The organism is Nocardia sp. NPDC050697 (assembly GCF_040654395.1).
Classification (GTDB): Bacteria; Actinomycetota; Actinomycetes; order Mycobacteriales; family Mycobacteriaceae; genus Nocardia.
Genome location: NZ_JBFAHY010000001.1, coordinates 1,223,588 through 1,331,646, shown reverse-complemented (window position 1 = coordinate 1,331,646; position 108,059 = coordinate 1,223,588). Strand labels below are relative to the sequence as shown.

Sequence of the window (108,059 nt, the reverse complement as noted above, 5' to 3'; positions counted from 1 at the left end):
CGGTCCGCCGCGAGATCGAAGGCGGCGGTGACCGATTCGTGGATGGCGTGCTGGATGGTGTCGAGCGGCAGCTCGTCGCGGGCGCCGTGCACCGCGAGCAGCTCCAGCCGCGCGACGGCGCCCGGCTCGTCGTGGCCGTCGAGCAGCGCGCTGGCGCACTCGGCGCAGGTGCGCGCGAGCGTGCTGTTACCGGCGATTCGAAGTGCGGTCATGTCCGTAGCTGCCCGATCGGTCCTCAGCAGAGCCGGTCCGGCTCCGCTCGACGCGTAATAAGTTACTGAACATTCTTCATTCTGCCTAGGGGGCGTGGCGGCGCGGATGATCTTCGGGGCGGCGGTCGGTTAGGCTCGCCGCACTGCTTTCCCAACCGGGCGGAAGGAGCCGGGCCCGCATGTCGCCGCCGCTCGTCCCGCTGCGCTCGCTGCTGCTGGTCGGCGCGGGCGGGCTCGCGGGTGCCGCGCTGCGCCACCGGCTCGGGGTCTGGTTCCCGCACCGGGCGGGCGGCTGGCCCGGCGCCACCTTCGTGGTCAATGTCACCGGCGCGTTCCTGCTCGGGCTGCTGCTGGAGGCGCTGGTGCGCATGGGGCCGGACACCGGGTGGCGGCAGCGCGTGCGGCTCACCATCGGCACCGGGTTCCTCGGCGCCTTCACCACCTACAGCGCGCTCGCCGTCGACACCGACCTGCTGCTCCGCGCCGGCCATCCGGGGATCGCCGCCGCCTACGCGCTCGGGACCGTGCTGGCCGGCGGGGTCGCCACCACCGCCGGGATCGCGCTCGGCGCGCTGCTGCACCGCCGGACCGCGCCGTGACCGCGCTCTGGGTCGCGCTGGCGGGCAGCGCCGGGGCCATGGCCCGCTACACCGTCGACGCCGCGATCAAACGCCGCTGGACGCCGCAGTTCCCGGTGGCCACGCTCGTCGTCAATGTCACCGGCTCGCTGCTGCTCGGCCTCCTCACCGGCCTGGTGCTGTATCGGCACGCCACCCCGCAGCTCCAGCTGGTGCTCGGCGTCGGCTTCTGCGGCGGCTACACCACCTTCAGCACCGCGAGCTTCGAGACCGTCCGGCTCATCCAGGAGCAGCGCTACCGCGCGGCCTTCGGCTACGCCCTCGGCGGCCTCGCCGTCACCCTGCTCGCCGCCACCGCAGGTCTCGCCGTGACCGCGCACTGGGGTCGCGCGGTATGACCGTGCTGCGCTCGATCCTGCTCTTCGCCGTGGCCGCGCTGGCCGAGATCGGCGGGGCCTGGCTGGTCTGGCAGGGGGTGCGCGAGCACCGCGGCTGGATCTGGATCGGGGCGGGGGTGCTCGCGCTCGGGCTCTACGGCTTCGTCGCCACGCTGCAGCCGGACGCCGAGTTCGGCCGCATCCTGGCCGCCTACGGCGGGGTCTTCGTGGCGGGCTCGCTGGTGTGGGCGATGGCGCTGGACGGCTTCCGCCCGGACCGCTGGGACGTCACCGGCGCGCTGCTCTGCCTCGCCGGGGTGGCGGTGCTCATGTACGCCCCCCGCGATTGATCGGCAACGTTCGGGGTAACGCCGGAATCGAACACACGTTCTGACGAGTGGGAGGAGCCCGCCATGGTGCAGCCGACGCCGGAGAAGGACCCCGAGGAGTGGACCACCGGGGACGAGCCGATGACCGGCCCGCAGGAATCGTATGTGCACACCCTCGCCCAGGAGGCCGGGGAGGAGGTCCCGGACGGGCTGACCAAGGCGCAGGCCTCGCAGCTCATCGACGAACTGCAGCAGCGCACCGGCCGCGGCGCCTGACCCGCCGAGCGCGCGGGTGACCCGGCGCAACGGGAGGCGATGCCGCAGACTGCTCCCATGACGACGCCCGAACCGCGCCCCGGCCCGATGTTCCGGTGGACCCGGGTGGAGACCGGCGGCGTGATCGGCCCCGGCGAGCGGCTCACCTGGCCGCGCACCGTCGGCATCGGGTTGCAGCACGTGGTGGCGATGTTCGGCGCCACCTTCCTGGTGCCGGTGCTCACCGGCTTCCCGCCCTCGACCACGCTGCTGTTCTCCGGGCTCGGCACGCTGCTGTTCCTGCTGATCACCCGGAATCGGCTGCCCAGCTACCTGGGCTCCAGCTTCGCCATCATCGCGCCGGTGCTCGCGGCCACCGCCTCGGACGGGATGGGGGCGGCGCTCGGCGGGATCGTGGTGGTCGGCGCGCTGCTCGTGGTGATCGGGGTGGTGGTGCAGGTCGCCGGGACCGGCTGGCTGGAGGCGCTCATGCCGCCGGTGGTCACCGGCACCATCGTGGCGCTCATCGGGCTGAACCTGGCGCCCACCGCCAAGGCCAACTACGAGCAGGACGCCGTCACCGCGACGGTGGTGCTGGTGCTGCTGATCCTCTGCCTCGTGCTGTTCCGCGGGCTGCTCGGCAGGCTGGCGATCGTGGTCAGCGTGGTGCTCGGCTACCTCTTCGCGCTCGTGCGCGGCGAGGTCGACACCGCCGCCGTCGCGGACGCCGCCTGGGTGGGGCTGCCGGAGTTCCACGCGCCGAGCTTCCAGCTCGCGGTGCTGCCGATGTTCCTGCCGGTGGTGCTGGTGCTGGTCGTGGAGAACATCGGCCACGTCAAGTCGATCACCACCATGACCGGCATCGACTACGACCGGCGGATGGGCCGCGCGCTCGCCGCCGACGGCATCGCCACCGTGCTCGCCGGCAGCGGCGGCGGCTCCGCGACCACCACCTACGCCGAGAACATCGGCGTGATGGCGGCGACCAAGGTCTACTCGACCGCCGCCTACTGGGTCGCGGGCGCCGCCGCGATCGTGCTCAGCCTCTCACCCAAGGTGGGCGCGGTGATCGCCGCGATCCCGGCCGGGGTGCTCGGCGGGGTCACCACCGCGCTCTACGGCCTGGTCGGCGTCCTCGGCGTGCACATCTGGGTGAGCAACCGGGTGGACTTCGCCAAGCCGATCAACCAGTTCACCGCCGCCATTCCGCTGGTGCTCGGGATCGCCGACTTCACCTGGCGGATCGGCGACCTGAACTTCGGCGGCATCGCGCTCGGCGCGCTCGCCGCGCTGGCCGTCTACCACGTCATGCGGGTGCTCGGCGGCCTGCGCGGCACCGTCGTGCCCGACGGTCAGAGCTGAGCCCAGACCGACTTCGTCTTGAGGTAGGCCTCGATGCCCTCGCGGCCGAACTCGTGGCCCCAGCCGGACTGCTTGTACCCGCCGAAGGGCACATTGTGGTCGAAGTTCAGCTGGCTGTTCAGCGTGACCGTGCCCGCCTGCAGCTTCTTGGCGATGCGGTGGCCGCGGCTCAGGTTGGTGGTCCAGGCGGTGGCGGCCAGGCCGTAGCTGGTGTCGTTGGCCAGCGCGGCGGCCTCCTCCTCGGTGTCGAAGGGCAGCACCGTGACCACCGGGCCGAAGATCTCCTCCTGGTAGAGCCGGCTGGTGGCCGGATCGACGCCGGCCAGCACGGTCGGGTGCACGAAGTAGCCGGGGCGGTCCAGCCGGTACCCGCCGGTGACCACCTCCACACCGTCCGACTTGCCCTCGTCGATGTAGCCCATGACCCGCTTCAGCTGCTTGGCGCTGATCAGCGGCCCGCTCATGCAGCCCTCCTCCTTGGGGCTGCCGAGCTTGAAGTTGTTCGCGACGGTCGCGAGCCCCTCCACCACCCGGTCGTAGACCCCGCGCTGCACGAAGATCCGGGAGCCGCAGACGCAGCCCTGGCCGGAGTGCACGAAGATGCCCATGGCGGCCATGAAGATCGCCATGTCCAGATCGGCGTCGTCGAAGATCAGCACCGGCGACTTGCCGCCGAGCTCGAGCATGACCTTCTTGAGGTTGCCCGTGGACGCCTCCACGATCTTCTTGCCCACCTCGGTGGAGCCGGTGAAGGCGATCTTCTCCACGTCCGGGTGCGCGGTGAGCGCGGCGCCGGCGGTGTGGCCGTAGCCGGTGAGCAGGTTCACCACGCCGTCCGGCACGCCCGCCTCGCGGATGATGCGGTCCAGCAGCAGCGCCGAGAGCGGTGTCTCCTCGGCGGGCTTCACCACGCTGCTGCACCCGGCGGCGAGCGCGGGCGCGATCTTGGCACAGGCATTGAAGATGGGCCCGTTCCACGGGAAGATCAGCCCGACCACGCTGTGCGGCTCCTTGAGCGTGTACGCGTGCATGTTGGCGTAGTTGCCGGAGACGCCGCCGGACATCTGCACCTCGTAGGCGCTGCCGTTGGTCTTGGTGCACCAGCCCGCGTAGTAGCGGAAGAACTCGGCGCTGGTCGGCAGGATCATCTGGGCCTGGGCCAGTGGCATGCCGGTGTTCAGCGAGTCCAGCTCGGCGAACTCCTGCGCGTGCGCGTCCATCAGGTCGGCGATCTTCCACAGCACCTTGGCGCGCTCGCGGGCGGGCTGCTCGTGCCACACCCCCGCCTCGAACGCGGCCTTGCCCCGCGCCACCGCCTCGTCCACCGCCTCCGGGCCGCAGTCGGTGAACTCGGTGATCTGCTCCTCGGTCGAGGGATCGATGATCGGAATGACATCGCCCGACCCGGGGCGCTCGCGAATTTCGTCCAGAACCGACTGCAGTGTCATGGCGAGTCCCTTTCGGTGCCGAGCCTCGACGTCCTCGAGTGCTGTGCACTTGCTTAGCACCGCCGGGAAGCCGGGGTCAATACATTGCTCTCAAATATGGAGAGTGCTATTCTCGCACGGTGATTCCAGCCGGACGGAGTCAATGGCGATCCCGGTCACCGGGACAGAATCGGACTGGGCGGCCTGAACTCAGTAGTTTGTGGCGATGTTCACAGTGCGACTCGGTGTCCGAACCAGGGTGTTGGCCATCGCGCTCGTCCCGAGTCTGTCCCTGCTCGCGGTGGGAATCGGGACTACCGCGTACCTGGTCTCCGAGAGCGACAAGACGCACGCCTGGGCGGTGGAGACCGGCGGCGTGATCGACTCCAGCCGCCTGCTCGTCGAGTCCATGCAGGCCGAGCGGCTCGGTACGATGGCGCGGCTCTCCGGCGACACCGAGGCCGCCGCCGGGCTGGCCGAGGCGAGGACCGAGTTCCAGGCCGCGGTGGACGCGCTGAACGCCGCCAAGGGCGAGCTGGGCGCGGTCGACACCTCGCTCACCGACGATGTCGGCGGCATCGACACCATGCTGCAGTACCTCACCGGCGTGCGCGCCGCGACCGACGCCGGGCAGCTGCCCCCGGCCGACGCCTACAACTTCTTCAACCAGGTGCTGGACAGCGTCGTGGTGGGCTCGCAGCTCTCCCAGCAGCTCGCCCCGGACGCCGAGATCGGCGTCGAGCTCACCGAGGCCATGCAGATCCTCAAGTCCTCGGAGTCCATGGCGCGCAGCTTCGCGCTCGCCGTCGCGCTGGAGTCCGGGCAGGGCGCGCTGACCGTGCCGGTGGAGGAGTTCGCCCGCCAGGTCGGCTACTACCGCATCGAGATCGGCAACCTGAGCCGCGATGTCGACCCGCAGCAGAAGGCCGCGGCCACCGCGCTGATGAACAGCGAGTCCTGGCGCAAGCTGGATGTGGTGGAGAACGTCATCGGCTGGCGCGCGGTGACCAGGGCGACCGCCGCCGCGGCGGGCCGCGCCGCCGCGCTGCCGCCGCTGCCGATCCCGGAGGCCGAGTGGCGGGCGGCCGCCGCCGACGTCAGCCGGCAGCTCATCGACATGTGGGTCGCGCAGAGCACGAGGACGCAGAACCTGGCCGCCGACAAGGCCGACGAGGACTCGCGCAACGCCATGCTGGCCGGGGCGGGCGTCGGCCTCATCAGCCTGCTCGCCATCGGCATCTCGGTGGTGCTGGCGAACCGGATCATCCGGCGGCTCAAGCGGCTCCGCTCGCAGACGCTCACCCTCGCCGACGTCACGCTGCCGGAGATGATGCGCAAGCTGGAGAAGAGCGAGCCGGTCGACCCCGCCACCGCGACTCCGGACCTGGACTTCGGCTCCGACGAGATCGGGCAGGTGGCCGAGGCGTTCGGGCACGCCGCCGGGACCGCGGTGAACGCGGCGGTGGCCGAGGCCCGCACCCGCGACGGCGTGAAATCGGTCTTCCTCAATATCGCGCACCGCAGCCAGGTGGTGGTGCACCGGCAGCTGGAGATCCTGGACGAGGCCGAACGGGGACAGGAGGATCCGGCGCTGCTGGAGACGCTCTTCCGCCTCGACCACCTGGCCACCCGCGAGCGCCGCAATGCCGAGAACCTGATCATCCTCGGCGGCGGGCAGGTCGGGCGGCAGTGGCGCAACCCGGTCGCCATGATCGACCTGGTGCGCTCGGCGGTCGGGGAGACGCTGGACTACTCGCGGGTGCGGGTGGCGCGGATGCCGCAGGTGCACGTGCACGGCGGCATGGTGGCCGACCTCGTGCACCTGCTGGCCGAGCTGGTCGACAACGCCACCAGCTTCTCCCCGCCGCAGTCGCGGGTGGAGGTCACCGGGGCGGTGGTGGGACGCGGCGTGGTGGTCGAGATCGAGGACCAGGGCATGGGCATGACCACCGGCGATATCGTGCGCGCCAACCAGATGCTCACCGCGCCACCGGACTTCGGCGTCGCCGCGCTCTCCGGTGACTCCCGGCTCGGGCTCTTCGTGGTCGCGCGGCTGGCGGCGCGGCACGAGATCTCGGTCAAGCTCGCCGAGTCGGACTACGGCGGGATCCGGGCCATCGTGCTCATCCCGGCCACGCTGCTCGCCAGCGTGCTGCCGGGCGAGACGGTGACCGACGGCGCGGCGATGGGCCGCGCGCCGCAGCCCGCCGCGCTGGAATCGCCGGTCGCGCCGCCGTCCCGGCGGGCCGCGGTGCTGGTCTCCGACCCGCTGGCCGAGACCCAGAGCTTCCGCCCGGTCACCGCCCGCCCGTCTCGGCCCTACCCGGATGTGGAGCAGCCGATCTCGCAGCCGCTGCGGCTGCCGCAGGAGGGCCGCCCCGAGCTGCCGAAGCGCAACCGGCAGGCCAACCTCAACCCGCTCCTGCAGGGCGCCGCGGCCACGCCGCCCCGGACCGCCGAGCGGCCGCGGCTCACCGCCGAGCAGGCCAGGGACATGATCTCGACCATCGAGAACGGGACCAGGCAGGGGCGCCGCGCGAGCGCCGCCGAGCAGGCCGACGGCAAGGAGAGCTGAGATGACCGCACCCGATCCCGGTGACCTGAACTGGATCCTGGACGACCTGGTCGAGCGGCTCGCCGGGGTCAGGCACGTGGTGGTGCTCTCCACCGACGGCCTGTTGCTCGGCCGCTCGAACGCGCTCACCCAGGAGGACGCCGAGCACTTCGCCGCCATGTCGTCCACGCTCTACGGCCTGGCCCGCAGCGCGGGCGCGCGCTTCGAGGGCGGCGGCGTGCGGCAGGCCATGATCGAGCTGGACCGCGCGGTGCTCTTCGTGACCGCCGCGGGCCCGAACGCCTGCCTGGCGCTGCAGACCACCGACGCCGCCAACCTGGGCACCGTCGCCTACGAGATGAACCTGACCGTGCAGCGGGTCGGCAGCTACCTCAGCACCACGCCGCGGCACGGGCTCGCCGGGCGGTAGCGCTCAGCGCCGGGCGAACGGCGTGCAGCCGGTGGCGGCGGGCAGCGCGCCGTGCGCGAACGCGCTCGGCGAGACGCCCATGAGCGCGCGGAACTCGGCCGTCAGGTGCGAGTGGTCGTAGTAGCCGGTGTCGGCGGCGAGGTGGGCCCACGGCGCCCGCCCGGCCCGCTCCAGCACCAGCCGCAGCCGGGCGATGCGCGCGTAGTGCTTGGGCGACAACCCGATTCCGGTGGTGAAGAGGCTGCGCAGCTGGCGTTCGCTGACCGCGAGGGAGCGGGCGAGGGCGGTGACGGTCGGGCCGCCCGGGTGCGCGGTGATCGCCCGGACGGCGGTGGCCAGGAGTGCGCGGTGTGCGCGCTGGGTCGCGCTCTCCGTGACGCGGGCGGGTAGCGCGGTGGCGAGCCGGGGGAGCAGCTCCTCCGGTGGGAGCTGGTCGAGTTCGGGGGCGAGCTGTGCGAGCGGGCCGGGGAGTGCCGCCAGCGGGACCATGCGGTCGGTGAGCTCGGCGGCGCCGATGCCGAGCAGCGGTCCGGCGGCGCCCGGTGCGAGCCGGAGCCGCAGGCAGCTCCGCGGCTTGTCCGGTTCGGGGTAGAGCGCTGTGGAGGCCGGGCCGAGCGCGGCGGCGGGCTGTCCGGCGCGGAAGACCACGAGGGTGCTGCCGTGCGGCACCCGGACGAAGGGCTCGGTCGCCGCGCGCAGCGGCGGTACCGCGGTGAGCCCGGCGAGCCAGGGGCGCAGCGGCTCCGGCACCGGGGCCGGGAGCTCCAGCAGGTCGGTGAGGGTGGGCACGGCTCGACTGTAGGCGCGCGCGGGCCGCTCGGGTGTGCCGGAATCTCCTAGGCGCGGCGGCGCCGGGGCGGGCAGCGTTGCGGCCATGATCGTGATCACCGGTGCCACGGGCACCATCGGCAGCGAACTCGTCCGCGTGCTGGCCGGGCGCGGGGCGCCGGTCCGCGCCGTCTCCCGGCGGCCGTCGTCCGTGCGGGCTCCTCGCGGCGTGACGGTCGTCCCGGGCGACTACGCGGATCCGGCGGCCATGGCCGCGGCGATGGCGGGCGCGGAGGCGGTGTTCGTGCTCGGCGTGCTCGGGCCCGACGGCGCCGAGGCCGACCGCGCCCTGGTCGCCACGGCGGTGGCGGCGGGTGCGCGCCGGATCGTGAAGCTCTCCGCCATCGGCACCGGCGATCCCGCGCTCGGCCGGGTCGGCACCTGGCATCTGCCCGGCGAGCGGGCGGTCCGGGAGAGCGGGATCGGCTGGACCGTCCTGCGCCCCAGCTCCTTCGCCTCCAACACCCTGGGCTGGGCCGCCGACCTGCGGGCCGGGCGGCCGGTCGCCGACCTCACCGGCGACGGCGCCCAGGGCGTCGTCGACCCGCGCGACGTCGCCGAGGTCGCGGCGGCGGCCCTGCTCGGCCCGGAGCGCAGCGGGGTCGTGCTCACCCTCACCGGCCCGGCCCTGCTGACCACCGCCGGCCAGGCCGCCGTGCTCGCCGCCGAGCTCGGCCGCCCGGTCGAGGTCGCCGAGATCGCCCCCGCCGACGCCCGCGCCCACCTGCTCGCCGCGGGCGCCACCCCGGAGTTCGCCGACGGCGCCCTGGCCGGGCAGGCCTTCGTCCGCGACGGTGGCAATGCCGTGCTCACCGACGACGTCGAGCAGGTGCTCGGCCGCCCCGCCCGCTCCTACGCGCAGTGGGTCGCCGACCACCGTGCGGCCTTCACCGGCTGAGCCCGGCGTCGCCGCTGTTTCTCGCCTGCCGTATATCCGCTCGCATGGTGGTGGCACGCGGCCTCGCGGAAGTCAGCGCACCGGAACGGCCTCGTCGGCGGCCGTCACCGCGGGCTCGGGCTCGGCGGGCTTGCGCCGCGGGATGAACAGCACGACCGCGGCGCCGATGGCCGCCGCCACCGCGCCCACCACGAAGCACAGCCGGAAGGCGTCCACCGTCGGGATCTCCGGCGCCCCGGGCGCGAGCACGGTGGTGCGGCTGGTCAGCACGACCGCCATGACCGCCCCCGCGACGGTGGTGCCGATCGAGCGCATGAGCGCGTTGAAGGCGACCCCCGCGGCGGCCTCGTTCGCGGGCACGTTCTCCAGCACCAGCGTCGGCATGGCGGCATACCCGATACCGACACCGGCCGAGGCGATGCAGGTGGCGAGCAGGAGCTGCCACGGCGCGTCCATCAGCACCGCCCCGCTCACATACCCGAGCGCGAGCACCGCGGCGCCGAGGCTGAGCGCGGTACGCCCGCCGAACCGGGTGATCAGGAAGCTGGAGACCGGCGCGAAGAGCAGCATCATCAACCCGGACGGCGCCATCCAGAGCCCGGCCGCGAGCAGGCTCTGCCCGAGCCCGTACCCGGTGGCGGCGGGCATCTGCAGCAGCTGCGGCACCACGATGGCCTGCGCCATGAGGCCGAAGCCGATGAGCGCGGCGGCGATATTGGTGAGCAGCACCGGCCGCCGGGCGGTGGTGCGCAGGTCGACCAGGGGCGCGTCGTGGCGCAGTTCGAACAGCCCCCACGCGAGCAGCACCACGATGCCGCCGAGGACGAGGCCGAGCGTGCTGCCCGCGGTCCAGCCCCAGTCGTTGCCCTTGGTGACGCCGACCAGGATGCTCACCAGCCCGACCGCGAGCCCGACCGCGCCGATCACGTCGAGCCGGGCCCCGTGCGCGTCGTGCACGTGCGGCAGCACCAGCACGGTGAGCAGCGCGACCGCGACGGCGAGCGCGGTCGCCACCCAGAACAGCCAGTGCCAGTCGTTGTCCTGTGCGATCCAGGCCGCCAGCGGCAGGCCGAGGGCGCCGCCGACGCCGAGCGTGGCGCTGATCGACGCGGTCGCGGTATTGACCAGGTGCTTCGGCACGACCTCGCGCACGAAGCTGATCGCGACCGGGATGTACCCCATGGCCAGCCCCTGCAGCACCCGCCCGGCCAGCACCGGGAGCAGCGAGCCGGAGAGCGCGCAGATCAGCGATCCGGCCAGCAGGACGAGCGCGCTCACCGCCAGCACCGGCTTCTTCCCGGCCAGGTCGGCGAGGCGCCCGGCCACCGGCATGGCGACGGCGCCGCCGAGCAGCGTGGCGGTGACCACCCAGGAGGCATTGCTCGCGCTGGTGCCGAGCAGCCGCGGCAGCTCGCTCTGGATCGGGATGACCAGCGACTGCATCAACGAGACGCTCAGGCTGGAGAAGCCGAGCGCGACCAGGATCACCACCGGATTCTTCGCCGGGGCACCGGAATCCACGTGCATTCGACCGTCCCTCACCCTATCGCTGTGTACGATACACAATCGCTCTGTGCATCGTACACAGCCGGGCGCGGTAGTTCCATTCGGCAGGTCGCTACCCCGCGAGCGCGGCGTCCAGATCGTCGTAGACGTGGAGCACCCGGTCCAGCCCGGTGACGCCGAGCGGGCGGCGCACCGCCGCCGAGGCGACGACGCGCAGCCGGGCGCGGTGGTGCACGTCGACCAGCACCTCCAGGCCGGAGGAGTCGAAGAACTCGATGCGCGAGAGGTCGAGCACCGTCGGGAGCCCGGCGGCGTGCTGCGCCTCGTCCAGGGCCTGCCGGAGGCGGGCGGCCGTCACCATATCGACCTCGCCGGCGGCGGTGACCACCACGGCGGCCTCGCGTGTATCGGTCGCGATCTCGAACCCGGACCACTGCTGCCCCATACCGTCTCGCCCTTCGCCCTCGCCCCGCTCGGATTTGTCGCAGGCTTACCCAGTGCCCGGCGGCTCTATCGGCGCTGGTGGAGACGTCACACCGGGCCCCGCGGCGGGCAGGTGTGAGCCGGGCGCGGACGGGTACGCCCTGGAACGACGAGGAGGACGCATGATCGGATCCGAAGCTGAACTGCCCGCGCTGCGGGTCGAGTTCCCGGCCGCCGCCGAGGAGTTGCCCGGCGTGCGCGGCAGGCTGCGCACCTGGCTGGCCGGCGCCGTCGCCGACCCGGATCGCGCCTACGACCTGCTGCTCGCCGCCGGGGAGGCGTGCACCAACTCCGTCGAGCACGGCCACCGCGGTGATCGCGGCCCGGTGCGGCTGGTCGCCGAGGTGCGGCGCGGCGAGGTCAGGATTACCGTCACCGACAGCGGCCGCTGGATTCCGCGCGCCAGGATTCGCGAATCGAAGGCCGACCGGCCGCGCGGGCGCGGCCTCGCGCTCATGCGCGAGCTGACCACGCATACCCGCCTCACCATCCTGGACTCCGGCACCACCGTCGAGCTCTGCGCTCCGGCTGCCTGAAATATCCCTTCCGACACCGTAAATCGCTTTCTCGATTGCGCTACATCACACCTCCGTAGTAACTTCTGGACAACTGTCTGGTCTGTAGTTCAGATCACTGTCCCGATACGACGGAGGGTCGATGGCGTCGAATGCGGCGGTGCTGCGGCACAACTTCGCGGGCACCGTGCTGTCGAGCCTCGCGACGTTCGGCCGGGCGCTGCGGATCGGTGGCTCGGCGGTGCGGATCGGCGTCGTCGATGCCGCGCGGCTGCGGTTCCAGGTGCGGGAGAGCCTGGCCCAGGCCTGGTTCCTGATCACCGTCACCGCGGTGCCGAGCGTGCTGATGGCGATTCCGTTCGGGGTGATCCTCTCCGCGCAGGTCGGCAATATCGTCTCCCAGCTGGGCGCGGACACCATGATCGGCGCGGCGGGCGGGCTCGGCGTGATCAAGCAGGGGGCGCCGATGGCGGCGGCCATGCTGCTCGGCGGCGCCGGCGCGGCCGCCATCGCCGCCGACCTCGGCGCGCGCACCATCCGCGAGGAGGTCGACGCGCTGCGCGTGATGGGGGTGGATCCGGTGCAGCGGCTGGTGGTGCCGCGGATCGCGGCCATGCTGGTGGTGGCGCCGCTGCTGAACATCCTGATCATCGTGGTCGGCATCGCCGCCGGGTTCGTGGTCGCGGTCGCCGCGCTCGACGTCACGCCGGGCAGCTACTGGGAGTCCTTCGGCTCCTTCACCACGACCGCCGATATCTGGGTGTCGCTGGTGAAATCCCTGATCTTCGGCTTCCTGGTGGTGGTGATCGCCTGTCAGCGCGGGCTGGAGGCCAAGGGCGGGCCGCGCGGGGTCGCCGACGGGGTGAACGCGGCGGTGGTGATGTCGGTGGCCGCGGTGGCGGTGCTGAACACCGTGATCACCCAGGTGGCCACGATGTTCCTGCCGGTCAGGATGGCGTGATGACGGCCGCGCCCTATGCCCCGCCGGGGCTGCGCAGGCTGAGCCGGTACGCGCGCGGGGCCCGCCCGCTCGCCCCGGTCGACGCGCTCGGCTTCGCGCTCGGCTTCGCCTGGCAGGTGCTCTCCTCGGTGCCGTACACGCTGGTGCACTACCGGCGCCAGACCATCGCGGTGATCACCGATATGACCTGGGGCCGCGGCTCGGTCATCATCGGCGGCGGCGTGGTGCCGCTCATGCTGCTGCTCGGGGCCTCCATGGGGGCCTCGATCGGGATCGAGGCCTACAGCGCGCTGAACCTGCTCTCGCTGGGCCAGCTCTCCGGGCTCATCTCCGCCTTCGGCATCACCCGCGAGCTGGCGCCGATCGCGGCCGGGATCGGCTTCGCCGCGCAGGCCGGCTGCCGGATGACCGCGGAGATCGGCTCCATGCGCATCTCCGAGGAGATCGACGCGCTGGAATCGCTCGGCATCCGCTCGGTGCCGTTCGTCGTCACCACCCGGGTGATCGCCGGGATCGTGGCGGTGGCACCGGCCTTCGTGGTGGCGCTGATCCTCAGCTACCTCTCCTGCGAGCTGGTCGTCACCGCCGTGCACGGCACCCCGTCCGGCACCTACGACCACTACTTCGACCAGTTCGTGCTGAGCTGGGACGTGGTCGCGGCGACGATCAAGGTGATGATCTTCGCGGTCGCCGTCGTGCTGATCCACAGCTACCAGGGCTACTTCGCCACCGGCGGCCCGGAGGGGGTCGGGATCGGCTCCGGCCGGGCGATCCGGGCCAGCCTGGTCTCGATCATCGCCCTCGACATGGTCGCCACCATCGCGCTCTGGGGTTTCCGGTCGCCGATCTCGTTCACCGGATGATGTGATGCCCGCCTATACCCTCTCCGGCACCGAGGTCGGACCCCGCCGCGCCCGCGTCATCGGGCTCTGTACCGTCGCGCTCGCCGCCGTGCTGCTGCTCGCCTGGCGGGTGGTGCCCGAGGGCCGCCCGGCCGGCGAGATCCGGATCGGGCTGGTCACCGGCGCGGTCGGGGCGGGCGTCGAGCCCGGCACCGATGTCCGGCTGGACGGCGTGCGGGTCGGCTCGGTGCTCGCCATCGACACCGCCGGACCCGGCCGCAAGACCGTCGAACTCGCGCTCGCCGGATCGCAGCTCTACGGCCTCACCGACGCGCTGAGCGTGGAGTACGCGCCGGACAACCTCTTCGGCATCACCGCGCTGCAGCTGCGTTCCAACCCCGGCGGCACCGCGCTCGCCGACGGCGCCACCGTCGACCTGACCGGCCCCGAGGCGGGCCGGGTGCGCGACGCCACCCTGGCCGCGCTGCTGAAATCGACCGGGATGCTGACCGATTCGGTGCTCACCCCCGAACTGGCCGAGCTGCTCGGCACGCTCTCCCGCGATGTCGGCGCCTTCACCCCGCTGCTGCAGGCCATCGGCGCCACCACCCGCGCCTACGTGGAGACCCGCGAGCTGCCGCCGTCGGTCCTGCTCGCGCAGTACGGCTCGGCGCTGACCGGGCTGCCGCCCATGCTCACCGGCGGGCTGGACGTACTGAACGCCGCCTACAGCAACGAGTACTTCCGCACCCCGGAGAACCTGGCCCGGTTCAAGGAGATGTTCGGCGGCATCGACCACCAGCTGCTCCCGGTCGTCACCCAGACCTTCACCACCGCCCGCCCGCACTTCGAGGGGTTGCTTCCCATCGCCACCACCGTGCTCGATCAGATCCCCCGCGCGACCGGAGACCCGGCCCGCACCGGCGCGCAGCTCACCGAGCTGCTCGACCGGCTGGACCGCGCCTTCCGCGACACGCCGGACGGCCCGCTGCTGACCGCCGAGGTCGAGCTCGACGTGGTCCCCGGGCTGGCCGGGCCGCTGGCCGCGATCGTGGCGGGCCGCTGATGAGCACGCGGGCGCTGCTCTGGCGCGTGACCACCGCCGTCGTCGTGATGGCGATCGCGCTGGCCGGGGTCTTCCAGCTGGTGCAGCGGCCGGTCGAGGGCGACACCGTCACCTTCAGCGCGCTCTTCACCGACGCCAACGGCCTGCGGCCCGGCGACGACGTGCGGATCTACGGCGTGCAGGTCGGCAAGGTCGAGCGGCTGGAGCTGGACGGCACGCTGGCCAGGGCCAGGTTCACCGTGCAGCGCGCGCACCCGGTCTTCACCGGCTCCACCGTCGCCATCCGCTACCAGAACCTCACCGGCTTCCGCTACCTGGAGATCGTGCAGCCGGAGCGGCCCACCGCGGAGCGCGATCCGGGCACCGAGTTCGGCACCGCGCAGACCGTCCCCGCCTTCGACATCACCACGCTCTTCAACGGCCTGCAGCCGGTGCTGGCCCAGCTCTCGCCCGGTGAGCTCAACGCCTTCACGGAGAGCCTGCTCGCGGTGCTGCAGGGCAACGGCACCGGGCTCGGCCCCGCGCTGGATGCCATCGACCGGCTCAGCCGCTACGCCACCGACCGCCAGGCGGTGCTCTCGATCCTGGTCGGCAACCTCTCCCGGATGGCCGAGACGCTCGGCGGCCGCTCCGGCAATGCCGTCCAGCTGCTCACCAACCTGACCAACCTGTTCACCGCCATCGGCCAGAAGCTGCCGGGGCTGGTGGACTTCTCGCTCGCCATCCCGCCGGTCATCCAGCCCATCCGGAATATGCTCGCGCTGCTCGGCGTCACCGGCGAACCCGGCCGCGACCTCGATGCCGCGCTCCAGCAGGCCTTTCCGGACCCGGCCACCGCCGCCGAGGTCTTCGACCGGCTGCCGGGGCTGATCCAGGCCATGGCCGCCGCGGTCCCCGCCACCGGCCCCGGCGCCTGCTCGAACGGCACCGCCACCGCGCCCGCCCCGCTGCAGGTGCTCATCGCGGGCCAGGGGGTGCTGCTGTGCCGTTCCTGAAACGCCGCGACCCGGCGGCCCAGCCGGACGAGCGCGGCACCGACCTGCGCTGGGGGATCACCGGGCTCTGTCTCTCGGCGCTGCTGGTGGCCGGGGTCGGGGTGGTGTACGTGCGCGGCACCGACGCCACCCGCACCTACAGCGCCGATATCGCGCAGGCCGGGTCGATCCGGGAGGGCGACGACGTGCGGCTGGCCGGGATCCCGGTGGGGGAGGTGCGCACGCTGACCCTGCTGCCGGACCGGGTGCGGATGACCTTCACCGTGGCCGAGGAGGTCTTCGTCGGCGACGGCACCGCGCTCGGGGTCCGGATGCTCACCGTGGTCGGCGGCTACTACCTGGCGCTGGAGCCCGCGGGCAGCGCGCCGCTCGGTACCGCGGTGATCCCGCGTGAGCGGGTCGTGCTGCCCTACAACCTGACCCAGGTCTTCGAGGCCGCCATCGCCCCGGTCCGGGAGATCGACGGCGGGCTGCTGCGGCAGAACCTCGCCACCCTGGCCGGCTCGGTGGACGGCAGCCCGGACGCCGTGCGCGCCGCCGTGCGCGCCGTCGGTGACCTGGTCGGGATCATGGACCGGCAGAACGCCGACATCTCCCGGGCCCTCACCGTCGCTGACGAATACCTGACCGCCCTGAACGGGAGCTCCGATGTGCTGGTGCAGCTGGTGCACAACCTGGGCACGCTGGAATCCATCGTCCGCACCTACACCACCGAGATCGCGCAGGCGCTCAACGACCTCACGGCGGTGCTGCACGGCCTCTCGCCGCTCGGCCGGAAGTGGGACGAGACCTGGGCCGCCCAGGCCGGCGCGCTCGCCGCCGCGGTGCCGCCGCTGGACCAGCTCGGGGGCCGGATGGGCGAGCTGCTCACCGCGTTGCGGGCGCTCGGCGACCGGCTGCGCCCGCTGCTGCCGCCCGGCGGCGGGATCGCGCTGGACCACTCCGGGGTCTGCGTGCCGGTGCGGGGGGCGGGATGCTGACCCGCGTCCTCGGCTCCCGCGGCTTCATGTCGGTCGCGGTGCTGCTCACTCTCGTCCTGGTAGCGGTGGCCGGGTTCGCGCTGCTGCGCCCGGCCCCGGAGACCCGCACCTACTGCGCCGACCTGCCGGACAGCATCGGGCTGTACGCGGGCAGCGCCGTCACCGTCTACGGGCTGCGGGTCGGCGAGGTCACCGCCATCGAGCCGCTCGCCACCGCGGCCCGGGTGCGCTTCACCGTGCGCGCGGACCGCAAGCTGCCGCAGGACGTCGGCGCGGTCACCGTCAACGACACCGTGCTCGCCGACCGCAAGCTCGAGCTCGTCGGCCCCGAGCCCACCGGCCCCGGCCGCGACCCCGCCGCCTGCATCACCAAAGCCCTGACCCCGCAGAGCCTCTCGCGTACCTTCGACGCCCTCGCCGGGCTCGCCGACGAACTCGAGCCGGCGGACCCCGCGCAGCGCGGCGCGGTCGGCGCCGGGCTGGACGCGCTGGATGCCGCCACCGCGGGCACCGGTGCCGAGCTCAATGCCCTGCTCAGCCAGCTGGCCCGCGCCCTGAACTCCCCGCAGGCCGCCATCGATCACATCGGCGCGCTCATCGACGCGCTCTCCGCCCTCGTGCACCGGGCCCGCGGCGGGTGGGCGACGGTGAAGGACGTCGTCACCGAGCTGCCGCCCACCTTCGAGGCCATCGTGACCATCGCCTTCCCGCCCATCATCCAGCTCGTCGACGACCTGGCCTCGGTGCTGCCGCAGCTCAACGATGTCGTCCGGCTCTTCGTCACCCCGGCCGTGCGGAACCTGAACTCGCTGCCGGACCTGCCCGCGCTGCTCGCCACCGGCGTCGGCTCGCTCGCCGCGCTGCTGGAGCAGACCCCGGCCATCGCCGCCGGCTTCGCGAGCGCCGTCGACCCCGCCACCGGCCGCACCGAGATCGGCTACGCGCCACCGGCGCTCGCGCTGCCGGCCGCGGAGTCGGCGCAGCTCTGCGCGGGGCTGGCGGCGCTGGGGCAACCCTGCTCGGCGTCGGCGGCCCTCCCGGCGCTGCTGCTGGGGGCGGTGGGCGCCCGATGAAGCGGCTGCTGCTCGCGGTGGGCTCGGTGCTGGTGCTCGCCGGGTGCTCCTTCCGCCCCGCCGAGCTGCCGGTGCCCGGCGCGGGCGTGGACGGCCCCACCTATCCGCTGCGCATCGAGTTCGGCAATGTGCTCAACCTCCCGCAGGGCGCCAAGGTGATCGCCGACGGTGTCCGCGTCGGCGAGCTCACCGGCGTCACTGTGGTCGATGCCGGAACCGGCAGCGCGCGCCCGGGTTTCGTGATCGCCGAGATCGCGGTCCGCGATGCGGTGCGGCTGCCACCCGGGACAAGAGCCGAGCTGCGTCAGGAGACCCCGCTCGGCGACGTCCATATCGCCCTCACCGAACCCGCCGCGCCCGGCCCTGGACGGCTCGAGCCCGGCGCCACCATCCCGCTGGCCGACACCACCCAGCCCCCGCTCATCGAGGACATCCTGGCCGCGCTCTCGGTCTTCATCGGCAGCGGCGCCGTCACCGATATCCAGGACCTGGTGCGCACCATGAACGGGGTGCTGCCCGCCGACCCGCGCGACACCGCCCGGCTCGCCGAGGTCGTCGGCGCCGACCTCACCGACCTCGCGGCGAACTCCGCCTCCCTCGACGAGGTGCTGCACGGGCTGGAGAACGTCGTGCAGCAGGGCGTGCTGGACAATGCCCCGGTCATCTCCGAGCTGCTCACCCCCTACGGCGTGCAGCAGACCACCGACGCCATGAACGCCCAGATCGGCGTGATCTTCGTGCTCACCTCGCTCGGCCCGGTGGGGCCGAGCACCGCCTGGCTCGGGCCGCTGCTCGCCGCGCTGGAGGACACCGTGCGCGCGGTGGTCCCGGTGCTGTTCGGCGCGGCCCCGCTCGACACCACCGCGCCGTCCAACCTGAAGAAGCTCACGGATCTGCTCCGGACGAAGGTGATTCCGTTCACCGAGCACGGGCCGAAGGTGGAGCTGAGCCGGGTCACGGTGGGTTCCTCGGCGCTGTCGCCGGAGGAGCAGACCGGCCGGATCGTCGACACCCTGCGCATGATCGGAGCGGTCCGGTGAACGTCCGCGGTATCACCTCGCTCACCGCCATCGCCGCGGTGCTGGTCTTCGGCGTCGCCTACATGGGGATCGGGGTGCTGCACCTGGATCCGCGCCGCGACCACATCGGCGTCACCCTGCACCTGGCGAACTCCGGCGGGCTCGGCCCCGGCGCGCCGGTGCTGCTGCACGGCATCCAGGTCGGGCGCACCGAGGAGGTGCGCACGGAGCCCGCCGGGGTGCTGGTCCGGCTCGCCATCGACGACCGCTACCGCATCCCGGTCGCGAGCGACGTGCACATCGAGCAGCTCTCCGCGCTCGGCGAGCCCTACGTCGGCTTCGCCCCCGACAGCGACAGCGGGCCGTATCTGACCGACGGGCAACAGGTCCCGGCGGACCGCGTTCACCTGCCGACCACCATCACCGCGCTCTCCACCCGCATGGTGGCGCTGCTCGACCAGATCCGCCCCGAGACCATGGCGAGCCTGGTCGGCACCTTCGACCAGGCCCTCGACGGCACCGACGCCGCCGTGCAGACCCTGCGGCGCTCCACCACCCTGCTGGCCGCGACCCTGCTCAGCCGCTCCGCGCAGCTGCGGCAGCTCTTCGCCGACATGCAGGCGCTCGGCGGCGACATCGACTGGCTCGGCCCCGCGCTGGCCGCGGCCGGGCCGCTCTTCGGCGAGTTCGGCGTGACGCTCAGCGCCATCGTGGAGAACGGCTCCGAGCTGGTCGAGGCCCGCCCGCCCGCCGAGTACTTCACCGGTGACGGCGTGCTCCCGTTCCTCGTCGAGGTGGAGGCGCTGCTCGGCCGGATCGGCCCCGCCCTGGCCCCGCTCGGCCCGATGCTGCAACCGGTCGTCGCCGACGCCGTGCGCGGCGGCCCCGCGCTCGATCTCGGCGCCCTGCTCGACCAGGCGCTCAACGGCGTCGACCCCGAGGGCACCCTGCACCTCCGCATCGGCCTCCGATAGCCCCGGAAAGGACGGATTCATGAGCACGGAAACCGAGGAGAAGGCCGCGGCGGCCCCGGCGGCGCGCACGGTATCGCTCCGGCTCTCCACCGCGCTCACCGCGCTCGCGGTGGCCGCGCTGCTGGTGGCGACCGTGACCCTGGCCGTCCTCTACGCGGGCGCCCGCGGCACCATCGCCGACACCGAGGCGCGCGCCGCCGACGAGCAGCACGCCGAGCGGGTCGCCGCCGACTACGCGCTCGGCGCCTCCACCATCGATTACCGCGATGTGCGGGCGTGGTTCACCCGGCTGAAGGCCGGCACCGCGCCCGCGCTCGCCGCCAAGTTCGACGCCACCGCCCCGCAGCTCGAGCAGATCCTGCTGCCGCTGCAGTGGAGCTCGACCGCCACCCCGCTCTCGGCGGACGTCGTCTCCGAATCCGGCGGCGTCTACCAGGTCAACGCCTACCTGACCGTGAACTCCACCAGCGTGCAGAACCCGGACGGCGCCGCCACCACCGTCACCTACTCGCTCACCATCGACCGGAACTCCGGCTGGCAGATCACCGAGGTCGGTGGGTTGCAGAACGCCATCCCCGCGGAAGGAACCCGATGAAGATCGTGCTCGATACCGACCAGTGCGAGGCCAATGGCATCTGCGTCGGGGTCGCCCCCGAGGTCTTCGACCTCGACGACGACGATGTCCTGCACATCCGCGAGGCCGAGGTCGGCGCGGCCGACCGGGCCGCGATCGAGGAGGCGGTGGCCCAGTGCCCCAAGGCCGCGCTGCGACTGGAATGAATACTGTAAGGTCGACAATATGAGAACGGGTGGTACCGGGCGCACGGGCGCCCCGCGCTCGCGCCCCCGGCCGGTCGCGCACCCCGTCCTCGTCAGCACCGTCACCCGTGACGTCCTCGACCACTTCGGCAAGTGCCCGCGCTGCGGGTACCCGGCGCAGGAATCGGAGACCGTGCGCACGTTCCAGCGCGGCTTCACCGAGCGGATCCGCTTCCGCACCTGCGGATTGCCGTGCGGCTGGACCGAGACGGAGTCCGACGGTATCCGGAGCCAGTGGAGGTAGTGTTGTCCGACGAATTGCTGACCGAGCGGCGCGGTCGCGCCCTGCTGATCACCATCAACCGCCCCGATGCCCGCAATGCCATCAACCTCGCGGTGGCGCAGGGGCTCGCCGACGCCATGGACGAGCTGGACGACACCCCCGAGCTCTCGGTCGCGGTGCTCACCGGCAGCGGCGGCAACTTCAGCGCCGGGATGGATCTGAAGGCCTTCGCGGCGGGGGAGTTCCCCTACATTCCCGGGCGCGGGCTCGGCTTCACCGAGAAGCCGCCGGTCAAGCCGCTCATCGCCGCGGTCGAGGGGTTCGCGCTCGCCGGTGGCACCGAGCTGGTGCTGGCGACCGACCTGATCGTGGCCGCGCGCACCGCGACCTTCGGGATCCCCGAGGTCAAGCGCGGCCTGGTGGCCGGTGGCGGCGGGCTGCTGCGGTTGCAGCACCGGATTCCGTACCAGAAGGCGCTCGAACTCGCCCTCACCGGTGATTCCTTCACCGCCGAGGAGGGCGCGGGCTTCGGCTTCGTCAATGCGCTCACCGAGCCCGGCGAGGCGCTCGCCGGTGCGCTCGCGCTCGCCGAGCGGATCACCGCCAACGGCCCGATCGCGGTGGCGGTGACCAAGCGGGTCATGGTCGAGTCCGCGGAGTGGAGCGCGGCCGATCGGTGGCAGAAGCAGATGGAGCTCATCGGTCCGGTCTTCGGCACCAACGACGCCGCCGAGGGCGCGAAGGCGTTCGCGGAGAAGCGGGCCCCGGAGTGGACCGGGACGTAGTCGGGGCGATCCGCTCCCGCCCGCCGCGCGGGAATCCGGCCGGCTCCGCGCTGTCCACGGTGTCCGGTGTGCTCGGTGCCGAGGGCGGTCGGCCGGGTACCGCCAATACCTGGCTTCAGGACTGCTTGCGCAGCAGCGTGGTGATCTCGGCGCCGACGCTCCTGGTGAGCCTGGTCTCGCAGGGGACGCCGAGTTCCTGCGCGAGCCGCTTGCCGTACAGATCGACGACCGATTCGGCCAGCTCCGCGAAGGCGGCACCGGCGATCCGTGCGCGCCGCCATGCCGTGGCCGCGGTGACGGCGCCGATGAGCGCGGCCGGCCACCAGACGGTGCCGATGACCAGGTATCCGACGGCCCACGCCAGGAGCCTGGTCGCGGCGGCGAGCCCGGTCCGCGCCGCGGTGAGCTCGCCGCGGGCGTCTTCGGGTTGCAGAAGCCAGAGCCGAGGCCACGCGGTGGCGAGGTCGAGCCGATAGGTCTCCCAGACCCGGGTGTCGACGGCGGCGATGCGGTCACCCAGCCAGAACGGGTGGACCGGGGGAACGAGACCGATCCGGTTGCGGCGGGCATTGAGCGCACGGGCCCGATCGGCGGCCGCTTTCGCGTCCGGAGTGTCCTCGGCCCGCGCCGCCGCCAGCAGCGCCTGGGTGAACCGCGCATCGGCGGCATTCCACCGGCGCCGACGACGCGCGGCGAGCCATCGCGGCCGGGTCGCGAGCCACACCTGTTCGATGGCGGTCCCCAGTGCCGTGGCGGCCAGCCCCAGGCCCGCCGAGACGGCCGCGAGTCCCGCGACGACGAAGATCAGGGTGCCTGCTGTCCGCAGCGTCGGCTCCGCCGCCAGCCGATCGAGCCGGTCGAGCAGCGCGTCGATGTCGTGCCAGCGCCGGTGCCCGAGCGTCACCCCGGCCGCCGCGGCGGTCATCAGCAGCAGGCTCGGCACCAGCAGCAGGGCGAGCCAGCGCTCCGCGAGCTTGCTGCCGAGTCCTTCGAGGAACTTCGTCATGACCGCAGCTGTGCGACGACCATGGGCCGTCGATGAACCAGGCACGGCGTCGGCTCCGAGCCAGGCACCTCAACTCTGGTGCAGGTACCGGCCGGGCACCGGAGAACCTCGAGTACGCGGTGCCCGTCGTTGGTGCCGAGCAGCCGCTCGTACGAACGGACGGGGCTCAACCCCGCCGCGTGCCCCGCGCGCAGCAGCATCTCCTCCAGCCGGTCGAGGCGGTCGGTGAGGTCGTCGAGCCCAGCGCCGTCCCGCAATCGGCTGGTGATCGACTCGACCAGCGCCCTCGCCTCCGGTGCTGTCCGGACCGCGTCGGAGTCGTCGGCCATGCGCTGGCACAGCACAGCCAGTTGATCAGCGCTCATCGCACCGAGAATACTTGTCGGAGTGACCAATCCGACGCCTTTCGACAGCGGGATCGAGCGGAACCGGCAGCGGGCGGCCGAGGGCTCCGTGAACGCGATGAACGATCTGGCGATCGGGCTGCGTGATCGGTTCCGGTACTCGGGCGAGGTGGCGGATCTGCTGGCAGGGATCGCGTGCCTGCGGCGGGCGATCGGGTACGTGCCGGATCACCCGATCAGGCACGAGCTGTCGGTCAATCTGTCCGCGCTGCTGCTCGACCACTTCCACCTCGTCGGCGACCTGGCCGCACTGCGTGAGGTCGTGGCCAGGTGCGATGCGGTGATACCCCGGCTGGGCGAGGAGGGACGGCTCGTGGCGGCGATGATGCGGGCCGACAGCCTGATCCGGCTGGCGGAGCACACCCGTGATCTCGCACACCTCACGGATGCCATCGGCTCGGCATCCCGATTGCCGCGCACCCCGGGGGTGGAGTGGATCCTCGGCACCGCTCTGCGCGTGCGGTACGAATTCACCGGCGACCACGCGGCCCTCGTCGACGCCGCCGCGGCACTGCGGAGGGGCGTCGCGGCCATACCGGTCGATGATCCGGACCACGCCGGCGTGCTCAGCGAGCTGGGTAACGTGCTGCAACTCTCCGCGGAGCACACGGGTGACGAGCCCGTTCGGGAGTCCGGAATCCGGTACCTGCGAGCAGCCGTCGATTCGACGCCGAGCACGTCTCCGCTGCTGCCGTCGCGGACGATGGACCTCTCCGCCGCACTGCTGGACCGGGGCAGGCGGACCGGTGATGTCGCGGCGCTGACGGAGGCCGTCGTCCTGGCGCGTGCGGCGCTGGCGGCGAGCGCGCCGGGAACCCGCTGGGCGGGCAGCTGCCGCGCGAATCTTCTGCTCACGCTGGAGTGTCTCTTCGAGCGGACGGGTGATGCCGGCTTGCTCGACGAGGCCATCGAGATCGGCGGGTCGGCGCCTGCCGGTGACCCCGCCCAGGTCACGCTTGCACTGCTGCTCGGCAACGCGCACCACGCGCGATTCCTGCGCGCCGGAGCGGAGACCGATCTGCGGCGGGCGATCACCGCACTCTCCGACGTGGTCGAGACGGTGCCGTACGGGGAGGTCGACCATGTGGTGGCGCTGGCGAACCTCGGTCGCATCTGGCTGTCCGACTACGGAATCGGCCATGACCCCGAGTCGCTGCGGCGCTCGGTGGCGGCACTCGGCACCGCTGTCCGCGCGAGCGCTCCCGAGACGTCGCTGCGCGCGGGGGTCTTGTTCGACTACGGGAACGCCCTGGTCGCCGAGTTCGGCCACCGTGGCGATCCGGCGACCCTGGCGGCGGCGGGACACGCCTTCCTGGCCGCGGCGGAGATCGAGGCGTGGCCGCCGCTGGCGCGCATCACGGCCGCCCGTGCGTGGGCGAATACCGAGGCAGGGGCCGACCGATGGCCACGGGCGCGGGACGCCTTCGCCTTCGCGGTCGGCCTGCTGCCGCTGGCGGTGTCCCGCGGCCTCGTCCGCGCCGATCAGCAGCGCACGCTGGCGCAACTCGACGGTCTCGCCGCCGACGCGGCCGCGGTCGCCCTGTGGGCGGATGACCCGGAGACCGCCGTGCGATTGCTGGAACTCGGCCGCGGCCAGCTCGGCGGGCAGCTGCTGCAGAGCCGCAGCGACCTGTCCCGGCTGCACGCCGTCGCGCCGGAACTCGCGCGGCGACTGTCCGGGATATTCGACCGGCTTCCGCCTTCGCGGCCGCTCGCCGGCGCGGCAGCGGATGAACGCCATCACCTGGACATCGAATTGCGGCAGGTGCTCGCCGAGGTGCGCGCGCTCCCGGGAATGGCGGATTTCCTCGCCCCACCGGAACTGGGCGCTCTGCTCGCCTGCACCGTGGACGGGCCGGTGGTGCTGATCAATGTCAGTGGGTTCCGCAGTGACGCGCTGATCGTGCGCCCCGCTGGTATCACGACGGTGGAACTCCCGCGGGTGACTCCGGAGGCGGTCGCGGATCGGGTGACCGCGTTCGACGCGGCGCTGGCCGCCTCCGCCCGGCCCGGCCCTGAGGAGACCGGTGCGCAGACCGTCATCACGGAGATTCTCGGATGGCTGTGGGATGCCGTCGCCGAACCGGTGCTCGAACGGCTTGGCCACACGGCGGCGCCACCGGGCGACTGGCCGCGCGTGTGGTGGTCACCGATCGGGCGGCTGGCCCTGCTCCCCATCCACGCGGCCGGTCGCTTCCCGGACGGAGCCGCCGTCCTCGATCGGGTCGTTTCGTCCTACACGCCGACCTTGCGTGCGTTGCAGTACGCGAAGTCACGCGCCACGAACGCGGAGGGCGATCTGGCGATCGTCGCGATCGGTGCGGTGCCCGGCGGCACGACACTGGGGAGCGTGCGCAGGGAGGCGGCCGATATCGCGGCGCTGACACCGGCCACCACACTGCGGGACGCCGCAGCGACCGTCGACGCCGTCCGCGCCGCCCTGGGCACCCACGCATCGGTGCACTTCGCCTGTCACGCGGCGAGCGATCCTGACGATCCCTCGGCAGGCCACCTGGTGGTGCACGACGGGCGGCTCTCGGTTCTCGACATCTCCGCGCTCGACCTGTCCGGCGCGCGACTCGCCGTGCTCTCGGCGTGCGAGACGTCCCGTGGCACACAGCGTATTCCCGATGAGGGGCTGCACCTCGTCTCGGCGTTCCAGCTCGCCGGCTTCCCGCAGGTGATCGGTACGCTGTGGCAGGTCAACGACCTCGTCGCCCGGCAGGTCGCGGTGGAGCTGCACCGGGGTATCGCCGCGGGCGAGGACGCCGCGACGGCACTGCACCACGCGGTGCGCGGCTGCCGCGAGCGATACGCCGCGGCCCCCGCGCTATGGGCCGCGCATCTGCACTCGGGCCGGTGAGCCGAAAGCCGAGCGTCGCCGAGTCGGGTTGCGCAACAATGGGATATGCCTTTCCGGGGGAGAAAGTCGAAGACGACCCATCAGGTCGCGGGAGAATTCGGCAGTGCCGAGATCAACGTCGTCGAGCAGCGGGGCAAGCCGACGTCGATCGATATCACCGTGTCGTTGTCCGCCGTGGTCGCCGGCGGCCTCGACTTCCAGCACAAGCGCACCGAGCTCGGCCTGCAACACCCCGAAACCCTGCACGCACTGCACCGCTACGCGCACGCGCTCGGCGACCTGCCCGAAAAGCGGGGCGATGCCATCGAACTGCTGGAATGGCTGGTCGACGCCGGGGCGGTCGACCTGGAGAACAAGCTCCTGGCCCTGAACGACCTGACCCGGCTCCTGCAGGACAGCGGCAGCCTCAGCCGCGCCGAGCAGCGACTGCGGGAGGCACTGTCCGGCTGGGAGCGGCTCTGCGGTCAGGATGATCCCGAAACTCTGGGGACCGCGACGAATCTGGCGGTCGTCCTGCTCGGCCTCGACCGCGGGGTGGAGGCGGAGGGCTTGATGCGCGACACCGTCGCCCGCTGCACCCGGACGCTCGGCGCCACCCACCCGGACACGCTCCGCAGCAGGCATACCCTGGCTGGAGCGCTGCGTGGGTCACCGGCTCGGCTGGCCGAGGCCGAGCGGATGTACCGGGCGCTCCTGACCGATATCGACGACATCACCGACCCGGTCGCTTTCGTGACCAGAAGCAATCTCGCCGCGGTGCTCATGCACCGGGGTAAGAGCCAGGAAGCGCTGTCGCTGTACCGTGACTCGATCGATGCGCGGTCGCGGCAGCAGGGCGACGACCACCCGGACACCTGGGCCGCCCGGCAGAACCTCGCTGTGGTGCAGGCGGAACTCGGTCACGTCATCGCGGCCGAAACCCAGCTCACCGAGGTGCTGGCGGCCTATCGGCGGATACACGGGCCGCGGCATGCCGACACTCTCGGCGCCCAGGTGAACCTCGCGATCACGAAGGCCAACCGGGGTCGTGGCGCCGAGGCGATACCGCTGCTGCGCGATGCGATCGAAGGGTACCGAAGCACCCACGGCCCCGGCCATCCGCTCGTCCGCGAACTGCTCGGCATTCTCGCCGCACTGGGTGGTTGACCGGGGTTGCGCGCGGCAGCTCGCGCGTAGCCGGGTACCGCCGGCACCCGGCCACGCCCAGCGCAGGCTCTCCGCCATGGACAACGCACAGGGATTGCCGGCTCAGCGACCGCGCCTCCTCCATCGCCGGAGCCGTGCGCCCGGTCGACGACGGGTAGCGCGCGGGGTTGTGACGGCGCGCCGCCGGGTTACTGCGGCGGCCGGAAGCCGCCGATGCGGGGCTAGAGCAGCTCGGCCAGCCGCTCGCCGGAATGCTGGCGACCGACCTCGACACGCCGTGCGGGGAACCGTGCGACACGGTGCCCCGAGCATTGTTCGCCGCTTCCGCCACCACGCCGCCGCACCTCGGCAACCGGACCGCTACGGTGGGCGAACGACCCACCGCACCGAAGGAGACCCGCCCGTGGAACCCCGTCACCCGTTCGACGCCGCCACCGCACTCGAGGCGGCCGGTGCGGGGGAGTTCCGCGGCCACACCGCGCCCGGGTACAGCAATATGGTCGGCCCCTTCGGCGGCATCACCGCCGCGACGCTGCTGCGCGCGGTGCTCGAGGATCCGCGCCGCCTCGGCGAGCCGGTCTCGATCACCGTCAACTTCGCGGGCCCGATCGCCGAGGGCCCCTTCACGGTGCGCACCCGCCCGGCGCGGACCAACCGCAGCACCCAGCACTGGTTTCTCGAACTCGTCCAGGACGACGCCGTGACCACCACGGCGACGGCGGTCACCGCGGTCCGCCGCCCGACCTGGTCCGACTCCGAGATCGCGCCGCCGCCGGCGCCGCCGTTCGAGGAAGCCGCACCGTTCCTGCCGCCCGAGTTCCCGGTCTGGATGAGCAACTACGAGCAGCACTTCGTCGAGGGCGCGGGCCCGCTCGCCTCCGGCACCGGCCCGCAGCCGGACTCCGTCACCACCGTCTGGGTGCGCGACACCCCGCCCCGCCCGCTGGACCGCACCGCCCTGACCGCGCTCTGCGACGTCTTCATCCCGCGCGCCATGGTGCGCACCGGCCGCCTGGTCCCCGCGGGCACCGTCTCGCTCACCGTGTACTTCCACGCCGACACCGAGCTGCTGACCACCGTGGCCGACCGGCCGGTGCTCGGCACCGCCCGCGCCCAGCACTTCGGCGCCGGCTTCTTCGACCAGACCGCCACCGTCTGGAGCCCGGACGGCGCCGTGCTGGCCACCAGCCACCAGCTGGTCTATTTCAAGGACTGAGCGCGCCGTGCCAGACTGGCCGTGTCGAATGGAGAACACGATATGGCGCTTCTGGAAACCAGCCTCTCGGTGGGACGGCTGCTCGCCCGCGCCGCCGGCACGCACGGCGACCACACCTACGTCGCCTCGCCGACCGGCCGCCTGACCTACACCGAGGCGCGCGACCGCTCCGGGCTCGCCGCACGACGGCTGCTGCGCAAAGGCGTCGGCAAGGGCACCAGGGTGGGCCTGCTGTTCCCGAACGACATCGACTGGATCGTCTGGTGGCTGGCGGTCTCCCGCATCGGCGCCGTCGCCGTCCCGCTGAGCACCCTCTACCCGCCGGCCGAGCTCGGCAGGGTGATCCGGCTCGCCGATATCGGCGTGCTCATCGCCCTGCCGGAGATCCTCGGCGCCCCGACCGCCGACCGGCTCGAAGCGGCACTCCCCGGGCTCGCCACCGCGGAAGCGCGAACACTGTCCCTGCCCACCGCCCCCTACCTGCGCGGCATCGTCATGCCCGGCGAAACCCGACACCCCTGGGCAAGCCCGGACGACGAGACCGACGTCCCCGAGGAGCTCCTCACCGCCGTCGAAAACGAGGTCACCGCAGCCGATCTCGCCATCATGATCCACACCTCCGGCTCCACCGCCGACCCCAAGGGCGTCCTGCACACCCACGGCACCCTGGTCCGCCAGACCTCGGGCTGGCCCACCGCCATCCGCGGCCTCTGCGGCGGCTCGGCCGCGCCCCGCGTCTTCTCCTCCATGCCGTTCTTCTGGATCGGCGGCGTCCTCGCCGCCACCGGCGCGCTGCACGAACCGGTCACCCTGCTGATCATGCCGCGTCCGGAGCCCGGCGCCGCGCTCGACCTGATCGAGCGCGAGCGCGGCGAGGGCATCGTCGGGTGGCCCGCCTTCACCCGCCGCCTCCGCGAGCACCCGACCTTCCCCGGCCGCGACCTGAGCGCCGCGCCCCTGCTGCGCGACGGCCCGCTCGATATCGCGCTCTACAACGTGCCCGGCGAGTTCCCGGTGCACCGCAGCCTCTCCGAGACCGCGGGCAGCTTCCTGCACACCGACATCCGCATCGTGGACGAGGCGGGCCACCCCGTCCCCGAGGGCAGCACCGGCGAACTGCACATCCGCGGTATCGGCGTCATGGCCGGCTACAACAGGCGGGAGCGGCACGACGTCTTCGACCCGGACGGCTGGTACCACACCGGCGACCGCGTCTACCGGCTCCCCGGCGACCCGCGGCTGTTCTACGTGGGCCGCACCAGCGAGCTGATCAAGGTGGCCGGGGCCAATGTCTCGCCGCGCGAGGTCGAGGCGGTGGTGGAGGGGTTCGACGGGGTGCAGCAGTGCCTCGTCGTCGGCCTGGACGATGCCGATCGGGGCGAACAGGTCTGCGCCGTCGTCGTGCCCCACACCGTCGATATCGACGCCGTCGCCGCCCACACCCGCCGCGAACTCTCCGCCTACAAGGTCCCGGCCCGCTGGATCCGCACCACCGGCGACCGGGTCCCCACCCTGCCCAGCGGCAAACTCGACCGCCGCGCACTCCGTGCCCGCATCGCGGACGGCACGCTCGGCTGAGCCCGCACCGGCCCGCCGCGAGCGGCCGTAGCCTGGAACCCATTGCCGGAGGGCACTTCTGACCGCCGCTCTGAGCTGGATGTTTGCCTCCTGCACTTGCGGAGTCGGGGCGAATCGGGACATCGTTGTTACGAACGACAACCATTTGCACCTGAACCGCGGTGTGACGGTGGAGCGCGAAGGGGGTGCCGTGGACGCGGATCTGGTCCTCAGACCACGGGTGGACGGTTTGCTGACCGAGGTGCTCGCCGCCCCGGAACGCCTCGCCGAGCTGGTCGAGGCGCTCGGCTCGCCGCTGAACCTGGTCCTCCCGCAGCGGCTGGCCGAGAACGCCGCCACCTTCGCCGCGGTGTACGAGCGGCACCGGCTCAGCGGCACGGTGTATTTCGCGCACAAGGCGAACCGGTCGAGCGCGCTGGTCCGCGAACTCGCGGCGACCGGCTGCGGCATCGATGTCGCCTCGCTGGGCGAGCTGCGGCACGCGCTGGCGGCCGGGTTCTCCGGCGATCGCATCATGGCCACCGGCCCGAAGGACCCCGAGTTCCTGTGGCTCGCGGCCAGGGCCGGTGCGGTGGTGAACGCGGATTCGACGCAGGAGCTGACCGCGCTGGCGGGGCTCGTCGCCCGCTTCGGCCTGGACCCGGTGCGGGTGATGATCCGGCTCGGCGGCTTCGATTCCCCCGGCGTGCCGATCCTGAGCAGGCCGAGCCGCTTCGGCGTGCACGCCCGCGAGCTGCCCGCGGTGCTCGACGTGCTCGCGGCGCACCGGAGCGAGCTGCGGCTGCTCGGCACCGCCTTCCACCTGGACACCACCGGCATCGAGGAGAAGGCGCTCGCGCTGGAGGGCTGCCTGCTGGCGATGAGCGCCGCCCTCGCCCGCGGTTTCGCCCCGACCGCCATCGACATCGGCGGCGGCTTCGGCGTGAACTACCTGGCCGCCCGGCAGGACTGGGAGCGCTACACCACCGAGCTCGGCCGCGCGGTGCTCGGCCACCGTCCACCCCTGACCTGGCAGAACCACGGCTACGGGCTGCGCGCGGAGGGCACCACCCTGCGCGGCGGGCTCGGCCTCTACCCGGCGCACCGCAGGCTCGCCGGCGCCGGCTACCTCGCCGAGCTGCTCGCATACGAATCCGCCGCGCTGGGCAGGCCGCTGGCCACGCTGCTGCTGGAGAACCTCTACGACCTGCACATCGAGCCCGGCCGCGCGCTCACCGACCAGTGCGGGCTCACCCTGGCCGCGGTCGCCGAGGTCCGCACCCTGCACACCGGCGACACCCTGGTCCGGCTCGCCGCCAACTCCCGCGACATCAGCACCGAAGACCATGCCGTGCTGATGGATCCGCTGCTGCTGCCGCGGCGCCGCGAACCGGGCGCACCGGCGACGGTCTACCTCGGCGGCAACCTGTGCCTGGAGGACGACTTCCTCACCCGCCGCGCGGTCGTGCTGCCCCAGCTGCCCGCGCCGGGCGACCTGCTCGCCTTCGTGAACACGGCGGGCTACTTCATGGATTTCGCCGCCGGCCCCGCGCTGATGCAGCCGCAGGCCCGCACGGTGGCGGTGTACGCCGCGGCGGGCGGCTGGGGCTGGTGCCTGGATGAGCAGTATTGGCCGGGGAAAGGTGACCGATCGTGAAGTTCGAGAGCATTCTCGATGTCGTCGGCGATACGCCGCTGGTGCGGATCGCGCCGGAGGTGCACGGGCTGACCGCCGTCGACCTCTACGCCAAGCTGGAGATGCTCAATCCCTTCGGCTCGGTGAAGGACCGGCCCGCCTGGAACATGGTGCGCGACGAGCTGCCCGCCGCCGTCGAGCGCGGGGCCGCGGTGGTGGAGCTCTCCAGCGGCAATACCGCCAAGGCGCTGGCGGTGATCGCGGCCATGCACGGGCTGCCGTTCAAGAGCGTCACCAATCGGATGCGGGTGCCGGAGATCAAGGATCTGTTGCTGTTGCTCGGCGCGCAGATCGAGGAGCTGCCCGGCCGCACCGAGTGCCTCGACCCCACCGACACCGAGGATCCGCTGACCCGCATGTACCGCTCGCTCTCCGCGGACGGCGCCGGCTACCTGCACACCGACCAGTACTTCAACCCGCGCAACCGGGACGCGCACCGGGTCGGCACCGCGCCGGAGATCATCAAGGACCTGGACGGCCACGGCCCCGACATCTTCATCGCCTGCGTCGGCACCGCGGGCTCCTCGAGCGGGGTGGCCGGGATGCTGCGCGAGGCGAACCCGGCGGTCTCGGTGCTCGGGCTGGTCGCGGCGAAGAGCGATTTCATCCCGGGCATTCGCAATATCGACGAGGTCAACGAGGTCGGGCTCTTCGACCCCGCGCACTACGACCGCATCGACGCGGTCACCGCCGAGGAGGCGATCGAGGGCATGCTGGTACTGAACCGGCGCTGCGGCATCCTCGGCGGCCCCACCTCCGGCGCCGCCTACGCCGGCGCGCTGCGCCACCTGGCCGCGCTGGACGGCACGCTCACCGAACGCCGCACCGCCGTTTTCATCGTGTGCGATCGGGTCGAGAGCTATATGAGCTACCTCCGCAAACGCCGCCCCGACCTGTTCAACCAGCCGGAGCGCGCCGACTCGGTGGGCACCGTCACCGATGCCGAGCTCGCCGCCGTCCCGCAGCTCGACGTCGCCGCCGCCAGGAGCTGGATCGAGGCGGAGCGCCCGCTCGTGGTCGACCTGCGCGGCTCCTTCGCCTACACCGCGCGCCACATCCCGGACTCGATCAATATCGTCGACGAGCTCTTCGGCGAGCTCACCCGCGGCGGGCTGCCCTTCGGCGCCACCCGCCCGGTGCTCCTGGTCTGTCCCATCGGCGAGCAATCGGCCCGCTACGCCGCCCTGCTCGCCAGGATGGGCCACCGCGACGCCCGCAGCCTGCGCGGCGGCGTCGTGGCCTGGCGGGACGCGGGCGCACCGCTGGTCAGGGACTGATCGGCGTGTCCGAGACCCTGACCCGGCTCGCGGACTGGCAGCGCGACCTGCGCGCCCAGTTCCCCATCATCGCGGGCAACCCCGGCCTCGCCTACCTGGACAGCGCCGCGACCACCCAGAAGCCCGCCGCGGTGCTCGACGCCGTCACCGCCTACCTGACCACCGGCAATGCCAATGCCGCGCGCGGCGCCTACCCGTGGGGGACGGCGACCACCGCTCGCATCGAGGCGGCCAGGGACCGGGTCCGAAAAGCGCTCGGTGACAGCGGGACCGAGTCCAGCGTCGAGTTCGTCGACGGCACCAGCGGCGGGCTGCGCGCGGTGGCGGGGGACTGGCTGGCCGGGCAGCTGCGCGACGGCGACGAGATCATCGTCCCCTTCGGCGACCACGAGGCCAACCTGCGGCCCTGGCTCGATCTGCGGGAGCGGCTGGAGCGCGGCGGTATTCGCATCCGGGTGCTCGCGCTGCCGGTCGACCCGGCCTCCGGCGACTACGACCACCGCGCGCTGCCCGGGATCGTCGGCCCGCGCACCCGGTTCGTCGCGGCCACCTACGTGCACCATGTGTTCGGCGCCGATATGAACCTGCACCGGGTGCGCGCGGCGGTCGGCCCGGAGGTGCCGATCTGCGTGGATGCCGCGCAGGCCGTCGGGCACCGGCCGGTCTCGGTCGCCGAGATCGGCGCCGACTTCGTGGTGTTCTCCGGGCACAAGATGCTCGCGCTGCCCGGGATCGGCGCGGTGTGGGCGCGCAATCGGCTCGGGCCGCGGTTCGAGCTCGGCGGCTGGCACGGCACCCCGAACACGGCGGGAATCGTGAGTCTCGCGGCCGCGTTCGACTGGCTCGATGCCGCCGGGCTGCCCGAGATCCTGGCCTGGACAACGGCGCTCGGCGCCCGGCTCACCGACGGGCTGCGTCGTTTCCCCGATATCGAGGTGCTCGGCTGCCAGGACAGCCTGGCCGCCGGCTCGCCGGTGCAGCGCCGGGAGGGCATCGTGACCTTCCGGCACGCCCGCGTCCGCTCCGACGACCTCGGCTTCGTGCTCGCCGACGAGGGGATCATGGTGCGCGCCGACAGCCACTGCCAGGCCGGGCGGGACTCCCGCGACCACGCGGTGCGGGTGAGCGTGCACGTCTACAACACGCCGGAGGAGATCGACCGGGTGCTCGAGGTGGTCCGGCGCTGCGGAGAGATGCCGAGCTGATCAGCGCTCCGGCTTGCGGCCGCGGTACCCGGTGCGCGCGGTGAGCAGGGTGAGGTCGGCGCGGTGGCCGAGCCAGGCCGGTGCCCCCGGGTCGAGCAGTTCGGCCCAGGCGGCGGCGTCGTCGGCGGTGAGGAAGGGCCCGGCCCGGCGCACCCGGGCGGCCAGCTCGGCCAGCACCACCGCGCGCACCCCTTGGCTCAGCGGCGCCGGGATGTCGACCAGCGCGGTGCAGGCGGTGACCTCGGAAAGACCCGCGGCGGTGAGGATCTCGGCCCAGCCGCGCGCGGGCCGCCGCGCGCCCGGCCTGCCGAAGAACCACTGGGTGAAGTGCCGGTCGTGCGCCTCGTCGAGCCGCACCTCCAGCCCGGGGCGGCCGATGCCGATGTCCCAGGGCAGGCAGCGGGCCGGCAGCCCGCCCTCGGCCAGGCACAGCACGCCGCCGGGGCGCAGCGGGCCGAGCAGCGCGCGGGCGGCGGCGTCCCAGTCGCGGGCGTGGTGCACGCACCACGACGACCACACCGCGTCGGCGCGCTCGGGGAGCGGCGGGATCCCGTCCTCGATGTCGTGGCGGATCGGGCGGATCCGGCCGGCCACCCCGGCCTCCTCGGCGGCCGCCAGCGTCGCCTCGAGCATGGCGTGATCGAGGTCGACGGCGTAGACGCGCCCGTGCTCGCCGACGGCCTGCGCCAGCGCGACCGTCGCGGACCCGGCGCCCGGGCCGATATCGACCACCACATCGCCGGCGCGCACCCCGAGCGGCTCCAGCAGCTGCCGGGTCGCATCGAGGTAGACCGCCTCGGCCGCCGCCGGATCGTCGGTCGAGGTGCCGGTGCCCGGCTTGCCGGTCCGCTGCTGCTGGCTGGTCGTCACGGCGGTGATATTACTGAATATGATTTTCAGTGTGTTGGCGGCTCGCCCGCCGGGACCTTCGGCCGGTCGCCGGGGCTCAACCGAGGAGCTGATCGATCATCTCGGCCCAGCGCCGCGTGATCTGGCCGCGCCGCGCGGTGTCGTCGGCGATGAACCCCGCCAGCCCGAGCCCGCGGGCACTGTCCAGGAAGGCCTGCAGGGTGGTGCGCACGGTCGGGTCGGTGCCGTCGAGGTCGAGCAGCGCGGCGGTGGCCCAGAAGAGCTGGATGCCCATCTCCAGCTCCATCGCCGCCACCCGCGGCCGGAGCTCCGGGTCGGTGGCGGCGGCGACGCAGAGCTGCAGGGTGGCGGCGAAGGTGTGGCCCACGTGCAGGTCGACAATGGTCCGGACCACCGCGAGGGTGCGCTCCGGGCCGGTCGGGAAGTCGCGGGCCGCCGCCTGGAACTCGCTGCGCCGGAGCTCGAGCAGGTGCCCGATGGCCGCGGTGAACAGCCCCTCCCGGTCCGCGAAGTGGTGCTGCACCGCGCCGCGGGTGACCCCGGCCCGCTTGGCGACCTCGAGCACCGAGGCGGCCCGCCAGCCGGACTCGGCCAGCAGCGCGGCGGCGGCGTCCAGGATGGCGGCGCGGGTGGCGATCCCTCGGTCCTGCCGGGGCTGTCGCGGGGTCGTCATCGCACCGACTCTAGAGATCGAGGACGATCTCACCGCCGTCGAGGCGGTCCACGCACGGCAGGAACTCCGTGCCGGCCGCGGTGGTTGTTCGGCAGCTGCGGCAGAATCCCTGCCCGCAGGAGTAGGGCAGGTCGGGATTCCATTCGAGCAGCACGTCCAGTGCGCTGCGGTCCGCGGGCACGGTCAGGGTTCTGCCCGATCCGGCCGCGCGGATCCGGAACGGGGTGCCGCCGGGTGCCGCGCGCGGCGCGAATCGTTCGCTGAACACGTCCACGCCCGCGATCCGCGCCGCCGCGGCGGTGACGGCGTCGATCATCGGCTCGGGGCCGCAGCAGTAGACGATCGCGCCCTCCGGCACCCCGGCCAGCAGCGCACCGGGATCGGCGGGGCCGTGCTCGGCATCCAGCCGCAGCCGGGTTCGCGGCCCGTGCTCGGTCAGGTCGCCGAGCAGCGGCAGCGAGGTGCGGTCGCGGCCGCAATACACCAGTGACCAGTCGAGCCCGGCCGCCGCGGCGGCCCGCGCCATCGGCAGGATCGGGGTGATGCCGATCCCGCCGGCGACGAACCGGAGCGGCCGTGCGAGCGCACCGGCGCCGACGGCGAACGGGAACGCATTGCGCGGAGCGCCGATCTCGGCGAGTGCTCCGGCATGCAGCGTTTCGTGGATCTCGCGCGACCCGCCGCGCCCGTCGTCGAGGCGCCGGACCGCGATGCGATAGCGCTGCCGCGCACCGGGATCCCCGCACAGCGAGTACTGCCGGACGGCGCCGGAGCCGAGCACGAGATCGATGTGCGCCCCCGGATGCCAGCGCGGCAGCGCCGCCCCGTCGGCGGACTCCAGGTCGAAGGCGACGACCGTGCCGTCCACCGAGGCGGCCACGCGGCGCGCGACCCGCACCCGCAGCCGGTCCGCACGAGCCTTCGGTGGTGCCGGGGGCTGACGCAGCAGCGGCAGCACCCGCACCAGAGCACCGGCCGCGGTGTGCAGCACCCGCAGCGCCGGGTCGTGCCGGTACCGCCCGCGCAGGTCGGGCGGGATGGCGGCGCGCAACCCGCTCACGCGGCGTGCCTGCTCTCGACCTGGGCCAGGAAGGCCAGCGCCTGGGCCATGGAGCCGGTCATATCCGGGGTGTAGGACGGGCGCAGGTAGTCGACGACCGAGCGGGTCATCTGCCCGATCGAGGGCAGCAGCCCCCGGCGCGCGGCGGCGAAGAAGCCGCGGGCGATGGCGAAGCGGTGCCGGGGGATCGCGGGGTCGTGCGCGGCCAGGAAGCGCGCGCAGCGCCCGAACAGCAGCACCAGCACCGCGAGCGTGATGACCAGTGCCCGGACCCGGCGCAGGTAGGAGGCGTCGAAGTAGGTCGCGACATCGTGCGCGACGGTGCGGTGCTCCATCTCCTCGGCGCCGTGCCAGCGCCACAGCTCGGCCATCCCGTAGTGCGCCCCCGCCCGGTCCCAGGCATTGTTCAGCGCGAAGTCGCCGAGGAAGGCGGTGAAGTTCTCGGCCGCGCCGATCACCGCGAGCCGCTCCACCAGGTACTGGCGGCGGCGCCGCTCGTCGGCGAACTCGCGCGGCCCGAACACCTTCCGCACCGCCCACGCCACCTGCGCCTCCAGCGGCGCGGTGTCGATGCCGTGCCTGGCGAAGTACTCGGTCATGGTCAGCTGATGGGTGTCGGCGTGCACGGTCTCCTGGCCGATGAAGCCGAGCACGTCCGCGCGCAGCCGGGCGTCGTCGATGGCGGGCAGCGCCTCGGTGAAGGCGTCCACGAAGAACCGCTCCGCCTCGGGGAAGACGAAGTTGAACGAGCTCACGATGTGCGAGGCCACCGGCTCGCCCGGGATCCAGTGCAGCGGCGCGTCGGAGAGGTCGAAACGGACCCGGCGCGGGCGCAGGGTGAGCGGCCCCGGATCGATCTGATCGCGGCGGCCGCGGTCTCGCTTCAGCACGGTGACTCCTCGCGGGTGACGGCATCCGGCCGGTCCAGCCAGGTGCGGATGAGTTCGTTGACGGCGTCGGGCCGCTCGAGGTGCAGGAAGTGCCCGGCGCCGGGCACGACGACGCGGCGGCTGCCCGCGGGGAGGTGCCGCTCGGCCTCGAGGCCGAGTTCGACGCGCCCGCAGGTGTCCGCGGCGCCGTGCAGGTAGAGCGTCGGCAGCCGGGGCGGGCCGAAGGCCGCACGGCGGAGTCCGGCGTGGCAGCTGCTGCGGTAGGCCGGGTTCACGACCGCGCGGTAGTAGGAGATCGCGGCCGCGCGCCTGGCCGTCGTCGGCAGCGAGGCGTGCAGCAGCGCGCGGTCGGAGGTGCTGTCGTAGCCCGGCGCCCACAGCCGCCACAGCAGGCCGAAGAGCCGGTGCCCGACCCGCTCGGCCAGCCCCGGCACCTGGAACAGCGCCATGTACCAGGAGCGCGGCGCCTGGCGCAGGAACCGGGCGAGCGCGGCCGGGCGCGGCCTGCGGAGGTGGTCGAGGATCGTGGGCAGCGGCGGGATCGCCAGGATCGCCGCGCCGCCGAACCCCGCCGGCGCGCTCGCCGCGACGGCGCTCACGATCGCGCCGCCCCAGTCGTGGCCCACCAGCATGACCGGCCGGTCCGGCGAGAGCGCCGCCCGGATCGCCACGATATCGGCGACCAGTGTCCCGAGGTCGTAGCCGCCGCCGGGGGCGAGCGCCGACGGCGCGTAGCCGCGGGTGAACGGCGCGACCACCCGCCAGCCGCGGCCGGCCAACTCCGGCCCGAGATGCCGCCAGGTCCAGGCGGTGTCCGGGAATCCGTGCACCGCGATCACCAGCGGCGCCTCCGGATCTCCCCAGGCGAGCGCGCCGATCTCCGGCGCCACCCGCTCCAGCAGCTGTGGCTGCACCGAGCCCCCTACATTCCGTGTTGCATGGTTTGGATTGGTGTTACCGTACGGTACACACACGGTGCAGCGCCACTGTTAAGCCGTTCTCCGGCGCTCTCCTCCACAAATACCGTGCATCTCTGCATGTAAGGAGTCCTGGTGGACAACTACGATCTGATCGTCACCGGCGGCCTGTGGTTCGACGGCTGCGGCGGCCCGCCCGCCGTGCGGGATCTCGGCGTGCGGGACGGCCGCGTGGTCACCGTCAGCGCGGCCCGGCTGGACCCCGCCGGTGCGGGCGAGGTCATCGATGCCGCCGGGAAGTGGGTGCTGCCCGGCTTCGTCGACGTGCACACCCACTACGACGTGGAGATGCTGGTGCGCCCCTCGCTCACCGAATCGGTGCGGCACGGCGTGACCACCGCCATCATCGGGAACTGTTCCCTGACCACGATTCTGGCGAGCAACGAGGAGTGCGCCGACATCTTCAGCCGGGTCGAGGCGGTGCCCCGCGATATCGTCGTCGGCGCGCTCGAGCGCCACCGCACCTGGTCGACGCCGGCCGAGTACGCCAAGGCGATCGACACCCTGCCGCTCGGCCTGAACATCGCCACCTTCCTCGGCCAATCCGACCTGCGCATCCAGGTGATGGGCATGGACCGCGCCTGCGACCCCGCCGCCCGCCCCACCGACGACGAGCTCGCCCGCATGCGGGCCGTCCTCACCGAGGCGCTCGACGCCGGCTTCCTCGGCATGTCCGCCACCACCAACCTCATCGACAAGGTCGACGGCGACCGCTACAAGTCCAGGTCGCTGCCCTCGACCTTCGTCCGCCGCCGCGAGTTCCGCGCGCTGAACGCCGTGCTGCGCGAGCGCGGCCGGATCCTGCAGAGCACGCCGCGGATCTCGTTCCACCCCAACCTGGCGCAGTTCTTCCTGGCCTCCGCGGGCCGGTTCGGGCGGCGGCGGCTGAAGGTCTCGCTGCTGGCCGCGGCCGACTCCAAGGCGTATCCGCCGATCGTGTACTTCATGCTCTACGGCGCCCCGATCCTGAACCGCCTGCTGCGGGCGGCCTTCCGGTGGCAGCACGTGCCGGTGCCGTTCACCGTCTACGCCGACGGCTTCGACCTGGTGGTCTTCGAGGAGTTCGGCTCCGGCTCGGCCGCGCTCGACATCAAGGACCAGCTCGAGCGCAATGCCCTGTTCCAGGACGAGGGGTACCGCCGCTGGTTCCGCCGCGACTACGAGAACCGCTTCTCGCCGAAGATCTGGCACCGCAACCTCTTCGACGCCACCATCGTGGGCTGCCCCGACCCGGCGCTGATCGCCCGCAGCTTCGGCGAGATCGGGCGCGAGCGCGGCATCCACCCCGTCGACGCCTTCCTCGATCTCGTCGTGCGGTACGGCCGCGACCTGCGCTGGCGCACCACCGTGGCGAACCACCGCCCGCGCTACCTGGACCGGCTCGCCGCCAACGAGCACATCCACCTGGGCTTCGGCGACGCGGGCGCGCACCTGCGCAACATGGCCTTCTACAACTACCACCTGCGGCTGCTGCACCGCGTCGTCGCCGCGCGGGACAGCCGCCGCCCGTTCCTCACCCTGAACCGCGCGGTGCACCGGCTGACCGGCGAGCTCGCCGACTGGTACGGCCTGGACGCGGGCCACCTGCGCCCCGGCGACCGCGCCGATATCGTCGTGATCGACCCGGAGGGCCTCGACGCCTCGGTGCACGGCCTCGCCGAGGAGCCGGTCGCCGAGTACGGCGGGCTGCGGCGCATGGTCAACCGCAATGACGGCGCCGTCACCGCGACGGTCGTCAACGGCGCCGTGGTCTACCGCGAGGGCCGCTTCGCCGACGGGCTCGGCCGCGACCGGGGGCCGGGCCGGTTCCTGCCCGGGGTCACGGTGTGACGATCGGGAAGGCCGGGTCGAAGGTGTCCAGCAGCTCGCCGAGCCGGGTCAGCGCGTCCTCGTCGCCGGTCAGCCGGAGCGCGCCCTCGGGCAGCCCGGCCACCGCGTCCGGCTGGAGCAGCACCGCGACCAGCGCCTGCTTCGGCCCGGCCAGCGAGAGCTGGGCCTTCGGCGAGTGCCCGCGCCTGGCATTGAGCACCCCGCGCCGGATCCAGGCGTTCCACTGCTCGCCCGCGTCGGTGAAGTCCAGGTTCAGGTGGATATCGGCGTCGGCGGCGCGCTCGCCCACGATGTGCACCGCGACGAAGTCGAAGAGCAGGTCGATCGGCATGGCGAGGACGCTGTCCGCGCTGGCCGTCACGTACGGCGGCGGCTGGGTGCCCTCGCGCAGCTCCTTCGCCGCGGAGAGGAAGATGCCGCGCCACTGCGGCCCCTCGGACTGGTAGCCCAGCTGCTCGTAGGCATCGGCCTGCAGCTGCTTGGCCGCGGTGTGCTCCGGCTCGGCGAAGACCAGCGCGTGCAGGATCTGCGCGGCCCAGCGGTAGTCGCCCTCGTCGAAGGCCCTGCGGCCCTCGGCCAGGATGCGGTCCGCGCCCGCGAACGCCACCAGCCGCTTCGCCGACGCCACCGGCGGGTGCGGGTGCAGCGAGACGGGGTCGCCGTCCCACATGCCGAGCTCCTTGGTGAAGACCGCGCGCACGTCGTGGTGCAGGGTGCCGTGGTAGCCGCGGTTGGCCCAGTCGCGGCCCAGCTCCTCGGGGAGCTCCAGGATCTCGGCGGCCTCCAGCGGGGTGTAGCCCCGGTTGGCCAGCCGCAGCGCCTGGTCGTGGATGAACTTGTAGGTGTCGCGCTGGGATTCGAGGAAGGCGGCGATGTTCTCGGTGCCCCACACCGGCCAGGTGTGCGGGCCGTAGTGCACCTCGGCCCGGTCGCCCCAGCGCTCCAGCGTCTCGTCCAGGTAGCGGGCGAAGTTGCGGGCGTCGCGGGTGCGGGCGCCGCGCAGGGTCTGGATGTTGTGCAGCGTGTGGTTGGCGTTCTCCGCGCAGGTGAGCGCGCGCAGCTCGGGGATCCAGATGTGCATCTCCTCCGGCGCCTCGGTGTCGGGGGCGTAGAGGAACTCGAACTCGATCCCGGCCAGCTCCCGCTGCTGCCCGGTCGCGGTGATCGCGTCGGTGGGGGAGAGGTAGGAGACGGTGACGCCCTTCGCGGTGTCGGTGCCGATCCCGCAGGTGATGTGGCCGTGCGGGTCCTTGTCCAGCAGCGCGCCGAAGGCGTAGAAGCTGCGCCGGGCCATGGCGTTCCCGGCGACCACGTTCTCGCCGATGGCGTACTTGTCGAAGGCGAGCCCCGGCGCCACGATCGGCACCCGGCCCGCGGCCACGTCATCGGCGTCCACCACGCCCTTCACCCCGCCGTAGTGGTCGATGTGGGTGTGCGTGTAGATCACCGCCGCCACCGGCTTGTCGCTCACGTGCTCGCGGATCATCGCCATGGCCTGCCGCGCCGCCTCCACCCCGGCCATGCAGTCGATGACGACCAGCCCGCTCTCGCCCTCGACCACGGTCAGGTTGGCGATGTCGTTGTTGCGCACCTGGTAGAGCCGGTCGGTCACCCGGAACAGCCCGCCGCGCGCCATCAGCCTGCTCTGCCGCCACAGGCTCGGCTCCACCGAGTCCGGCGCCTCCTCCCCGGCCTCGGCGAGGTAGGCGAAGGCGGCGGGGTCGAAGGCGACCTCGCCGTCGGCGCCGGTGTAGGCGCCGGGCAGCTCGGCGATCAGGCCGCGGCGGGCGTCCTCGAAGTCGCGGTGGTCGTCCATGGCGTAGCGCTGGACCGCCGCCCGGTTCGCCGCGGCGGTGTACGAGGTCGGTTCCTTCGGGCACATGGCTTCCTCCACGGACGGCGCGGCTGGGGTGTGTCCCAGTCTCGGGAGCGCGGCCGGTCACCGGCCTCACCCGTTCCGGGTGAATCCCGGGTCTCACCCGATTCGGGCGAGGCGCGCGGCCGCCGCGATTCCTAACGTCGGGAACGGGCGGGCCGCCGGGCGCGCCCCCTCGACGAAAGGACCTGTCCCGTGGCCACCACCCTGACCGTCTGGAAGTTCGCCTCCGCCACCGGCGCCGATGAGGCGCTGCGGACCCTGGAGGAGTTGCAGCGCGAGAAGCTCATCGAGGTGCACGACGGGGCGATCGTGGCATGGCCGGAGGGCGCCAAGAAGCCCAAGACCCACCAGTTGCACTCGCTGACCGGCGCGGGTGCGCTCGGCGGCGCGTTCTGGGGGCTGCTGTTCGGGCTGCTGTTCTTCGTGCCGCTGCTCGGGGCGGCGGTCGGAGCCGGGATCGGCGCGCTGACCGGGTCGCTGGCCGACGTCGGGATCGACGACGGCTTCATCGCCAGGGCCAAGGAGAAGATCACCCCCGGCACCTCGGCGCTGTTCCTGCTCACCTCCGACGCCACCCTGGACCGGGTGCACGAGCGCTTCGCCGGCCAGCGGGCCGAGCTGCTCTCGACGAACCTGTCGAACGAGCAGGAAGCCAAGCTCCGCGACGTCTTCGCCGCCTGACCGGCGACGGGTTCCGGTCGTGCTGAACGCGGTCGGGCAGCTGCTGCCGCTTGCGGTCGGGGTCGCGATCTCGCCGATCCCGATCGTCGCGGTCGTGCTGCTGCTCATGTCGCGCAATGCCGCGGCGACCAGCACCGGCTTCGCGGTGGGGTGGGTCGCCGGTATCGCCGCGGTGCTCGCGGTGGTGGCGCTGGCCGCGGGCGCCATCCACACCGGCGGGGACTCCGCGCCGTCGCCGGGCGTGGCGTGGGCCAAGATCGGGCTCGGGGTGCTGCTGGTGGCGCTGGCCGTCCGGCAGTTCCAGGTCCGCGGCGACCACGCGACACCGGCCTGGATGACCGCGATCGACCGCTTCACCCTCGCCCGCGCCGCCGGGCTCGGGGTGCTGCTCGCCGCGGTGAACCCGAAGAACCTGCTGCTCTGCGTCTCGGCCGGGCTGCTGCTCGGCACCGCCGAGCTGGCGGTGGGGCCGGCGATCGGCGCGGGCGCGATCTTCGTGCTGCTCGCCGCGACCACCGTCGTGATCCCGGTCATCGGCTACCGGCTCGCCGCCGACCGGCTGCGGGCCCCGCTGGAGTCCATGCAGCGCTGGCTGTCGGCGAACAACCACCTGGTCATGGCGATCGTGCTGGCGCTGATGGCGGCGTCGCTGATCGGCAAGGGGCTGGAGGCGCTGTGAGCTCCGGCCGGTGGTGGCCGGTGTTCGGCTCGCTGGCGGGGTACCGGCGGAGCTGGCTGCGGCCGGATCTCATGGCCGGGATCACCGTCTGGGCGGTGCTCGTTCCCGAGGCACTGGCCTACGCCGGGATCGCCGGTGTCGACCCGGTCGTCGGGCTCTACGCGGCGGTGCCCGCGCTGCTGCTGTACGCGGCTGTCGGCTCCTCCCGGCACCTGGTGGTCGGGCCGATGTCGGCGACCGCCGCGCTCTCCGCCGCCATCGTCGCGCCGATCGCGGGCGGCGACCCGGCCCGCTACCTGGCGCTGACCACCGCGGTCGCGCTCGCCACCGGTGCGGTCGCGGTGCTGGCCGGGCTGGCGCGGCTCGGCTTCGTGGCCGCGTTCATCTCCGAACCGGTGCTGAAGGGGTTCATCGTCGGGCTCGCGCTGACCATCCTGATCGGCCAGGTGCCCGCGCTGCTCGGCATCGACGGCGGGCACGGCAACTTCTTCGAGAAGGCGGCGGCGGTGCTCGGCGACCTCGGCGAGCTGCACGCCGCCACCGCCGTGCTCGGCGGGCTGAGCCTGGCCGCGGTGCTCGCGCTGCGCCGGTGGCTGCCGCGGGTGCCGGGGTCGCTGCTGGTGGTGCTGGCCGGGATCGTCGCCGCGACCTGGCTGGAGCTGCCCGGGCGCGGGGTCGAGGTGGTCGGGCACATCGACCCCGGGCTGCCCGCGCCCGGGCTACCGCAGGGGCTGGCGGTGCACGACTACCTGGAGCTGCTCGGCCCCGCGCTCGGCGTGGTGCTGATCGGGTTCGCCGAGGGGCTCGGAGCCGCCAAGACCTACGCCGCCCGCGCCGGATACCGCGTCGACCCGAACCGGGAGCTCACCGGGCTGGGCGCGGCCAACCTCGGCGCCGGGCTCTGCGCGGGCATGGTCGTCAACGGCAGCCTCTCCAAGACCGCGGTCAACGGCTCGGCGGGCGCCCGCAGCCAGGCCTCCGGGCTGGTGGTGGCGGTGCTGACGGTGCTCACCCTGCTCTTCCTGACGGGGCTCTTCCAGAACCTGCCCGAGACGGTGCTTGCCGCCGTCGTCATCGCCGCCGTGCTGGAGCTGATCGACTTCCCCGCCCTCGCCGGCTTCTACCGGATCTGGACCCGCCGCCTCGGCGCGCTCTACGGCCCCGCCGCCCGCGTCGACTTCCTCGCCGCCGCCGCCGCGCTGGCCGGGGTGCTCATCTTCGACACCCTGCCCGGGCTGCTGATCGGCGTCGGCGTCTCGGTCCTGCTGCTGCTCTACCGCGCCTCCCGCCCGCACGTCGCCACGCTCGCCAGGCACGACGCGCTGTGGCTGGACCGCGCCCGCCACCCCGAACTCCCGGCCCCCGCCGACGCCGTGGTCGTGCGCGTCGAGGCCGGGCTCTTCTTCGCCAATGCCGACTGGGTCGCCGACCACATCCGCGCGCTCGTCACCGACCGCACCCGCGTGGTCGTGCTCGACGCCGAGACCTCGCCGTTCATCGACGTCACCGCCGCCCGCATGCTCACCGAGCTCTCCGCCGGGCTGCGCAGGCAGGGCGTCGCGCTGCGGGTCGCCCGCAACGTCGGGCAGACCCGCGACGTGCTGCGCCGGCTCGCCGAGCAGGGGATCGAGATCCCCGTCCACGCGACCGTGGACGAGGCGCTCGGCGCCGAGGATTGAGCGAACCGGGCTGGTCAGCTCGGCGCGGGTCGAACAGCCGGACCCCGGCGGGGATGATGCCCCCGCGAGCCCGGCGCGACGCGGTGCTCGCCATTTTCGGCGTTGGTGCCGTAGGGAAGTCGGCCCACTCCTTGCGTGTGATTCGCACCTATATTGGTGTGTATCGCATGTATTGGACCCGTCGGGGTTCACGACTCAGGAGGCAGCGATGTCCATAGTTCTCGATCACACGATCGTTTCAGCAACCGACAAGGCAGTTGCGGCAACGTTCTTCGCCGAACTGATGGGGCTGGCGGTATCCGCGCCGAGCGGGCCGTTCCTGCCGGTGCGGGTCAACGACGATCTGACGTTCGACTTCGACGACCGCGGACGGGTGGCGCCCGGCCACTACGCCTTCCTCGTCGACGACGGCACCTTCGATGCCGTGCTGGGGCGGCTGGCCACATGGCCCGCCGTGGAGTACGGCTCCGGCCCGGAACACGGGTGGGACCGGCGGATCAACCACCTGGCAGGCGGGCGCGGGGTCTACGTGCACGCCCCCGACGGCCACAGCTACGAGCTGTTCACCGCCGTCCCCGTCACTGCCTAGCGCGGGAACTGCCACTGCGCCGTGATGTCGGCGAGTTCGAGAATCTCCCGTCGATCCGCGCCGACGAGGAACCCCGCCGAGATCGTGTGATCGAGCGCGGCGGTGAACTCGGTCAGGTACTGCGCATGCCCGCCGGGGTAGCGGCGAGCCAGGTGGGCGGCGTCGAAGGGCTCGCCGGAGCCGAATAGCATTGCCATGCGGTCGGTCTGGGGGTTGCGGCCCGACGTGGCGGCGAGCGGGACCTCCACCCAGGGCGTGCGCACGCCACCGCGCGCGATGCCGTCGCGGTCGACGGCGATGGCATCGGGCTCGGTCAGCTCGATGCGCGGAGCGGCCGGCGCGGCGCGGCCGGTGCGCACCCAGTCGTGCAGGCGGGCGATGGCGGCGTGCAGGACGTAGTGGTGCTGCGGGGCGAAGTTGAGGAAGTGGCCGAGCGGACGCCCCAGCAGGGTGTCGGTCGGCCGGTACGCCCGGGCGAGCTCCTCGACCGGAGTTCGCCCGTTGTCGAGGAAGGCGCCCTGGATCGTGTAGTTGTCGGCGTGCGCGGCACCGGGGAGTTCCCAGACGCGGGCCGGTCCGTCGCCGGGTTGCCGGGCGGAGAGGTAGCCGGGGAGTGCGCTGCCGAGCAGGTCGGTCTCGGTGATGAGCGCGAGCACCGGCGCGGCTGCGTCGTCGCGGAATCGCGGGCAGGGCAGGGAGGGAATGGTGCCGGGGTCGAGCAGGGATCGCCCGTCCAGCGGGGCGGCGGGGCCGAACCGGGAGTGCACGAAGAAGCCGTCGTAGACCGGAGCCAGGGGTGCCACGGCATTGATGTAGGTGGTCAGGAACATCGCCGATTGGGACTCTCCGACAGCCAGGATCCGCTCCGGGCGCAGCGCGCCGAGCAGCTCGGCACCGCGGTGCCGGACGACCGTGCCGATCTGGGTGAAGATGTCGAAACCGAAGGCGTCGCCGGGGTGCGAGAGCGGCGCATACCGTTCGGGTGCCACCGTTTTCAGTGACAGATCGGCGACCAGGCTCGCGCCGCCCTCGATGCCGACCCGCTGCGCGGAGACCCCGACATAGGCGTAGCCCTCGCGCAGCAGTTCGCGATGGCCCATCAGCCACACCGCGGGGGCGTCGAGCCCGCCGCTCACATTGAGCCACTCCACGACGACGGTGCCGTTGAACCGGGCGCCGTCGACCGGCGCGACGGTGACCGCGCGGGTCACGTACTCCGCCCGGTCGGCGGCGACGACATTCCAGTGGCCGTCGTCGGTGAGTTCGCCCGCGGGCCGGTAGGAGGTCGCCGTCCCCGCGACGAAGTACTCCTCGACCGCGTAGCCGAGTTCGCCGAGGTCGTAGCTGCCGAGCAGGAGATTCGGCACACCGGGAACGCGGGTGAGGACGGGGTCGTTCGCCGTCGGACCTGAACGCACCGCAACCTCCGGATGAACCACTGCCTGGACAACTGTCCAGAGGCTATCGGGAGATCCTGCGATGGTCCAGAGCTGCCCCGCTCATCGCCGGGTGAAGTCCGATGGCTTCCAGCCGCCGTCGAAGGCGGCGGGACCAGGCCCGTAGATGCGGAAGTAGGCGAACCAGCTGGCGCCCGGATTCGTCTGCAACCAGGACTTGCCCCCCGCCGGGGGCTCGGGGCCGAAGTGCAGCGTGATGGTGCCGTCGGCGCCGGGGGAGAGGTCGTCGCGCAGCGAGGTCAGCACCGGCTTGAACTGCGGCGTATTGATCTCGGAGCGGGTGTCGAGGTCGTAGAGGGTGATCGACCAGAACTGCGCGGCTGGCACCGGAGCGGGCACGGTCAGCGTGTAGGAGTTCGCGCCGTCGAGGGGAGCGCCCCGGTCGTCGACGATGGCCAGCCAGTAGAGCGACCCCGCCCCCTCGGAGCGCCGGAACATGGCCGGGGTCTCCAAGGTGGCCTGGTAGAACCAGCGTTCGCGCACCGAGAGGCGCAGGAAGTCGCGCTCGTAGTAGCCGTTGTCGCCGTCGGAGTAGACGACCCACTCCCAGCGGCGGTCGGGCCACACCAGCCGCTGCGGGTCGTCGTCGGCGAAGGCCGCCACGACCAGCTGTTCGTCCGCCTTCGCGGCCGCCTCGGTGAGCACGTCGACGATCCCGGCGTCGGGTTCGAAGGGGCGGTCGCGGCGCAGCCCGAGCGCGGCGAGCAGGCCGAGCTCGTTGTAGTAGGAGGCCGAGGCGACATCGCCGCGGAGTGCGCGCTCGAGCACGGCCCAGAACTCGTACGTGCCGTCGACGACGCAGGGATTCGCGACCGCCTTGCGGTGCGAAATGTCCTCGAAGGTGTTCGCCGGCGGATTCTCCGCCTCGGCGAGCGGGTAGAAGCGCAGGGTGCGCAGGAGCGCCTTGCCCTCGTCCGGGTCGGGGAGCGGCGCGCGGGCGCAGACGAGGAAGCGGTTGGCGTTCATGCGCCGGACCACGTAGCCGTCGGGGACTTCGCCCTCGTAGCCGGGGCCGACGAGCAGGTACTTCGCGCCCGCGCCGTGCTCCTCGCCGACGAACCCCATATTGGTGACGAACTGGAAGTACTGGTCGTCGACGACGCCCATGATCGGGCCGGGGGGAATCTCGACGACGAGCGGGCCGCCGCTCGCGTCGCCGTAGGCCAGCCCGTACGGCGTATCGGAGTTCTGGGTGAGGGTCACCAGGTCCGGCGTGGTGAGCTGGATGAGGAAGCCCCGGTTCATCGGGGCACCGAGCTCCTCCAGCGCTTCGAAGTTGAGCTGCATCGACACGGTCGGGTAGAAGAACTTGTAGGCCTCGACCGCACGATTAAGCAGCGCCTCGCGCCGAATCCGCGCGATCCGATCGGGTGCGGGCAGGTGCTTCATCTCCGGTGTCCCTCCTGCGGGTGATTCCCCGGATCGACACTGCACGCACTGCCCGCGCCGCGTCTCACCCGAAACGGGTGAAATCGGCCGGGCACGGCGGTCTCCTTCGTCTCGGGTAGGGCCGCACTTTCGCTTTCGATCCGGGAGGAGGAGGGTGGAAGGTGCTGATGACACCGTCCGTAGCTGCCTCGCCCGGAGGGGCAGCGTGAATGCGGCTCGAAGGGAGCCCGCTCGACATGCAGTTCGCCAGCACCGACCTCGACGTGATCGAGGAGTTCATGACCACGACCTACGCCCGCACCCGATTCGGCACCGCCGCCGGGGCCGGGGCGGTGCCGGCCTCGGTCGAGCGGATTCAGCTCGGCCCCCCGGTGCGGCTGGACCGGCTGCGGTTCGGGCCCGCGGTGTCCTACGTCGTCGACCCCGGCGACACCTGGCGGGTGTGCGCGGTGCGGCGCGGCCTTGTCGAACACACCGACCTCGCCGGGGAAACCGTCGCCGGGGAGCCGGGCCGGTTCGCCGGGCTCACCGAACCCGGGATCTCGCGGGCCTCCGGTTACGACATCCTGTCCGTGGACCCCGCCTTCCTCCCGCGCGAAACCACGGCGGGGGGCAGGCGCGATTTCACGCACCGCCCCGCCGCCGGCGCGGAGGCGGCGCTGGCCGCCGTGATCGACCACGTCTGGACCTGCGCGGCCGCGGGCGGGCTGACCGCGCCGCCGGTGATCGAGGCGCTGGCCCGTTACGTCACCGCCGCGGCTGCCGCGGCCTTCCCGCTCGGCGAGGGCGTGCGCGACGCCGAGGAAGGGCTGTCGGAGACCGTGCAGCTGGCGATCGCCTTCCTGAAACAGCATGCCCGCGAGGACCTCTCGATCGCGCAGGTGGCGTCGGCGGCCTTCGTGACCCCGCGCGCGGTGCAGCTGGCCTTCCGGACCCAGCTCGGCACCACCCCGCTCGCCTATCTGCGCGGGCTGCGGCTGGCCGGCGCCCACGACCAGCTCCGGCGCGCCACCGCGGGGGACCGCCAGACCGTCGCCTCGGTCGCCAGGGACTGGAATTTCGGCAACCCCGGCCGCTTCGCGATCGCCTACCGTGCCGAGTACCGCCACAACCCGAGTGCGGCCCTGCAGTACTGATCACCGGAGGACTCAAGCGGCGGTGACGGTCTCCGGCTCGGCGAGCGCGCGTTCGCGCAGCCCGGCGAGAACGCGGGTCAGGATCCGCGAGACCTGCATCTGCGAAACCCCGATCCGGGCGGCGATCTCGGACTGGGTGAGCCCGTCACCGAAGCGCAGGGTCAGGACCTGCCGGTCGCGGTCGGGGAGCTCGGCGAGGAGCGGGCCGATCGTGATCGCGTCCTCCAGCAGCCGGTACCCGGGGTCGGGGGCGGCGAGGGTGTCCAGCGGGGAGGGGCCCGCGCCGTCGTCGTCGCCGCCGCGCAGCGAGTCGATGGATTCGCTGCGGTAGCCGTTGCGCGCGAGCAGGGCCTGCGTCACCTCGGTGACCTCGACATCGAGCTCGGCGGCGATCTCGCGGGCGGTCGGCATCCGCTGGAGCCGGCTCGAGAGCGTCTCGATGGTGGCGCCGAGGCGCTGCTGGAGCTCCTTGGTGGCCCGCGGTACCCGCACCGACCAGGTCCGGTCGCGGAAGTGGCGGCGCACCTCGCCCATCACGGTCGGGACCGCGAAGCCGAGGAACGAGCTGCCGACGCCGGGGTCGAAGCGGTCCACCGCCTGGACCAGCCCGACCATGGCGACCTGGATCAGGTCCTCGCTGGGCTCCCCGCGGTGCGCGAACTTCATCGCGATGTGCTCGGCCAGCGGCAGTGCGGTGGTGATGATCTGCTCGCGCAGCCGGGCGCGGGCCGGGGAGTCCTCGGGCAGGGTGACCAGCTCGGCGAAGCGGGGCTCGAGTTCGGTGTAGTCACCGGCGGTGTCGGCGCGGCGGGCGTACTCGGTGTAGATCGAACTCATGCGGTGGTGCACCTTCCGGCTGGCGAACACGTGTTCAGCTGTCCTACCCCCAGGTTCGGGCCGGAAACGGAAGGTGTTGTCACGTCCGCATGTAAAAGCCCGCTCGCGGCCCCTGCCGGGGGAGACCGGGTTCGCGGGCCGTTCCCGTGGTCACCGGGTGCATCGCCCGCACCGGCCCGCGCTGGTCGTTCCCCCGGCAGGGGGGCTTGGGTGGAGCAACCCCGGATCGGCAGCCGCCGCGCTGCTGGACGACCACACCGGGGATGCCCCCGCCCGGCCACCCGCACCAGCAGGTCGGGCACGGCACGAGCGCCCGGACGTTACGCACGGTCTAACCCGGCAGCCGAACCGTAAACACCGGCCCCAGCTGGACACGGCGGGTACGAGAGAGAGTCGAGGGCGCCCTACCCCGCACGGATGTGCGGCCAGGAGAAGAGCACGCGCACCGCGAGCCCCGCCTCGGCCGGACCGCTGTCGAGCACGGCATCTCCGGCCAGGGCCCGCACGATGTACCACCCCAACCCATCGGTCACCGGCTCCTCCCGGGTGCGGGCGGTGACCCGGACCCCGATGACGGTGTCGTGCACCCCGTACTCGCAGCGCACCACCGACTCCGGCACCGCCACCGCGACCAGCAGCGACGCGACCTCGTGCACCACCAGTTCCAGATCCGCATTCTCGCCGACCGCCACCCCGAGCCCGAGCCCGACGGCCCTGGTCAGCACCCGCCCGAGCCCCAGCTGCTCGGGTCGCGCGCCGAACTCCACCGCCACCACCGAACCGGGCCCCACCATGCGCCCTCTCCCTCCGCTCGCCGAACAGCCGTCCTACCCCGGTCATCACGACACCCCGCGCACGGGCGCCGTTTCTGCGCAATCCGGATAGGAGGCTGCGGGGAACGGCGTGAATCGTGCTAACCGCTCTCCGGGGCGGGGGGCCGGGGGAGCCGGAAACTGCCGAGCACGGTCAGACCGTGGCAGCGCAGGGTTTCCAGCAGGGCCGCCAGCTCGGTGCCGGTGTCGGCGGGCGCGGTGACCATGGTGGTGCCGGGCACGACCCCGGCCGCCGGGATCAGGCCGGGGAGCCCGGCCAGTAACTGCGGGTCCACGTGCCCGTCGAGGACGAACTGGAACCATTCCCGAGGCATCGTGTGCCCACCTCCGCGCGCCGATCCGGGCGCGCTCGGTCCGGGCGCCCGCCCGTCCAGTGTGCGGCCCGCGGCGGGGCGCGGCGGATCGCCCCGCCGCGCTGTCGTGTCCTGCACCGGGTTGGCGCGATCGCCCCGGTGGCGCCGAGCGGGCTACGCGTCGGGCTCGGAGTCGATGCGGGTGTGGTTGGTCAGCAGCAGGTGATCGAAGGCGGCGACGGTGCCGACCGGCGGGGCGGGCAGCAGGGCCAGGTCCGCCACCACCCGGGCGGCGATGTCGCGCAGCTTGATGTTGGTCTCCTGCGAGCGCCAGGCCAGCACCTTGAACGCCTGCTCGGCGCCGATGCCGTACATGCGCATCAGCACCCCCTTGGCCTGCTCGATCACCGCGCGGGCCTGCACGATCTCGGGCATGCGCTCGTCCATGACGTGGCGCCCCTCGGCGTCGAGGTCGCCGGTGAGGTCGATGTAGTAGCCGCTGGTGCCGACGAGCGCCCCGGCCTCGTCGAGGAGCCGGTCCGCGACCACCATGACCGCGTGCTCGGTGCCCGCCGTGTCGATGATGCGGTGCCGGGAGGAGAACGGCTCGCCGTCGCGCAGGGTGCGCGCGATCAGCTCGGCGACGTGGTCGCGGTCGTCGGGGTGCTTGTGCGAGAGCACCAGCTCGGTGGTGGGCTCGACGGCGCCGGGGGCGTAGCCGTGCATCCGGTACACCGGCGGCGACCACTCCCAGCGCCGCTGGGCGAACCACAGCGTGAACGCCCCGACCAGCGCGGCCGGCGCGGGGCGGGCTCCATCTCTGTCTGCGTTGATGTCCGGTTCGGGCACGCGGAATATCTTAGAAAATGAGACTCCCCGCTGCGCCCGGACCGTGACGAAACGATGACGTCCGGACCGTCGCCGTGACCGGCGGCCCGCGCACGGACAGAATCGGCCCATGACGCTCCGCATACTGCTGACCGGCGCCGCCGGGTTCATCGGCGCGCAGGTGCACCGCACGCTCACCGCGGCCGGGCACGACGTGGTCGCCGCCGACCTCATGCTCCCCGCCGCGCACGGCCCCGCCGCCCCGGCGCCCGCGGGGGTGCACCGGGTGGACGTCCGCGACCGCGACGCCCTGACCCCGCTGCTGCGCGGCGTCGACGTGGTGTGCCACCAGGCCGCCGTGGTCGGCGCCGGGGTGAGCGTCGCCGACGCGCCCGCCTACGCCGCGCACAACGACCTCGGCACCGCCGTCCTGCTCGCGGCCATGGGCGAGAACCGCTGCCGGCGGCTGGTTCTGGCCTCCTCCATGGTCGTCTACGGCGAGGGCCGCTACCGCGACGCCGAGGGCAGGCTGGTCGACCCGGCGCCGCGCGACCGCGCCGACCTCGCGGCCGGGCGCTTCGACCACCGCGCCGGCGGCGCCGAGCTGACCTGGGAGCCGGTGCCGGAGGAGGCGCCGCTCCGGCCGCGCAGCCTCTACGCGGCGAGCAAGGTCGCCCAGGAGCACTACGCGGCGGCGTGGTCGGCGGCCACCGGCGGCACGGTCACCGCGCTGCGCTACCACAATGTCTACGGCCCCGACATGCCGCGCGACACCCCGTACTCCGGGGTCGCGGCCATCTTCCGCTCCGCGCTGGAGGCCGGGCACGCACCCCGCGTCTTCGAGGACGGCGCGCAGGCCAGGGATTTCGTGCACGTCAGCGATATCGCGGCCGCCAATCTCGCCGCCGCCGAGCAGCCGCTGCCCGGCTGCACCGCGCTGAACGTGTGCTCCGGGCGGCCCATCACGATCGGCGAGGTCGCGGCGGTGCTCGCCACCGCGCGCGGCGGGCCCGCGCCGGTGGTGACCGGGGAGTTCCGGCCCGGCGATGTCCGGCACATCGTGGCCAGCCCGGCGGCGGCGCGGCGCGTGCTCGGCTTCACCGCGCGGGTGCCTCCGGAGCGCGGGCTGGCGGAGTTCGCGTTCGCGCCGCTGCGCGGAGCCGCGGGGGTGGTTGCCCCGTAGTCAGGGCAGCGGCAGCCGGACCTCGAAGCGGCACCCCTGCTCCCGGTTCTCGGCACTGATCGCCCCGGCGTGCGCGTGCACCAGCCCGGCGGCGATGGCGAGCCCCATCCCGCTGCCCGCGGGCAGCCCGCCGGCGGCGACGGGGGAGCGGGCGGCGGTGCCGCGGTAGGCGATGTCGAAGATGCGCGGCAGGTCCGGCTCCGCGATGCCGGGGCCGGTGTCGTCCACCCGGGCCCAGGCGTGGCCGTCGCCGGTGCCCGCCGAGATCGCGACCCGGCCGCCGGGCGGGGTGTGCGCGATGGCATTGCACACCAGGTTGCTCAGCACCCGGACCAGCGCGCGGTCGTCGGCGGCGACGGTGACGCGGGTGGCCGGGTGCTCGGCGTGCAGCGCGATGGCGGCGCGCTCGGCGGTGGGGCGGTTGGCGGCGAGCACCTCGTCCACGAGTTCGCGCAGGTCGACGGGGCCGAGGTCGAGCCGGAGCGCGCCGGCGCTGATCTTCGACATGTCGAACAGGTCGTCGACCATGCCGCCGAGGCGGTGCACCTCGCGGCCGATCTGCCCGGCGTAGCGGGTGACGTCGGCATCGCCGGTCACCACGCCGTCCGCGAGCGCCTCGGCCATGGCCCTGATCCCGGCCAGCGGGGTGCGCAGGTCGTGGCTGACCCAGGCCACCAGTTCCCGCCTTGACTGCTCGGCGGCCCGCTCCTGATCGCGGATCTGCCGCTCCCACACCGTCTTCCTGGCCTGTTGCCGCCCGAGCAGCACGGCGGCAGGCAGCGTGACGGTGGCGACGACGCCGAGCACGACCAGGGTGTGGTGCAGTTCGTCGGTGAACATCAGCCCGCTCACCGCGACCATCCCCGCCAGCGCCGAGAGGATCGGGATCAGCACCAGCACCACCATGCTGGTGGTGAGCGAGCGATTCCCGGTGCCGCGCAGCACGATCGCCCCGGCCAGCACCACCGGCAGCGACCCGGCGGCGGTGTAGCCGATCAGCCGCAGCGTCGAGTCATCCATCCGACGGCTCCCGCCGCCAGGCGTACCCCTTGCCCCACACGGTGTCGATGCGGTGCGCGGGGCCGAGTTTGGCGCGCAGCCGCTTCACGTGCACGGTCACCGTGGAGAGGTCGCCGAAGTCCCAGCCCCAGACCAGCGACAGCAGCTCCGCCCTGGCGAAGACCGCGCCCGGATTCCGGAGCAGGAACTCCAGCAGGTCGAACTCGCGCGGGGTCAGCTCGACGGCGGCGCCGCGCACGGCGACGAAGCGCGCCGCCGGGTGCAGCTCCACCGGCCCGTCCCGCACGATCCCGGCGGCGGCCGTCGGCCGGGTCCGGCGCAGCACCGAGGCGACCCGCAGGGCGAGCTCGCGCGGGCTGAACGGCTTGGTCACGTAGTCGTCGGCGCCCGCCTCCAGCCCCAGCACCCGGTCCTCCTCCTCGCCGAGCGCGGTGAGCAGGATGATCGGCAGGTCGGGGCGGGCGCCGGAGCGGATCGCCCGGCAGATCTCGATGCCGTCCGGGGCGGGCATCATGACGTCGAGCACCGCCAGCCGCACGTCGGCGGTGCGCAGCGCGGCGGTGGCGGCGGCGCCGTCGGCGCTCTCGAGCACGGTCAGCCCGTCGCGCTCCAGGTAGCGGCGTACCACCTCACGGACGACGGGGTCGTCGTCGGCGACCAGAATGCACACGGTGCCTCACCAGTTCGTCAGGATCAGGTGGACGAGCAGCAGCGTGCCCACCGCCTGCACGGTAAGCCAGATCCGGTCCGCGCGGCGCGGCAGGAAGGCGGTTCCGGCCAGCACCCAGATATCGAAGGGCAGCCAGATCCGTTCCGTCTCGGCCTTGCTCAGCCCGCTGATGTTCGCGGCGAGCAGCGCGCAGAGCCCCGCCGCGACCAGGATCGCGGCCGGATCGAGCGCCCGCAGCCGCCCGACGACGCGCGGCAGCGCGGCCACCGCGGCCAGGCCCACCGCGCACACCGTGGCCGCGAGATTGCCCCACCACCAGTAGGCGAGCGGCCGGGTGGTGGCGATGCCCTGGTAGTAGCGCTCGACCACCAGGTGGTAGCCGTCGAGCCACCAGAACCCGGCCGCCGCGAAGGCCGCGACCACCGCCAGCGCCCCGGCCAGCGCGGGCAGCAGCGGCCGGGCCGTGCGCCCGGCGATCAGCACCGCCACCGCCGGAATCCCCATCAGGATCAGGCCGTAGTTGAGGTTGAGCGCCACCCCGAACAGCACCCCCGCGCCCAGCGCGACCGGCGCCCGCCCCGGCCGGGTCGCGATGGCGAGCAGCGCGACCGCCCACGCCGCCACCGCGGCGAAGACCGCGTCCGCCGAGACCGCGATCCACAGCGCGGCCGGGGCCAGCGCCAGGTAGGGCAGCGCGGCGCGGGCCCGGTCGCGGGCCCCGAGCGCGTCGAAGGCCACCGCCACCGCGGGCACCGCGGTGCAGCCGATCAGGACGCAGGCCCACGCCGCCCAGGTGGCGCCGCCGAGCCCCGCCCGGTCGAGCAGCACGAAGAAGAGCAGCGCGCCCGGCGGGTGCCCGGAGACGTGCGTGGTCCAGGAGTCCGGCTGGAAATCGAGGATGCGGTCGGCGAAGCCCCCCAGCATGCCCCCGATATCGGTGACGCCGGGCACCTCGTGCAGGTACTCGTTCGGGTCGGTGAAGTGCTCGGTGAAGCCGCGCTCCCAGCCGTCGACCAGCGCCAGCAGCAGTGCCCAGCCCAGTGCCGTGACGTAGCCGAGGGTGAGCAGCCGCGGCCAGGAGAGCCGGGCGGCCAGCGCGGGGCCGGAGGTGATCACCGCGGCGGCGAGCGCGACCGCCGGGACCGTGCCCCAGCCCACGTGCGGCAGGAAGCTGCCGAAGATCGGCGCCGAGGCGGCGTAGAGCGAGAGCCGCCACTGTTCGCTGGCGATTCGCGGGACGATGAAGGCGACGGCGACGAGCGCCAGCCCGGCACCGGCGGCGAGCAGCTCGGCGCGGCCGGCGAGGCGTTCGCGCGGGGTCTCGATGAGGTCGGGCACAGCGCCGACCCTAGGTGCGGCGCCGCCGTGGCGCGGCGGGTTCGCGGTGCTCGGGACCGCATCGTCAGACTTCGGTCACCATTTTCCCGGCTGTTTTCGCTGGTTCGGGGCATAGCGTCGGCATGGTGACCAACACAGTGGGCGACCGGCGCGGCGTGACCGTCGTGATCCCGTGCCGCGACGAAGCCGAAGCGTTGCCGAAAGTCCTCGCCGCCGTCCCCGGCGGCTACCGCATCCTGGTCGTGGACAACGGCTCGGCCGACGGGACCGCCGGGCTGGCCCGCGCCGCGGGCGCCGCGGTGATTGCCGAGCCCACCCCCGGCTACGGCGCCGCCGTGCAGGCGGGCATCGCCGCCGCCGAGACCGAACTCGTCGCCGTGCTCGACGGCGACGGCTCGATGGACCCCGGTGAGCTCCCCGCCCTCGTCGGCGCGGTGCTCGCCGGCGCCGACCTCGCCGTCGGACGCCGCAGACCCGTGCGCGGCGGCAGCTGGCCGTGGCACGCCCGGCTCGGCAACCGGCTGATCGCCGCCCGGCTGCGCCGCCGCTACGGCCTTCCGGTGCACGACATCGGCGCCGTCCGGGTGGCCCGCCGCGACGCGCTGCTCGCGCTCGGCCCGCTGCACCCGCGCTTCGGCTACCCGCTCGAGCTGCTGGTCCGCGCGGCGGAGGCGGGCTGGCGGATCGACGAGCGGGACGTCAGCTACCGGCCGCGCGCGGGCGGCACCTCGAAGGTCTCGGGCTCCGTGCGCGGCTCCCTGCGCGCCACCCGCGACTTCTGGGCGGTGCTGACATGAGCTGTCCGGCAACGCTGCTCGTCATCGCCAAGGCCCCGGTGGCCGGGCTCGCCAAGACCAGGCTCAGCCCGCCGCTCACCCCGCGCGAGGCCGCCGACCTGGCCGCCGCCGCGCTGCTCGACACCCTCGACGCGGTGCTCGCCGCCGATGTCGCGCACCGCGTCGTCGCCTGCACCGGCGATCTCGCCGCCGCCGAACGCGGCCCCGAGGTGCGCGCGCTGCTGGCCCGCTTCGAGGTGGTGCCGCAGCGCGGCGGCACCTTCGGCGAGCGGCTGGCCTGCGCGCACGCCGACGCCGCGCGCGGCGGGCTCCCGGTCCTGCAGATCGGCATGGACACCCCGCAGCTCACCCCCGGCGAGCTCACCGCCGCCGCCGCCGAGCTCGCGGGCACCGGCGACGCGGTGCTCGGCCCCGCCACCGACGGCGGCTGGTGGGCGCTCGGCCTGCCCACCCCGCAACCGGCCCGCGCCCTCACCACGGTCCCGATGTCCACCGCCCGCACCGGCGAACTGACCCGGGACGCCATGCAGGGCTGCGGATTACGCGTGCGCACGCTGCCCACGCACTCCGACGTCGACCTCTTCGACGACGCCCTGCGTGTCGCCGCGCAGGCGGGCGGCCGCTTCGCCGGCACCGTGCACCGGCTCACCCCGGCGGTCCGATGACCGAGACCTTCGACCGGGCACTGGCGGGCGACGCCTGCTGGCTCCGCGCCGCCGACGGCACCAGGCACCCCGTCCCGGCCCAGCGCTGGCTCGGCGCCGCCGAGGCCGCCGACGCCGCCTTCACCGCGCGCTGCGACGGGCCCACCATCGACCTCGGCTGCGGGCCGGGGCGGCTGGTCGCCGCGCTGCTGCGCCGCGGGATCGTCGCGCTCGGCGTCGACATCTCCCCGCTCGCCGTCGCGCTGACCAGGGCCCGCGGCGCCCCCGCGCTGCGCCGCGACGTGCTCGGCCCGCTCCCCGGCGCGGGCCGCTGGGCCTACGCCCTGCTCGCCGACGGCAATATCGGCATCGGCGCCGACCCGCACCGGCTGCTCACCCGCACCCGCGCGCTGCTCGGCGCGGGCGGGACGGCGGTCGTCGAGTTCGACCCGCCCGGCACCGGCATCGTGCGCCGCATGCAGCGGGTGGAGACCGACGAAGTCGCCGGGCCGTGGTTCCCGTGGAGCCGGGTCGGGATCGAGCACGCCGGGCGGCTGGCCGCCGCGACCGGGTTCCGGGTGCGCGCCACGGCCGAGGTGCACGGGCGGCACATCGCCTGGCTCGGCCGCGCCCGGCCGGAGGTGCCGGCGTGAGCGGGGCCGGGCCGGAGCCGGAGGCCCCGAGTCCGGCGCGTGGCCCGGCGATCGCCGCCAGGGCTGGTATCCCGCTCGGTATCGCGATCCTGGTGTGCTTCGTGACCGGGCTGCTCAGCCACTGGATCCAGCACCCGCCCGGGTGGTTCTGGTGGCCCGCGCACCCGGTGTGGCTGTACCGGTTCACCCAGGGGCTGCACGTGATCACCGGGGTCGCGGCGATCCCGCTGCTGCTGGTCAAGCTGTGGGCGGTGTATCCGCGGCTGTTCCGGCGGCCGCGGTTCTCGCCGCTGGAGCTCGCCGAGCGCGGGTCGATCGCGCTGCTGGTGGGGTCGGTGATCTTCCAGCTGACGACCGGGCTCGTGAACATCGCCCAGTACTACCCGTGGACGTTCTTCTTCCCGGTCGCGCACCACGCCATGGCCTATGTCGCGGTGGGTGCGCTCGCGGTGCACCTGGCGGTCAAGCTGCCGGTGATCAGGGACGCGCTGGCCCGCCCGGTCGAGTCGCCGCCCAGCGCCGGGGTGTCGCGCCGCGCGGTGCTGAGCGCCGGTGGGGTGGCGGCGGCGGTGGCCGGGCTCGCGGTGGCCGGGCAGTCGGTGCCGTTCCTGCGGTGGGTGGCCGTGCTCGCCCCGCGCAGCGGTGCGGGGCCGCAGGGGGTGCCGATCAATCGCACCGCGCTGGCGGCCGGGGTCACCGACCGGGCGCGCGATCCCGGCTATCGGCTGATCGTCGCCTCCGGCCCGCGGCAGCGCGCGTTCACCCGCGCCGAGCTGGCCGCGCTGCCGCAGACCACCGCGCGGCTGCCGATCGCCTGCGTCGAGGGCTGGTCGGCTTCGGCCGAGTGGTCCGGCGTGCGGCTGCGCGAGCTGCTCGCCGTCGTCGACTACCGGGGTGGCGCGGTGCGCGTCGAGTCGCTGGAGGAGGCCGGGATCTACCGCAGCTCGGTGCTGCCCGCCGAGCACGTCGTCGCCGCCGAGACCCTCATCGCGCTCACCATCGACGGCGAGACGCTGGATATCGACCACGGCTACCCCTGCCGGCTCATCGCCCCCAGCAGGCCCGGCGTGTTGCAGACCAAGTGGCTGGCCCGGATCGAGGTGTCCGCGTGATCACCGCGGTGCGCGTCGCGCTCCTCGTCGCCGGAGTCTGGCTGGGCTGGTACGGCATCGCCGCCCTGCTCGGCCTGAGCCGTCCCGAGCTGATCTCGGTCACGCTCTGGTTCGCCGCCGGAATCCTGTTGCACGACGCTGTTTTCGCGCCCCTCTGCGCCGCCGCCGGGGTCGGTGCGCGGCAGGTGCTGCCCGAGGCGTGGTGGGCGCCGGTCGCCTGCGGTGCGGTCTGTACCGTCACGCTGGTTCTGGTGGCGCTGCCGGTACTTCGGCGTGGGGGTGCCGTGCCGGACAACCCGTCGTCGCTCGACCGTGACTATCCGCTCGGGCTCGGTATCGCGCTGGCGGTGGTCTGGGCGCTGGTGCTGGCGGTCCTGCTCGCAAAGCGGCACAGGGAGACCAGTCGCTCCCCGCGGGATCGACGTCGATAGTCCGGGCCGCGCGTCAGCGCCGCACGGCCTCTCCCACCCACCGCGCCGCGCGCTCGACCGCTGCCCGCGACTCGTCGGTGTGGTCGAGGATGTCGAAGCTGTGCTGCCCGTTCGGCACCTCGATCACCTCGACACCGATCTCGTGCCGCGCGGCGGCCTCGGTGAAGGCGGCGACCCCGGCCGCGACCTCCGGCGCCTCGCGCCCGGCCCGGGTGAGCAGCACCGGCAACGCACCGGCGCCCGCGAGCGCGTCGACGGGCGCGAAGCGGGGGTCGACACCCCAGCCCTCGGGCGCGATGACCAGCGGGTAGGTGAGGGCGAGGCAGCGCAGCCACGGCGGCGGCTCGCGCAGCCAGTCGGCGGCGAGCAGCCCGCCGCCGGAGAAGAACCAGAGCGCGACCCGCTCCGGGTCGGCCTCGGGCAGTGCCCTGGCCCGCTCGACGGCAGCGGCGACGTCCGCGGCGGCGTCGGCGTAGGCGGCCGGGCTGTGCAGGCGGTGGTCGACGGTGACCGCGACCAGCCCCTGCCCGGCCAGCAGCGCGCCGTACCCGGTGAACATGGGCCAGTCGCGCGGGGTGACCGGGAGGTCCGGCGGTACCGGCCCGCCGTGCACCAGCACGACCACCGGGTGCGGGCCCGAGCCGGGGGAGTAGATGTCGATCGTGCCCTCCCGGCGCCTCGGATGCTCGGGCAGGGTCAGCACGAAGGGCTGGAGATACGGTGGAACCGCCACGGGCCCAGGGTATCCGACCTGGATTCGCAGTACGGGATGTCCCGTTTCGTGCCGCCTCACCAGCTGTGCCCGGCTGCGGCCGGAGCGGGGGATCAGAAGCGGGTTCGGCGGAGCCACCGTTCGAGGAGCGCGGCCTCGCCGTACACCTCCGGCGCGCTGGGCGGTATGCGGCCGAGCATGGCGAGCAACAGCTGGGCGGCCGGCGCACGCACCGCCACGGTCGCTCTGATGTGCGTGTGCTCCCAGGTGATGGAGCTGCCGACCGGGCGGATCGCCCACTCGCCGCGTTCGTGGTCCGTCGCGTGCAGGTGCAGGGAGGCGCCGTCGGGAAGTACTGCCTCGCCGCGGTTTCCGAGCCCGGCGGCGAGCAGCTCCAGCCACTCCTCGATGGCGTCGGCGGCCAGCTCGGGCTCGATCTCGGCCGGCCGGTGCACCGCGAGCAGCGCATCGGCGCCGTGCACGGTGGCTTCGTGCGCGAGCCGGCGGAGCCACCAGCGCGCCGGGCGCGGTGCCCCCAGCGTGATCCACACCTCGGTCTCCGCACCGGCCGCGTCAATGGCGTCGAGCACGCGGGCGGGCCCGGCCTCGAGCCAGCCGGCCGCCGCGCCGGGCGCGGGCCGTGCCCCGTCCGGCACGGCGCGGATATCGAGCTCGGTGGCCGATCGGGCGGCGATCATCGCCGCCGCCCACCGCTGCGCGCGCCCCACGTGCGTCACGAGATCGCTCAGCGTCCAGCCGGGACAGGTCGGAATCGGGGTCGCGGGGTCGGTCTCCCGCACGAGCTCGGCCAGGGCATGGGTCCGGTCGACCAGCGCTGCGCGGAGGAACTCGGCAGCGATGGTCATCGATGCAGCCTAACGGCCTCGTGCCCGAATAGAGCGCGAACACGGTTCGTGCGACCCGCAGCGCGGGGCCGCGCTTCCGGCAGTGGCGCCGTGCGGCAGGTCATGCGCGGGGAAGGGCAGGGTGTTCGCGGTTCCGTGCAGGATGTCGAACTCGCCGGTCCGGCGTCGCGGGGCTGCCCCCGACCGCGGTCTACTCCGGGTCAACGAACCCGCACCCACCTGGCTGACCGACCGCGTACTCCACACACAGCGCGACCGGCGCCTGCTCGGGCGCGGCGTGCGTCCCCGCGGGCGACACCACCATCCGAGGGCACCCGGGCACCCTGGGCGAGAATCGGAGCATGAGCCTGCTCTGGGACCAGCACGCGTGTCTTCCCCTGCACTGCGCCGCGTCGGTGGAGCCCGTCACCCGCTTCGCCCACCCCGGCTCCACGTTCGTCTCGATCAACGCCGGCTACTCCCCGCACACCTTCGCCGACACCACCCGCCTGCTGCACCACTACCGCGGCGCCATCACCGCGCACCCGCGGCTGACCCTCGCCGAGACGGCCCGGCAGCTCCCCGGCACCCCGCCGGGCACGGTCACCATCGCCTTCGACCTCGAGGACGCCGCACCCCTCGACGCCGACCTCGACAACCTGCCCCGCCTCGCCACCCTCGGCGTCCGCGCCCTGGCCCCCACCTACAACCACGCCAATCTCGCGGGCGGCGGCTGCCTGGACACCGACAACCCTGGCCTCACCCGCTGGGGACGCGACCTGATCGCCCGGATGAACGCGACGGGCGTCGTCCCGGACGGCTCGCACGGCAGCGCCCGAACCGGACTCGACATGTGCGAGATCTCCACCCGCCCGGTCGTCTACAGCCACTCGTGTCTGCGCTCGGTCTGGGAGCACCCCCGCAATATCACCGACGACCAGGCGCGGGCCTGCGCGGAGACCGGCGGAGTCGTCGGCATCACCGGTGTCGGCATCTTCCTCGGCCCCAACACCCCCACCCTCGAGGCCATGACCCGCCACCTCGAGTACGCCGTGGAGCTCATCGGCATCGACCACGTCGGGGTCAGCACCGACCACTCCTTCGACGCCGCGGACTTCCTCACCGAGATCGCCCGCAATCCGCACCTGTTCGACGAGTCCTACACCCGCTGGGGGCCACTGACCTGGATGCCGCCGGAGACCTTCCTGACCCTCGGCGACCACCTCGCCCGGCGCGGGTGGGCAGCCGCCGACATCGAGGCCGTGCTCAGCGCCAACTTCCTGCGCGTCGCCCGGGCGACGTGGTGACGGCCGGGTGTCGGTGAGCCGCCCCGGCCCGGCATCACCCCGTCCCGGCGAGCTCGTCGGCGGAGGTGGCGGCGAAGTCGATCCGGCGCCGGGCATTGGACAGCGTGGTCACCACCGCGGTCCCGACCGGGCCGGTGCGGTCGTAGAGCGTGGCCGTGCCGATCGACACCCCCGCCGAGGCGATCGTGCTCTCCGCGCGCAGCCCCTGCTCGTGGCCGATCGGCAGCCGCGCGAGGGTCAGCGTCACATCGGCATTGATGTAGCCCGCGCCCGCCGAACCCCAGTGGCAGACGTGGTTGGTGGAGTCGCCCAGGATCGCCGCGCGCTGGAAGGGCGTGATCGCCTCACCGGCCACCAGCGGCGGCAAGCTCTGCCAGGCGACTTTCCGCTCGGCGTTCTGGTGCGCGGCGAAATCGGAGCTCCACTCGCCGTCACCGCTCTTGAACAGCGGCGGCGATCCGTCCGGGGACATGCTGCCCGGCGGCGGCACGGGCAGCTCCGCGTCGGGGCTCCAGACCGTGCCCGGCGGTTCGGCACCGGGGGTGAGGAAGACCGCCGACGCCCGCACCCGGGGTGCGCCCTCCTGCAGCAGCTCGGCGTCGGCGACCGCGATCCGCGACCCCCGCCGGACCACGGTGCTGCGCAACTCGAACTCCGCGGCCGCGACCGGCTGATACAGATCGACGGTCAGCCGCGCCGGGACGAACCCCGCCGGGCAGTGAGGTTCGAGTTCGCGGGCCAGCAGCCCGCAGAGCCCGGTCCCGCTCAGCTTGCCCGGCGCCCATGGACTGATCGCCAGCGGTCGCGGCACCAGCCGCCCATCCTGCCACGCGAAGAAACTCAGCACTCGATCGCTCCCCTCGATGCGGAGTAGAACACGTTACAGCGTTCGCTCGCCCGCCGCGCGCCGATCCTCGGGCGCCCACGACGCGAGAATCCGCAATCGCTCCGCCGACGGCGACCCCGGCTCGGCGCTGTAGATCAGCATGGTGAGCCCGGGCTCCGCGGTGATCGCCAGCTCCTCGTAGGCGAGCACCAGCTCGCCGACCTCGGGGTGCTGGAACCGCTTGGTCCCGGTCCCGTGCGTGCGCACATCGTGCGCACCCCACAGCCGCCGGAATGTCTCGCTCCGCGTGGACAACTCGCCCACCAGCCCCTGCAACCCCGGATCGTGCGGATCCCGCCCCGCCTCGGCCCGCAGCTGCGCGACGCACATCCCCGCGAACAGCTCCCAGTCCGGGTAGAACTCGCGGGACACCGGGTCCAGGAACTGGAAGCGGAGCAGGTTCGGCGTCCGCCCGCCCGCGCCGAAGAGCGGCGAGTAGAAGGCGCGGCCCAGGTGGTTGGCGGCCAGCAGGTCGCCCTGCGGATTGCGGACGAAGGCGACCGCGTCGCGCACGCTGTCCAGCACCCACTGCAGGCTCGGCCGCGCCGCCGCCGCCCTGGTCGCCCGGCGGCGGGCCCGGCCGGAGGTGGGGATGCCGTCGGCGGCGCGGGCCAGGTCGAGCAGGTGCGCGCGCTCGGTCTCGTCGAGCTGCAGGGCGGTGGAGATGGCGTCGAGCACCGGGGCCGAGGCGCCGGAGATGGCGCCGCGTTCGAGCTTCGCGTAGTACTCCACGCTGACACCGGCCAGATCGGCCACTTCGGAGCGGCGCAACCCCGCGACCCGGCGATTGCCGCCCGCCGGAATTCCGGCCCGCTCCGGGGTGAGCTTGGCCCGGCGGGTCATCAGGAACTCGCGCACCTCGGCTCGATTGCTCATCGTCCCAGCGTAGGCGTGGTTCGCGGCGGCTGGGGTGCCCTGCCGGTACACCTCACGACAGGGACTCCCACCGCGGTGCGAACCGGGGTTGACTCGATTCCGCGCGGGGGGAACGACACAGAAGGAGTACCTGACCATGCGTGGAGTCGTCATGCACGCCCCCGGCGATGTCCGGGTCGAGGAGCGGGCGGACCCGCGGATCACCGAGCCCACCGACGCCCTCATCCGGATCGCCGCCACCTGCATCTGCGGCTCCGATCTGTGGCCGTACCGCGGGATCGAGGAGGTGCGGAGGCCGAGCCCGATGGGGCACGAGTACGTGGGCGTGGTCGAGGAGATCGGCGCCGATGTGCAGACGCTGGAGGTCGGCGATTTCGTGGTCGGCTCGTTCTTCGCCTCCGACAACACCTGCGAGATCTGCGCGGCCGGGTACCAGAGCCGGTGCGTGCACGCGGTGCCGATGGGCGCCATCGGCACCCAGGCCGAGCGGGCCCGCGTCCCGCTCGCCGACGGCACCCTGGTCGTCGTCCCGGGGCGGCCGAGCGCCGAGCAGCTGCCGCACCTGCTGGCCGCCTCCGATGTGCTGGGCACCGGTTGGTTCGCGGCGGTGGCCGCGGAAGCGGGGCCGGGGAAGACGGTGGTGGTGGTCGGGGACGGGGCGGTCGGGTTGCTGGCGGTGCTGGCGGCGGCGCGGCTCGGCGCCGAGCGGGTGATCGCGGTGAGCAGGCACGCGGACCGGCAGGCGCTGGCCCGCAAGTTCGGCGCCACCGACATCGTCGAGGAGCGCGGGGAGGCCGGGGTGGCGCGGATCGAGGAGCTCACCGGTGGGCTCGGCGCGCACTCGGTGATCGAGGCGGTGGGGACGCAGGAGTCCATGGAGCAGGCGATTCGCTCCACCCGGCCCGGTGGGCACGTCGGGTACGTCGGGGTGTCGCACGACGTGTCGCTGGACGGGATGGAGCTGTTCTTCTCCGGGGTGCACCTGCACGGCGGGCCCGCGCCGGTGCGCCGCTTCCTGCCCGAGCTGATCGAGCTCATCCTGAACGGGGAGATCCACCCCGGCGACGTCTTCGACCTCACCCTTCCCCTGGCCGATGCGGCCGACGGCTACCGCGCCATGGACGAGCGGCGCGCCACCAAGGTCCTGCTCACCGTGTGATCACGGACGCCGGGCGACGACGGCGAAGTTGCACGGCGGTTCCCCTCAATCTGTCGGCAGCGCCACCACACCGGGCCCGGTGAGCTCGGCGCGGTACGCGGCCCGCCCCGCCATCGCCATGACGAGCGCGAGCGTCGGCCCGGTGACCAGCGGACCCGCACCCGTCGCGAACGGCCCATCGCTCGCCTCCAGCCGCAACCCGGCCACGGCATCCTTGCTGTTCACCGCGAAATTGCGGGAGGCGAAGAAGCGCGCGACCTCGGTGCACGCCTCGAGACCGGGGCGAGCGGGCAGCCCGAGCGGTTGCCGGATGTCCTGGGCGTGCACGACGACCTCGCCCAACCAGGCGGGGGTATGGCCGCTGGCCGCGGTGGTGCTGTCCAGCACCGCCCGGAACCGGGCCAGGGTCTCGGCGGGATCGGCGCCCCGATGCCGGGCGAGGAGCCGCGCATTGTGCACGGCGGCGTCGAAGCGGGCGCCGGCCATACTGCGGATCCAGCGCACCGGCCCGGTGCTCGCGGCGGCGGTGAGGTGCGCGACCACGTCCTCGACCGTCCACTCCGAGCACAGCGATCGGGCCGCCCACTGCTCGGCGCTCAGCTCGGCGAGGTCGTCGGCGAGCGCGCGGCGCTCGGCGTGGATCATGGCCCAGAGAACGGGGCCGGTCGCGGTAGCGGGCACGGTGCACTCCTGTCGTCGGGATCTCCGGAGCTGAGACGGCGCCCGTCGCGGGAATTCATCGCCGCGTGACCCCGATATCCCGATGCCATGAGCTTCACGGACGCCGAACACGCCTACCTCCGCTCCCAGCCGCTCGCCCGCCTCGCCACCCGCGCCACCGCCGGGCAGCCCGACGTCGTCCCGGTCGCCTCCGAATTCGACGGCACCGCCTTCTGGGTCGGCGGCGGCGCGACCTTCCCCGCTACCCGGAAAGCGCGCAATGTCGCCGCGGGCAATGCCGAGGTGGCCCTGGTCGTCGACGATCTGGTCTCGCTCGACCCATTCATCGCCCGGGGCGTGCGCGTCTACGGCCGCGCCGAGCCGCCGGTCGAGCGCACGGGGATGGTGGGGCCGGGCCACTACCTGCGCATCGCGCCCGTCGAGTCCTGGAGCTGGAATCTCGGCGGTGCGCCGGTGGGGGAGCGGTGGTACGACACCCGCTACGCCCGGCACCAGTAGTCTCACCGCGTGGAAGTCGAGATCTACACCGACGGCGCCTGCGCCCCGAACCCGGGCCCGGGCGGCTGGGGCGCGATCCTGCGCTACGGCGCGCACGAGCGCGAGCTGTACGGCAGCGATCCCGGCCCCACCACCAACAACCGGATGGAGCTCATGGCCCCGATCCGGGCGCTGGAGGCGCTGACCAGGCGCTCGACCGTCCGCGTGTACACCGACAGCACCTACGTCCGCAACGGCATCCTGTCCTGGATCCCGAAGTGGGAGGCGAACGGCTGGCTGACGCAGAAGCGGGAGCCGGTCAAGAACGCCGACCTGTGGCAGCGGCTCGCCGCGGCCTGCGCCGGGCACGATGTCGCGTGGGAGTGGGTGAAGGGCCACGCCGGGCACCCGGAGAACGAGCGCGCCGACAGGCTCGCGGTGCGCGGCGCCAGGGAGGCGGCTGGCGCAGTTCGCGCTTGAGCAGCTTCCCGCTCCGGTTGCGCGGCAGCGATGCGGCGAACCGGATCCGCTTCGGCACCACCCGCCGCACCGCGGGCAGCCGGTCGCGCACCGTCTCGACGGCCGGGGCGAGTTCCGGATCCGCCAGCACGGCGCGCGACCCGGACTGCGCGATCAGGGCGGCCAGCTCGTCGCCGGTCAGCGCGAAGTTCACCGGGACGTGCACCAGCCCGGCCCTGGCGCAGGCCAGGAAGCCGATCGCGTAGGCGTCGGAGTTCGTCCCACCGACGGCGACCCGATCACCCTGGGGAACGGCGACCCGGCTTTCCGGTCCGCGGGGGCCGCACGCACGGCGGAGACACGGCTCCTGGCCGCACCGTAACCGATCCGCGCTCTTCCGGGCGGAACGCCGGCGCCCATCTCGAGGGACAATACGGACGTGAGTGTCATGATCAGCCCGCAACTCGACCCGTAGCGGCATGTCGGACGACGAAGCGCCGGGCACCGGCGGTAAGCGCAGCATGCGCGATCAGCTGCGCCGCAAGCTCGACGGCATCAAACCGGCCCGCGACGACGACGGCTCGGCGAACGTCGTCCGGCTCCCGCGCCGCCCCCGGCGCGTGCCCGACGAGCCCGGCGGCCAGCACCCCAAACCGTGGCGCCCGGAGAACAGCCGCCCCGGCGACCCGCCCCCGACCCGCCCCGTCACCCGCACGGAGCTGCAGGCCGAGACCGGCGCCTGGCCGCCGACCCCACCCGCCCCGGAGCCGGCCGAGGGCGAGCGCGACGCGCAGATCGTCGAGTTCGGCGCCCGCCCGCGCCGGCGCCCGAACGCGCCGCGCATGGCCCGGCCGCGCCGCATCGAGAAGCGGGACGGTGATCCGCCCCCGGCGGAGTGAGCCGGGCGACCGGAAGCGGGCTCCCACCGGGGCATCCATCGCTGCTATGGTCGGAAACCGAACGACACGGGGTGCTCCGCGCGAGCGGGGCTGAGATGAGACCCGAGAACCTGTTCAGGTAATGCTGACGAAGGGATGTCCTGGTTTGCGCGCGCAACCCGCCGAATCCGCACGCTTCACCGACCACCTGTGGGATCGGACGAAAGAGCTGCGCACCGCCATCGACGACCTCGAGTTCCTGCGCCGGCTCGGCGACGGCACGCTGCCGCTCGAGGTCTTCCGCACCTACGTGGAGCAGGATTCGCTCTACCTCGCGGGCTACGCGAAGACGCTGAGCCTGCTGGCGGCGAAGTCACCCGACCCGGAGACCGCGCGGTTCTGGGCGCAGTCCGCCGGGACGGCGGTGGCGGTCGAGACCGCGCTGCACCAGGATCTGCTCGCCGGTGGGCGGATTCCGGAGCGGTCGGCCGAGCCGGAGCACTCGACGGCCTGCCTGGCCTACCTCTCCTACCTGATCGCCACCGCCGCCACCGAGTCCTACGCGGTCGGCGCGGCGGCGGCGCTGCCGTGCTTCTGGATCTACGCCGAGGTGGGCCGCGGGCTGGCCGCGACGGCCGCCGAGGTGCTCGCCGCCGACCCCGAACACCCCTACGCGCAGTGGGTCTCCGCCTACGGCGCACCGGAGTTCCAGGAATCCGCCGCCGCGGCCCGCGCGCTGGTGGACGCGGCGGCCGCCACCGCGGGCCCCGCCGACCTGGCCGCCATGGAGACGGCCTTCGTCATCGCCACCCGCTACGAACTGATGTTCTGGGACACCGCCCTGCACCCGCAGCCCTGGCCCGCCGGATGAGCGGCCGCCTGCGCCGCGCCCTGGCCCGCGCGATCGCCGCGGTGGCGGTGCTCTCCGCGCTCACCGCCTGCTCGAGCGGCAACCAGGGCGAGACCATCCGCTTCGCGCTGGACTGGACGCCGAACACCAACCACACCGGGCTCTTCGTCGCGCTGCAGCGCGGCTGGTTCGCCGACGCCGGCCTCGACGTCGAGGTGCTGCCCTACAGCAACACCGCCGTCGGCACCGTGGTCGACGCCGGGAACGCCGAGTTCGGCATCAGCACCCAGTGGCAGTCGACCTTCGCGCGGGCCGCCGGCGCGCACACCCTCTCCGTCCTGGCGCCGCTGCGGCACTGGGCGACCGGGATCGGGGTGCGGGCCGACCGCGCCGACATCACCCGCCCGCGCGACCTCGACGGCAAGACCTACGCCGGTTTCGGCGAGCCCGGCGAGGTGGAGGCGTTACAGCAGGTGATCCGCAACGACGGCGGCACCGGCGATTTCACCGCCGTCACGCTCGGCACCTCGGCGTACGAGGCGGTCTACTCCGGGCAGGCCGACTTCACCGTCTCCTACCTCGGCTGGGAGGGAATCGAGGCCGAGCACCGCGGCACCCCGATGCGCTACCTCCGGTACACCGACTACGGCTTCCCCGACGCCTACGCCATCGTGATCGACGGCAACGAGGACTGGCTGGCCGCGAACCCGGAGCGCGCCGCGAAGTTCGTCCAGGTCCTGCAGCGCGGATACCAGCTCGCCGCCGACGACCCCGACGCCGCCGCGCGCGATCTCATCGCCGCCAACCCCGGCGCCTTCACCGACGAGGGCCTGGTCGTCGAGAGCCAGCGCATGCTGGCGAACCAGTACATGAAGGCCGCCGACGGCCGGGTCGGCGCGCAGGCGCTCGACCAGTGGGCCGCGAGCTCCGGCTTCCTCTACCGCAAGGGGCTGCTCGCCGGCCCCGACGGCGGGCCGCTGACCGAGGAGCCCGACTGGTCGCGGTACTTCACCGATGACTACCTCACCCCCGCGTGACCGCGCGCGCGGGGCGGGGCCGCGGCGGCTGCTGCCCGCGGTCGTCACGGTCGCGCTGCTGATCGCGCTCTGGCAGGCGTACGTCGAGGTCAGCGGGGTCCGGCCGCAGCTGCTGCCGTCCCCGCTGCGGGTCGGGCAGCAGGGCTGGGCGCACCGCGGCGAGATCGCCGCCAACGCGGCCGCCACCCTGCAGGTGACGCTGGCGGGGTTCGCGGTCTCGCTGACCCTGGCCTGGGCACTGGCGGTGCTGGTCGACTTCTCGCCGTGGCTGCGCCGGGCCTTCGTCCCGCTCTTCGTCGCCTCGCAGACGCTGCCGATCATCGCGATCGCGCCGCTCATGGTGATCTGGTTCGGTTTCGGGCTGCTGCCCAAGGTGCTGGTGGTCGCGCTGGTCACCTTCTTCCCGATGGCGATCGGGCTGATCGAGGGGTTCGCGGCGGCCGACCGGGACGCCGGTGCGCTGCTGCGCAGCATGGGCGCCTCCCGTCGCCAGGTCTTCCGCTACGTCCGGCTGCCGTCGGCGCTGCCGCGCTTCTTCACCGCGTTGCGGATCGGGATCACCTACGCCGTGGTCGGCGCGGTCTTCGCGGAGTACGTCGGCGCGACCGAGGGGCTCGGCATCTACATGAGCCTGCAGAAGAATTCGTTCCGCACCGACCTGGTGCTGGCCGCGGTGCTGGTCACCGCCGTGCTCAGCATCGCGCTCTACCTGCTGACCTTCGCGATCCAGCGGGTCGTCGCCCCGTGGGCGAGCGACCATGGCTGAGCCCAGCGGCGTGCTCGTCGTCGACTCGCTCACCAAGTCCTTCCCGCTGCCCGGCGGCCGCCCGCCCCGGGACGTGCTGGCGGGGGTGTCGTTCACCGCGCGGCACGGCGAGTTCGTCTCCGTCATCGGCCCGAGCGGCTGCGGCAAGAGCACCGTCTTCAGCCTGCTCGCCGGGTTGGACACCCCGGACTCCGGCAGTGTGCACTTCGGCAGGGACGACGGCGAACCCGCCGACGCGCACTGCGCCTACATGCCGCAGCGGGACCTGCTGTTCCCGTGGCGCACCGTGCTCGACAACACCACCCTCGGGCTGCTGGTGCGCGGCGTGCCGAGGGCGGAGGCCAGGCGCCGGGCCCGCGCGCTGTTCGGGGTCTTCGGGCTCACCGGCTTCGAGGACGCGCGGCCCGCGCAGCTCTCCGGCGGCATGCGGCAGCGCGCGGCCCTGCTGCGGACGGTGGTCCAGGAGCGCGACCTGCTGCTGCTGGATGAGCCCTTCGGCGCGCTCGACTCGCTGACCCGCACCGACATGCAGTCCTGGCTGCAGGAGGTGTGGCAGCGGTACCGGTGGACGGTGCTGATGATCACCCACGACATCCGGGAGGCGGTCTACCTCTCGGATCGGGTCGTCGTGCTCTCGCCGCGCCCGGCCACCGTGCTGCGCGAGGTCCGCGTCGAGCTGCCGCGCCCGCGGGAGCTGTCGATCCTCGCGGCCCCCGAGTTCGCCGCGCTGGAGCGCGAACTTCTCGGGCTCCTGCACGGGCCCTAGCCTGCGGCGGAACACCGGGACCCGGGTGATCGGAGGTGCCACCCGGGTGGACATGCCCTCGATTCGGGTGGGTCGTTCCGCCCGGAGCGGGTACTTTCGGGCTATGACGGAACCGTCGTACAACTACGGTCGGCAGGACCCGCAGCGTCGCGAGTACCCGCGCACCCAGGCCTACCCGCAGCAGCAGCAGCCGGGGTATGCCGGGCAGCCCGGGTACGAGTACCAGGCGGACGAGTACCGCGAAGCCGAGCCGCCCCGGCCGCAGCGGCGCGAGCCGAAGATCAACCTCGGCCGGCTGTGGGCCGGCGCCGTCGGCACGGCGGCGGTGGTCGCGCTGGTGATCGTGGTGCTGATCATGCTGATCCGCGGCATCCTGAAGATCGCGGTGCTCTCGCCCGAGGGCGCGGGCGCCTACGGGACGGTCTCCACCACCTCGTACGCGGTCGCGGGCGCCGCCGCCGCGATCGCCGCGGCGGGGCTGCTGAACCTGCTGCTCGCGCTCATGCCCAGCCCGATGCAGTTCTTCTACTGGATCACCGGGCTGCTCACCGCGCTCGCGACGCTGGTGCCGTTCACCCTGGTCGCCGGGGTCGACGCCAAGATCGCGACGGCCGCGATCAACCTGATCGCCGGGCTCTGCATCATGTCGCTGCTCGGCGGGGTCGGCGCGAGCGCCGTCAACCGGCGGCCCCAGCAGCAGCAGTACTGAGGCCGCCGGGCGGTCACCGGCCGCCCGCCTCCTCGCGGGCTATCCGGTCCTCGTGGATGCGGATCAGCTCGCGGAAGCCGATCCGCCCGTAGTCGGGTCTGGGCTGCACGCCCCACTCGTCGCGGGCGGTCTGCTGCCCCGCGCCCTCGGGCTGCCCGCCGAGCGGCGGCGCATTGAAGGGCACGGGGTGCTCGCACTCCAGGGTGTCGTCGCTGTAGCGGACCTTCATGAGCTCGCTGCAGATCTCGGTGAGCGAGAGCGTCGGCCAGCCGTACCACACGGCCAGCGCAGGCACCGTGAAGGCGCCCTCGATGACCAGGGCGAAGAGGCAGACGAAGATGCCGCGGCGCAGCCACTTGTGCATGCCGGCGAAGGCGGGGGTGGTGCCGGGGGGAAGTTCGGTGGTCGTCATGGGAGGCTCCAGGCTCAGTCGGCGAAGATCTCGCGGTTCACCGTGTGCAGGTACGGGATCGCGAGGAACGGCGTGATGTAGAAGATGTCGTAGAGCCACCAGCCGAGGACCGGGAGCACGGTGCCGTCGAAGCGGATATCCGCGTAGACGGTCATATTGACCACGTAGCCGACCCAGATCACCACGCCGAACCAGCACGTCACAATGAGCCACTGGTGGCCCCAGCGCTTCATCTGCAGGAACGCGATGGCCGCCGCGACCCGCATGGGGAAGACCACCAGGATGAGCGCGACCTCCCAGCCCTTCTCGCCCGGCGCGCCCGCGCCGCCGATGAAGAGCTCGTTGTAGTGCCAGAAGTAGCCGTTGTCGACGAAGTTGCCCCAGGCGGTGAAGAACACCCGGGTGACCAGGGTGTGGCTGGCGAGCATGTCGAGCACCCAGCCGATGCTGTTCAGGAAGGCGTCCAGGATGACGAGGTAGCCGATGAGGGTGACGATGATCGGCCGCACCGAGAGCCCGTCGCGCTGGGCCTTCCGCTGTAACCAGACCCCGCGCAGGAAGATCGGCAGCCCGGCGAAGCCGAAGATGAAGGTGCCCATGAGCGCGGTGCCCGCGGTGAGCCAGCCGTCGGCGCGGCGCTGGGCCTGCCTGCTCTGCTCGTGGTGCTCGTCGTAGGCCGAGCCCGCGGGGGCGGGGGCGCGGCGGAAGGTGGGGAGGTTCATGGCTACCAATCCCTGGTCGCGCACATGCTGAGCTGGATGAGGAACATGGCGAGCAGAAAGCCGTAGATGGTGAGCTGGAAGACGATGAGCGCGCGCTTTCGTCTGCGGTCCTGGTCGTTCACGGAGCCGTCCTCTCGGTAGCGGGATGGGGAAGCAGGGCGGCGGCCGCGATCTCGCGCAGGCCGTCGGAGAGCGCGCCGTCACCGGAGAGCGGCGCGAGCACCGCCGCCTGCACCGCGGCGAGTTCGCCGGCGCCGGCGGCGATCATGCGGGCGGCGGTGACCAGCACCCGGGTGGACGGCGGTTCGAAGTGGAAGGCCTCGTCGGCCTGGCGGATCATTCCCGCGCAGCCGACCAGCCGCCGCGCGACCGCGGTGTCGATCCCGGATTCGGCGGCGATGACGGCGATTTCGTGCTCGGGCGGCAGGTAGCCGAGCCCGAGGGTGACGAAGCGCTGCCGGAACGAGGGCTTGAGCTCCTTGAGCGAGCTGCGGTAGGCGGGGTTGTAGGAGCACACCAGCTGGAATTCCGGGGGCGCGGTGAGCTCCTCGCCGGAGCGGTCCAGGTAGAGGGTGCGGCGGTGGTCGGTGAGCGAGTGCAGCACCGCCAGCGAATCGTGGCGGGCCTCGACCACCTCGTCCAGGTAGCAGAGCGCGCCGGTGCGCACCGCGCGGGTGAGCGGGCCGTCCTGCCAGACCACGTCGCCCCCGGCCACCAGGAACCGGCCGACCAGGTCGGCGCTGGTCAGGTCGTCGTGGCAGCTGATGGTGAGCACCGGGCGGCCGAGCAGCGCGCCCATGTGCTCGACCAGGCGGGTCTTGCCGCAGCCGGTGGGGCCGGTGAGCATGACCGGAAGTCGTTGCCGGTGCGCCTGTTCGAACAGCCGCACCTCGTCGCCGGTGGCGTGGTAGAGATCTCGCACCGGGGTCCTCCTCGCTGTGGGGGTCAGGCGGCGACCAGGGCCCGGTGCACGGCACCGAGCACCCGGGGCAGCTGCTCGACCCGGTGGATGCGGCAGGACCGGCGCGGCCCGAACACCTCGGGCAGCGGGTCGACGCGGGCCGGGCCGACGCCGATGTAGTAGACGGTGATCCCGGCGTCGCCGGCCTCGGTGAGCGCGTGCGCCACATCGGCCCAGGCGTAGCGGCCCTCGTACCCCTCGTCCGACATGAGGCCGTCGCCGATCACCAGCAGCAGCCTGCGCTCGGCGGGGCGGTCGGCGAGCCGGTGTGTCAGGTGCCGCAGCGGCGCGCCGAGCCGGGTGTAGCCGCCCGCCATGAGCCCGAGCCCGCCCGGGTCGACGAAGCGGGGGTCGTCGAAGTCCTTGAGGCAGCGCACCTCGACCCGGTGCCTGGTGTTGCCGGTGAAGACGAAGAGGCCGTGCCGCTCCCGGGCCAGCGCCATGGCGCGGGAGAGCGCGTCGGCGCAGGCCAGCTCCAGCCGGAAGGTGCGGCCGCCGTGGCTGCCGAGCGAGGAGCTGCCGTCCAGCAGCACCGCGGTGGTCACATCGCGGGTCGCGGGCAGCAGGTCGCGGAAGACGCGGGGTTCGGGGACCGGGCCGCCGAGTGCGTCGAGGCGGTGTTCGACGTAGCGGTCCACGTCCAGGTCGGCGCCGTCGGCGAGCCCGCCGCGCAGGGCGCGGTGGGTGCGCTGCTCGAACCAGCGCCGCAGCTCCGCGCCGCCCGGCGGTGCCGGTGCGCCGCGGGTGGGGGTGGCGCGTTCGAGCACCGCGACGTGGTCGGGGAGGAAGCGCTCGGTCCACATGTTCCACTCCGGGTACGGGATGCCGGAGCGCCGGTCGGCGCGGATGTCGAGGTCCTCGTTGTCCGGGTGGCTCGGGGGCGGCAGATTGCTGGTGCGGGCGCCCCCGTCGCCACCGACCGGGACCGAGAGCACGCGCCTGGCATCGCTGCGCCTGCTGGTCCACGGCATGCGGCCGTAGGTGCGCTGAACGGCCGCCGCGAGGGCGCCGCGGCCGGGTGCGCTGAGCGGGAGGCTGCCGAGCAGCGGGTGGGTGGGGAGCGGGGCGCCGGAGCGGGCGAGGCGGTCGGCGCGCTCCAGCATGGCGGGGACGTCGAGGTCGCGGTCGAGGGGGAGATCGGGGAGCCGCAGCCGCAGCTCCGGGAGCAGGCCGGGGAGCCGGTCGGCGATCCAGGCCGCCGCGACGCCGCCCTCGACCAGGGTGAGCGCGCCGCGCTCACGGGGCGAGAGCTCGTGCAGCGCATAGCGGGCGAGTTCATCCTTGGACGGCGCGCACTGCAGGGCGACGCCGCAGGTCAGGGTGGTGCGGGTCCAGCCGGGGGCGGACGGGTAGGGCACCTGGACGACGGTGCCCGCCGCGTTCAGCCCGAACCCGCGGTGCGCGCCGGTGATCAGCCGGGCACCGGAGCGGCGGCGCGCGGCGAAGGCGACCGCGGTGAGCGCGCAGCCGCGCTCCAGCGCGCGGGGATTCACGGGACGGCCCCGTCCGGCGGGCGGCCGATCAGAAAGTGCCGATGTTCTTCATGACCCAGTACCAGAAGGCGATGATGCCGCAGACCAGCACCCAGGCCGCGATGATGCGCACGAGATCCAGCCACATGGGGATTGCTCCGTTCGAGAGTGGTCATCAGCGCTCCATGCTGTGCAGCGCGGTGGTCAGGTAGCTGTCGAGCATCCCGGCCCGCATGGCGCGGTTGTCCGGGGTGGTGGCGAGCAGCGCGTACAGCCCGAGCAGGAAGAACAGCGCCGCGTGGTACGGGTCGATGCCGTCGCGGGTCTCGCCGCGGTCGCGCGCGTTCTCGATCTCGGTGGCGACGGTGGCGATCATCGGGAAGTCCCTGGGATCGCCGTCGCCGCGGTTGGGCGAGAAGTGCACCGCGAGCAGCTCGCGGAACAGGGTGTTGCCGAGCCTGCGCTCCAGCGCGAGCACCAGCCGGACGGTCTCGGCGAGCGCGCCGCGCAGATCGTGCTCGGCGCGCAGGAATCGGGTGAGTTTCTGCGCGAGCAGGGTCTCCTCGCGGCGCTCCAGCTCCAGCAGCACGTGCTCCTTGGTCGGGAAGTGGAAGTAGAAGGTGCCGCGCGCGACGCCGGCGGCCTCGGCGATGGCCGCGATATCGGCCTCCGCCGAGCCGGTGCGCGCGAACTCGGTGATCGCGGCGTCGAGCACGCGATCCCGGGTGCGCAGCCGCTGGGCTTCGCGCCCCTGGGGTTTTCCGGATGCATCGGTCATGACCTCGATCCCAGCAGTACCGCTGACGTGCGTCGACGGCGGGTGGGGGTGGCGAGTGGAAGGTTCTGTGCGACAGCTTCTCCGCGCTGTCGAGTGCCGTTTTAGACTGACATATGTCATCGACATTCGTCAATGGGGTGTTTACCGAAAGGACAACGGGAGGTGTATCGGCCGGTTTACTGTTCGTCGAACAGGTGGTCGTACCCGATGGCGAAGCTCAGGTCCGCGGGGTCGACCAGCACCCGGCGGCGGTCGCCGATGCGCGGGTGCGGGACGCCGGTCGGTATCTCGCAGGCCGCCTCGAAGGTGTCGAAGCCGGGGCCGGTGATGCGGACCCGCAGTTCGGCCACATCGGGGTTCTCGCCGCCCGCGCGGATCCGTACCGCGCGGATCTCGGCCTCGGCCGGGACGGCGGCGGCGTCGAAGCGCCGGGCGGTGCGGCGCCAGCGGTAGGTCTGGACCACGAGGGCGAGGCCGATCGGGAAGGTGACGAGGGCGGGGCACAGCGCGTCCCACAGTGAATCGCTGGTCAGTGCGATTGCCGGTCCGGTGGCTATCAGCCCGGCCGCGAGTACGGCCGTGAAGGCACCCGCGACGGGGCCGATAAAGTCGACCTGAATCACTCGGCCCCCGGCTCAGGTGGCGAGCAGGGGTGCGGCGAGTTCGACGACGGTGCCGGTGTCGCCGACGGTGATGCGGGACTCGGGGACGAGCGCGCCGATCAGCGCCAGCCCCCGGCCCCGGTGCGTGGCGCCCGTGGCTGGTGTCTTCCACGACCCGTGGTCGGTGATGGTCACCCGGACCATGTCCCGCTGCACCCGCGCCTCGAGCAGGATGGGCCGCCGATCCTCATGGTGCCCGTGCTCGACCGCATTGGTGCACGCCTCGATGGCGGCCAGCAGCAGGTCGTAGGCGTGTGCGGGGTCGGTGAGCACACCGGCCAGCCACTCGCGCAGCCTGGTGCGGACCCGGGCCAGCTCTTCGGCCGCGGCGGGGAACTCCTGCCGTAGAGCGCCGGGGGTATCGCCGGTAGCGTTCATCGCCTGACCTTCCGGACCTCAGCGCGGGTGTGCGGGGGTCGTACCCGACCGTAGTCGGTCCACACCCGGCCGGGTACCGCTTCCACCGCGTCACGGCTCCCAGAGGGCTGCGCAGGGGATCGCGGGCAGCGTGTCGGTGAGGTGGTTGTCCACGGTGATCTCGGCGTCCGGGGCCCAGTCCCGCAGGGTGCTCTCGAGGTGTTCGGCCGCGGTGTCGCTGACCCGGTAGTCGAAGGTCGGGCCGGATGCGAACGCGATCCGTATGTGCCTGTCCACGGCTACTCCCAGTCGTGCCCGGCGGCGGGTTCGGACAGGAAGGCGAGTGCCGCGATTTCCGGGAGGCAGTGGTGGCCGGGGGCGTGCCGGTGCCACCGGAGGATGAGTTCGGCGGCTTGCGGGGTCAGGTGGTCGGGATCGAAGCCGCAATCCAGCCATCGCTCGTCCACTGTCACCATGCCGCGCCCCCTGCCCATCGCCGGTCGATTCAACGCCAGTAGACAACGGTTCCGAGCCGGTGGGATGCTGCAATGGCACGCCCAGAGGTATCGGCCCATAGACCCAGAAGACGTTCCACTGCTTGCCATTTCGCGTCCCGGCAACCGGCTGGACACTGTTCCCGCCATACCGGACCGCGCCACCCATTCATCCGCGCCCAACCGGCCCAACCATCAGGAAGAAGCCGCCCACAATGCCCAGTCCGAAGAAGCCCCCGACGACGATCCCGCGCCGCCAGCTCGGCCGTCACCTGCGGGACATGCGCCTCGAATCGGGGATGTCGATTGCCAACGCCGCGAGGCTGATCGAGCGCGGGACCGGCACTCTGCAGCGCCTGGAGAAGGGGGAGGCGGGCCGAATCCGGCTGCTCGACATCCGTGCCCTGTGCGAGGTGTACGAGACCACCGAGAAACTGGACGGGCTCCTGGAATTGGCAAAGGTCGCGGCCTCGAACGAAGGCGAGGGGCTGTGGTGGGACGAGTTCAGCGCCGCGATCCGCAAGGATTTCGAGCTGTACGTCAGCTTGGAGGCGGCGGCGACCAAGCTGTCGGTGTACCGGCCCGACATCATCATGGGGCTGTTCCAAACGCCCGGATATGCGGGGGCTTTGGATAGGCGGTTCTACCCGGACTTCTCCGCGGCGCAGCTCGACCAACTGATGAGCGTCCGCCTCAACCGGCAGCGGATCATTTCGCGGCGGCGTACTCCGGTGCAGGTGGAACTCGTGCTGGACGAGCTGGTTCTCCGGCGCCTGGTGCACAGCCCGCAAACGATGAAACAGCAGCTCTTCGCCCTCGCGGATCTGCCGGCGAACGTGACCATCCGGCTGCTGCCGTTCACCGCTGGCTATCCCCTCGGTGCGGCGCCCGGCCCCTTCATCATCCTGGACTTCGATCGGGTCACGGGCGAGAAGCCGACGGTCTTCGTCGAGGGCTGGCGTGGGAACATGTACTACGACAAGCCGGCGGCCATCGAGCAGTACCGGGAGACATTCGACGGTCTCGCAGCCGCCAGCTTATCCGTGGCAGACAGCAAGCAGGCGCTCCGGCGCATAGCAAGGGAGTACGAGCAGTGACAGCGGACCTATCCAACGCCCGGTGGTTCAAGTCGAGCTTCAGCGGCGGCAGCAACGAGTGCGTCGAGGTCGCTCATTTGGACGATGGTCGGGTTGGCGTCCGGGACTCGAAGAACACGTCGGGTCCTGCGCTGGTCCTTACCCCCGGTGAGTGGGCCGCCTTCACCGCAGGCGTCCGCGGTGGGGAATTCGACCGGTCCTGAGGCGGCGGTGCGCAGCTGTTTCTGTACGTCGGAGCGCCACCGCCGCCGCGCGAGGGGATTACCGAAGGATCCCCCCGCAGTAGGCTGAACCATCGTGAAATACCTCGGATCGATCCGAAATCCCGTGCATGACGGGCTTTTCCTGGTTCTGTGTGATGCGGGGGCGCGGTTCGGTGGCTGGGACGTCCACGGCGACGAACTCGCCGCCGAGGGCAGCGCGCAACTGGTGCTCGACGGGTTGCGCGTCTACGTCGAGGAAGCCCACGGTGACGGCCACCACGAGGTGCGTCGCAGCGACGACGGAACCCTCTGGATCTCACCACCGGTCGAGCCGGGTGTCCGCCCGATTCCGGAGGACGGCCTCGAACACGAGCCACGTACCGAAACCCTTCCGATGGGGTACGTCGATGTGCCGAGCGGAACGCTGGTCCTCGCCCTCGCCTACCCGCCGCTCAACATGACGACCGACGGCGACCACGCCGGCGTTACGCATGGCGAAGGCGAACGCCTCGACGTCGTGGTCAGGCCCGGCGTCTTGGCGATAGCACGCGAGCGCACCGCCGCGGGCCAGACGGTAACCCTGCGTTTCCTGCCGCCGCACGGTGCCTGAGCTGTCGATCGATACGCCTGCACTCGCACGCCGGGGACGACGGCGCCCTTTGCGATCCCATCCGGCTTGGCTATATTCGTCGGTGCAGCTGGTTCGCCGGAGGCGGAGTCGAAGGAGCCCCTGACCCGTCCGATGGCGTCGAAGCCCGCCGAACACATCCGGCGGGTGAGGGGGAACCCGGTGGGAATCCGGGACTGTCCCGCAGCGGTGAGTGGGAACGACAGCCGTCACCCGCACTGGGCACCCGCCTGGGAAGCGACGGTCGGTAGGACCAGCCCCGGGCCCCCGGGGCCGACCCGATTCGGGTCGATGCCCACGAGTCCGAAGACCTGCCCGTTGTACCGGAGACGCCGTCCCCGGTGGCCGTCGCCTCGTGGATCGGGCGCTACGCCGTGTGGACCCGGGCACGGAAACGATGCTTGTCGGGCTCCAGCAGCGTGCGCTCGTTATGGGTGGCGGTCTTTGCCGCTGACTCTGGAGCTCATCAATGTCGAACTCGCGCAATGATTTCACCGCGACTGCGCTGGGGTTTCCGCGCGTCGGGCCCAATCGGGAGCTCAAGCGCGCCACCGAGGCGTACTGGGCCGGGCGCGCCGACGCCGCGAGCCTGCACGCTGTCGCGAAGGAGCTGCGGGCCGCGCAGCTGACGGCGGCTCGGGACGCCGGACTGGATTCCGTGCCGACGGGCACCTTCTCCTACTACGACCAGGTGCTCGACACCGTTGTGCTGCTCGGCGCGCTGCCAGGGCGGGTGGCCGGGATCGCCGGCGACCTGGACCGCTACTTCGCCGCCGCCCGCGGCACCGCCGAGGTCGCGCCGCTCGAGATGACCAAGTGGTTCGACACCAACTACCACTACCTGGTGCCCGAACTCGCCGCGGACACGGTGTTCGCGCTGCACCCGGAGAAGCCGCTGGCCGAGCTGCGCGAAGCGCTGGCGCTCGGCGTGCCCGCCCGCCCGGTCGTCATCGGCCCGATCACCTTCCTGAAACTGGCCAAGTCGGTGGACGGCAGCGACCTGCTGGACCGGCTGCCCGACCTGCTCCCGCTCTACGAGCGGCTGCTCGGGCTGCTCGCCGAGGCGGGCGCGGAGTGGGTGCAGCTGGACGAGCCGTCGCTGGTCACCGATCTCACCGAGACCGAACTGGCCGCGGTGCGGAGCACCTACCGGCGGCTGGCGGTGCTACCGGCGCGCCCGGCGATCCTGGTCGCCACCTACTTCGGGCGGCTCGGCGCGGCGCTGCCCGGGCTGGCCGAGACCGGGATCGAGGGCATCGCCATCGACCTCGTCGCCGGTGCGGACGCGGATCTGGCCGCGGCCCGGTCGATCACGGACACGCTGATCGTGGCCGGAGTGGTCGACGGCCACAACATCTGGCGCGTCGACCCCGACCACGCGCTGCCCCGGCTGACCGGGCTGCGCGACGCCGGAGTCACCGTCGCCGTCTCCAGCTCCTGCTCGCTGTTGCACGTCCCCTACAGCCTGGCCCCGGAGACCGGCCTGGACGAGCGGCTGCGCGGCTGGCTCGCCTTCGGCGCGGAGAAGATCGCCGAGATCCGGATGCTCGCCACCGCGCTCACCGCGGGCGAGACCGAGGCGCTCGGGATCGCGCGCGCCGCGGTGGCCGACCGCAAGGCCGACCCGCGGCTGCGCGTGCGCGCGGTCCGCGAACGCCTGGCGGATCTGGACGCCGACGCCACCCGCCGCGCGCCCGCCGACGAGCGCCGCACCCTGCAGCAGGAGCGGCTGCGGCTGCCGCTGCTGCCGACCACCACCATCGGCTCCTACCCGCAGACCGGCCGGATCCGGGTGGCCCGCGCCGAACTCCGCCGCGGCGCGATCGACCGGGCCGAGTACGACACCCGCATGCGCGCCGAGATCGCCGAGGTGATCGCGGTCCAGGAGGAGATCGGGCTGGACGTGCTGGTGCACGGCGAGCCGGAGCGCAACGACATGGTGCAGTACTTCGCCGAGCAGCTCGACGGCTTCGCCGCCACGGGCAACGGCTGGGTGCAGTCGTACGGCACCCGCTGCGTGCGCCCGCCGATCGTGTACGGCGATGTATCGCGCCCGGCGGTGATGACCGTCGAGTGGAGCACCTACGCCCAGTCGCTGACGAGCAAGCCGGTCAAGGGCATGCTGACCGGCCCGGTCACCATCCTGGCCTGGTCCTTCGTCCGCGACGACCAGCCGAGGGCCGACACCGCGCGGCAGATCGCGCTGGCCATCCGGGACGAGACGCTGGACCTGGAGGCGGCCGGTATCGGCGTCATCCAGGTCGACGAGCCCGCGCTGCGCGAACTGCTGCCGCTGCGCCGGGCCGACCAGGCCGCCTACCTGGAGTGGGCGGTGCAGGCGTTCCGGCTCGCGACCGCCGGCGTCGCCGACGCCACCCAGATCCACACGCACCTCTGCTACTCGGAGTTCGGCGAGGTCATCGGGGCGATCCGCGGCCTGGACGCCGATGTCACCTCGATCGAGGCGGCGCGCTCGCACCTGGAGGTGCTCGACGATCTCGGTGCCATCGGCTTCGACCTCGGCATCGGCCCCGGCGTCTACGACATCCACTCGCCCCGCGTTCCGGGCGCCGAGGAGGTGCGGAGCGCGCTCGCGCTGGCCTTGCAAGCGGTTCCGGCCGAGCGGCTGTGGGTCAACCCGGACTGCGGGCTCAAGACCCGCGGGACCGAGGAGGTGACCGCCGCGCTGCGCAACCTGGTCGCGGCGGCGCGGGCGCTGCGCTGACCTGATCCCGGGGTGGCCCGTTACGGCGGGCCACCCCGCGGGGCATCCGGCTTGCTATCCGAGCGCGCTGCGCACCTTCGCGGCGGCGGCCGGTAGCCGGGTGATCCGGGAGGCGGCGAAGAGCGCCTTGAACTGCCAGCTGTCGTCGCGCGGCAGGATGCCGGCGCGCTGCGTGGCGTCGAGCGCGTCGTAGAGCGTCTCGCCCTCCTCGAGCAGCCCGTTCTCGTCGAAGTGGTACCGGTCGACGGCCGGGCACTGGATGAAGCGGCCGTTGCCGTAGATGGCCGGGGCGCTGCCGTCGTAGGGGTAGAGCCGGAGCGCGCCGCTCCAGTGGCCGCTGCCGATGTAGCGGATCACCGTGCGCACCTTGCGTTCCGGGCTGATGTCGATGTAGATCTGGCCGGGCAGCGGGTCGTAGCGCCAGTCCGGGATGGCGTCGAAGAAGGCCATGTTGTAGGTGACGAAGTCGTCGATGCCGACGATGGTGCGGCCGAAGGTGGTGACGTCGGTGTAGCGCATGTCGGCGGCGTAGAGCTCGTGTTTGTAGCTCATGTCCCGGTCGATCCAGCTCCACCAGTACTTCTTGGCCCAGTCCATGAGCCAGGAGAGGTCGACGTCGAGCTTGCGGTAGAACTCGATCTTCCGCTCGAAGTCGTCGAACCAGGCGCGGGTGGTGGCCTGCAGCTCGGGCTCGGGGATCGCGCGGACCGGGGTGCCGCGATTGGCGTCCAGGAACTCCGGCACCGGGCGGGCCAGCCGCGGGGTGCGCAGGGCCTGCTGGAACTTCTCTTCGGTGAACATCGAACCTCTTCCCCGGGGCGTTTTCCGCTCTATGATGACTCACATGATTCTTGTTGAATCAGGTGATGTCAATGGAACGGCGCTGGGCCGCAGATCTCAGGAGAGGCCGAAGGCGGCGGCCAATGGGGTGGGGTCGCCGGTGATGGCGAGCGCGCCGCTTTCGAGCGCGGCGCCGAGGGTGAGCGTGCCATTGGCCAGTTCGGTGAGGACGGGGATGTCCGCCTCGATCACCGCGCGCGGCGCTTCCGCCGGTCCCACGCGGAAGTCGATCCGCTCCGGGGTGATCGTGAAGCGGAAAGCGGCTCCGCCCGTGCGGAGTTCGTACACGCCGTCCGCCCCGGCCGCGCCCGGCCGGAACCGCGCCTCCATGGCGATCGCCACCAGCTCGGGGTCGACGTGCTGCTCGGGCTCGGGGGCGCCGAGCCGGGGCAGGCCCCAGCGGGAGAGCGCGTGGAAGACCGGGCGCAGCCCCTCGCCGTCGGGGGTGAGCTGGTAGACGGTCGAGGCCGCGGGGGGCGGCAGGGTCGCCCTGGTGATGATTCCGGCGGCGTCGAGTTCCTTGAGGCGCTGGCTGAGGAGGCCGGTGCCGATGCCGGGGAGGCCGTCCAGCAGGTCGGTGTAGCGCTTCGGGCCGAGCAGCAGGTTGCGCAGGATGACTAGCGACCAGCGCTCGCCGAGCAGGTCCAGTGCGTGCGCGACGCCGCAGTACTGGTTGTAGGAGCGCTTGGCCATTCCTTACTCAGAACAATCGAGAGGGGAGTTCGCTCATGACGTCGAACGATGGACAGATTCCGGCCGCGCTGGCGGTCGGCCGGGTGCTGCTCGGGGTCGCCTCGCTGGGTGCGCCGCACGCACTGGCCCGCGCCTTCGGGGCGCGCAGCACGCCGGAGTCGCTGTACCTGACCCGCGTGTACGGAATCCGCGCCCTGGCTATGGGTTTCGGGTATCTCACCGCCGGTGCGGGGGAGCGGGCGCGGTGGTTGTGGCTCGGATTGCTGATCGACCTCAGCGACACCGCGGCCGGGCTCGGCCACCTCCGGCGGCGCGACGTCCCGCTGCGGGCCGCCTGGCCCCTGGTCGCGCTGACCGGCACCTACGCCGCGGCCGAGGCGCTGCGGCTGAGCCGCCGGTAACTCACTCGGCCCCGGCGTCGCTGTGCCGGGCATAAGCGGCTTCACGCACGGTGTCGTCGTCCTCCAGCCCCGCGCCGAGCGCGCCGCCCACCGTGGCCAGCGAACACGTCAGCCACGCCAGCTCCAGATAGTCCCCGATCCCGACCGGGTGCCCGAGCGCATCGGCGAACCCGGAGGGCACCACCAGGAACGCCGCGGCCAGCACCGCGAGCCCGAACAGCGCCAGGTAGAAGGCGCCGACACCGATGAGCACGGTGGCGACGGTCGCGATATTGAACAGCGCCACCTGCTCCCGCATCCGCCGCCCCGGCGCCCGCTCCCACAGCTCGGCGCCGATCACCAGGGTGGCCGCGATGGCGATGATCGAGCCGATCATCGCCAGCGTCGAGCGCACCGCGCCGAAGGTGTCGGCCATCCGCCAGATATCGGAGGTGATCAGCGCGAACACACCTGCCGCCGCGGCCGCGGCCAGCGCCCGCGAGAGCCGCAGTGTGAGCCGCCACGGCTGATTGGCGCGCACCATGCCGGTGATCAGCCGCAGATTGCCGGTCAGGACCCGGGCGGTGAAGGCGGAGGCGCCGGGCTCGGTGTCGGTGCCGAGTTCGCGCACCCGCCGGGTCAGCTCGCCGTCCGCCGCGCCGGCGTCCTGGCCGAGCAGGCGGGCCAGGAGCTCGGCGGCGATGTCGTTCAACCGCCTGCCGCGGCCGCGCGGGCCGAGTGCGGGGATGGAGATGACCGCGACGCCGTGCAGCGGGCTGGCGTGGGCAAGCACCGGGCGGCGGCGTTCGTGCAGGGGGAGGTCGGTGACGCCGAGGACGACGTCCCAGCCGCGGGTCAGCATGAGTTCGCGGGCGGCGGCCACGATCTCGCCGTCGTCGGCCGGGGGTGTGACCAGGCGGTTTTCGACCAGCTCGACCTCCCATTCCGCCCCGGCGAGGCGGGTGCCGAGGCCGGTGGCGAAGGATTGATCGCCCAGGTGTTGCCGGGCCAGGTCGAAGGCCGGGCCGGGGGCCGCCACTACGCCCAGGACCACCCGGGGTTCGTCGTGCTCTCGTCCGACGCCGCGCGGCGCTTCGTCTGTCGTCACGCTGGGTTATTCAAGTCCCTGGCCACTGTTGCGGACAAACGCCGCGTCGAAGTCGGCTTTGCCCACTGGCCGGGACGCTCTACACTGAATCAGATCGAAAAATCTGATTCAGTGGGGAGGTGGCTATGAGCGGACACACGGTGGGCGAGCGGATAGCGGAGGCCATCGACGCAGCCGGGCTGAGTCAGCGTGAACTCGCGGCGGCGACGGGAATCTCGCAGCCGACCCTGTCGCGAACCATCAGCGGTGACAGGGTGGCGAAGATGAACGAACTGATCTCGATCGCCGCGGCGACGGGATGGTTGCTGACGGAGTTCACCGGCACTTCGCGCGCCGCCGCGCAGGTGCAGTGCGCGGCGCGAGCGGCGAACGGGGCGTCGATGGAGTCGATGCGTGCTCAGATGCTGCACTTCATCGAACTCGACGCCTACCTCGATGACCAAGCGATCCCGGCGGTGCTGTGAGCGCGGAATCGGAGGGCAGGCAGGAAGCGGCGCGTTTTCGCACGGAGCACCACCTCGGGAGCGCGCCACTCGGCGATCTGGTCATGCTCATCGAGCAGTCCGTGGGAGCGGACGTAGCCGTGCTCGATACCGAGCAGGACCAGCACGGCATGACTATGCGCCGCGGGGACAGCGGGTCCGTCTTCATCGGCGTGACACGGACGCCCCGCGTCATGCGGCAGCGCAGCACGCTCGCGCACGAACTCGCCCACGTCGTGTTCGGGGACTGGGCCGACGAACCACTGATCGACTCCGCCAACCCGGTCGAGAGCCGGGCCAACGCGTTCGCCCGTCACCTGTTGATCCCGCAGCAGGGCGTCGAGGAGACGATCGAGAGTGAATACGTCGGGCACGGGCGTGCGATGTTGTCGGCGGTCGTGCAGCGTTTCCTCGTTTCTCCCTCGATAGCGGCGATCGCCCTCGAACAGGGCGGTCACATCGACCGGGCCACGAAAGAACAATGGAAGTCGGTGCCCACCCCGAAACTGGCGGCCGAGTTCGGCTGGCTCGACAGGTATCGGTCGCTGTCGGAGGCATCGAACCGGCGTCGCGCACCTCAGCGGCTGCTGGCTCGGGCGATTTCGGGGTGGGTGCAGAACGTGGTGCCGATCCAGACCGTGGCCACCCTGTGGGGCATCGACGCCGCCGTGGCCGAGCAGGAATTGCGCGCTGCCGGGCTTCGCCAAGTCGACAGGTGGGAGTCGCCGAACTGGGCCGGGGTCGCGGAACTGCCCGAGGTCGAGATCGATCTGTCCGAGTTCGACGCGGACATGCGCGCCGGTGAGAACGAGTGAACCGGCGACCGATCATCGATGTGGGCCCCGCCCTGAATTTTCTCGCCAGCAATCAGACTCGGCTGCTGATTGGAGTGCTGGGACGGATCAGCACGCCGGAGACGGTGCAGAAGGAAGTGCTGCGCAAAGCCTCCGTCGAGGTCAAATTCAAGGCGGTGGTGAACGAGTGGTCGAAGCTGACACCGAAGTGGCTCGAAGTTCTCGATGACGATTGGACCGCGCTGGAGTCGGTGGGATCGAGGTTGGCGCGAATGCCGCTCAGCGAGCGCCGGAAACGCGCGGCGGATCTCGGCGAGTTGATGGTGCTCGCGCACGCACTCGTCGCTGCCGAAGAAGGTCGCGATGTCACTGTCATCATCGATGAACGGGCTGGTGCGGCCATGGCGACCGCCGAGGCGCGGAATCTCCATCGCCGACGCGCGGCGGGAAAGACAGTAGGGCGTCTGTTCGTCGTCAATACCGTCACGATCCTCGAGAAAGCCGCGCACAAGGGGCTCGTGGACGGCAAGTCGGAAATGCGGTCGCGGTATGCCAGGCTGCGCGAGCTGGATGACGGCCTCGTTCCGATCGAGAGCACCCCGTTGTTGAGTCGCGATCTATGGGTCCCGCAACCATCCTGAACTGTGAGGGGATGTTCGGTCGCCGCCCTGGAGACCCGAGTTCGCGCAACCGTCAGTGTTCGATGAGCGCACCGATCCACCGCTGATGATCGGTGAACGCCGCATCGTTCACATCCCGCACCTGATCCAGCTTCACCGGAACCACCGCCTTCACATGCCCCGGCGTCCCGTGCGAGATCCCGCCGCTCATCACCACCAACCGATCCGCCAGGTACACCGCCTCCTCCACGCTGTGCGTGACGAACAGCGTGGTCGTCCCGGTCTCGCGGTGGATCCGCTCGAGCTCGCGCTGCAGCGATCCGCGGGTGAGCGCGTCGAGGGCGCCGAAGGGTTCGTCCATGAGCAGCACCGCCGGTTCGTTGCAGAGCACCCGCGCGATGGCGACGCGCTGCTGCATACCGCCGGAGAGTTGCTGCGGGAAGCGTTTCGCGACCCGGGTGAGCCCGATCAGTTGGATGTAACTGGCGGCGGCGTCGCGGCGGGAAGCGCCGGTCTGCCTGGGGCCGTAGGCGACAGGTCCGTGTGGCGCCTCGTGCAGCACCGCCCCGGTTCGGCGTGCGAATTACATGGACATTTTCGGAAACGAGGAGGGTTTGCATTCGGTGCGGAACAGCTCCGTACCGGCCGGTGCAACCGATACGGAGCCTGTTCAGCCGGCGAGACCGTAGTCCGCCGCCTCGGGGCACATCGCCCCGGATCGATCATCGTTCGCCGCGCCACCGCCGGTGCCGGTCTCGCGCTGGGCCGAACGCTCGGCGACGGTCGGCTCCGGATCGGTCACCGGGCGGGTGAAAGCCGCCGCGGCCGCGTGTTCGGCGACGCGGGCGCTCCAATTCCACATCGCGTCCCCCTTCCCACGGGCCGCCGGAGAGTTCCGGCGGGGCCTCAACGGTAACCGGGGGAGCGGTGTGAGCGACAGCGGATTTCCGCCGTCATTCGGAGCCTTGTTCGCCTCGCCTCCACGTGCTGACGACGGCTCCGGACGCCCTCAACAGCCGCGCAAGGACCTCCACTTCGACGAGCGATCCGGCACGCCCGGAGGTCACGAGTTCGTCGGCGACCGATCTCGCCTCGCTGAGCGACAGGAAGCACGCGATGCGGACTGCTCGCATCACCGATGCGGTTGTCACGCTGCCCTTCTCGACCTTCAGGACCGTAAAGCCGTTCGCGGCCAGGATCGCGTTCCGCATTCCGGCGGTGGCCGGTTCGATGGCGCATTCGCACCAAGCGAGATCGCAGTGCGGGCAGTGGGCGTCGAGATCCCAGCGGTGGTCGTCGCCGACGAGCGCTTCGGTCACCCGGGCATCGAAGGTCTTGCCGCAACGGTCGCAGGTTGTCGCGTACGGAGCGGACTCGGACACGAAATTCGTGATCGGCGGATTCGGCACGGATCTATTCTGAGACTCTCCTTCGACGCGCCATGACCGACCTCGGATACGCGCGGCTTCCAGGACAGGCCGAGACACTTTTCGCGCGACTCGAGGCTCCACCCCGGCTCGCTGCGCAGCTGCGGGTGGTGCACGACGTCGCCGTGGTACCACGGAAACGATGGAACGGAGGGACTCAGCGCCGTTCGTCCTCCGGACGCCGCGGCGCGGTCGCCCGATCCAGCTTCCGCACCAGCATGACGGTGGCATCCGCGCGCAGTACGGCCCGGTGGTGCTCGCGCACCGCGGTGACCACCTGCCGCACCGTCTCCGGCGGCGGATGCCCCGACCCGGCCTCCCGGCGCAGCACCTCGATGAGCCGCTCGAGCCCGAACGGCTCGCCGCCGGGATCGGGGGTGGCGGTGATGCCGTCGGTGTGGAAGACCAGCCAGTCCTCGGGGTGGATCTTGTCCTCCGCGACCACCTCGAATTCCGCGCCGAGGCCGAAGGCGGCATGCCGTTCGGCGCCGAGCGGATCGGCGACGGTCCCGCCGCGCATGATGAGCGGCTCGATGTGGCCGGCATTGAGGTAGCGCAACCGCCCGCTGTCGAAATCCAGCTCGGCGAGCACCGCGGTGGCGAGCCGTCCCGCCCCGAACCGGCCCGCCAGCGTCGATTCCAGGGAGCGGGCCTGCTCCAGCAACCCGCCCCCGGCGTGCCGCGCGCTGCGGTAGGCGGCCAGCGCGGTGGCGGCGACGAGCTCGTCACCGGCGGCGTCGAGGATGAGCAGCTGGGCGGCGGTCTCGGAGAGGGCGTAGTCGAACACGTCACCGCGCAGGTCGTAGCGCGGCTCGACGGCGGCGCTGACCACGACGTCGCCGACCCCGGCGGTGCGCGGGGGCAGCAGCGACCAGAGCAGCTCGGCGTTGGGGGTGCGGTTCTCGGTGAGGCGGGTGCGGTCCAGCCCGTCGCCGTAGTGGGTGGTGATGGTGATGAGGTGGCCGAGCAGCCGCGCCACCCAGCGGCAGTGCGCGCGCAGCCCGGGATCGCGCAGGTCCTCTGGCTCGGGGACGCCGATCTCGAGGACGCCGAGCCGCTCGATGCCGTCCAGCAGCGGCATCCACAGGGTGGGGGAGCGGTCGGTGGTGGCGAGCGCCTCGAGTTCGCGGAAGGCGCGGCCGGCGGTGGTGGTGTCGAGGTCGAGCGGGGGCGCGCCGGTGCCGGTGGCGGGGCGCAGCGCGCGCTGTTCGTAGTCCACGAGGTGCACGGTGAGCTCGACACCGAGCGCGGTGCCCGCGGCGTGCGCGATCACCGGCAGCCGGTCCGGTGCGGCGAGGTGGACGCCGTCGACCAGCTCGACCAGCGCGGAGAGCGGCGGGGTGGTGGGCCGCGGGTTGCGGAAGGGGCGGCTGTAGGCGGCGCGCCTGGCGTCGGCGTGCAGGTCGAGGTACTCGTTGACGACGTGCGCGAGCATGTCGCGATCCCGGGCGGAGAGCGCCGTCATGCCGTGCACGTAGGCGTCGACCTCCAGGAAACCGGCATCGCCGCCGACCCCGAAGTACTCGGTCCACAGCTCCTCGACGCCGAGCCCGGCGGTCCGGAAGGCCGCGGTGAAGCTGCGCTGCTGCTCCGCGGCGCGATCGCGGCCGGAGGAGCCCTGAATCACCATTGCTCGCCCCCGTCGGCGGCGGTGAGCTGCTCGGCGATGCGCCGCATCGAGGTGTGCTGCTCGCGCGCCGCGTTGGCCAGGGTCAGGAACGCGGCGTGCTCGCCGACCCCGTCGCGGCCCATGAGGTAGCCGGTGGCGCGCGCGATCACCTCGCGGCCGCGCAGCTTCTCGGTGATCCGGCCGCTCACCGCCTCCGCCTCGGCGGCGCCGACCACGTGCGCCACCAGCAGCGAGGCCTGCGCGGCGAACAGGGTGAGCACGTGCTCCTCGCGCGGGCCGTAGGCGCCGGTGCCGTAGACCTTCATGGCGCCGAGCCCGCGCTCCCCGGCGACCAGCGGCGCGCTGAGCGTCGAGACCACCCCCAGCGCCGCGGCGCGCGGCCCCCAGCGCGGCCAGCGCGGGTCGGTGCCGACATCGTCGACGCGGACCACGATCCGCTCCGCCGACGCGGTGAGGCACGGCCCGTCGCCCAGCTCGTACTGCAGGGCGTCGGCGCGCTCGACCAGGTCGCTGGTGGCCGCCGCGGTGCCGCGCTCGCCCGCGCTGTCGAAGAGGGTGAGCCCCGCGCCAGCGGTGCCGGGCACGGTCCGCACCGCCAGCTCGGTGATCGTCGCCAGGGCCTCGTCCACGGTCCGGTGCGAGAGGAACATCCCCGCCATCCGCGCGAACGCGGCCACGATCTGCTCGGCCGCGGTGGTGTCACCCAGCCCGCCGCCCGTCGAATCCTCCGCCGGCACCTGCCCGCCTCCCGTCAGCTCCGTCTACGAAGAGTCGGTACCCCGCTCGTCACCGGTTATGCCGGATCGAGCGCTCGGCGCGTGCGAGGGACGTCACGCGGTGCCCGGGAAAAATCTGTAGTCCGGGGGGTAGACATTGTGCGGCGAACTTACTAACGTCTCTCTCGTCGAAGAGCGAAGGATTAGTGGCCGGGCAGGGGAACTGCCCGGAAGCGAAACCCTCGGTCCCCTCCGGCGGAGAAGAGAATCCGGTGCAGTAGGCCGGACCGCCGGAGGGGCCACGGAAAACACCGTCGACCTGGGAGGTGGCTACTGGAACACGCATCTCGACCTCACGCACCCGCGATACCGCGGGGCCCGGTGCTATCGGCCGGGCAGTGATTTCGGTTCCCTCGTCAACTCTTCCGGGCCCCGGCGCACCAGCGCCGGGGCCCCTTGTCGTGCCCGAATCCCCGAGAGGTGCCGTACCGCAGTGAATCCCGACTCGACCGCGGCCGGCCGCCTCGACGACGAGGACTACCCGGCCTACAGCATGGGCCGCGCCGCGGAGATCCTCGGCGTCACGCCGGCGTTCCTCCGCGCGCTCGGCGCCACCGGGTTGCTCGAGCCGCAGCGCTCGGCCGGCGGGCACCGCCGCTACTCCCGGGCGCAGCTGCACCTCGCCGCCAGGGCCCGCGAGCTCGTCGACGGAGGCACCGCACTGGAGGCGGCGAGCCGCATCGTCTCGCTGGAGGACCAGCTCGCCCGGGCCAGGGCGGACAATGCCGAGCTCGCCGGCCGGGACGGGGCGGAGCCGGAGGGGTGACACCCGCCCAGCCCGCGGTGGCGGCGGCGCCGCGCTGGATCGCTGCGGCGACGACCGCCCGGTTCTGCGTCGATGGCGGAAATCCGCTGCGCGAGTTACCGATTCCCCAGTACTGAGGTGTCCCGCCGGGTACCGGTGCGCGGCGCGCGTTTGCGCCGGATGCCGGAGGGTACCGACGAATTCATGGTGGTCGCCGGCGGGTGATGGACACATGATCGAGAACCTCCGAGTCCCCGGGGCGGTCCGACCGGCCCCGGGCGCGGGAATGCCGGGCCGCCTCCTGCTCGACACCGACGACCTGGGCGAGGCCGAGGCGCGGCTCGGCACGCTCTACGCGGCGCTGCGCTTCGGCGCCCCGAGTTCGCGCGCGGGGGTGCGGATGGTGCACCAGCAGGTCGGCGCGGCCGCGCACGCCACGCTGCACTTCCGGACCGATGTCGCCTACAGCACCCAGCCCATCGGCCGCTGGAGTGTGCTGCTCGTGCGGGACGGCACGGCCCTGGTGCGGCTCACCGACGCCGGACCGGCGGTGCTGCGCCCCGGTCAGCTGCTCGCGCTCGAGCCGCCCGACCGCCCGCACAGCGGCGTCCTGCGGCACGCCGCCTTCGACGCGATCACCCTGGGACCCGAGCTGCTCGCCCGCGTCGCCGACCGCACGGCCGGGGAGCGGCCGCCGCGGCTCGGCGGCCATACCCCCGCGAGCGCGGCGGCCGCGCGGCGCCTGGCCGGAGCGATGGAGCACTTCGGTGCGCAGGCCCCCGCGCTCGCCGGCAATCCGCTGCTGGCCGCCGCCGCCACCGATTACCTCACCGCGGTCGTCCTCGACACCTTCCCCGCCGCCGACGGCGAGCCCACCCCCGCCGACCGCAACGACGCACACTCCGAGACGGTGCGCCGCGCGATCGCCTACATGGAAACCCATGCCGACGAGGACATCTCGCTCGCCGATATCGCCGCCGCCGCCTTCGTGACGATCCGCGCGGTGCAGCTGGGCTTCCAGCGGCACCTGGGCAGCACACCGGTTCAGCACCTGCGCCGCATCCGGCTCGACTGCGCGCACGCCGACCTGCTCGCCGCCGCGCCCGACGACGGCGTGACGGTCGCCGCGGTCGCCCACCGGTGGGGTTTCGGCAACGCGGGGCGTTTCGCCGGGTACTACCGCGAGGTCTACGGGTGCACTCCGCAGCAGACGCTGCTCCGGTGAACGAGCGCTATCGTGCCTCGTCGAGCCCGAAGCGCTCGTGCAGCCGGCGCAGCGGTGCGGGCGCCCACCAGTTGCGGTGGCCGAGGACGTGCATGAAGGCGGGGACGAGCAGCATCCGGACCAGCGTCGCGTCGACCAGGACGGCGAGGGTGAGGCCGAGCCCGAACATGCGCATGAACGAAACCTCGGCGGTGATGAGCGCCGCGAAGGAGATCGCCATGACGGCGGCGATCGCGGTGACGATCCGGCCCATGCGCGCCAGCCCGAGCGCGACGCTCTCGTCGCTGGCGGCGCGGTCGGTCCGGCCGTCGCGGACGGCGGCCTGCCAGTACTCCCGGATGCGGGAGAGCAGGAACACCTCGTAGTCCATCGAGAGCCCGAAGGCGATGCAGAACAGCAGCACCGGCATATTCGCCACCAGCGTCCCGGTCGGGGTGGTTCCGAGCGCGCCGAGGTGGCCCTGCTGGAAGATCCAGACCAGCGCGCCGAACGCCGCGGTCAGCGACAGCACATTGAGCAGGACGGCCTTGAGCGGCAGCACCACGCTGCCGGTGAGCAGGAACAGCAGCACGAAGGTGATCGCCGCGATCAGCCCGAGCACCAGCGGCAACCGGTCGGTGATCGCCGCGACGCTGTCGCTGTTCACCGCCGCGATTCCGGCGAGCTGCCCGGGCCGCCCGTCCGGCCCCGCCACCGCGCGCAACTCGTCGAGCTGGGTCTCCGACGCCGCGGAGAAGAGCGCCGCCGAGCTACCGACGGTGACGAACGCGCTGCCGTCGGCGATCCCGCTGAGCCCGGCCGACGGCCCGCTCCGCGCCCCGGCCACATAGGTGCCGTCGGGGGCGGCGACGGAGGTCACGCCGGGCACCCGGGAGAGCCGCTCGGCATAGCCGCCGAGTTCGGCCGGGGTCACCGCGCCCGCGTCGGGGAGCACGACGATGACCTGGGTGGCGGAGCTCTGCCCGAAATCGGCACGCAGCAGCTCGCCGACCTGCCGCGCGGAGGCGGATTCCGGCAGCACCCGGTCGTCCGGGAAGCCCCACTGCACGCCGAGGAACGGCGCGCCGAGCAGGAGCAGCAGCGCGACGATCGCCAGCCCGATCGGGAGCGCCGCGCGCTGCACGCCGACCGTGGTCCGGTACCAGAAGCTCCGCTCGATCGGGCGCGGCCGCGGCTCCGGGCGCCGGAGCAGCCGCCGGGCGAAGCGGCGCACGTCGTAGGCGTCGAGCCGGGCGCCGAGCAGCACGATCGCGGCCGGTGTGATGACGATGGCCGCCGCCGCGCCGAAGGCGACCGTCGCGATGCCGGCGTAGGCGAAGGATTTCAGGAAGTACATGGGGAACAGCACCATCGCCACCATGGAGAGCCCGACGGTCAGCGCCGAGAACAGCACGGTGCGACCGGCGGTCACCATGGTGCGCACGAGCGCCGCTTCCCGGTCCGCGCCCCCGGCCAGCTCCTCGCGGTACCGGGAGATGATCAGCAGGGTGGAGTCGATGGCCAGCGCCAGCCCCATGGCGATGGTGAGGTTCAGCGCGAAGATCGAGACCTCGGTGACGAACGCGGCCCCGCGCAGCACCGCCATCGAGCCAACGATCGCGACCACGCCGACCACCATCGGCAGCGCGGCGGCGAGCAGCCCGCCGAAGACCCAGATCAGCAGCAGGAAGGTCAGCGGAACCGCGATCAGCTCCATGCGCAGCAGGTCGTGCTCGGTCTGCGCGTTGATCTGGGTGTAGACCATGGCCGAGCCGCCCGCCCGCACGGTGACGCCGTCCCGGTCCCCGGTCAGCTCGGCGGCGAGGGCCTCGGCGTACTTCGGCGCGGCGTTCTCGCCGCCGGAGATCCCGGCGACGACGAGCCCCGTCTTCCCGTCCGCGCCGAGCAGCCCCGCCGCCGCGGGCGCGGGGACGGTCCAGGCCGAGAACACCTGCGTGACATGCTCGGAGCGGCGGAGCCGGTCGACGATGGCGGCCCCGGCGGCGCTCGCCGCCGGACCGGTCGCGCCCTGCTCGGCGGTGACGGTGAGCACCAGCTCCATGTCACCGCGGCCGAACTTCGCCGAGAGCAGCTCCGTCGCCCGCGCCGACGGCGAGGTCGGGTCCTGGAAGCCGCCCGCCGACAGGCTGCCCGCCACCGGTATCCCGAAGGCCGCGGCCGCGACCAGCACCAGGAGCGCGACGGCGAGAACCCGGCGCGGGGCGGCGAGCGCCAGCCGGGCGATGGCAGACAGCACGTCGAGCCTTTCGTCGATGATCGCCGTCCAGTATCGGCGATCATCGGCGTGCTCTGCGAGCCACCGGAGTCAGCTGCGGGCGCGCCGGTAGAACACCCGCCCGACCTGGAGGTACGACAGCCGGTCGGCGGCGCGGGTGCTGACCCGCCGCACGATGTCGTAGACCCTGGCGTCCCCGCCGATCACCACCCGGCCCCGCCCCGCCACCGCCGCGTCGACCATCCGGCGCGCCACCCGCTCGGGCTCGGCGGCGAAGGCGCGCGCGACCCGCTCCGGCGCGCCGAGCGCCGCCGCGCTGCGCCGGACCAGATCGGTCCAGACCGCGCCGGGGAGCACGGTGGTCACCGTGACAGCGGTGCGTCCGCGCAGATCCTGCGCCAGGCCGTAGCCGAAGAGCGCGAGCGCCGCCTTCGAGGCGCCGTAGATCGCCGAGCCAGGCACCGGCACGAGGGCCGACAGGCTCGAGGTGTTCACGATGATCGCGCGCGGGCGCCGCAGCAGGTGCGGCAGGAAGGCGCGGCACATCCACACCGCGCCGGAGAAGTTCACCGCCAGCACCGTCTCGATCTCGGCGTCGCCGAGCTCGGCCACGGTCGCTACCCGCTGGCCGACACCGGCGATATTGAAGAGCCCGTCGACCCGCCCGTGCCTGGCCAGCACCTCGGCCGGAAAGGCTTGTACCGCGGCGCGATCGGCGATATCGAGAAGGTGCGTGGAGATCCGGCTGCTCGCCGACGCCAGGTCGGCGAGTGCCCGCTCGTCCCGATCGGCGGCGGCGACGACGGCGCCGCGGGCGACCAGCTCCAGCGCCACGCGGCGGCCGATGCCGTTGCCCGCACCGGTCACGACGAGAACGGCGCCGTCCAGCGGCATCCGGCTCACCGCGACCCACCGAGCAGCCGGGCCAGGATCACATGCACGTTCTTCTCGCTCACGCCGGAAGTAGAACATGTTTCAATCAGTGATTCAAGCGGCGTTTGACCGAGTCGGCGCGGGATCGAGGTGACCGGCCGGGGCTCGGGCCGCGAGCGCAGGTGCGGCAGGTAGCCGACGGTGCGTGCCAGCGCCGGGAGGTCGACGGCGAGGTACATGGCCATGAGCGGGTTCACGAACAGCTCGCTGTCGCCGGTGCTCTGCACATCACCGAACTTCCTGCGCAGCGGTGCCGCCGTCGACCAGCACGAGGGCATCGATATGGGGCGATGGCGGCGACTCCCGGCAGGCCGCCGGCTCGGCCAGGCGATACGAACTCACCCCAGCGAGTCTGCGGTCACATGGTGATGGCCAGGGCGTCGAGCACGCGGTGGCCGAGCAGCTGATCGCCGCCGATCCCGACCGAATCCGCGACCTCGGCGGGGGTGACCCGGCCGCCGTAGAGGCGGGCGAAGAGCGGTGCAGGCAGGGTGAGGGTGACGGTGGGGTCGTCGGGGGCGGTCTCCAGGATGCGGGCCCGGTCCTCGACCAGCACCGGCACGGTCCGCCCGAGCCCGCCGGTGAGCACCACCGTGACCGTGGAGCGCGCGGGTGCGGCGGCGCGCTTGCCGACGATGTAGCCGAGCTTGCCGGTCATCTCCTCGATGGCGATCTCGCCGGCGGTGGTGTCGGTGCCGCCGGGGCGCCCGATCGCCGTGCGCAGATCCTGCTCGTGCATCCAGCAGTCGAAGATCCGGATGCGCATGAATCGCGCGTAGGTGCCCGGCCCCTCCGGCGTCCAGGAGGGGGCGTCGAATTCGGCGTCGGTCATGGCGGTCAGCGCCGCCGTGCGCGCGCCGATGACCGCGTCGTAGCGCTCGAGCAGCTCGGCGGGGGAGAGCGGGCGGAGGTGCTCGACCCAGCGCTCGTTCAGCGCGCCGATCTCGTTGTGCACGTGCGCTCGCGCCGCGGCGTCGGGCAGCTCCGGCGGCTCGGCACCGGCCAGCGTCGACTCTGTGCCGACGATGTGCGCGATGACGTCGCGCGTGCGCCAGCCCGGGCACGGGCTCGGCGCCGTCCACTGCGCCGCGTCGAAGCCGGCCGCCAGCGCGCGGATGGCCTGCCACTGCGCCACCAGTGCGCCGGTGATGCGTTCACGCTCGGTCATCGGTGTCTCCGTTCACGAGTCCGTCGAGGTCGATCAGCCGGCCGCGGTCGATGCTCACCCAATCACGGCCGCGCACATACGGTTTCAGCCGTTCGCCGATGCGCGCGGTGTCGGCGGCTGATTTCGGGCGCTGCAGCTCGAACACCTGCGGCAGCGCCGCCATGCCGGTCACGACCCGCCACAGCGCCAGCGCCTGCTCGCCGCTGGGCGGGTCGACCAGGACCGGCCCGAACAGGCAGTGCTCGCCGTCGAGGAACAGCGTCGGCACCCCGAAGCCGCCCGCGGCGAGCACCCGCCGGTGGTCGCGCTCGACCTCGGTGTGCGTGCTGGGGTCGGCGAGCGCGGCGTCCAGGGTGGCCGCGCCGAAGCCGAGCTCGTCCAGGAGCCGCCGGGCGACCTCGCGGCGGTGCGGCGAGCCGCCGCGCTCGTGCAGCTCGGCGCCGATGGCGGCGTACCAGCGGTCCAGCGCGGCCTGGTCGCGGCGGCGCAGCAGCGCGCCGATCCGCATGAGCGACCAGCCGTAGGACCACTCGCGCTCCCACGGATACTTCTTGCCCTCGACGTGGTTCACCCACTCCAGGCTGAAGAACCGCCAGTCGATCGCGATGCCGAGCTGCTCGCGCACCCGCCGCAGCCAGACCGAGGTCTGATACGCGAAGGGGCACATGGGGTCGAAATGGAAATCAACGCTCTCCGGCGTCACACCGCCACCTCCGTGACCAGGTACAGCCGCAGCAGTTCGTCCACGTCGGCGACGATCTCGGCCGCCGTTCGTTCCCGCGCCTTGGCCAGCAGGATCGCCCCCTGCACCTGCGCCAGCAGCAGGTGTGCCATCCGCTCCGGGTCGACACCGGCGCGCAGCCGCCCGGCCGCGGCCGCGCGCCTGCACCCCACCGCAAGGCGCTCCTCCCACGCCGCGAAGATCCGCGCGAGATGCTCGCGCACCTCGACCTCGGTCGTCGCCAGCTCGGCGGCGAGATTGCCCATCGGGCAGCCGACGATCCGGCCGAAGCGCCGCTCGATACCGGACTGCACCCCGGTCACCGCGCCCACCAGCGCGGCGATCTCCCCGTTCGCGTGCTCGGCGCGGGTGAAGTGCCGGTCGAAGGCGGCCGCGTGCCAGTCCAGCACCGCCTTGCCGATCTCGGCCTTGGACGGGAAGAAGTGGTAGAGCGTGCCCTTGCGCACGTCGGCCGCCGCGCAGATCTCGGCGATGCCGACGCCGGTGTAGCTGCGCGCCAGGAACAGTGCCGCCGCCGCGCGCACGATCCGTTCCCGTGGCCCGGGCCGCTCGTCCATGCCCGGACCCTAACCCGCCCTTGACTGACCGGTCAACCAGTCAGACCGAGACGACAATCTTGCCGCTGTACCGGCCCCGCTCCAGGTGGCGGTGGGCCCGGACGACATCGTCGAAGGCGAACACCTCGTCGATATCGGGCCGATCGCGATCGGCGTCCAGGAAGCGGGCCATGCGCTCGACCACCACCGGATCGAGGGTGTGCTCGAAGCTGCGGTAGTGCTCGACCGGGGAGTCCGCGGGGCGCGGATCCAGGAAGCCCGCGGCGATCAGCGGCGCTCCGGGGCGCGCGGCGGCGAGCAGTTCCCGCTGACCGGGGCCGGTGACGAGGTCGAGGACGAGATCGGCGCCGCCGGGGGCGTGGCGGCGGACGCCGTCGGCGATGGATTCGCGATCGGTGGCGATGACCGCGGCGGCGCCGGCGGCGAGCAGTTCGCCGGTTTTCGCGCTGTCCCGGGTGACGGCGATGGGCACGGCGCCCATCCGGGCGGCGATCCGCAGCGCCGCCCGGCCCACCGCGCCGGAGGCGGCGGTGACGAGGATGTGGTCCCCCGGGCGCATCCCGCCCTTCTCGACCAGCGCGCCGTACGCCGTGGAGTAGGCGACCCAGATCGCGGCCGCCTCCGGAACACTCAGCCCGGCGGGCCGGGCGATGACCCGGCTCGCGGGCAGCGTGGTGTACTCCGCGTAGCTGCCCCGCACCCCCGCATCCGGGAGCGCCGCGATGACGACCGGATCACCGTCCGCGAACCCCGCGACCTCGGCACCCACCGCATCGATGACCCCGGTCCCCTCCACACCGAGCCGAGCATGCGGCAGGGTCACCGCACCGGGCATAGCCCCCGACCGCATCATCCGATCCAGCGGATTCACCGCGAACGCCTCGATCCGCACCCGCACCTCGCCCACCGCCGGCTCGGCCACCGGCTCCTCGACGATGCGCAAGACCTCCGGCCCACCGAACTCGTCGAACACCACAACCCGCGCCACGGCGCCTCCCTCGTTTCCTCGCATGCCGGAAACGCTACGGAGCGCGTGGTTACCTCCTGGTACCTTCGAATCTCATGCAAGACACGGCAGCCTCCCGCCTCGTCGACTGCCCCACCCGGCTCGCGGTCGAGATCATCGCCGACAAGTGGACCGTGCTCGTCCTGTTCGCGCTCAGCCGGGCGCCGCGCCGGCACGGCGAGCTCGTCGACACCATCGGGGGCATCTCCCGCAAGGTGCTGACCCAGACCCTGCGCCGGCTCCAGGGCTACGGCCTGGTCGACCGCACCGAGCACGCGCCGCGCCGGGTCGAGTACCGCCTGACCGAGCTCGGCCGCACCCTGGTCGAGCCCATCGACGTCCTGACCGACTGGGCCCGGGAGCACGGCGGCGCCATCGCCGAGTTCGAGGAGGCTCAGAGCCCCAGATCGATCCGTTCGGCGAGCGCCGGATCGTGAATGTCGCCGCCCGCCAGCACCGCCTCCCGGTAGCCGAGCAGGCTCGCGGCATCGGTGTCGGTATTGGTCAGGCCGCGCTTCCAGTAGGCGCGCGCGAGCAGGTCGGCGCGGGCCACGCCCCACGGGCCGAGGACGTGGGCGCGGACGCGCCGGACGGCGGCGGCCTCGGCGGCCACCCACACCTGGGTCCGGCGGCGCGCGGAAATCGCCGCGGGCGTGCGGGTTTCGATATCGGTGACGGAGTCGAGGAGCTGTAGCTCGAGGTTCGGGTGCCGGGGGAGCAGGGCGGGGTCGGTGGTCGAGACGTACGCCCACACCCGGTGCTCGGGCCCGAGGCTGTCGATGATCGCCGCGATCGCCGGGACCGCGGTGTCGTCGCCGATCAGGACGTGGTCCCGCACCCCGTCGGCGGCGACCCACTCCGGGCGCATCCCGGCCAGCGTCACCGCGTCGCCCGGGCTCACGGTAGCGAGCCAGTTCACCGCGGCGCCGCGCGCGTGGCGGGCGATGTCCAGCGTCAAACGCCCTGAGGTGGCGTCGAATTCGCGCACGGTGAAGGCGCGCAGCAGCGGGCGGCCGGTGTCGTCGGTGGAGAGCTCCAGCTTGAAGGCGTCCGCCGGGCGCGGTGCGCGGTACTGCGCGAGCCCGGCCCCCTCCAGCACGACCCGGGTGAACCCGGGCGAGAGCGGCCGCACCTCCGCGACGGTGAGCCGCAGCGACAGCGGCGCATTGGCGCGCCCCCGCGCCCTGATGCCGGCCCTGATGGATTCCATCACCCCTCCTTGCGCGTCGACTTAGGTCAGCCTAACGCGCTCCCGGCCGACCGGAGTCCGGCAGGTGAAAACGAGTGTCGAATCGCCGTTCCGTGGCCCGCTCGCGTGGCAGAATCGGCTCACCCAGCACACTCCTGGCAATCGGTCGCGAGGGCTGCGGGGTCGGAGAAGGGGTGATCGGCTGTGCGCAGAACTGGAACCGCCGGGTGGGCCCGGGTGTGGACGGCGGCGGTGGCCGCCCTCGCGCTGCTGGCCGCCGGGTGCTCGGATTCGCCCGACTCCTCGTCGGCGGCGAGTTCGTCGTCGTCGGCGGTTGCCGAGGTGACGACGGTGGTGAACGCGGCGAAGGCCTTCGCCGACTCGCTGGACCAGACCCAGCGCGAGCAGGCGCTGCTGGAGCTGACCGAGGCCGACGCGGTCGCCTGGTCGAACCTGCCCTGCGGGCAGAGCTGCCGCGGCGGCGTACCGCTCGGCGACCTCTCCGAGCAGCAGCAGGCGCTTGCCGACACCTTGCTGAAGGCGGCGCTCGGCACCGGCGACAGCGGCTGGACCCGGGTCGAGCAGCTGCGCGTCGCCGACGAGTACCTGGCCGGGTTGCAGTCCAGCGGTCAGGGCGGCGGCCCCGGGGGCGGTACCCCGCCGAGCGGCTCGCCGGACCAGGGGACGCCCCCGGGCGGCGGCACCCCGCCGAGCGGAGCGCCGGACGGCGGAATGCCGCAGGGCGGCGGTCTGGGCGGCTACGGCGCCGGGCTCTACGACCTCGCCCTGCTCGGCTCCCCGAGCACCGACGGCACCTGGATCCTGCACTTCGGCGGTCATCACCTGGCGGTCAACTTCACCTACCGGGACGGCGCGGTCGCCGGACCGAGCCCGTACTTCGTCGGTGTCGAACCCACCTCCTTCGAAACCGGCGGCACCGCCTACACCCCGCTGCGGGACATGGCCGACGCCGTGCGCGCGGCCACCGCCGGCCTGAGCGCCGACCAGCTGGCCAGGGCGAAGCTCGGCGAATCCTTCACCGACGTGCTGATGGGCCCCGGCAAGGACGGGCAGTTCCCGGAGACCAAGCAGGGGCTGGCGGTGAGCGAGCTGAACGCCGACCAGAAGCAGCTCGTGCTGGCCGCCATGCGCCCGTGGGTCGGCATCGCCGACGACGCCACCGCCGCCGCCACCCTGGCCGGCTACGAGAAGGACCTGGACGAGACCTACCTCGCCTACTCCGGCGGCACCGGGCTCACCGCGCAGGGCGACTACTTCCGGCTCGACGGCCCCGGCGTGTGGATCGAATTCGTCTGCCAGAACGGCGTGGTCGTGCAGGACCAGATCCACTACCACACCATCTGGCGCGACCACACCCGCGATTACGGCGGCGAGTTCACCTTCCGGTGAGGCGGCTCGTTCTCGCGCTCGCGGCGGTCGCGGCGGTGCTGCTGTCACCCACCGCGACCGCCGCGGCGCACCCCATGCCGCACTCCACGCTGGAACTCGACCCGGCCGCCGACCGCATTACCGCCCGGCTCTCCGTTCCCACCGACGATCTCGCGCTGGCCAGCGGGATCGAGCTGCGCGACACCGAAGGACTGCGCCGCTACCTCACCGAGCACCTGCGGCTGTTCGCCCCCGATGGCAGACCCTGGTCGGCGGTGGTCGGCGAACTCCGGCTCACCGCGGCCGAGAGCACCGCCACCGGCCCCTACCGCGAGGTGCTCGCCGAGGCCACGCTCACCCCGCCGCCGGGCGCGCCGCTGCGGCGGTTCACCCTGGCGGCCGACCCCGTCGTGCACCGGGTGGTCACGCACTCGATCCTGGTGTCGGAGCGGGCAGGCGGGCAGCTCGGGGTGATCGCGGTCGACACCCGCAGCATGCGGGTGACCACGCTCCCGGTGGACCTGGACGGGGGCGGGCCGTGGCGCGGCTTCGCGGCCATGTTCCGCCTCGGTGGCGACCACATCCTGGCCGGGACCGACCACCTGCTCTTCCTGCTGGTCCTGCTGCTGCCCGCGCCGCTGCTGGCGGCGGACGGACGCTGGCGCGGCCCGATCGGCACCCGCCGCGCCGTCGGCCGGATGACCGCTATCACCCTGGCCTTCACCGCCGGGCACTCGGCCACCCTGGCACTGGCCGCGCTCGGCCGCGGCGCACTGCCCGCGGGGCCGGTGGAATCGCTGATCGCGGTGAGCATCCTGATCGGCGCGGTGCACGCGCTGCGCCCGCTCTTCCCCGGCCGAGAGGCGGTGGTGGCGGCCGGATTCGGGCTGGTGCACGGGCTGGCCTTCTCGGCCACGCTCGCCGAACTACAGCTGTCCACACCGGAGCTGGTGACCGGCCTGCTCGGCTTCAACCTCGGGATCGAGCTGATGCAGCTGCTCGTCGTGGCCCTGGTGCTGCCGTGCCTGCTGGTATTGGCCCACACCCGCTGGTACACCCCGGTGCGGGTGGCGGGGGCGCTCTGCGCCGCGGTGGCGGCGCTCGGCTGGCTCCTGGATCGGCTCGGGGTCGGCAACCCGGTGGCGGTGGCGGCGGACCGGATCGGCGCCACCGGCTGGTACTCCCTCGCCGGGCTCGTGGTGCTGGCGGGCATCGCCGCGGTGGTCGCACCGCGCGCCGATCGCTCCGCGCCGGTTCCCGCGCGGGCATCGGCTCCGCCCGGCGCCCCGCCGGCTCCCGAATAGCGCGCACGACCGCGGTGGCGCCGGGCCCGGGTGCACACTGGACATCGAGCGGGGGGGTGGCCGCTTCCAGCGAAGCCGAGGGGGACGACCGGTGGCGGACACGAAAAGGTGCCGCGACGACCAGCGTCGGGTATTCGGGCTGATGGCGCTGGGGATCGCGCTGTTCGGGTCCGGCCTCGTGCTGGCATCCCGGCTGAGCGACGACTGCGTGCGGCTGCATCCCGCGGTGCAGCTCTCCGGGACCTCGGCTCGCCTACAGCGGGTCACCGAGAGCTGCGCCCTCCCGCCCCTCGCGGACTTCCGCTGGTCGCTTCTCGCCGATTCGCTGCTGATCGTGGTGGGGTACTGGCTGCTCGGCACGATGGCGCTGGTGGCCACCTGGTGGTGGCACGAGCCGCCCGGCCTGCGGCGATTCACCCCGGTGGTCATGCTGCTCCCGTCCGCGGCCGCGGTACTCGATCTCGTCGAGAACGCACTGTCCGCGGCCTTCGTCGAAGCGGGCGCGGCGGGATATTGGTACGACCCGGCGTGGGCGGGACGGGTCATCGCGGCCGTCGCATGGTCGAAGTGGACGGTGCTCGCGGCGGTGCTGCTGATCGTGCTTGCGCTCGTCCTCGGCCGCGTCCGGCCTGCGCGAACGTCGCACTGAAGGCAGCCGCTGCCGATCACCTCCCGGTGACGGTCGAGGGGGATCGTGGGCTCGATACCCGGCTGGTCTCCGCCGATGCGCGGCAGCTCAGCGAGCGATAGGGGCCAGCGTCCGCGCCCAGCCCAGCAGGGCCGGGTCGTCGAGGGTGTCGAGCAGCCAGTCGTGGTCGACGGCCCTGCCCGGCAGCGAGGGCACGGTGATCAGGTACATCCCCGCCGCCCGCGCCGCCGCCGCCCCGGTCCCGGAGTCCTCGAACGCCACCGACGCGCCCGGCTCCGCCCCGAGCTTCGCGCACGCCGTCAGATACAGCTCGGGATCCGGCTTGCCCCGGACGACATCGTCGGCGGTCACCACCACCGGCAGCAGCTCGGCCAGCCCGGCGCGCGCCAGCGCCGCCTCCACCAGCGCCCGCGGACTGTTGGAGGCGACCGCCACCGGCACCCGCGCCGCGCACTCCGCCACGATGCGCCGCGCCCCGGGCAGCGCCTCGGCGCCGGCGTCGAGCTCCTGCCGCACCAGCGCCATCAGCTCGGCGGTGAGCTGCTCGTCCTCGCCGGGGCGGCCGAAGTAGGACGTCAGCTCGGCCACCGCGTCGGGGACGGTGCGCCCGATCAGCATCGCCTTCTGCTCGGCGCCGAACCCGAACCCGTGCCGCGCGAAGAGCGCCGCCTCCGCGACGGACCAGCGCGCCTCGGTATCGACCAGCAGCCCGTCGCAATCGAAAACCACACAGCCCACTCGGCTCGGCGCACTCCGCATGGCACCACCGTACGAAAGGGCCCGCCGGGCGCGCTCGGCGTCCTAGGATCCGAGGGGTGGAGCTCGAGGAGTACCTGAAGTACGACGCGACCGGTCTGGCCGAACTCGTGGCACGCGGGGACGTGAAACCGGCGGAGCTGCTCGCGCTGGCGCGGGAGCGGGCCGAGGCGGTCGATCCGGCGCTGAACGCCATCGTGCGCACCTTCGACGGGGTCGCCGACGAGCGCGCCGCGAGCGAGCTCACCGGCCCCTTCGCCGGGGTTCCGTTCCTGATCAAGGACCTGCAGCAGGAGTACCGGGGGTTCCCGAGCACCGAGGGCTCGCGCTCGCTCGCCGGTGAGGTCGCGGCCGAGCACAGCCTGCTGGTGCAGCGGCTGCTCGACGCCGGGCTGGTCATCTTCGGCCAGACCAACACCCCGGAGTTCGGCAGCAAGGGGGTCACGGAGTCCGAGTTCTGGGGTCCGGCGCGCAATCCGTGGAATACCGCGCACACCCCGGGCGGGTCGTCGGGCGGCTCCGGCGCGGCGGTCGCCGCCGGGATCGTGCCCGCCGCGGGCGCCAATGACGGGGGCGGGTCGATCCGGATCCCGGCAGCGTGCAATGGGCTGGTGGGGCTCAAGGCCAGCCGCGGGCTCAGCCCGTACGGGCCGCGGGTCGGCGAGGTCATGTTCGGCATGGTCACCCAGGGCGTGGTGTCGCGCACCGTCCGCGACAGCGCGGCGCTCTACGACGCCGTCATCGGCCCGAACTCGCGCGCCGCCTACCGGGCCGCGCTGCCCGAGCGCCCCTTCGCCGAGCACATCCGCCGGGAGCCGGGCACCCTGCGCATCGGCTACTCCACCGCCTCCGCCATCACCGCGAACCCGCACCCGGAGGCGATCGCGGCGGTCGCGAGCGCGGCCGAGCTGCTGACCGGGCTCGGCCACGAGGTCGATGAGGTCCGCCCGCCGTACGACGACAAGCGACTGGCCGAGGACTTCCTCACGATCTGGTTCGCCAGCCTCTACCGCGAGATCCTCGCGATCAAGGAGCGGACCGGGGCACGGGACCGCGATTTCGAGGCGGACACCCTCGCCGTCGGCGAGATCGCCCGCTGCAACGGCGTCGGCAAACTCATGGCGGCCATCGACCACATCAACGATTACACCCGCGACCTGGCCGCCTTCCACGACCGCTACGACTACTTCCTCACCCCCACCCTCGCCACCCCGCCCCTGCCCATCGGCACCCTGACCACCCCGAAGTGGCAGCAGAGCGGCTCCCGCGTCCTGCACCGCCTGCACGGTGGCCGGGTCATGCGGGCGACCGGCATCCTGGACACCCTCATCGAGCAGAACCTGGGCTGGGTGCCCTACACCCAGCTCGCCAACCTCACCGGGCGACCGGCCATCAGCGTCCCGCTGCACTGGACCGCGGCGGGGTTGCCGCTCGGGGTCCAGTTCGTCGGGCGGCCGGGGGCCGACGGTGATCTGCTCCAGCTGGCCGCGCAGCTCGAGCAGGCGCGGCCGTGGGCGCACCGGCACCCCGCGCCGGTCGTGCACCGGACGGCCGAGGTTTGACCGCGGTCGATCGCTCGGGCCGCGTTGCCTGCGGCGCGTCAGTAGGCCAGGAGATCGAGGCCGTCGTCGGCGGGCAGGACCCAGGCTCGGTCGACGCGGTCGGCGGCCGACGAGCTCTCGAAGGCGCCGCGGATGCGGTCGGCGAGTGGATGCGGCGCGGCGGGGTCGGCCGGGATTCGCTGGTCGGCGCGGTCGGCGTCGCCGCCGGTCGGGGTGAAGGTCATCGCGTCCTCCGTGGTGTGGAACGGGGCGGGCCCGTGACCGCCGGGCCCGCCCCGCGAAGGGAAGAGTCGTGAAACCTGGTGTCTAGACGTGGCATTCGCGTAACGGGCATCACCTGCCTTCCACTCGAACCCTCTCGAACCGTCTGGGCGCGGGCCCTGCGGGGACCGGGCGGGGCCCGCGCGGCGGGTGTCGCCACCCGCGCGGGCCGGGTCGTGGACCCGGCCACGTTCGCTCCGGTGCTCCGGAGGCGCGGGCGGGTCAGGATCCGGCGAGTGCCTTGGTGTCGTGCTGCTGTTCGCCGCGGATGATCTCGATCTTGCGCGGCTTGGCCTTCTCCGCTACCGGGATCGTCACCCGCAGCACGCCGTCGCGGTAGTCGGCGCGAATGCGCTCGGTGTCGAGCCCCTCGCCGAGGAAGAGCTGCCGGGAGAACACG

The 108,059-nt window shown here is 72.8% G+C and carries 120 protein-coding genes, 1 pseudogene and 2 riboswitches (2 of these 123 running past the window's edge); of the genes and pseudogenes, 65 read left to right on the top strand and 56 right to left on the bottom strand.

All coding sequences use genetic code 11. The features are described 5' to 3' along the window. A protein-coding gene (locus AB0H71_RS06680) for a helix-turn-helix domain-containing protein (protein WP_357015596.1) crosses the window boundary here: on the bottom strand, positions 1 to 212 show its beginning. The gene continues 838 nt to the left of window position 1, outside the view; the window shows 212 of its 1,050 coding nt (coding positions 1-212); the start codon lies at positions 210 to 212; its stop codon lies beyond the left edge, outside the window. A gap of 179 nt (positions 213 to 391) precedes the next feature. Between AB0H71_RS06680 and AB0H71_RS06675 the strand changes: the two genes are divergently transcribed. The 5 genes from AB0H71_RS06675 (at position 392) to AB0H71_RS06655 (ending at position 3,113) form a co-directional block, all read left to right on the top strand. Next, positions 392 to 811, top strand: a complete 420-nt coding sequence (locus tag AB0H71_RS06675) for a CrcB family protein (protein ID WP_357015593.1) — start codon at positions 392 to 394, stop codon at positions 809 to 811. Next, positions 808 to 1,188, top strand: coding sequence for a fluoride efflux transporter CrcB (gene crcB / locus AB0H71_RS06670; RefSeq protein WP_357015591.1), 381 nt, complete (start codon positions 808 to 810; stop codon positions 1,186 to 1,188). The genes AB0H71_RS06675 and crcB overlap by 4 nt, the downstream gene beginning before the upstream one ends. Next, positions 1,185 to 1,517 (top strand): YnfA family protein, encoded by a 333-nt coding sequence (locus AB0H71_RS06665; protein ID WP_357015588.1) that lies wholly within the window; start codon positions 1,185 to 1,187, stop codon positions 1,515 to 1,517. Before crcB ends, AB0H71_RS06665 begins: the two co-directional genes overlap by 4 nt. A gap of 63 nt (positions 1,518 to 1,580) precedes the next feature. After that, positions 1,581 to 1,772, top strand: coding sequence for a DUF3072 domain-containing protein (locus tag AB0H71_RS06660; RefSeq protein ID WP_357015585.1), 192 nt, complete (start codon positions 1,581 to 1,583; stop codon positions 1,770 to 1,772). An 87-nt stretch (positions 1,773 to 1,859) separates the two neighbouring features. Further along, positions 1,860 to 3,113, top strand: a complete 1,254-nt coding sequence (locus AB0H71_RS06655; RefSeq protein ID WP_357016206.1) for a solute carrier family 23 protein — start codon at positions 1,860 to 1,862, stop codon at positions 3,111 to 3,113. On the opposite strand, the gene AB0H71_RS06650 is transcribed toward AB0H71_RS06655, so the two are convergent. Continuing rightward, a complete protein-coding gene (locus tag AB0H71_RS06650) occupies positions 3,104 to 4,561 on the bottom strand; it encodes an aldehyde dehydrogenase family protein (RefSeq protein ID WP_357015583.1) in 1,458 nt (485 codons plus the stop codon). The genes AB0H71_RS06655 and AB0H71_RS06650 overlap by 10 nt on opposite strands. Before the next feature lie 205 nt (positions 4,562 to 4,766). Between AB0H71_RS06650 and AB0H71_RS06645 the strand changes: the two genes are divergently transcribed. Together AB0H71_RS06645 and AB0H71_RS06640 are read left to right on the top strand one after the other, a co-directional pair. Further along, complete coding sequence (locus AB0H71_RS06645) at positions 4,767 to 7,115, top strand: ATP-binding protein (protein WP_357015580.1); 2,349 nt, start codon at positions 4,767 to 4,769, stop codon at positions 7,113 to 7,115. 1 nt (position 7,116) lies between these two features. After that, entirely contained in the window at positions 7,117 to 7,524 is a 408-nt protein-coding gene (locus tag AB0H71_RS06640; RefSeq protein ID WP_357015577.1) for a roadblock/LC7 domain-containing protein, read from the top strand. A gap of 3 nt (positions 7,525 to 7,527) precedes the next feature. Here AB0H71_RS06640 and AB0H71_RS06635 read toward each other — a convergent pair whose 3' ends face one another. Further along, complete coding sequence (locus AB0H71_RS06635; RefSeq protein WP_357015573.1) at positions 7,528 to 8,313, bottom strand: AraC family transcriptional regulator; 786 nt, start codon at positions 8,311 to 8,313, stop codon at positions 7,528 to 7,530. 85 nt (positions 8,314 to 8,398) lie between these two features. Here AB0H71_RS06635 and AB0H71_RS06630 point away from each other — a divergent pair, with 85 nt between their 5' ends. Continuing rightward, a complete protein-coding gene (locus AB0H71_RS06630; protein ID WP_357015570.1) occupies positions 8,399 to 9,250 on the top strand; it encodes an NAD(P)H-binding protein in 852 nt (283 codons plus the stop codon). Positions 9,251 to 9,322: 72 nt separating this feature from the next. Here the strand turns inward: AB0H71_RS06630 and AB0H71_RS06625 are convergent, their stop codons facing one another. Both AB0H71_RS06625 and AB0H71_RS06620 read right to left on the bottom strand, forming a co-directional pair. Continuing rightward, the gene (locus AB0H71_RS06625; protein ID WP_357015568.1) at positions 9,323 to 10,777 is read right to left on the bottom strand and encodes an MFS transporter; all 1,455 of its coding nucleotides are present in this window, start codon (positions 10,775 to 10,777) and stop codon (positions 9,323 to 9,325) included. 91 nt (positions 10,778 to 10,868) lie between these two features. Beyond that, positions 10,869 to 11,201 (bottom strand): STAS domain-containing protein, encoded by a 333-nt coding sequence (locus AB0H71_RS06620; protein ID WP_357015565.1) that lies wholly within the window; start codon positions 11,199 to 11,201, stop codon positions 10,869 to 10,871. A gap of 160 nt (positions 11,202 to 11,361) precedes the next feature. Here AB0H71_RS06620 and AB0H71_RS06615 point away from each other — a divergent pair, with 160 nt between their 5' ends. The 13 genes from AB0H71_RS06615 to AB0H71_RS06555 all read left to right on the top strand — a co-directional run bounded on the left by AB0H71_RS06615 (position 11,362) and on the right by AB0H71_RS06555 (position 21,491). Further along, positions 11,362 to 11,775 carry an ATP-binding protein gene (locus AB0H71_RS06615; RefSeq protein ID WP_357015562.1) on the top strand — a complete coding sequence of 138 codons (414 nt, stop codon included), beginning with the start codon at positions 11,362 to 11,364 and terminating at the stop codon, positions 11,773 to 11,775. A gap of 121 nt (positions 11,776 to 11,896) precedes the next feature. After that, positions 11,897 to 12,715: an ABC transporter permease gene (locus AB0H71_RS06610; RefSeq protein WP_357015559.1), complete on the top strand. Its 819-nt coding sequence runs from the start codon at positions 11,897 to 11,899 to the stop codon at positions 12,713 to 12,715. After that, the gene (locus AB0H71_RS06605; RefSeq protein ID WP_357015556.1) at positions 12,715 to 13,578 is read left to right on the top strand and encodes an ABC transporter permease; all 864 of its coding nucleotides are present in this window, start codon (positions 12,715 to 12,717) and stop codon (positions 13,576 to 13,578) included. Before AB0H71_RS06610 ends, AB0H71_RS06605 begins: the two co-directional genes overlap by 1 nt. A 4-nt stretch (positions 13,579 to 13,582) precedes the next feature. Further along, a complete protein-coding gene (locus tag AB0H71_RS06600; RefSeq protein ID WP_357015554.1) occupies positions 13,583 to 14,623 on the top strand; it encodes a hypothetical protein in 1,041 nt (346 codons plus the stop codon). Next, the gene (locus AB0H71_RS06595; protein ID WP_357015552.1) at positions 14,623 to 15,618 is read left to right on the top strand and encodes an MlaD family protein; all 996 of its coding nucleotides are present in this window, start codon (positions 14,623 to 14,625) and stop codon (positions 15,616 to 15,618) included. Before AB0H71_RS06600 ends, AB0H71_RS06595 begins: the two co-directional genes overlap by 1 nt. Next, a complete protein-coding gene (locus tag AB0H71_RS06590) occupies positions 15,606 to 16,598 on the top strand; it encodes an MlaD family protein (RefSeq protein WP_357015549.1) in 993 nt (330 codons plus the stop codon). The genes AB0H71_RS06595 and AB0H71_RS06590 overlap by 13 nt, the downstream gene beginning before the upstream one ends. Beyond that, a complete protein-coding gene (locus AB0H71_RS06585; protein WP_357015546.1) occupies positions 16,592 to 17,671 on the top strand; it encodes an MlaD family protein in 1,080 nt (359 codons plus the stop codon). The genes AB0H71_RS06590 and AB0H71_RS06585 overlap by 7 nt, the downstream gene beginning before the upstream one ends. After that, positions 17,668 to 18,711 (top strand): MlaD family protein, encoded by a 1,044-nt coding sequence (locus AB0H71_RS06580; protein WP_357015543.1) that lies wholly within the window; start codon positions 17,668 to 17,670, stop codon positions 18,709 to 18,711. Before AB0H71_RS06585 ends, AB0H71_RS06580 begins: the two co-directional genes overlap by 4 nt. Next, positions 18,708 to 19,664 (top strand): MlaD family protein, encoded by a 957-nt coding sequence (locus tag AB0H71_RS06575; protein ID WP_357015540.1) that lies wholly within the window; start codon positions 18,708 to 18,710, stop codon positions 19,662 to 19,664. Before AB0H71_RS06580 ends, AB0H71_RS06575 begins: the two co-directional genes overlap by 4 nt. A gap of 19 nt (positions 19,665 to 19,683) precedes the next feature. Continuing rightward, complete coding sequence (locus AB0H71_RS06570) at positions 19,684 to 20,259, top strand: hypothetical protein (protein ID WP_357015538.1); 576 nt, start codon at positions 19,684 to 19,686, stop codon at positions 20,257 to 20,259. Further along, positions 20,256 to 20,444 (top strand): ferredoxin, encoded by a 189-nt coding sequence (locus AB0H71_RS06565; protein ID WP_357015535.1) that lies wholly within the window; start codon positions 20,256 to 20,258, stop codon positions 20,442 to 20,444. Before AB0H71_RS06570 ends, AB0H71_RS06565 begins: the two co-directional genes overlap by 4 nt. A gap of 19 nt (positions 20,445 to 20,463) precedes the next feature. Further along, positions 20,464 to 20,727 (top strand): hypothetical protein, encoded by a 264-nt coding sequence (locus tag AB0H71_RS06560; protein WP_357015533.1) that lies wholly within the window; start codon positions 20,464 to 20,466, stop codon positions 20,725 to 20,727. Between the two features lie 2 nt (positions 20,728 to 20,729). After that, positions 20,730 to 21,491 (top strand): crotonase/enoyl-CoA hydratase family protein, encoded by a 762-nt coding sequence (locus tag AB0H71_RS06555; RefSeq protein WP_357015530.1) that lies wholly within the window; start codon positions 20,730 to 20,732, stop codon positions 21,489 to 21,491. A gap of 115 nt (positions 21,492 to 21,606) precedes the next feature. Here AB0H71_RS06555 and AB0H71_RS06550 read toward each other — a convergent pair whose 3' ends face one another. Both AB0H71_RS06550 and AB0H71_RS06545 read right to left on the bottom strand, forming a co-directional pair. Next, positions 21,607 to 22,497, bottom strand: a complete 891-nt coding sequence (locus AB0H71_RS06550) for a hypothetical protein (protein WP_357015527.1) — start codon at positions 22,495 to 22,497, stop codon at positions 21,607 to 21,609. Further along, on the bottom strand, positions 22,494 to 22,862 hold the full coding sequence (locus AB0H71_RS06545) for a hypothetical protein (protein ID WP_357015524.1): 369 nt from the start codon (positions 22,860 to 22,862) through the stop codon (positions 22,494 to 22,496). The genes AB0H71_RS06550 and AB0H71_RS06545 overlap by 4 nt, the downstream gene beginning before the upstream one ends. Before the next feature lie 22 nt (positions 22,863 to 22,884). Between AB0H71_RS06545 and AB0H71_RS06540 the strand changes: the two genes are divergently transcribed. From AB0H71_RS06540 to AB0H71_RS06510, 7 genes are all read left to right on the top strand, one after another. Then, positions 22,885 to 25,764 (top strand): CHAT domain-containing protein, encoded by a 2,880-nt coding sequence (locus AB0H71_RS06540; protein WP_357015521.1) that lies wholly within the window; start codon positions 22,885 to 22,887, stop codon positions 25,762 to 25,764. Between the two features lie 45 nt (positions 25,765 to 25,809). Then, positions 25,810 to 26,910, top strand: a complete 1,101-nt coding sequence (locus AB0H71_RS06535) for a tetratricopeptide repeat-containing protein (RefSeq protein ID WP_357015518.1) — start codon at positions 25,810 to 25,812, stop codon at positions 26,908 to 26,910. Between the two features lie 403 nt (positions 26,911 to 27,313). Beyond that, on the top strand, positions 27,314 to 28,126 hold the full coding sequence (locus AB0H71_RS06530; protein WP_357015516.1) for a thioesterase family protein: 813 nt from the start codon (positions 27,314 to 27,316) through the stop codon (positions 28,124 to 28,126). Positions 28,127 to 28,168: 42 nt separating this feature from the next. Continuing rightward, positions 28,169 to 29,704 (top strand): class I adenylate-forming enzyme family protein, encoded by a 1,536-nt coding sequence (locus AB0H71_RS06525; protein WP_357015513.1) that lies wholly within the window; start codon positions 28,169 to 28,171, stop codon positions 29,702 to 29,704. Positions 29,705 to 29,894: 190 nt separating this feature from the next. Then, complete coding sequence (locus AB0H71_RS06520; RefSeq protein WP_357015511.1) at positions 29,895 to 31,340, top strand: Y4yA family PLP-dependent enzyme; 1,446 nt, start codon at positions 29,895 to 29,897, stop codon at positions 31,338 to 31,340. Beyond that, positions 31,337 to 32,656 carry a pyridoxal-phosphate dependent enzyme gene (locus AB0H71_RS06515; RefSeq protein ID WP_357015509.1) on the top strand — a complete coding sequence of 440 codons (1,320 nt, stop codon included), beginning with the start codon at positions 31,337 to 31,339 and terminating at the stop codon, positions 32,654 to 32,656. Before AB0H71_RS06520 ends, AB0H71_RS06515 begins: the two co-directional genes overlap by 4 nt. A 5-nt stretch (positions 32,657 to 32,661) precedes the next feature. After that, positions 32,662 to 33,861: an aminotransferase class V-fold PLP-dependent enzyme gene (locus tag AB0H71_RS06510; RefSeq protein ID WP_357015506.1), complete on the top strand. Its 1,200-nt coding sequence runs from the start codon at positions 32,662 to 32,664 to the stop codon at positions 33,859 to 33,861. Here AB0H71_RS06510 and AB0H71_RS06505 read toward each other — a convergent pair whose 3' ends face one another. The 5 genes from AB0H71_RS06505 to AB0H71_RS06485 all read right to left on the bottom strand — a co-directional run bounded on the left by AB0H71_RS06505 (position 33,862) and on the right by AB0H71_RS06485 (position 38,268). Next, complete coding sequence (locus AB0H71_RS06505; protein WP_357015503.1) at positions 33,862 to 34,731, bottom strand: methyltransferase domain-containing protein; 870 nt, start codon at positions 34,729 to 34,731, stop codon at positions 33,862 to 33,864. Between the two features lie 76 nt (positions 34,732 to 34,807). After that, entirely contained in the window at positions 34,808 to 35,404 is a 597-nt protein-coding gene (locus tag AB0H71_RS06500) for a TetR/AcrR family transcriptional regulator (protein WP_357015500.1), read from the bottom strand. 10 nt (positions 35,405 to 35,414) lie between these two features. Beyond that, on the bottom strand, positions 35,415 to 36,464 hold the full coding sequence (locus AB0H71_RS06495; RefSeq protein ID WP_357015498.1) for a PDR/VanB family oxidoreductase: 1,050 nt from the start codon (positions 36,462 to 36,464) through the stop codon (positions 35,415 to 35,417). Further along, positions 36,461 to 37,354 carry a metal-dependent hydrolase gene (locus AB0H71_RS06490; protein WP_357015495.1) on the bottom strand — a complete coding sequence of 298 codons (894 nt, stop codon included), beginning with the start codon at positions 37,352 to 37,354 and terminating at the stop codon, positions 36,461 to 36,463. Before AB0H71_RS06490 ends, AB0H71_RS06495 begins: the two co-directional genes overlap by 4 nt. Beyond that, positions 37,348 to 38,268 (bottom strand): alpha/beta fold hydrolase, encoded by a 921-nt coding sequence (locus tag AB0H71_RS06485; protein ID WP_357015492.1) that lies wholly within the window; start codon positions 38,266 to 38,268, stop codon positions 37,348 to 37,350. The genes AB0H71_RS06490 and AB0H71_RS06485 overlap by 7 nt, the downstream gene beginning before the upstream one ends. A gap of 138 nt (positions 38,269 to 38,406) precedes the next feature. On the opposite strand from AB0H71_RS06485, the gene AB0H71_RS06480 reads away from it, so the two are divergent. Continuing rightward, complete coding sequence (locus tag AB0H71_RS06480; protein ID WP_357015489.1) at positions 38,407 to 40,161, top strand: amidohydrolase family protein; 1,755 nt, start codon at positions 38,407 to 38,409, stop codon at positions 40,159 to 40,161. Here AB0H71_RS06480 and AB0H71_RS06475 read toward each other — a convergent pair. Beyond that, positions 40,151 to 42,043, bottom strand: a complete 1,893-nt coding sequence (locus AB0H71_RS06475; RefSeq protein ID WP_357015486.1) for an alkyl sulfatase dimerization domain-containing protein — start codon at positions 42,041 to 42,043, stop codon at positions 40,151 to 40,153. The genes AB0H71_RS06480 and AB0H71_RS06475 overlap by 11 nt on opposite strands. Positions 42,044 to 42,232: 189 nt before the next feature. Here AB0H71_RS06475 and AB0H71_RS06470 point away from each other — a divergent pair, with 189 nt between their 5' ends. From AB0H71_RS06470 to AB0H71_RS06455, 4 genes are all read left to right on the top strand, one after another. Beyond that, on the top strand, positions 42,233 to 42,721 hold the full coding sequence (locus tag AB0H71_RS06470) for a DUF1269 domain-containing protein (RefSeq protein WP_357015483.1): 489 nt from the start codon (positions 42,233 to 42,235) through the stop codon (positions 42,719 to 42,721). 19 nt (positions 42,722 to 42,740) lie between these two features. Continuing rightward, positions 42,741 to 43,400, top strand: a complete 660-nt coding sequence (locus tag AB0H71_RS06465; protein ID WP_357015480.1) for a GAP family protein — start codon at positions 42,741 to 42,743, stop codon at positions 43,398 to 43,400. After that, positions 43,397 to 45,079, top strand: coding sequence for a SulP family inorganic anion transporter (locus AB0H71_RS06460; protein ID WP_357015478.1), 1,683 nt, complete (start codon positions 43,397 to 43,399; stop codon positions 45,077 to 45,079). Before AB0H71_RS06465 ends, AB0H71_RS06460 begins: the two co-directional genes overlap by 4 nt. Positions 45,080 to 45,287: 208 nt before the next feature. Beyond that, a complete protein-coding gene (locus AB0H71_RS06455) occupies positions 45,288 to 45,668 on the top strand; it encodes a VOC family protein (RefSeq protein WP_357015475.1) in 381 nt (126 codons plus the stop codon). Here AB0H71_RS06455 and AB0H71_RS06450 read toward each other — a convergent pair. Further along, a complete protein-coding gene (locus AB0H71_RS06450; RefSeq protein ID WP_357015472.1) occupies positions 45,665 to 47,035 on the bottom strand; it encodes an alpha/beta hydrolase domain-containing protein in 1,371 nt (456 codons plus the stop codon). The two genes, AB0H71_RS06455 and AB0H71_RS06450, sit on opposite strands and share 4 nt — an antisense overlap. A gap of 132 nt (positions 47,036 to 47,167) precedes the next feature. Then, positions 47,168 to 48,514, bottom strand: coding sequence for a DUF1254 domain-containing protein (locus AB0H71_RS06445; protein WP_357015469.1), 1,347 nt, complete (start codon positions 48,512 to 48,514; stop codon positions 47,168 to 47,170). A gap of 209 nt (positions 48,515 to 48,723) precedes the next feature. On the opposite strand from AB0H71_RS06445, the gene AB0H71_RS06440 reads away from it, so the two are divergent. Then, positions 48,724 to 49,650 carry an AraC family transcriptional regulator gene (locus AB0H71_RS06440; RefSeq protein WP_357015466.1) on the top strand — a complete coding sequence of 309 codons (927 nt, stop codon included), beginning with the start codon at positions 48,724 to 48,726 and terminating at the stop codon, positions 49,648 to 49,650. 12 nt (positions 49,651 to 49,662) lie between these two features. On the opposite strand, the gene AB0H71_RS06435 is transcribed toward AB0H71_RS06440, so the two are convergent. The 4 genes from AB0H71_RS06435 to AB0H71_RS06420 all read right to left on the bottom strand — a co-directional run bounded on the left by AB0H71_RS06435 (position 49,663) and on the right by AB0H71_RS06420 (position 52,462). Then, a complete protein-coding gene (locus tag AB0H71_RS06435) occupies positions 49,663 to 50,487 on the bottom strand; it encodes a SigB/SigF/SigG family RNA polymerase sigma factor (protein WP_357015463.1) in 825 nt (274 codons plus the stop codon). Between the two features lie 404 nt (positions 50,488 to 50,891). Further along, positions 50,892 to 51,281, bottom strand: coding sequence for a hypothetical protein (locus AB0H71_RS06430; RefSeq protein WP_357015460.1), 390 nt, complete (start codon positions 51,279 to 51,281; stop codon positions 50,892 to 50,894). 119 nt (positions 51,282 to 51,400) lie between these two features. Beyond that, on the bottom strand, positions 51,401 to 51,634 hold the full coding sequence (locus tag AB0H71_RS06425) for a hypothetical protein (RefSeq protein WP_357015457.1): 234 nt from the start codon (positions 51,632 to 51,634) through the stop codon (positions 51,401 to 51,403). A 153-nt stretch (positions 51,635 to 51,787) separates the two neighbouring features. Beyond that, positions 51,788 to 52,462, bottom strand: a complete 675-nt coding sequence (locus AB0H71_RS06420) for a PAS and ANTAR domain-containing protein (RefSeq protein ID WP_357015454.1) — start codon at positions 52,460 to 52,462, stop codon at positions 51,788 to 51,790. Positions 52,463 to 52,571: 109 nt separating this feature from the next. Here AB0H71_RS06420 and AB0H71_RS06415 point away from each other — a divergent pair, with 109 nt between their 5' ends. Beyond that, positions 52,572 to 53,624, top strand: coding sequence for an NAD-dependent epimerase/dehydratase family protein (locus tag AB0H71_RS06415; protein ID WP_357015451.1), 1,053 nt, complete (start codon positions 52,572 to 52,574; stop codon positions 53,622 to 53,624). Here AB0H71_RS06415 and AB0H71_RS06410 read toward each other — a convergent pair whose 3' ends face one another. From AB0H71_RS06410 to AB0H71_RS06400, 3 genes are read right to left on the bottom strand one after another with little or no spacing between them, the layout of a single operon-like run. Next, a complete protein-coding gene (locus tag AB0H71_RS06410) occupies positions 53,625 to 54,644 on the bottom strand; it encodes a HAMP domain-containing sensor histidine kinase (RefSeq protein ID WP_357015448.1) in 1,020 nt (339 codons plus the stop codon). Continuing rightward, positions 54,637 to 55,314 carry a response regulator transcription factor gene (locus AB0H71_RS06405; RefSeq protein ID WP_357015445.1) on the bottom strand — a complete coding sequence of 226 codons (678 nt, stop codon included), beginning with the start codon at positions 55,312 to 55,314 and terminating at the stop codon, positions 54,637 to 54,639. The genes AB0H71_RS06410 and AB0H71_RS06405 overlap by 8 nt, the downstream gene beginning before the upstream one ends. A gap of 6 nt (positions 55,315 to 55,320) precedes the next feature. Then, positions 55,321 to 56,652, bottom strand: a complete 1,332-nt coding sequence (locus AB0H71_RS06400; RefSeq protein WP_357015442.1) for a hypothetical protein — start codon at positions 56,650 to 56,652, stop codon at positions 55,321 to 55,323. A gap of 125 nt (positions 56,653 to 56,777) precedes the next feature. On the opposite strand from AB0H71_RS06400, the gene AB0H71_RS06395 reads away from it, so the two are divergent. The 5 genes from AB0H71_RS06395 to AB0H71_RS06375 are packed head-to-tail and all read left to right on the top strand — an operon-like array spanning position 56,778 to position 60,289. Next, positions 56,778 to 57,449, top strand: a complete 672-nt coding sequence (locus AB0H71_RS06395) for a glycosyltransferase (protein ID WP_357015439.1) — start codon at positions 56,778 to 56,780, stop codon at positions 57,447 to 57,449. Then, a complete protein-coding gene (locus tag AB0H71_RS06390) occupies positions 57,446 to 58,114 on the top strand; it encodes a DUF2064 domain-containing protein (RefSeq protein WP_357015436.1) in 669 nt (222 codons plus the stop codon). Before AB0H71_RS06395 ends, AB0H71_RS06390 begins: the two co-directional genes overlap by 4 nt. Further along, positions 58,111 to 58,746 (top strand): class I SAM-dependent methyltransferase, encoded by a 636-nt coding sequence (locus AB0H71_RS06385; RefSeq protein WP_357015433.1) that lies wholly within the window; start codon positions 58,111 to 58,113, stop codon positions 58,744 to 58,746. Before AB0H71_RS06390 ends, AB0H71_RS06385 begins: the two co-directional genes overlap by 4 nt. Next, positions 58,743 to 59,858 carry a molybdopterin-dependent oxidoreductase gene (locus AB0H71_RS06380; RefSeq protein ID WP_357015430.1) on the top strand — a complete coding sequence of 372 codons (1,116 nt, stop codon included), beginning with the start codon at positions 58,743 to 58,745 and terminating at the stop codon, positions 59,856 to 59,858. The genes AB0H71_RS06385 and AB0H71_RS06380 overlap by 4 nt, the downstream gene beginning before the upstream one ends. Continuing rightward, positions 59,855 to 60,289: a hypothetical protein gene (locus AB0H71_RS06375; protein ID WP_357015428.1), complete on the top strand. Its 435-nt coding sequence runs from the start codon at positions 59,855 to 59,857 to the stop codon at positions 60,287 to 60,289. Before AB0H71_RS06380 ends, AB0H71_RS06375 begins: the two co-directional genes overlap by 4 nt. Before the next feature lie 13 nt (positions 60,290 to 60,302). Here AB0H71_RS06375 and AB0H71_RS06370 read toward each other — a convergent pair whose 3' ends face one another. Together AB0H71_RS06370 and AB0H71_RS06365 are read right to left on the bottom strand one after the other, a co-directional pair. After that, a complete protein-coding gene (locus AB0H71_RS06370; RefSeq protein ID WP_357015426.1) occupies positions 60,303 to 61,022 on the bottom strand; it encodes a dienelactone hydrolase family protein in 720 nt (239 codons plus the stop codon). A gap of 92 nt (positions 61,023 to 61,114) precedes the next feature. Continuing rightward, complete coding sequence (locus AB0H71_RS06365; RefSeq protein WP_357015424.1) at positions 61,115 to 61,867, bottom strand: maleylpyruvate isomerase family mycothiol-dependent enzyme; 753 nt, start codon at positions 61,865 to 61,867, stop codon at positions 61,115 to 61,117. 341 nt (positions 61,868 to 62,208) lie between these two features. Between AB0H71_RS06365 and AB0H71_RS06360 the strand changes: the two genes are divergently transcribed. Further along, positions 62,209 to 63,153, top strand: a complete 945-nt coding sequence (locus AB0H71_RS06360) for a membrane dipeptidase (RefSeq protein WP_357015422.1) — start codon at positions 62,209 to 62,211, stop codon at positions 63,151 to 63,153. 34 nt (positions 63,154 to 63,187) lie between these two features. Here the strand turns inward: AB0H71_RS06360 and AB0H71_RS06355 are convergent, their stop codons facing one another. Next, a complete protein-coding gene (locus tag AB0H71_RS06355) occupies positions 63,188 to 64,000 on the bottom strand; it encodes an acyl-CoA thioesterase domain-containing protein (protein ID WP_357015420.1) in 813 nt (270 codons plus the stop codon). A gap of 33 nt (positions 64,001 to 64,033) precedes the next feature. Continuing rightward, positions 64,034 to 64,915, bottom strand: a complete 882-nt coding sequence (locus tag AB0H71_RS06350; RefSeq protein ID WP_357015418.1) for a helix-turn-helix transcriptional regulator — start codon at positions 64,913 to 64,915, stop codon at positions 64,034 to 64,036. 136 nt (positions 64,916 to 65,051) lie between these two features. Between AB0H71_RS06350 and AB0H71_RS06345 the strand changes: the two genes are divergently transcribed. Next, the gene (locus AB0H71_RS06345) at positions 65,052 to 66,074 is read left to right on the top strand and encodes a zinc-binding dehydrogenase (RefSeq protein ID WP_357015416.1); all 1,023 of its coding nucleotides are present in this window, start codon (positions 65,052 to 65,054) and stop codon (positions 66,072 to 66,074) included. Positions 66,075 to 66,119: 45 nt separating this feature from the next. On the opposite strand, the gene AB0H71_RS06340 is transcribed toward AB0H71_RS06345, so the two are convergent. Beyond that, a complete protein-coding gene (locus AB0H71_RS06340) occupies positions 66,120 to 66,755 on the bottom strand; it encodes a maleylpyruvate isomerase family mycothiol-dependent enzyme (protein WP_357015415.1) in 636 nt (211 codons plus the stop codon). Positions 66,756 to 66,842: 87 nt separating this feature from the next. On the opposite strand from AB0H71_RS06340, the gene AB0H71_RS06335 reads away from it, so the two are divergent. Next, on the top strand, positions 66,843 to 67,253 hold the full coding sequence (locus tag AB0H71_RS06335; protein ID WP_357015413.1) for a PPOX class F420-dependent oxidoreductase: 411 nt from the start codon (positions 66,843 to 66,845) through the stop codon (positions 67,251 to 67,253). A gap of 9 nt (positions 67,254 to 67,262) precedes the next feature. Next, positions 67,263 to 67,712, top strand: coding sequence for a ribonuclease HI (gene rnhA, locus AB0H71_RS06330; protein WP_357015411.1), 450 nt, complete (start codon positions 67,263 to 67,265; stop codon positions 67,710 to 67,712). Positions 67,713 to 67,797: 85 nt separating this feature from the next. On the opposite strand, the pseudogene AB0H71_RS06325 reads toward rnhA, so the two are convergent. Further along, a pseudogene (locus tag AB0H71_RS06325) lies at positions 67,798 to 68,172 on the bottom strand (AMP-binding protein); the annotation flags it as partial. Here AB0H71_RS06325 and AB0H71_RS06320 point away from each other — a divergent pair. From AB0H71_RS06320 to AB0H71_RS06295, 6 genes are all read left to right on the top strand, one after another. Further along, positions 68,171 to 68,590 (top strand): hypothetical protein, encoded by a 420-nt coding sequence (locus tag AB0H71_RS06320; protein ID WP_357015409.1) that lies wholly within the window; start codon positions 68,171 to 68,173, stop codon positions 68,588 to 68,590. The pseudogene AB0H71_RS06325 and the gene AB0H71_RS06320 overlap by 2 nt on opposite strands. A gap of 57 nt (positions 68,591 to 68,647) precedes the next feature. Then, positions 68,648 to 68,743, top strand: a riboswitch (TPP riboswitch). Beyond that, positions 68,736 to 69,440, top strand: coding sequence for a TenA family protein (locus AB0H71_RS06315; protein WP_357015407.1), 705 nt, complete (start codon positions 68,736 to 68,738; stop codon positions 69,438 to 69,440). (Overlaps the previous riboswitch by 8 nt.) Next, positions 69,437 to 70,456 (top strand): ABC transporter substrate-binding protein, encoded by a 1,020-nt coding sequence (locus AB0H71_RS06310; protein WP_357015405.1) that lies wholly within the window; start codon positions 69,437 to 69,439, stop codon positions 70,454 to 70,456. Before AB0H71_RS06315 ends, AB0H71_RS06310 begins: the two co-directional genes overlap by 4 nt. Beyond that, entirely contained in the window at positions 70,434 to 71,222 is a 789-nt protein-coding gene (locus AB0H71_RS06305) for an ABC transporter permease (RefSeq protein WP_357015403.1), read from the top strand. The genes AB0H71_RS06310 and AB0H71_RS06305 overlap by 23 nt, the downstream gene beginning before the upstream one ends. Beyond that, entirely contained in the window at positions 71,215 to 71,988 is a 774-nt protein-coding gene (locus tag AB0H71_RS06300; protein WP_357015401.1) for an ABC transporter ATP-binding protein, read from the top strand. Before AB0H71_RS06305 ends, AB0H71_RS06300 begins: the two co-directional genes overlap by 8 nt. Before the next feature lie 103 nt (positions 71,989 to 72,091). Next, positions 72,092 to 72,697 carry a DUF6069 family protein gene (locus tag AB0H71_RS06295; RefSeq protein WP_357015399.1) on the top strand — a complete coding sequence of 202 codons (606 nt, stop codon included), beginning with the start codon at positions 72,092 to 72,094 and terminating at the stop codon, positions 72,695 to 72,697. Between the two features lie 13 nt (positions 72,698 to 72,710). Here AB0H71_RS06295 and AB0H71_RS06290 read toward each other — a convergent pair whose 3' ends face one another. The 9 genes from AB0H71_RS06290 to AB0H71_RS06250 all read right to left on the bottom strand — a co-directional run bounded on the left by AB0H71_RS06290 (position 72,711) and on the right by AB0H71_RS06250 (position 78,537). Further along, positions 72,711 to 73,109: a hypothetical protein gene (locus AB0H71_RS06290; protein ID WP_357015397.1), complete on the bottom strand. Its 399-nt coding sequence runs from the start codon at positions 73,107 to 73,109 to the stop codon at positions 72,711 to 72,713. Positions 73,110 to 73,123: 14 nt separating this feature from the next. Next, the gene (locus tag AB0H71_RS06285; protein ID WP_357015395.1) at positions 73,124 to 73,831 is read right to left on the bottom strand and encodes a hypothetical protein; all 708 of its coding nucleotides are present in this window, start codon (positions 73,829 to 73,831) and stop codon (positions 73,124 to 73,126) included. 118 nt (positions 73,832 to 73,949) lie between these two features. Continuing rightward, on the bottom strand, positions 73,950 to 74,753 hold the full coding sequence (locus AB0H71_RS06280) for a CbbQ/NirQ/NorQ/GpvN family protein (protein WP_357015393.1): 804 nt from the start codon (positions 74,751 to 74,753) through the stop codon (positions 73,950 to 73,952). Between the two features lie 23 nt (positions 74,754 to 74,776). Beyond that, complete coding sequence (locus AB0H71_RS06275) at positions 74,777 to 76,285, bottom strand: MorD protein (protein WP_357015391.1); 1,509 nt, start codon at positions 76,283 to 76,285, stop codon at positions 74,777 to 74,779. A 154-nt stretch (positions 76,286 to 76,439) separates the two neighbouring features. Continuing rightward, a complete protein-coding gene (locus AB0H71_RS06270; RefSeq protein ID WP_357015389.1) occupies positions 76,440 to 77,042 on the bottom strand; it encodes a TetR/AcrR family transcriptional regulator in 603 nt (200 codons plus the stop codon). A gap of 176 nt (positions 77,043 to 77,218) precedes the next feature. Next, on the bottom strand, positions 77,219 to 77,665 hold the full coding sequence (locus AB0H71_RS06265; protein ID WP_357015387.1) for a hypothetical protein: 447 nt from the start codon (positions 77,663 to 77,665) through the stop codon (positions 77,219 to 77,221). A 12-nt stretch (positions 77,666 to 77,677) separates the two neighbouring features. Next, complete coding sequence (locus tag AB0H71_RS06260) at positions 77,678 to 78,082, bottom strand: ATP-binding protein (RefSeq protein WP_357015385.1); 405 nt, start codon at positions 78,080 to 78,082, stop codon at positions 77,678 to 77,680. Between the two features lie 90 nt (positions 78,083 to 78,172). Next, positions 78,173 to 78,358, bottom strand: coding sequence for a hypothetical protein (locus tag AB0H71_RS06255; protein WP_357015383.1), 186 nt, complete (start codon positions 78,356 to 78,358; stop codon positions 78,173 to 78,175). A gap of 2 nt (positions 78,359 to 78,360) precedes the next feature. Beyond that, entirely contained in the window at positions 78,361 to 78,537 is a 177-nt protein-coding gene (locus tag AB0H71_RS06250; RefSeq protein ID WP_357015381.1) for a hypothetical protein, read from the bottom strand. A 233-nt stretch (positions 78,538 to 78,770) separates the two neighbouring features. Between AB0H71_RS06250 and AB0H71_RS06245 the strand changes: the two genes are divergently transcribed. From AB0H71_RS06245 to metE, 4 genes are all read left to right on the top strand, one after another. Next, positions 78,771 to 79,652: a helix-turn-helix transcriptional regulator gene (locus AB0H71_RS06245; protein WP_357015379.1), complete on the top strand. Its 882-nt coding sequence runs from the start codon at positions 78,771 to 78,773 to the stop codon at positions 79,650 to 79,652. Next, positions 79,649 to 79,855: a DUF397 domain-containing protein gene (locus AB0H71_RS06240; protein WP_357015377.1), complete on the top strand. Its 207-nt coding sequence runs from the start codon at positions 79,649 to 79,651 to the stop codon at positions 79,853 to 79,855. Before AB0H71_RS06245 ends, AB0H71_RS06240 begins: the two co-directional genes overlap by 4 nt. Before the next feature lie 94 nt (positions 79,856 to 79,949). Beyond that, complete coding sequence (locus tag AB0H71_RS06235) at positions 79,950 to 80,465, top strand: hypothetical protein (RefSeq protein ID WP_357015375.1); 516 nt, start codon at positions 79,950 to 79,952, stop codon at positions 80,463 to 80,465. A 146-nt stretch (positions 80,466 to 80,611) separates the two neighbouring features. Beyond that, positions 80,612 to 80,817: riboswitch (cobalamin riboswitch) on the top strand. Positions 80,818 to 80,952: 135 nt separating this feature from the next. Then, on the top strand, positions 80,953 to 83,208 hold the full coding sequence (gene metE, locus AB0H71_RS06230; RefSeq protein ID WP_357015373.1) for a 5-methyltetrahydropteroyltriglutamate--homocysteine S-methyltransferase: 2,256 nt from the start codon (positions 80,953 to 80,955) through the stop codon (positions 83,206 to 83,208). A 54-nt stretch (positions 83,209 to 83,262) separates the two neighbouring features. Here the strand turns inward: metE and AB0H71_RS06225 are convergent, their stop codons facing one another. Together AB0H71_RS06225 and AB0H71_RS06220 are read right to left on the bottom strand one after the other, a co-directional pair. Beyond that, positions 83,263 to 84,009, bottom strand: a complete 747-nt coding sequence (locus AB0H71_RS06225; protein ID WP_357015371.1) for a nuclear transport factor 2 family protein — start codon at positions 84,007 to 84,009, stop codon at positions 83,263 to 83,265. A 96-nt stretch (positions 84,010 to 84,105) separates the two neighbouring features. After that, complete coding sequence (locus AB0H71_RS06220) at positions 84,106 to 84,741, bottom strand: helix-turn-helix domain-containing protein (RefSeq protein WP_357015369.1); 636 nt, start codon at positions 84,739 to 84,741, stop codon at positions 84,106 to 84,108. Positions 84,742 to 84,776: 35 nt separating this feature from the next. Here AB0H71_RS06220 and AB0H71_RS06215 point away from each other — a divergent pair, with 35 nt between their 5' ends. After that, positions 84,777 to 85,142 (top strand): hypothetical protein, encoded by a 366-nt coding sequence (locus AB0H71_RS06215; protein WP_357015367.1) that lies wholly within the window; start codon positions 84,777 to 84,779, stop codon positions 85,140 to 85,142. 1 nt (position 85,143) lies between these two features. Here the strand turns inward: AB0H71_RS06215 and AB0H71_RS06210 are convergent, their stop codons facing one another. Beyond that, positions 85,144 to 86,229, bottom strand: coding sequence for a hypothetical protein (locus tag AB0H71_RS06210; protein ID WP_357015365.1), 1,086 nt, complete (start codon positions 86,227 to 86,229; stop codon positions 85,144 to 85,146). A 125-nt stretch (positions 86,230 to 86,354) separates the two neighbouring features. Between AB0H71_RS06210 and AB0H71_RS06205 the strand changes: the two genes are divergently transcribed. The 3 genes from AB0H71_RS06205 to AB0H71_RS06195 are packed head-to-tail and all read left to right on the top strand — an operon-like array spanning position 86,355 to position 88,146. Next, a complete protein-coding gene (locus AB0H71_RS06205) occupies positions 86,355 to 86,693 on the top strand; it encodes a helix-turn-helix transcriptional regulator (RefSeq protein ID WP_357015363.1) in 339 nt (112 codons plus the stop codon). Next, a complete protein-coding gene (locus tag AB0H71_RS06200; RefSeq protein WP_357015361.1) occupies positions 86,690 to 87,526 on the top strand; it encodes an ImmA/IrrE family metallo-endopeptidase in 837 nt (278 codons plus the stop codon). The genes AB0H71_RS06205 and AB0H71_RS06200 overlap by 4 nt, the downstream gene beginning before the upstream one ends. Then, entirely contained in the window at positions 87,523 to 88,146 is a 624-nt protein-coding gene (locus AB0H71_RS06195; protein ID WP_357015359.1) for a hypothetical protein, read from the top strand. The genes AB0H71_RS06200 and AB0H71_RS06195 overlap by 4 nt, the downstream gene beginning before the upstream one ends. Before the next feature lie 52 nt (positions 88,147 to 88,198). Here the strand turns inward: AB0H71_RS06195 and AB0H71_RS06190 are convergent, their stop codons facing one another. The 5 genes from AB0H71_RS06190 to AB0H71_RS06170 all read right to left on the bottom strand — a co-directional run bounded on the left by AB0H71_RS06190 (position 88,199) and on the right by AB0H71_RS06170 (position 91,919). After that, a complete protein-coding gene (locus AB0H71_RS06190; RefSeq protein ID WP_357015357.1) occupies positions 88,199 to 88,687 on the bottom strand; it encodes an ATP-binding cassette domain-containing protein in 489 nt (162 codons plus the stop codon). Between the two features lie 108 nt (positions 88,688 to 88,795). Further along, positions 88,796 to 88,987 carry a hypothetical protein gene (locus AB0H71_RS06185; protein ID WP_357015355.1) on the bottom strand — a complete coding sequence of 64 codons (192 nt, stop codon included), beginning with the start codon at positions 88,985 to 88,987 and terminating at the stop codon, positions 88,796 to 88,798. Between the two features lie 91 nt (positions 88,988 to 89,078). Further along, positions 89,079 to 89,534, bottom strand: coding sequence for a hypothetical protein (locus AB0H71_RS06180; protein WP_357015353.1), 456 nt, complete (start codon positions 89,532 to 89,534; stop codon positions 89,079 to 89,081). A 175-nt stretch (positions 89,535 to 89,709) separates the two neighbouring features. Then, positions 89,710 to 91,182, bottom strand: coding sequence for a PP2C family protein-serine/threonine phosphatase (locus tag AB0H71_RS06175; RefSeq protein ID WP_357015351.1), 1,473 nt, complete (start codon positions 91,180 to 91,182; stop codon positions 89,710 to 89,712). Further along, complete coding sequence (locus AB0H71_RS06170) at positions 91,176 to 91,919, bottom strand: GAF and ANTAR domain-containing protein (protein WP_357015349.1); 744 nt, start codon at positions 91,917 to 91,919, stop codon at positions 91,176 to 91,178. Before AB0H71_RS06170 ends, AB0H71_RS06175 begins: the two co-directional genes overlap by 7 nt. Positions 91,920 to 92,451: 532 nt before the next feature. Here AB0H71_RS06170 and AB0H71_RS06165 point away from each other — a divergent pair. Both AB0H71_RS06165 and AB0H71_RS06160 read left to right on the top strand, forming a co-directional pair. Further along, the gene (locus AB0H71_RS06165) at positions 92,452 to 92,724 is read left to right on the top strand and encodes a MerR family transcriptional regulator (protein ID WP_357016203.1); all 273 of its coding nucleotides are present in this window, start codon (positions 92,452 to 92,454) and stop codon (positions 92,722 to 92,724) included. 265 nt (positions 92,725 to 92,989) lie between these two features. Then, positions 92,990 to 93,928 (top strand): helix-turn-helix domain-containing protein, encoded by a 939-nt coding sequence (locus AB0H71_RS06160; protein ID WP_357015347.1) that lies wholly within the window; start codon positions 92,990 to 92,992, stop codon positions 93,926 to 93,928. A 7-nt stretch (positions 93,929 to 93,935) separates the two neighbouring features. Here the strand turns inward: AB0H71_RS06160 and AB0H71_RS06155 are convergent, their stop codons facing one another. From AB0H71_RS06155 to AB0H71_RS06125, 7 genes are all read right to left on the bottom strand, one after another. Then, the gene (locus AB0H71_RS06155; protein WP_357015345.1) at positions 93,936 to 96,164 is read right to left on the bottom strand and encodes an MMPL family transporter; all 2,229 of its coding nucleotides are present in this window, start codon (positions 96,162 to 96,164) and stop codon (positions 93,936 to 93,938) included. A gap of 69 nt (positions 96,165 to 96,233) precedes the next feature. Continuing rightward, positions 96,234 to 97,037, bottom strand: coding sequence for an SDR family NAD(P)-dependent oxidoreductase (locus AB0H71_RS06150; protein ID WP_357016200.1), 804 nt, complete (start codon positions 97,035 to 97,037; stop codon positions 96,234 to 96,236). 5 nt (positions 97,038 to 97,042) lie between these two features. Then, positions 97,043 to 97,303, bottom strand: coding sequence for a hypothetical protein (locus AB0H71_RS06145; RefSeq protein WP_357015343.1), 261 nt, complete (start codon positions 97,301 to 97,303; stop codon positions 97,043 to 97,045). 131 nt (positions 97,304 to 97,434) lie between these two features. After that, positions 97,435 to 98,244 (bottom strand): maleylpyruvate isomerase family mycothiol-dependent enzyme, encoded by an 810-nt coding sequence (locus tag AB0H71_RS06140; RefSeq protein WP_357015341.1) that lies wholly within the window; start codon positions 98,242 to 98,244, stop codon positions 97,435 to 97,437. Next, on the bottom strand, positions 98,231 to 98,947 hold the full coding sequence (locus tag AB0H71_RS06135) for a DsbA family protein (protein ID WP_357015339.1): 717 nt from the start codon (positions 98,945 to 98,947) through the stop codon (positions 98,231 to 98,233). Before AB0H71_RS06135 ends, AB0H71_RS06140 begins: the two co-directional genes overlap by 14 nt. Beyond that, complete coding sequence (locus tag AB0H71_RS06130; protein WP_357015337.1) at positions 98,944 to 99,543, bottom strand: TetR family transcriptional regulator C-terminal domain-containing protein; 600 nt, start codon at positions 99,541 to 99,543, stop codon at positions 98,944 to 98,946. Before AB0H71_RS06130 ends, AB0H71_RS06135 begins: the two co-directional genes overlap by 4 nt. Positions 99,544 to 99,583: 40 nt before the next feature. Then, a complete protein-coding gene (locus AB0H71_RS06125; RefSeq protein ID WP_357015335.1) occupies positions 99,584 to 100,531 on the bottom strand; it encodes a zinc-dependent alcohol dehydrogenase family protein in 948 nt (315 codons plus the stop codon). 74 nt (positions 100,532 to 100,605) lie between these two features. On the opposite strand from AB0H71_RS06125, the gene AB0H71_RS06120 reads away from it, so the two are divergent. After that, complete coding sequence (locus tag AB0H71_RS06120) at positions 100,606 to 100,986, top strand: helix-turn-helix domain-containing protein (protein WP_357015333.1); 381 nt, start codon at positions 100,606 to 100,608, stop codon at positions 100,984 to 100,986. On the opposite strand, the gene AB0H71_RS06115 is transcribed toward AB0H71_RS06120, so the two are convergent. Then, positions 100,944 to 101,759 (bottom strand): siderophore-interacting protein, encoded by an 816-nt coding sequence (locus AB0H71_RS06115; RefSeq protein ID WP_357015331.1) that lies wholly within the window; start codon positions 101,757 to 101,759, stop codon positions 100,944 to 100,946. The two genes, AB0H71_RS06120 and AB0H71_RS06115, sit on opposite strands and share 43 nt — an antisense overlap. A gap of 183 nt (positions 101,760 to 101,942) precedes the next feature. On the opposite strand from AB0H71_RS06115, the gene AB0H71_RS06110 reads away from it, so the two are divergent. The 3 genes from AB0H71_RS06110 (at position 101,943) to AB0H71_RS06100 (ending at position 105,080) form a co-directional block, all read left to right on the top strand. After that, positions 101,943 to 103,148, top strand: coding sequence for a DUF3500 domain-containing protein (locus AB0H71_RS06110; protein WP_357015329.1), 1,206 nt, complete (start codon positions 101,943 to 101,945; stop codon positions 103,146 to 103,148). After that, positions 103,145 to 104,431 (top strand): HupE/UreJ family protein, encoded by a 1,287-nt coding sequence (locus tag AB0H71_RS06105; protein ID WP_357015327.1) that lies wholly within the window; start codon positions 103,145 to 103,147, stop codon positions 104,429 to 104,431. Before AB0H71_RS06110 ends, AB0H71_RS06105 begins: the two co-directional genes overlap by 4 nt. A 142-nt stretch (positions 104,432 to 104,573) precedes the next feature. Continuing rightward, positions 104,574 to 105,080, top strand: a complete 507-nt coding sequence (locus tag AB0H71_RS06100; protein ID WP_357015325.1) for a hypothetical protein — start codon at positions 104,574 to 104,576, stop codon at positions 105,078 to 105,080. An 87-nt stretch (positions 105,081 to 105,167) separates the two neighbouring features. Here AB0H71_RS06100 and AB0H71_RS06095 read toward each other — a convergent pair whose 3' ends face one another. Next, a complete protein-coding gene (locus AB0H71_RS06095) occupies positions 105,168 to 105,809 on the bottom strand; it encodes an HAD family phosphatase (protein ID WP_357015323.1) in 642 nt (213 codons plus the stop codon). Positions 105,810 to 105,895: 86 nt separating this feature from the next. On the opposite strand from AB0H71_RS06095, the gene AB0H71_RS06090 reads away from it, so the two are divergent. Next, positions 105,896 to 107,398, top strand: a complete 1,503-nt coding sequence (locus tag AB0H71_RS06090) for an amidase (RefSeq protein ID WP_357015321.1) — start codon at positions 105,896 to 105,898, stop codon at positions 107,396 to 107,398. A gap of 38 nt (positions 107,399 to 107,436) precedes the next feature. Here the strand turns inward: AB0H71_RS06090 and AB0H71_RS06085 are convergent, their stop codons facing one another. Further along, positions 107,437 to 107,622 (bottom strand): hypothetical protein, encoded by a 186-nt coding sequence (locus tag AB0H71_RS06085; protein WP_357015319.1) that lies wholly within the window; start codon positions 107,620 to 107,622, stop codon positions 107,437 to 107,439. A 259-nt stretch (positions 107,623 to 107,881) separates the two neighbouring features. Then, positions 107,882 to 108,059 carry the 3' end of an HSP20 family small heat-shock protein gene (locus tag AB0H71_RS06080; RefSeq protein WP_357015317.1) on the bottom strand. Its footprint extends 269 nt past the window's final position, so only the last 178 of its 447 coding nucleotides appear in the window; the start codon falls outside the window, past its right edge; it ends in the stop codon at positions 107,882 to 107,884.

Bases quoted from the DNA above. Each gene is read 5' to 3' on its own strand.
- AB0H71_RS06675 (WP_357015593.1), top strand. From the start codon at position 392: ATGTCGCCGCCGCTCGTCCCGCTGCGCTCGCTGCTGCTGGTCGGCGCG.
- AB0H71_RS06665 (WP_357015588.1), top strand. From the start codon at position 1,185: ATGACCGTGCTGCGCTCGATCCTGCTCTTCGCCGTGGCCGCGCTGGCC.
- AB0H71_RS06660 (WP_357015585.1), top strand. From the start codon at position 1,581: ATGGTGCAGCCGACGCCGGAGAAGGACCCCGAGGAGTGGACCACCGGG.
- AB0H71_RS06655 (WP_357016206.1), top strand. From the start codon at position 1,860: ATGTTCCGGTGGACCCGGGTGGAGACCGGCGGCGTGATCGGCCCCGGC.
- AB0H71_RS06650 (WP_357015583.1), bottom strand. From the start codon at position 4,561: ATGACACTGCAGTCGGTTCTGGACGAAATTCGCGAGCGCCCCGGGTCG.
- AB0H71_RS06645 (WP_357015580.1), top strand. From the start codon at position 4,767: ATGTTCACAGTGCGACTCGGTGTCCGAACCAGGGTGTTGGCCATCGCG.
- AB0H71_RS06640 (WP_357015577.1), top strand. From the start codon at position 7,117: ATGACCGCACCCGATCCCGGTGACCTGAACTGGATCCTGGACGACCTG.
- AB0H71_RS06630 (WP_357015570.1), top strand. From the start codon at position 8,399: ATGATCGTGATCACCGGTGCCACGGGCACCATCGGCAGCGAACTCGTC.
- AB0H71_RS06625 (WP_357015568.1), bottom strand. From the start codon at position 10,777: ATGCACGTGGATTCCGGTGCCCCGGCGAAGAATCCGGTGGTGATCCTG.
- AB0H71_RS06620 (WP_357015565.1), bottom strand. From the start codon at position 11,201: ATGGGGCAGCAGTGGTCCGGGTTCGAGATCGCGACCGATACACGCGAG.
- AB0H71_RS06615 (WP_357015562.1), top strand. From the start codon at position 11,362: ATGATCGGATCCGAAGCTGAACTGCCCGCGCTGCGGGTCGAGTTCCCG.
- AB0H71_RS06610 (WP_357015559.1), top strand. From the start codon at position 11,897: ATGGCGTCGAATGCGGCGGTGCTGCGGCACAACTTCGCGGGCACCGTG.
- AB0H71_RS06605 (WP_357015556.1), top strand. From the start codon at position 12,715: ATGACGGCCGCGCCCTATGCCCCGCCGGGGCTGCGCAGGCTGAGCCGG.
- AB0H71_RS06600 (WP_357015554.1), top strand. From the start codon at position 13,583: ATGCCCGCCTATACCCTCTCCGGCACCGAGGTCGGACCCCGCCGCGCC.
- AB0H71_RS06595 (WP_357015552.1), top strand. From the start codon at position 14,623: ATGAGCACGCGGGCGCTGCTCTGGCGCGTGACCACCGCCGTCGTCGTG.
- AB0H71_RS06585 (WP_357015546.1), top strand. From the start codon at position 16,592: ATGCTGACCCGCGTCCTCGGCTCCCGCGGCTTCATGTCGGTCGCGGTG.
- AB0H71_RS06580 (WP_357015543.1), top strand. From the start codon at position 17,668: ATGAAGCGGCTGCTGCTCGCGGTGGGCTCGGTGCTGGTGCTCGCCGGG.
- AB0H71_RS06570 (WP_357015538.1), top strand. From the start codon at position 19,684: ATGAGCACGGAAACCGAGGAGAAGGCCGCGGCGGCCCCGGCGGCGCGC.
- AB0H71_RS06565 (WP_357015535.1), top strand. From the start codon at position 20,256: ATGAAGATCGTGCTCGATACCGACCAGTGCGAGGCCAATGGCATCTGC.
- AB0H71_RS06560 (WP_357015533.1), top strand. From the start codon at position 20,464: ATGAGAACGGGTGGTACCGGGCGCACGGGCGCCCCGCGCTCGCGCCCC.
- AB0H71_RS06550 (WP_357015527.1), bottom strand. From the start codon at position 22,497: ATGACGAAGTTCCTCGAAGGACTCGGCAGCAAGCTCGCGGAGCGCTGG.
- AB0H71_RS06545 (WP_357015524.1), bottom strand. From the start codon at position 22,862: ATGAGCGCTGATCAACTGGCTGTGCTGTGCCAGCGCATGGCCGACGAC.
- AB0H71_RS06535 (WP_357015518.1), top strand. From the start codon at position 25,810: ATGCCTTTCCGGGGGAGAAAGTCGAAGACGACCCATCAGGTCGCGGGA.
- AB0H71_RS06525 (WP_357015513.1), top strand. From the start codon at position 28,169: ATGGCGCTTCTGGAAACCAGCCTCTCGGTGGGACGGCTGCTCGCCCGC.
- AB0H71_RS06500 (WP_357015500.1), bottom strand. From the start codon at position 35,404: ATGACGACCCCGCGACAGCCCCGGCAGGACCGAGGGATCGCCACCCGC.
- AB0H71_RS06475 (WP_357015486.1), bottom strand. From the start codon at position 42,043: ATGTGCCCGAAGGAACCGACCTCGTACACCGCCGCGGCGAACCGGGCG.
- AB0H71_RS06455 (WP_357015475.1), top strand. From the start codon at position 45,288: ATGTCCATAGTTCTCGATCACACGATCGTTTCAGCAACCGACAAGGCA.
- AB0H71_RS06445 (WP_357015469.1), bottom strand. From the start codon at position 48,514: ATGAAGCACCTGCCCGCACCCGATCGGATCGCGCGGATTCGGCGCGAG.
- AB0H71_RS06440 (WP_357015466.1), top strand. From the start codon at position 48,724: ATGCGGCTCGAAGGGAGCCCGCTCGACATGCAGTTCGCCAGCACCGAC.
- AB0H71_RS06435 (WP_357015463.1), bottom strand. From the start codon at position 50,487: ATGAGTTCGATCTACACCGAGTACGCCCGCCGCGCCGACACCGCCGGT.
- AB0H71_RS06430 (WP_357015460.1), bottom strand. From the start codon at position 51,281: ATGGTGGGGCCCGGTTCGGTGGTGGCGGTGGAGTTCGGCGCGCGACCC.
- AB0H71_RS06425 (WP_357015457.1), bottom strand. From the start codon at position 51,634: ATGCCTCGGGAATGGTTCCAGTTCGTCCTCGACGGGCACGTGGACCCG.
- AB0H71_RS06415 (WP_357015451.1), top strand. From the start codon at position 52,572: ATGACGCTCCGCATACTGCTGACCGGCGCCGCCGGGTTCATCGGCGCG.
- AB0H71_RS06410 (WP_357015448.1), bottom strand. From the start codon at position 54,644: ATGGATGACTCGACGCTGCGGCTGATCGGCTACACCGCCGCCGGGTCG.
- AB0H71_RS06390 (WP_357015436.1), top strand. From the start codon at position 57,446: ATGAGCTGTCCGGCAACGCTGCTCGTCATCGCCAAGGCCCCGGTGGCC.
- AB0H71_RS06385 (WP_357015433.1), top strand. From the start codon at position 58,111: ATGACCGAGACCTTCGACCGGGCACTGGCGGGCGACGCCTGCTGGCTC.
- AB0H71_RS06365 (WP_357015424.1), bottom strand. From the start codon at position 61,867: ATGACCATCGCTGCCGAGTTCCTCCGCGCAGCGCTGGTCGACCGGACC.
- AB0H71_RS06360 (WP_357015422.1), top strand. From the start codon at position 62,209: ATGAGCCTGCTCTGGGACCAGCACGCGTGTCTTCCCCTGCACTGCGCC.
- AB0H71_RS06350 (WP_357015418.1), bottom strand. From the start codon at position 64,915: ATGAGCAATCGAGCCGAGGTGCGCGAGTTCCTGATGACCCGCCGGGCC.
- AB0H71_RS06345 (WP_357015416.1), top strand. From the start codon at position 65,052: ATGCGTGGAGTCGTCATGCACGCCCCCGGCGATGTCCGGGTCGAGGAG.
- AB0H71_RS06335 (WP_357015413.1), top strand. From the start codon at position 66,843: ATGAGCTTCACGGACGCCGAACACGCCTACCTCCGCTCCCAGCCGCTC.
- AB0H71_RS06320 (WP_357015409.1), top strand. From the start codon at position 68,171: ATGTCGGACGACGAAGCGCCGGGCACCGGCGGTAAGCGCAGCATGCGC.
- AB0H71_RS06310 (WP_357015405.1), top strand. From the start codon at position 69,437: ATGAGCGGCCGCCTGCGCCGCGCCCTGGCCCGCGCGATCGCCGCGGTG.
- AB0H71_RS06305 (WP_357015403.1), top strand. From the start codon at position 70,434: ATGACTACCTCACCCCCGCGTGACCGCGCGCGCGGGGCGGGGCCGCGG.
- AB0H71_RS06300 (WP_357015401.1), top strand. From the start codon at position 71,215: ATGGCTGAGCCCAGCGGCGTGCTCGTCGTCGACTCGCTCACCAAGTCC.
- AB0H71_RS06295 (WP_357015399.1), top strand. From the start codon at position 72,092: ATGACGGAACCGTCGTACAACTACGGTCGGCAGGACCCGCAGCGTCGC.
- AB0H71_RS06290 (WP_357015397.1), bottom strand. From the start codon at position 73,109: ATGACGACCACCGAACTTCCCCCCGGCACCACCCCCGCCTTCGCCGGC.
- AB0H71_RS06285 (WP_357015395.1), bottom strand. From the start codon at position 73,831: ATGAACCTCCCCACCTTCCGCCGCGCCCCCGCCCCCGCGGGCTCGGCC.
- AB0H71_RS06270 (WP_357015389.1), bottom strand. From the start codon at position 77,042: ATGACCGATGCATCCGGAAAACCCCAGGGGCGCGAAGCCCAGCGGCTG.
- AB0H71_RS06260 (WP_357015385.1), bottom strand. From the start codon at position 78,082: ATGAACGCTACCGGCGATACCCCCGGCGCTCTACGGCAGGAGTTCCCC.
- AB0H71_RS06250 (WP_357015381.1), bottom strand. From the start codon at position 78,537: ATGGTGACAGTGGACGAGCGATGGCTGGATTGCGGCTTCGATCCCGAC.
- AB0H71_RS06245 (WP_357015379.1), top strand. From the start codon at position 78,771: ATGCCCAGTCCGAAGAAGCCCCCGACGACGATCCCGCGCCGCCAGCTC.
- metE (WP_357015373.1), top strand. From the start codon at position 80,953: ATGTCGAACTCGCGCAATGATTTCACCGCGACTGCGCTGGGGTTTCCG.
- AB0H71_RS06225 (WP_357015371.1), bottom strand. From the start codon at position 84,009: ATGTTCACCGAAGAGAAGTTCCAGCAGGCCCTGCGCACCCCGCGGCTG.
- AB0H71_RS06220 (WP_357015369.1), bottom strand. From the start codon at position 84,741: ATGGCCAAGCGCTCCTACAACCAGTACTGCGGCGTCGCGCACGCACTG.
- AB0H71_RS06215 (WP_357015367.1), top strand. From the start codon at position 84,777: ATGACGTCGAACGATGGACAGATTCCGGCCGCGCTGGCGGTCGGCCGG.
- AB0H71_RS06205 (WP_357015363.1), top strand. From the start codon at position 86,355: ATGAGCGGACACACGGTGGGCGAGCGGATAGCGGAGGCCATCGACGCA.
- AB0H71_RS06185 (WP_357015355.1), bottom strand. From the start codon at position 88,987: ATGTGGAATTGGAGCGCCCGCGTCGCCGAACACGCGGCCGCGGCGGCT.
- AB0H71_RS06175 (WP_357015351.1), bottom strand. From the start codon at position 91,182: ATGGTGATTCAGGGCTCCTCCGGCCGCGATCGCGCCGCGGAGCAGCAG.
- AB0H71_RS06165 (WP_357016203.1), top strand. From the start codon at position 92,452: ATGGGCCGCGCCGCGGAGATCCTCGGCGTCACGCCGGCGTTCCTCCGC.
- AB0H71_RS06160 (WP_357015347.1), top strand. From the start codon at position 92,990: ATGCCGGGCCGCCTCCTGCTCGACACCGACGACCTGGGCGAGGCCGAG.
- AB0H71_RS06150 (WP_357016200.1), bottom strand. From the start codon at position 97,037: ATGCCGCTGGACGGCGCCGTTCTCGTCGTGACCGGTGCGGGCAACGGC.
- AB0H71_RS06140 (WP_357015341.1), bottom strand. From the start codon at position 98,244: ATGACCGAGCGTGAACGCATCACCGGCGCACTGGTGGCGCAGTGGCAG.
- AB0H71_RS06130 (WP_357015337.1), bottom strand. From the start codon at position 99,543: ATGGACGAGCGGCCCGGGCCACGGGAACGGATCGTGCGCGCGGCGGCG.
- AB0H71_RS06120 (WP_357015333.1), top strand. From the start codon at position 100,606: ATGCAAGACACGGCAGCCTCCCGCCTCGTCGACTGCCCCACCCGGCTC.
- AB0H71_RS06115 (WP_357015331.1), bottom strand. From the start codon at position 101,759: ATGGAATCCATCAGGGCCGGCATCAGGGCGCGGGGGCGCGCCAATGCG.
- AB0H71_RS06100 (WP_357015325.1), top strand. From the start codon at position 104,574: ATGGCGCTGGGGATCGCGCTGTTCGGGTCCGGCCTCGTGCTGGCATCC.
- AB0H71_RS06085 (WP_357015319.1), bottom strand. From the start codon at position 107,622: ATGACCTTCACCCCGACCGGCGGCGACGCCGACCGCGCCGACCAGCGA.